Source organism: Streptomyces sp. TRM68367, assembly GCF_014495685.1.
Taxonomy (GTDB): Bacteria; Actinomycetota; Actinomycetes; order Streptomycetales; family Streptomycetaceae; genus Streptomyces.
Window position 1 is genome coordinate 1 of sequence record NZ_JACTVI010000023.1, and the last position, 102,674, is coordinate 102,674.

General features: G+C 70.8%; 90 protein-coding genes and 12 pseudogenes. 59 read left to right on the forward strand and 43 right to left on the reverse strand.

Annotation, left to right across the window (positions count from 1 at the left end; translation table 11 throughout):
• Together H8R17_RS17250 and H8R17_RS17255 are read right to left on the reverse strand one after the other, a co-directional pair.
• Positions 1-375: TetR/AcrR family transcriptional regulator (locus H8R17_RS17250; RefSeq protein ID WP_187824091.1), on the reverse strand; the 375-nt coding region annotated here is incomplete at its 3' end.
• A 344-nt stretch (positions 376-719) separates the two neighbouring features.
• Positions 720-1,427: a GntR family transcriptional regulator gene (locus H8R17_RS17255; RefSeq protein ID WP_187824092.1), complete on the reverse strand. Its 708-nt coding sequence runs from the start codon at positions 1,425-1,427 to the stop codon at positions 720-722.
• Between the two features lie 142 nt (positions 1,428-1,569).
• Between H8R17_RS17255 and H8R17_RS17260 the strand changes: the two genes are divergently transcribed.
• From H8R17_RS17260 to H8R17_RS46815, 7 genes are all read left to right on the forward strand, one after another.
• Positions 1,570-1,791, forward strand: coding sequence for an SDR family NAD(P)-dependent oxidoreductase (locus H8R17_RS17260; RefSeq protein WP_187824180.1), 222 nt, complete (start codon positions 1,570-1,572; stop codon positions 1,789-1,791).
• Positions 1,773-3,488 (forward strand): dihydroxy-acid dehydratase, encoded by a 1,716-nt coding sequence (locus H8R17_RS17265; protein ID WP_187824093.1) that lies wholly within the window; start codon positions 1,773-1,775, stop codon positions 3,486-3,488. The genes H8R17_RS17260 and H8R17_RS17265 overlap by 19 nt, the downstream gene beginning before the upstream one ends.
• Positions 3,489-3,567: 79 nt before the next feature.
• Positions 3,568-5,082 (forward strand): CocE/NonD family hydrolase, encoded by a 1,515-nt coding sequence (locus tag H8R17_RS17270; RefSeq protein ID WP_187824094.1) that lies wholly within the window; start codon positions 3,568-3,570, stop codon positions 5,080-5,082.
• Between the two features lie 301 nt (positions 5,083-5,383).
• A complete protein-coding gene (locus H8R17_RS17275; RefSeq protein WP_187824095.1) occupies positions 5,384-5,857 on the forward strand; it encodes an ABC transporter permease subunit in 474 nt (157 codons plus the stop codon).
• Positions 5,858-5,882: 25 nt separating this feature from the next.
• The gene (locus H8R17_RS17280) at positions 5,883-7,031 is read left to right on the forward strand and encodes an alpha-hydroxy acid oxidase (protein ID WP_316959429.1); all 1,149 of its coding nucleotides are present in this window, start codon (positions 5,883-5,885) and stop codon (positions 7,029-7,031) included.
• Between the two features lie 27 nt (positions 7,032-7,058).
• Positions 7,059-8,027, forward strand: coding sequence for a fumarylacetoacetate hydrolase family protein (locus H8R17_RS17285; protein WP_187824096.1), 969 nt, complete (start codon positions 7,059-7,061; stop codon positions 8,025-8,027).
• A gap of 32 nt (positions 8,028-8,059) precedes the next feature.
• Positions 8,060-8,629, forward strand: a complete 570-nt coding sequence (locus tag H8R17_RS46815; RefSeq protein ID WP_187824097.1) for a cupin domain-containing protein — start codon at positions 8,060-8,062, stop codon at positions 8,627-8,629.
• Between the two features lie 177 nt (positions 8,630-8,806).
• Here the strand turns inward: H8R17_RS46815 and H8R17_RS17295 are convergent, their stop codons facing one another.
• The 3 genes from H8R17_RS17295 to H8R17_RS46830 all read right to left on the reverse strand — a co-directional run bounded on the left by H8R17_RS17295 (position 8,807) and on the right by H8R17_RS46830 (position 10,045).
• A complete protein-coding gene (locus H8R17_RS17295) occupies positions 8,807-9,181 on the reverse strand; it encodes a helix-turn-helix transcriptional regulator (RefSeq protein WP_187824098.1) in 375 nt (124 codons plus the stop codon).
• 145 nt (positions 9,182-9,326) lie between these two features.
• Complete coding sequence (locus tag H8R17_RS46825) at positions 9,327-9,785, reverse strand: hypothetical protein (RefSeq protein WP_262505310.1); 459 nt, start codon at positions 9,783-9,785, stop codon at positions 9,327-9,329.
• Positions 9,710-10,045 carry a hypothetical protein gene (locus H8R17_RS46830; protein WP_262505311.1) on the reverse strand — a complete coding sequence of 112 codons (336 nt, stop codon included), beginning with the start codon at positions 10,043-10,045 and terminating at the stop codon, positions 9,710-9,712. The genes H8R17_RS46825 and H8R17_RS46830 overlap by 76 nt, the downstream gene beginning before the upstream one ends.
• A 149-nt stretch (positions 10,046-10,194) precedes the next feature.
• On the opposite strand from H8R17_RS46830, the pseudogene H8R17_RS49235 reads away from it, so the two are divergent.
• Positions 10,195-10,293, forward strand: a pseudogene (locus tag H8R17_RS49235) (3-oxoadipate enol-lactone hydrolase); the annotation flags it as partial.
• 380 nt (positions 10,294-10,673) lie between these two features.
• Here the strand turns inward: H8R17_RS49235 and H8R17_RS46835 are convergent.
• The 4 genes and pseudogenes from H8R17_RS46835 to H8R17_RS17315 form a co-directional block, all read right to left on the reverse strand.
• Positions 10,674-10,901 carry a hypothetical protein gene (locus H8R17_RS46835; protein WP_262505312.1) on the reverse strand — a complete coding sequence of 76 codons (228 nt, stop codon included), beginning with the start codon at positions 10,899-10,901 and terminating at the stop codon, positions 10,674-10,676.
• Positions 10,902-10,995: 94 nt separating this feature from the next.
• Positions 10,996-11,373: pseudogene (locus H8R17_RS49240) on the reverse strand (ISAs1 family transposase); the annotation flags it as partial.
• Positions 11,262-11,864, reverse strand: coding sequence for a transposase family protein (locus tag H8R17_RS17310; RefSeq protein WP_187824100.1), 603 nt, complete (start codon positions 11,862-11,864; stop codon positions 11,262-11,264). The pseudogene H8R17_RS49240 and the gene H8R17_RS17310, both read right to left, overlap by 112 nt.
• A gap of 99 nt (positions 11,865-11,963) precedes the next feature.
• Positions 11,964-12,794: a helix-turn-helix transcriptional regulator gene (locus tag H8R17_RS17315; RefSeq protein WP_187824101.1), complete on the reverse strand. Its 831-nt coding sequence runs from the start codon at positions 12,792-12,794 to the stop codon at positions 11,964-11,966.
• Positions 12,795-12,965: 171 nt separating this feature from the next.
• On the opposite strand from H8R17_RS17315, the gene H8R17_RS17320 reads away from it, so the two are divergent.
• The 4 genes from H8R17_RS17320 (at position 12,966) to H8R17_RS17335 (ending at position 15,133) form a co-directional block, all read left to right on the forward strand.
• Positions 12,966-13,415: an NAD(P)-dependent oxidoreductase gene (locus H8R17_RS17320; RefSeq protein WP_187824102.1), complete on the forward strand. Its 450-nt coding sequence runs from the start codon at positions 12,966-12,968 to the stop codon at positions 13,413-13,415.
• Between the two features lie 109 nt (positions 13,416-13,524).
• On the forward strand, positions 13,525-13,692 hold the full coding sequence (locus H8R17_RS17325; protein ID WP_187824103.1) for a hypothetical protein: 168 nt from the start codon (positions 13,525-13,527) through the stop codon (positions 13,690-13,692).
• Positions 13,693-13,725: 33 nt separating this feature from the next.
• Positions 13,726-14,199, forward strand: coding sequence for a nuclear transport factor 2 family protein (locus tag H8R17_RS17330; RefSeq protein ID WP_262505313.1), 474 nt, complete (start codon positions 13,726-13,728; stop codon positions 14,197-14,199).
• Between the two features lie 154 nt (positions 14,200-14,353).
• A complete protein-coding gene (locus H8R17_RS17335) occupies positions 14,354-15,133 on the forward strand; it encodes an SDR family oxidoreductase (protein WP_187824104.1) in 780 nt (259 codons plus the stop codon).
• A 530-nt stretch (positions 15,134-15,663) separates the two neighbouring features.
• Here H8R17_RS17335 and H8R17_RS17340 read toward each other — a convergent pair.
• The 3 genes from H8R17_RS17340 to H8R17_RS17350 form a co-directional block, all read right to left on the reverse strand.
• A complete protein-coding gene (locus H8R17_RS17340; RefSeq protein ID WP_187824105.1) occupies positions 15,664-16,581 on the reverse strand; it encodes a hypothetical protein in 918 nt (305 codons plus the stop codon).
• A gap of 376 nt (positions 16,582-16,957) precedes the next feature.
• Positions 16,958-18,076: a hypothetical protein gene (locus tag H8R17_RS17345; RefSeq protein WP_187824106.1), complete on the reverse strand. Its 1,119-nt coding sequence runs from the start codon at positions 18,074-18,076 to the stop codon at positions 16,958-16,960.
• A 189-nt stretch (positions 18,077-18,265) separates the two neighbouring features.
• A complete protein-coding gene (locus H8R17_RS17350) occupies positions 18,266-19,495 on the reverse strand; it encodes an NAD(P)/FAD-dependent oxidoreductase (RefSeq protein ID WP_187824107.1) in 1,230 nt (409 codons plus the stop codon).
• A 95-nt stretch (positions 19,496-19,590) separates the two neighbouring features.
• On the opposite strand from H8R17_RS17350, the gene H8R17_RS17355 reads away from it, so the two are divergent.
• The 11 genes and pseudogenes from H8R17_RS17355 (at position 19,591) to H8R17_RS17395 (ending at position 26,705) form a co-directional block, all read left to right on the forward strand.
• Complete coding sequence (locus H8R17_RS17355) at positions 19,591-20,091, forward strand: ATP-binding cassette domain-containing protein (RefSeq protein WP_316959431.1); 501 nt, start codon at positions 19,591-19,593, stop codon at positions 20,089-20,091.
• 11 nt (positions 20,092-20,102) lie between these two features.
• Entirely contained in the window at positions 20,103-20,879 is a 777-nt protein-coding gene (locus H8R17_RS17360; protein WP_262505314.1) for a hypothetical protein, read from the forward strand.
• 114 nt (positions 20,880-20,993) lie between these two features.
• Positions 20,994-21,431 (forward strand): annotated as a pseudogene (locus H8R17_RS49245) (ISAzo13 family transposase); the annotation flags it as partial.
• 13 nt (positions 21,432-21,444) lie between these two features.
• The gene (locus H8R17_RS49250) at positions 21,445-21,894 is read left to right on the forward strand and encodes an ISAzo13-like element transposase-related protein (RefSeq protein WP_399476863.1); all 450 of its coding nucleotides are present in this window, start codon (positions 21,445-21,447) and stop codon (positions 21,892-21,894) included.
• Entirely contained in the window at positions 21,891-22,079 is a 189-nt protein-coding gene (locus H8R17_RS17370; protein ID WP_187824110.1) for a hypothetical protein, read from the forward strand. The genes H8R17_RS49250 and H8R17_RS17370 overlap by 4 nt, the downstream gene beginning before the upstream one ends.
• 744 nt (positions 22,080-22,823) lie before the next feature.
• Positions 22,824-23,099: pseudogene (locus tag H8R17_RS46840) on the forward strand (integrase core domain-containing protein); the annotation flags it as partial.
• On the forward strand, positions 23,093-23,422 hold the full coding sequence (locus H8R17_RS17375; protein WP_187824166.1) for a tyrosine-type recombinase/integrase: 330 nt from the start codon (positions 23,093-23,095) through the stop codon (positions 23,420-23,422). The pseudogene H8R17_RS46840 and the gene H8R17_RS17375, both read left to right, overlap by 7 nt.
• Before the next feature lie 36 nt (positions 23,423-23,458).
• Positions 23,459-23,893: an HNH endonuclease signature motif containing protein gene (locus H8R17_RS49255; protein ID WP_187824111.1), complete on the forward strand. Its 435-nt coding sequence runs from the start codon at positions 23,459-23,461 to the stop codon at positions 23,891-23,893.
• Between the two features lie 13 nt (positions 23,894-23,906).
• On the forward strand, positions 23,907-25,202 hold the full coding sequence (gene pcaC, locus H8R17_RS17385) for a 4-carboxymuconolactone decarboxylase (protein ID WP_187824112.1): 1,296 nt from the start codon (positions 23,907-23,909) through the stop codon (positions 25,200-25,202).
• A gap of 34 nt (positions 25,203-25,236) precedes the next feature.
• Complete coding sequence (locus H8R17_RS17390) at positions 25,237-25,872, forward strand: MBL fold metallo-hydrolase (RefSeq protein ID WP_187824113.1); 636 nt, start codon at positions 25,237-25,239, stop codon at positions 25,870-25,872.
• Positions 25,873-25,925: 53 nt separating this feature from the next.
• Positions 25,926-26,705: an exodeoxyribonuclease III gene (locus tag H8R17_RS17395; RefSeq protein ID WP_187824114.1), complete on the forward strand. Its 780-nt coding sequence runs from the start codon at positions 25,926-25,928 to the stop codon at positions 26,703-26,705.
• Positions 26,706-26,732: 27 nt separating this feature from the next.
• Here H8R17_RS17395 and H8R17_RS17400 read toward each other — a convergent pair whose 3' ends face one another.
• Entirely contained in the window at positions 26,733-28,529 is a 1,797-nt protein-coding gene (locus H8R17_RS17400; protein WP_316959432.1) for an SGNH/GDSL hydrolase family protein, read from the reverse strand.
• A gap of 182 nt (positions 28,530-28,711) precedes the next feature.
• Between H8R17_RS17400 and H8R17_RS17405 the strand changes: the two genes are divergently transcribed.
• Positions 28,712-29,119, forward strand: coding sequence for a DUF6278 family protein (locus H8R17_RS17405; RefSeq protein ID WP_187824115.1), 408 nt, complete (start codon positions 28,712-28,714; stop codon positions 29,117-29,119).
• A 122-nt stretch (positions 29,120-29,241) separates the two neighbouring features.
• Complete coding sequence (locus tag H8R17_RS17410) at positions 29,242-29,985, forward strand: amino acid ABC transporter ATP-binding protein (RefSeq protein ID WP_187824116.1); 744 nt, start codon at positions 29,242-29,244, stop codon at positions 29,983-29,985.
• Between the two features lie 49 nt (positions 29,986-30,034).
• Here H8R17_RS17410 and H8R17_RS17415 read toward each other — a convergent pair whose 3' ends face one another.
• Positions 30,035-31,600, reverse strand: a complete 1,566-nt coding sequence (locus H8R17_RS17415; protein ID WP_187824117.1) for a CocE/NonD family hydrolase — start codon at positions 31,598-31,600, stop codon at positions 30,035-30,037.
• A 117-nt stretch (positions 31,601-31,717) separates the two neighbouring features.
• Positions 31,718-32,146, reverse strand: a pseudogene (locus H8R17_RS17420) (hypothetical protein); the annotation flags it as partial.
• A gap of 109 nt (positions 32,147-32,255) precedes the next feature.
• Here H8R17_RS17420 and H8R17_RS17425 point away from each other — a divergent pair.
• Positions 32,256-32,633 (forward strand): hypothetical protein, encoded by a 378-nt coding sequence (locus tag H8R17_RS17425; RefSeq protein WP_187824118.1) that lies wholly within the window; start codon positions 32,256-32,258, stop codon positions 32,631-32,633.
• A gap of 201 nt (positions 32,634-32,834) precedes the next feature.
• Complete coding sequence (locus H8R17_RS17430) at positions 32,835-32,981, forward strand: hypothetical protein (protein WP_187824119.1); 147 nt, start codon at positions 32,835-32,837, stop codon at positions 32,979-32,981.
• A gap of 139 nt (positions 32,982-33,120) precedes the next feature.
• Here H8R17_RS17430 and H8R17_RS17435 read toward each other — a convergent pair whose 3' ends face one another.
• Positions 33,121-33,306 carry a hypothetical protein gene (locus H8R17_RS17435; RefSeq protein WP_187824120.1) on the reverse strand — a complete coding sequence of 62 codons (186 nt, stop codon included), beginning with the start codon at positions 33,304-33,306 and terminating at the stop codon, positions 33,121-33,123.
• A 254-nt stretch (positions 33,307-33,560) separates the two neighbouring features.
• Here H8R17_RS17435 and H8R17_RS17440 point away from each other — a divergent pair, with 254 nt between their 5' ends.
• From H8R17_RS17440 to H8R17_RS46850, 3 genes are all read left to right on the forward strand, one after another.
• Positions 33,561-33,740, forward strand: a complete 180-nt coding sequence (locus H8R17_RS17440; RefSeq protein ID WP_187824121.1) for a hypothetical protein — start codon at positions 33,561-33,563, stop codon at positions 33,738-33,740.
• Positions 33,741-33,813: 73 nt separating this feature from the next.
• The gene (locus H8R17_RS46845; protein WP_316959433.1) at positions 33,814-34,647 is read left to right on the forward strand and encodes a recombinase family protein; all 834 of its coding nucleotides are present in this window, start codon (positions 33,814-33,816) and stop codon (positions 34,645-34,647) included.
• On the forward strand, positions 34,647-35,861 hold the full coding sequence (locus H8R17_RS46850) for a transposase (RefSeq protein ID WP_262505315.1): 1,215 nt from the start codon (positions 34,647-34,649) through the stop codon (positions 35,859-35,861). Before H8R17_RS46845 ends, H8R17_RS46850 begins: the two co-directional genes overlap by 1 nt.
• Here the strand turns inward: H8R17_RS46850 and H8R17_RS46855 are convergent.
• Positions 35,743-36,096: pseudogene (locus H8R17_RS46855) on the reverse strand (hypothetical protein); the annotation flags it as partial. The gene H8R17_RS46850 and the pseudogene H8R17_RS46855 overlap by 119 nt on opposite strands.
• A 104-nt stretch (positions 36,097-36,200) precedes the next feature.
• On the opposite strand from H8R17_RS46855, the gene ggt reads away from it, so the two are divergent.
• Positions 36,201-38,000, forward strand: a complete 1,800-nt coding sequence (gene ggt, locus H8R17_RS17450) for a gamma-glutamyltransferase (RefSeq protein ID WP_187824122.1) — start codon at positions 36,201-36,203, stop codon at positions 37,998-38,000.
• A gap of 39 nt (positions 38,001-38,039) precedes the next feature.
• Here the strand turns inward: ggt and H8R17_RS17455 are convergent, their stop codons facing one another.
• The gene (locus H8R17_RS17455; protein ID WP_187824123.1) at positions 38,040-40,586 is read right to left on the reverse strand and encodes an ATP-dependent Clp protease ATP-binding subunit; all 2,547 of its coding nucleotides are present in this window, start codon (positions 40,584-40,586) and stop codon (positions 38,040-38,042) included.
• Between the two features lie 182 nt (positions 40,587-40,768).
• Positions 40,769-41,545, reverse strand: a complete 777-nt coding sequence (gene map, locus H8R17_RS17460) for a type I methionyl aminopeptidase (protein ID WP_187824124.1) — start codon at positions 41,543-41,545, stop codon at positions 40,769-40,771.
• A 32-nt stretch (positions 41,546-41,577) separates the two neighbouring features.
• On the opposite strand from map, the gene H8R17_RS17465 reads away from it, so the two are divergent.
• The 9 genes from H8R17_RS17465 (at position 41,578) to H8R17_RS17505 (ending at position 52,921) form a co-directional block, all read left to right on the forward strand.
• Positions 41,578-41,856 (forward strand): helix-turn-helix domain-containing protein, encoded by a 279-nt coding sequence (locus H8R17_RS17465; protein WP_187824125.1) that lies wholly within the window; start codon positions 41,578-41,580, stop codon positions 41,854-41,856.
• A gap of 104 nt (positions 41,857-41,960) precedes the next feature.
• On the forward strand, positions 41,961-43,694 hold the full coding sequence (locus H8R17_RS17470; RefSeq protein ID WP_187824126.1) for a hypothetical protein: 1,734 nt from the start codon (positions 41,961-41,963) through the stop codon (positions 43,692-43,694).
• Positions 43,695-43,863: 169 nt separating this feature from the next.
• Complete coding sequence (locus tag H8R17_RS17475; RefSeq protein WP_187824127.1) at positions 43,864-44,706, forward strand: nitrilase-related carbon-nitrogen hydrolase; 843 nt, start codon at positions 43,864-43,866, stop codon at positions 44,704-44,706.
• Positions 44,703-45,989 carry an aspartate aminotransferase family protein gene (locus tag H8R17_RS17480; protein WP_187824128.1) on the forward strand — a complete coding sequence of 429 codons (1,287 nt, stop codon included), beginning with the start codon at positions 44,703-44,705 and terminating at the stop codon, positions 45,987-45,989. Before H8R17_RS17475 ends, H8R17_RS17480 begins: the two co-directional genes overlap by 4 nt.
• 37 nt (positions 45,990-46,026) lie before the next feature.
• A complete protein-coding gene (locus H8R17_RS17485; protein WP_187824129.1) occupies positions 46,027-47,601 on the forward strand; it encodes a PucR family transcriptional regulator in 1,575 nt (524 codons plus the stop codon).
• A gap of 192 nt (positions 47,602-47,793) precedes the next feature.
• A complete protein-coding gene (locus H8R17_RS17490) occupies positions 47,794-48,636 on the forward strand; it encodes a nitrilase-related carbon-nitrogen hydrolase (protein WP_187824130.1) in 843 nt (280 codons plus the stop codon).
• Between the two features lie 144 nt (positions 48,637-48,780).
• The gene (gene hydA, locus H8R17_RS17495) at positions 48,781-50,196 is read left to right on the forward strand and encodes a dihydropyrimidinase (protein ID WP_187824131.1); all 1,416 of its coding nucleotides are present in this window, start codon (positions 48,781-48,783) and stop codon (positions 50,194-50,196) included.
• Between the two features lie 19 nt (positions 50,197-50,215).
• Positions 50,216-51,238 carry a TIGR03842 family LLM class F420-dependent oxidoreductase gene (locus H8R17_RS17500; RefSeq protein ID WP_187824168.1) on the forward strand — a complete coding sequence of 341 codons (1,023 nt, stop codon included), beginning with the start codon at positions 50,216-50,218 and terminating at the stop codon, positions 51,236-51,238.
• Positions 51,239-51,373: 135 nt separating this feature from the next.
• Positions 51,374-52,921 (forward strand): NCS1 family nucleobase:cation symporter-1, encoded by a 1,548-nt coding sequence (locus H8R17_RS17505; protein WP_187824132.1) that lies wholly within the window; start codon positions 51,374-51,376, stop codon positions 52,919-52,921.
• 28 nt (positions 52,922-52,949) lie between these two features.
• Here H8R17_RS17505 and H8R17_RS17510 read toward each other — a convergent pair whose 3' ends face one another.
• The gene (locus H8R17_RS17510; protein ID WP_187824133.1) at positions 52,950-53,612 is read right to left on the reverse strand and encodes a hypothetical protein; all 663 of its coding nucleotides are present in this window, start codon (positions 53,610-53,612) and stop codon (positions 52,950-52,952) included.
• A 339-nt stretch (positions 53,613-53,951) separates the two neighbouring features.
• Between H8R17_RS17510 and H8R17_RS48685 the strand changes: the two are divergent.
• The 7 genes and pseudogenes from H8R17_RS48685 to H8R17_RS17545 form a co-directional block, all read left to right on the forward strand.
• Positions 53,952-54,298 (forward strand): annotated as a pseudogene (locus H8R17_RS48685) (response regulator transcription factor); the annotation flags it as partial.
• Positions 54,299-54,346: 48 nt separating this feature from the next.
• Positions 54,347-54,700, forward strand: a pseudogene (locus H8R17_RS17520) (Uma2 family endonuclease); the annotation flags it as partial.
• Between the two features lie 69 nt (positions 54,701-54,769).
• The gene (locus H8R17_RS17525; protein WP_187824134.1) at positions 54,770-56,596 is read left to right on the forward strand and encodes a gamma-glutamyltransferase; all 1,827 of its coding nucleotides are present in this window, start codon (positions 54,770-54,772) and stop codon (positions 56,594-56,596) included.
• Positions 56,597-56,697: 101 nt separating this feature from the next.
• The gene (locus tag H8R17_RS17530) at positions 56,698-57,540 is read left to right on the forward strand and encodes an inositol monophosphatase family protein (protein WP_187824135.1); all 843 of its coding nucleotides are present in this window, start codon (positions 56,698-56,700) and stop codon (positions 57,538-57,540) included.
• Between the two features lie 135 nt (positions 57,541-57,675).
• Positions 57,676-59,088 (forward strand): NAD(P)/FAD-dependent oxidoreductase, encoded by a 1,413-nt coding sequence (locus H8R17_RS17535; protein ID WP_187824136.1) that lies wholly within the window; start codon positions 57,676-57,678, stop codon positions 59,086-59,088.
• 384 nt (positions 59,089-59,472) lie between these two features.
• Complete coding sequence (locus H8R17_RS17540) at positions 59,473-59,742, forward strand: cytochrome P450 (RefSeq protein WP_187824137.1); 270 nt, start codon at positions 59,473-59,475, stop codon at positions 59,740-59,742.
• A 40-nt stretch (positions 59,743-59,782) separates the two neighbouring features.
• Positions 59,783-60,292: an O-acetyl-ADP-ribose deacetylase gene (locus H8R17_RS17545; RefSeq protein ID WP_187824170.1), complete on the forward strand. Its 510-nt coding sequence runs from the start codon at positions 59,783-59,785 to the stop codon at positions 60,290-60,292.
• A gap of 58 nt (positions 60,293-60,350) precedes the next feature.
• On the opposite strand, the gene H8R17_RS17550 is transcribed toward H8R17_RS17545, so the two are convergent.
• The 4 genes from H8R17_RS17550 to H8R17_RS17565 all read right to left on the reverse strand — a co-directional run bounded on the left by H8R17_RS17550 (position 60,351) and on the right by H8R17_RS17565 (position 64,904).
• Positions 60,351-60,542: a hypothetical protein gene (locus tag H8R17_RS17550; RefSeq protein WP_187824138.1), complete on the reverse strand. Its 192-nt coding sequence runs from the start codon at positions 60,540-60,542 to the stop codon at positions 60,351-60,353.
• Between the two features lie 132 nt (positions 60,543-60,674).
• Positions 60,675-61,907 (reverse strand): PP2C family protein-serine/threonine phosphatase, encoded by a 1,233-nt coding sequence (locus H8R17_RS17555; RefSeq protein WP_187824139.1) that lies wholly within the window; start codon positions 61,905-61,907, stop codon positions 60,675-60,677.
• Between the two features lie 102 nt (positions 61,908-62,009).
• Positions 62,010-62,765 carry an IclR family transcriptional regulator gene (locus H8R17_RS17560; protein ID WP_187824140.1) on the reverse strand — a complete coding sequence of 252 codons (756 nt, stop codon included), beginning with the start codon at positions 62,763-62,765 and terminating at the stop codon, positions 62,010-62,012.
• A gap of 72 nt (positions 62,766-62,837) precedes the next feature.
• Positions 62,838-64,904 carry a SpoIIE family protein phosphatase gene (locus H8R17_RS17565; RefSeq protein WP_187824141.1) on the reverse strand — a complete coding sequence of 689 codons (2,067 nt, stop codon included), beginning with the start codon at positions 64,902-64,904 and terminating at the stop codon, positions 62,838-62,840.
• Positions 64,905-65,174: 270 nt separating this feature from the next.
• Here H8R17_RS17565 and H8R17_RS17570 point away from each other — a divergent pair, with 270 nt between their 5' ends.
• The 7 genes and pseudogenes from H8R17_RS17570 (at position 65,175) to H8R17_RS17605 (ending at position 77,671) form a co-directional block, all read left to right on the forward strand.
• Positions 65,175-66,122 carry a 1-phosphofructokinase family hexose kinase gene (locus H8R17_RS17570; RefSeq protein ID WP_187824142.1) on the forward strand — a complete coding sequence of 316 codons (948 nt, stop codon included), beginning with the start codon at positions 65,175-65,177 and terminating at the stop codon, positions 66,120-66,122.
• A 4-nt stretch (positions 66,123-66,126) separates the two neighbouring features.
• Positions 66,127-68,159 (forward strand): annotated as a pseudogene (locus H8R17_RS17580) (fructose-specific PTS transporter subunit EIIC).
• A 314-nt stretch (positions 68,160-68,473) separates the two neighbouring features.
• A complete protein-coding gene (locus H8R17_RS17585; RefSeq protein ID WP_316959434.1) occupies positions 68,474-71,335 on the forward strand; it encodes a SpoIIE family protein phosphatase in 2,862 nt (953 codons plus the stop codon).
• Between the two features lie 50 nt (positions 71,336-71,385).
• Complete coding sequence (locus H8R17_RS17590) at positions 71,386-72,147, forward strand: DeoR/GlpR family DNA-binding transcription regulator (protein WP_187824172.1); 762 nt, start codon at positions 71,386-71,388, stop codon at positions 72,145-72,147.
• Positions 72,148-72,200: 53 nt separating this feature from the next.
• Positions 72,201-72,575, forward strand: a complete 375-nt coding sequence (locus tag H8R17_RS17595; RefSeq protein ID WP_187824145.1) for a helix-turn-helix transcriptional regulator — start codon at positions 72,201-72,203, stop codon at positions 72,573-72,575.
• Complete coding sequence (locus H8R17_RS17600) at positions 72,572-73,057, forward strand: SRPBCC domain-containing protein (RefSeq protein ID WP_187824146.1); 486 nt, start codon at positions 72,572-72,574, stop codon at positions 73,055-73,057. Before H8R17_RS17595 ends, H8R17_RS17600 begins: the two co-directional genes overlap by 4 nt.
• 699 nt (positions 73,058-73,756) lie before the next feature.
• Positions 73,757-77,671: a glycoside hydrolase family 2 TIM barrel-domain containing protein gene (locus H8R17_RS17605; RefSeq protein ID WP_187824147.1), complete on the forward strand. Its 3,915-nt coding sequence runs from the start codon at positions 73,757-73,759 to the stop codon at positions 77,669-77,671.
• A 76-nt stretch (positions 77,672-77,747) separates the two neighbouring features.
• Here the strand turns inward: H8R17_RS17605 and H8R17_RS17610 are convergent, their stop codons facing one another.
• Positions 77,748-78,110 (reverse strand): metalloregulator ArsR/SmtB family transcription factor, encoded by a 363-nt coding sequence (locus tag H8R17_RS17610; protein ID WP_187824148.1) that lies wholly within the window; start codon positions 78,108-78,110, stop codon positions 77,748-77,750.
• A 38-nt stretch (positions 78,111-78,148) separates the two neighbouring features.
• Between H8R17_RS17610 and H8R17_RS17615 the strand changes: the two genes are divergently transcribed.
• Genes H8R17_RS17615 through H8R17_RS17625 form a run of 3 tightly spaced genes read left to right on the forward strand, consistent with a single transcriptional unit; the run spans position 78,149 to position 82,160 of the window.
• Positions 78,149-80,134 (forward strand): heavy metal translocating P-type ATPase, encoded by a 1,986-nt coding sequence (locus H8R17_RS17615; RefSeq protein WP_187824149.1) that lies wholly within the window; start codon positions 78,149-78,151, stop codon positions 80,132-80,134.
• A 49-nt stretch (positions 80,135-80,183) separates the two neighbouring features.
• Positions 80,184-81,659, forward strand: coding sequence for an AlkA N-terminal domain-containing protein (locus tag H8R17_RS17620; RefSeq protein ID WP_316959435.1), 1,476 nt, complete (start codon positions 80,184-80,186; stop codon positions 81,657-81,659).
• A gap of 9 nt (positions 81,660-81,668) precedes the next feature.
• Entirely contained in the window at positions 81,669-82,160 is a 492-nt protein-coding gene (locus H8R17_RS17625; RefSeq protein ID WP_187824150.1) for a methylated-DNA--[protein]-cysteine S-methyltransferase, read from the forward strand.
• Between the two features lie 15 nt (positions 82,161-82,175).
• On the opposite strand, the gene H8R17_RS17630 is transcribed toward H8R17_RS17625, so the two are convergent.
• The 3 genes from H8R17_RS17630 to H8R17_RS17640 all read right to left on the reverse strand — a co-directional run bounded on the left by H8R17_RS17630 (position 82,176) and on the right by H8R17_RS17640 (position 84,721).
• A complete protein-coding gene (locus H8R17_RS17630) occupies positions 82,176-82,901 on the reverse strand; it encodes a Sir2 family NAD-dependent protein deacetylase (RefSeq protein ID WP_187824151.1) in 726 nt (241 codons plus the stop codon).
• A 56-nt stretch (positions 82,902-82,957) separates the two neighbouring features.
• Entirely contained in the window at positions 82,958-83,470 is a 513-nt protein-coding gene (locus tag H8R17_RS17635) for an NUDIX hydrolase (RefSeq protein ID WP_187824152.1), read from the reverse strand.
• A gap of 174 nt (positions 83,471-83,644) precedes the next feature.
• Positions 83,645-84,721 carry an ADP-ribosylglycohydrolase family protein gene (locus tag H8R17_RS17640; RefSeq protein WP_187824153.1) on the reverse strand — a complete coding sequence of 359 codons (1,077 nt, stop codon included), beginning with the start codon at positions 84,719-84,721 and terminating at the stop codon, positions 83,645-83,647.
• A 223-nt stretch (positions 84,722-84,944) separates the two neighbouring features.
• Between H8R17_RS17640 and H8R17_RS17645 the strand changes: the two genes are divergently transcribed.
• Positions 84,945-86,063 (forward strand): glycerate kinase, encoded by a 1,119-nt coding sequence (locus tag H8R17_RS17645; RefSeq protein ID WP_187824174.1) that lies wholly within the window; start codon positions 84,945-84,947, stop codon positions 86,061-86,063.
• 161 nt (positions 86,064-86,224) lie between these two features.
• Here the strand turns inward: H8R17_RS17645 and pssA are convergent, their stop codons facing one another.
• The 9 genes from pssA to H8R17_RS17690 form a co-directional block, all read right to left on the reverse strand.
• The gene (pssA, locus tag H8R17_RS17650; protein WP_187824175.1) at positions 86,225-87,043 is read right to left on the reverse strand and encodes a CDP-diacylglycerol--serine O-phosphatidyltransferase; all 819 of its coding nucleotides are present in this window, start codon (positions 87,041-87,043) and stop codon (positions 86,225-86,227) included.
• A 22-nt stretch (positions 87,044-87,065) separates the two neighbouring features.
• Positions 87,066-87,722, reverse strand: a complete 657-nt coding sequence (locus H8R17_RS17655) for a phosphatidylserine decarboxylase (protein WP_187824154.1) — start codon at positions 87,720-87,722, stop codon at positions 87,066-87,068.
• Between the two features lie 170 nt (positions 87,723-87,892).
• Positions 87,893-89,098: an acyl-CoA dehydrogenase family protein gene (locus H8R17_RS17660; protein WP_187824155.1), complete on the reverse strand. Its 1,206-nt coding sequence runs from the start codon at positions 89,096-89,098 to the stop codon at positions 87,893-87,895.
• Positions 89,098-89,610, reverse strand: a complete 513-nt coding sequence (locus H8R17_RS17665; protein ID WP_187824156.1) for a MaoC family dehydratase — start codon at positions 89,608-89,610, stop codon at positions 89,098-89,100. The genes H8R17_RS17660 and H8R17_RS17665 overlap by 1 nt, the downstream gene beginning before the upstream one ends.
• A gap of 16 nt (positions 89,611-89,626) precedes the next feature.
• A complete protein-coding gene (locus tag H8R17_RS17670) occupies positions 89,627-90,640 on the reverse strand; it encodes a CoA ester lyase (protein ID WP_262505316.1) in 1,014 nt (337 codons plus the stop codon).
• Positions 90,637-92,685, reverse strand: a complete 2,049-nt coding sequence (locus H8R17_RS17675; RefSeq protein WP_187824157.1) for a protein meaA — start codon at positions 92,683-92,685, stop codon at positions 90,637-90,639. Before H8R17_RS17675 ends, H8R17_RS17670 begins: the two co-directional genes overlap by 4 nt.
• 10 nt (positions 92,686-92,695) lie before the next feature.
• Positions 92,696-94,033: a crotonyl-CoA carboxylase/reductase gene (gene ccrA / locus H8R17_RS17680; RefSeq protein ID WP_187824177.1), complete on the reverse strand. Its 1,338-nt coding sequence runs from the start codon at positions 94,031-94,033 to the stop codon at positions 92,696-92,698.
• 388 nt (positions 94,034-94,421) lie between these two features.
• Positions 94,422-95,231 (reverse strand): TetR family transcriptional regulator, encoded by an 810-nt coding sequence (locus H8R17_RS17685; protein ID WP_187824178.1) that lies wholly within the window; start codon positions 95,229-95,231, stop codon positions 94,422-94,424.
• A gap of 136 nt (positions 95,232-95,367) precedes the next feature.
• A complete protein-coding gene (locus tag H8R17_RS17690; protein ID WP_187824158.1) occupies positions 95,368-97,182 on the reverse strand; it encodes a 3-hydroxyacyl-CoA dehydrogenase family protein in 1,815 nt (604 codons plus the stop codon).
• Positions 97,183-97,597: 415 nt separating this feature from the next.
• Here H8R17_RS17690 and H8R17_RS17695 point away from each other — a divergent pair, with 415 nt between their 5' ends.
• On the forward strand, positions 97,598-98,173 hold the full coding sequence (locus tag H8R17_RS17695) for an adenylosuccinate lyase (RefSeq protein ID WP_187824159.1): 576 nt from the start codon (positions 97,598-97,600) through the stop codon (positions 98,171-98,173).
• Between the two features lie 83 nt (positions 98,174-98,256).
• Here the strand turns inward: H8R17_RS17695 and H8R17_RS17700 are convergent.
• From H8R17_RS17700 to H8R17_RS49260, 6 genes and pseudogenes are all read right to left on the reverse strand, one after another.
• Positions 98,257-98,535, reverse strand: a pseudogene (locus tag H8R17_RS17700) (GNAT family N-acetyltransferase); the annotation flags it as partial.
• A gap of 36 nt (positions 98,536-98,571) precedes the next feature.
• On the reverse strand, positions 98,572-98,970 hold the full coding sequence (locus H8R17_RS17705; RefSeq protein ID WP_187824160.1) for a RidA family protein: 399 nt from the start codon (positions 98,968-98,970) through the stop codon (positions 98,572-98,574).
• Between the two features lie 151 nt (positions 98,971-99,121).
• The gene (locus H8R17_RS17710) at positions 99,122-100,699 is read right to left on the reverse strand and encodes an alpha/beta hydrolase (RefSeq protein ID WP_187824161.1); all 1,578 of its coding nucleotides are present in this window, start codon (positions 100,697-100,699) and stop codon (positions 99,122-99,124) included.
• A gap of 133 nt (positions 100,700-100,832) precedes the next feature.
• Positions 100,833-101,653 (reverse strand): annotated as a pseudogene (locus H8R17_RS17715) (radical SAM protein); the annotation flags it as partial.
• Between the two features lie 32 nt (positions 101,654-101,685).
• On the reverse strand, positions 101,686-102,042 hold the full coding sequence (locus H8R17_RS17720; RefSeq protein WP_262505317.1) for a hypothetical protein: 357 nt from the start codon (positions 102,040-102,042) through the stop codon (positions 101,686-101,688).
• Positions 102,043-102,075: 33 nt separating this feature from the next.
• A pseudogene (locus H8R17_RS49260) lies at positions 102,076-102,674 on the reverse strand (hypothetical protein); the annotation flags it as partial.

Consider the following 102,674-nt stretch of genomic DNA (forward strand, 5'->3'; position numbering starts at 1 on the left):
GACCCGGGCCATCCTGGGGTTCTCCTCGTTCACCTTGGCCAGGACCTCCATCTGGAGTTCGAGCTGGCGGCGGGCGGGGGCTCGGTGGGCGCCGTCATCGCCCAGCCGGGCGGCCACGACCTCCCGGCGCTCGACCGCCCAGGCATCCAGCATGTCGCGCTTGCGGGGGAAGTGGTTGAAGACGGTCCGACGGGCAAGGTCGGCACGTTCCGCGATCTGGTCGATGGTCGTCGCGACATAGCCCTGTTCGGCGAACAGCTCCAGGGCGGCACCCAGGATCGCGGAGCGGATCCTCTGCCGCTGGCGCTCCCTGCGGCCAATCGGCTGCTCGGTCGGGCCTGCCGGGCTCTTGGCTGCCGCGGGTGAACGGGTCACGTGGGTTCCCTCGCCTGGACGTCACGGTCGTGTACTCGATTCGCACTGGCTCACATTCTATAGATGCATTGATGGTGCATCGGTGCATTAAGGTGCATACTTAGACCTGTGGGGACCCGCTGTCCCGCCGTCTCACCCTCTGGAGGGCCGCACCATGCCGTTCACCTTCGCCGTAGACCCCGCCGAACTCATCGAGGAGCGCGCGCCCCAGTGGCGGTTCGGGGGTAACAGTGCTGGAGATCGAGGCCGGCACCGGCGCCGACCTTCCGCTGACCTCACCGACGTCGATGAGCTGCGTGGGCTCGCTGTGTGGGCCGACGGACATGCGATCAGCGGTCACTGTCTCACCTTGAGCCCAACGGTGTGCCGGTGAAGTACTCGCGGACCATCGTGGCGTTCGACTCCAGCAGATGGTCACGGATCGCGGTCTCCGCGCGGCTCGCGTCTCCCGCGGCGACGGCGTCGGAGACCGCTTCGTGAGCCGCCCGTTCGACGTCGGAACGGATGTGGTCCTCGATCCCGGGCACGAGATGGTGAAGGCGGCAGACCTCGTTGGTGAGCCGCTCGACGATGCTGACGGCCCGTCCGTTGCGGGAGGCCCGCACGCAGGCCAGGTGGAAGCCGGTGGCCGCCTCGACGCGGACGCTGAGGTCGGCGTCCTCGGCGAACTGCCGGGCCATGTGGTCGCGCAGCTCGACCACCAAGTCGGCGTTGACGTTGCGTGCGGCAGCGGCGAACAGCGGTGGCTCGAGCAGCAGACGCAGGTCCATGACCTCGCGGATGTCCTGGTAGCTCAGGCTGGTGACCATGTAGCCCTTGCGGGGCAGGACCGTGACCAGCCCTTCGACCGTCAGCAGTTGGAGCGCTTCGCGTACAGGTGTCTTCGAGACGCCGTACTGCTGCGCGAGCCCGGTCTCGATGACGACCCCACCGGGAGGAAGCTCCGCTCGCAGGATCTGACGTCGCAGTTCGTCCCGGATCCGCTCGGTTTGGGACCGGCGATCCTGAGATATGTCAGTGGAGCGATTTCTGCTGTCTGGGCCTTCACCCATGTGACCTCCCCCTTATCGCGCGTAGCGAGCAGATATCCATGCTAGAGGACGTGGACCGTGCCCCCGCTGGAAGCTCTGCGCTCCATCTGGTGGACACGAGTGAGATCTTAGAAATATATTAGCGGCATCGAAGGGAGGCATCATGGTTGCCGGCTTCACCAACCGGCCCGTGGCCATCGTGACTGGGGCTGCCGGCGGCATCGGTGCGGCGGTTGCCGCGGCCCTCGACGAGCGCGGCTACCGGCTGGTGCTCCAAGGATTCGGCGATCAGGCCAAAGGAGCTGCGCTGGCCGCTGGTCTGACCTCTGAGATATCTGCGTCATATCATTGGAGTGAAGGCGGGCCATGTCGCAACGCGGAGTGAGCCGCGGTGGGGGAGCGGCCTTCAGGGACCCGGGGCAGGACGGAATGCTCCATCGGGCGTTCCTGCGCGGGACGGGCCTCAGCGCTGAGGATGTCCGGCGCTCACCGGTGATCGGGATCGCCACGTCCGCGAGTGACCTGAACCCTTGCAACCTGGGCACCACAGCGCTCGTCGAGCGGATCAAGGAGGGTGTCCGGTCCGCGGGTGGTCTGCCGCTGGCCTTCCCGACCATCTCCGTTTCCGAGCCCTTCACCCGCCCCACCAGCCTCTACCTGCGCAATCTGCTCTCGATGGATGTAGAGGAGATGATCACGGGCTCTCCCGTCGACGGAGTGGTGCTCGTAGGGGGATGCGACAAGACGGTTCCGGCGCAGATCATGGGAGCGCTGAGCGCGGGAAAGCCGGCCGCCGTGCTGACCGCGGGACCTCGGATGCCGACGTCCTTCGGCCGGCACGAGAACTTCACCATCGACGACATCTGGCCGGTGTGCGAGGCCCGCCGTGTCGGTGAGGTCAGCGACGAGGAGTGGGTGCAGCTCGAACGCTGTGCGATCGGCGGCGTGGGCACCTGCAACGTCATGGGGACCGCGATCACCATGGCGGCGGTCGCGGAAGTGCTCGGGTTCTCACTCCCGGGCTCGTCGCTGCCGCCGGCGACCAGCGACGTGCGGGAGGAACTGGCCTTCCGTACGGGGGAGGCGATCGTGGCCGCGACGCGAGCCGGCCAGGTCCCGGGTGAGCTGGTGTCGATGAAGTCGCTGGAGAACGCGTTCCGCGTCGTCAGCGCCCTGGGCGGGTCGACGAACGCCGTCATCCACCTGGAGGCGATAGCGGGCCGAGCGGGCCACGTACTCGGCATGCGCAGATTCTCGGAGTGGTCGGCGACGACGCCCCACGTCGCCGACGTGCGGCCGAGTGGCCAGTACTCGCTGGCCGCACTGGAGACCGCCGGCGGAGTACCCGCGGTGCTGAACCGCATTCGGGACCTGGTGCACCTCGACACGGTCACGGTCACCGGCCGGACCTGGAAGGAGCACCTCGACAGCCGCGACTTCCCGTCCCACCCCGCGATCGCGGGCAGTGTTCCCCTGGCGCCCCGTGGCGGCCTCGTCGTCCTGCACGGCAACCTCGCCCCGTGTGGCGCTGTCCTGAAGGTCGCCGGTGTTCACGACGAGCGGCTGCAGCGGCATCGCGGGCGCGCGGTCGTCTTCGAGGGACTCGCCGACCTCAACGCGCGCATCGACGATCCCGATCTCCCGGCCGACGCCGACAGCGTGCTGGTGCTGCGCGGGATGGGGGTGATCGGGGCGCCCGGGATGCCCGAGGTCGGCCATATTCCGGTACCGGCCAAGCTGCGCAGGGCCGGTGTGCGCGACATGCTGCGCATCTCCGACGCGCGGATGAGCGGCACCGCGACCGGCACGGTCGTCCTCCACGTCACGCCGGAGGCCGCAGTCGGCGGCCCGCTCGGACTGGTGCGCGAGGGAGACGAGATCGAGCTGGACGTGGCGGCGGGCACCATCCGGGTGGTGCTCAGCCCGGAGGAACTCGCCCGCCGGTGCAGTGCCACGCCCCCGCCCCAGCCTCCGCGTGGCTACGCGTGGTTGCACCACCAGCACGCTCTCCAGGCCGACCAGGGGTGCGATTTCGACTTCCTGCGCCCCGACTTCCGGGCGCGGGCGGATGCCGCCGGATGAGGAGACGCTGATGCGTCCCGTCGCCGGTTCCGTGCGAACCGACCAAGACTTTGCGCTGGCTTAGAAGGAGTGAAGCGACATGCAGATACAACGGGATGTCATGGTGGAGACCCGCGAGGGGTCGCTGATCGCCGTGAACGTCTTCCGGCCCGACGGCGACGCGCCGGTGCCGGTGATCGCCTCGATGAGCCCGTACGGGAAGGACGTGCACTGGCCGGAGCGCTACCCGCTCTACGAGGTCGCCGACCAAGGTGACCACGCCGTGTGGGAGACGCCCAGTCCCGAGTGGTGGACAGCGCGCGGATACGCGGTGGTCCGCGCTGATACCAGGGGTACCGGGAAGTCGCCCGGGCGGCTCGACCTCAACAGCCCCAAGGAGATCGAGGACTTCTACGATGTGATCGAGTGGTGCGGGACCCAGCCGTGGTCGACGGGGAAGGTCGCGTCGAGCGGCATCTCGTGGTATGCGGTGATGAGCTGGCGTGTCGCAGCGCTGCAGCCGCCGCACCTCGCCGCGGTGGTGGCGTGGGAGGGGCTCACCGACTGGTACCGCGAATCCGGCAGGCAGGGCGGTATCTACGCCAACGGAGGCATGGAGGGCTGGTGGCAGGGCCAGATCGAGCCCCAGCGGAACTCCGAGGACTTCTCCAGCCTGCCCGACGAGCTGGGGTCGCGTGAGCTCCTCGACGACTGGTACCGCGAACGGACCGTCGATCTTTCACGGGTGACGGTGCCGGTGCTGTCGGCCGGCAACTGGGGTTCCATCCACCTCCACCTGCGCGGCAACATCGAAGGGTGGCTCGGCGCGGCGTCGGACCACAAGTGGCTGGTCGTCCACGTCGGGTCCCACATCGACCCCTACTACTCGGACTGGGGCAAAGAGCTGCAGTTGCGCTTCCTGGACCGCTTCCTGAAGGGCGACGAGGCGGCGATGGACGGTGTCCCGCCCGTGCGGCTGGCGATCCGCCGCGGACACGAGGCCGAGTGGCGTGACGAGCAGGAGTGGCCTCTGGCCCGGACCCAGTGGCGCCAGCTCTACCTCCACAAGGAGACGCTGGACTGGGAGGCACCGACGGAGGGGACACTGCCGTATCCGGCCACCTTCGACTTCGTGGCGACCGAGCGCCTGGAGCTGACCGGTCCGGTCGCGCTCCGGCTCTGGGTCTCGCACGTGGCGGACGACCTCGACGCCTTCGTCCGGCTGGAACAGTACGACGTGAACGGTGAACGCATCCCCGCGCTCGGGCCGCACGGCAAGTCGACACCGGTGCCGATGGCGATCGGCTGGCTGCGCGCGTCCCACCGCAAGCTCGATCCTGAGCGCAGCCTTCCCTACCGCCCCTGGCACACCCACGACGAACTCCAGCCCCTTGAGCCGGGGGTGCCGGCGCTGCTGGAGGTCGAGTTCTGGCCGACGTCGCTCACCCTCGAGCCGGGGCAGCGGCTGCAGCTGCAGCTCCTCACGAACGACGACGACCTCCACCCGAGGCTCGCCCACAACGACCCGGCCGACCGGAAGAGCGCGGAGGGTGCGACCGTCCACTCCGGCGGCGAGCACGCCTCGCACCTGCTCGTGCCGGTGATCCCGGGCTGACGGGCAAACCGGCCGTAGGGGCGTTCCGGACCTGACTGAGCCAGGCCGTGATCACGGTGCAACGCGGGGACCGTCGTATTCGTCGGTTCGCCCCTCGCCGCACATCCCGCCCCTTGCCGGCGAGCCGAACACAACGGCCGGTAACGTGGGCGGGATTCTAGACATATATCACTGGTGCCCGCACATTATCGGGTCAGCCGCAGCACCCCGCTCGCCGGACCACTACGTATCTGCCGGCCTCGACGGAAGGGTCAACGCAGTGAGGAGTCGCACTCCACTCTTCGGCAGGCAGCGACCGACCATGCAGACGTCGTCGTCCGCCGGGGCTGTGCTGTCCGCGGTCGGCGGCACGTCCGAGCGGCTCGTCCTGTCCAGGGTGAGTAAGCGGTTTGGCGGGGTCACCGTCGCCGCGTCGGCCATGGCCCGGGCGCTCTACGTGAAGCAGAGCGGATTCGGGCTGCGTCTGGCGGCCATCCGCGCCGCCGAGCACGCCGCGGCCGGACTGGGCGCCGCGGTCCACCACTCCCGGCTGGCCGCACGCGTCGTCAGCGGCGTGCTCACCGGCCTCGCCGGGGCTCTGATCGCCTTCCGGTTCGAGTATCTCGCCGTCCAGCTTGGCCAGCGTCAGCTGGAGTCTCGACGCGGTCCTCATGTCCATCGTGGGCGGCGCGGGAACCCTTCTGATGGACATGCCGGACATACGTCAACAGCAGGAGGTTCGAGTGGTCGTCCGCATGTCGGCCGGTGTCTCCAGACACTTGCCCAGGCTCCGTGAGATCCGGCCATTGCTGAGGCTGCGGATGCCCCGCGTCAGCCGCCGGAGCCGACTGGAGCGAGCCGCGACCATCGAGGATCTCCGGGCACTGGCCAGGACGAGGACCCCGCGTGCGGTGTTCGACTACGTGGACGGCGCCGCCGAGTCCGAGGTGAGCGCCGCCCGTGCGCTCGAGTCCTTCGCCAGGGTGGAGTTCCTCCCCCGGGTGCTGCGTGGCCTGGAGACGCCCGATCTGTCGACCAGCCTGCTCGGCTCGGGCTCCTCCCTGCCGGTGATCCTGGCCCCCGCCGGTTTCACCCGCATGATGCACCACGACGGCGAGCTCGCAGCGGCTGCCGCCGCTGCCGAAGCGGGCATCCCCTACGTGCTCTCGACCCTGGGCACCATGCCCCCGGAGCGCATCGCCGTGCCGGCGTCCGACCGGTGGTTCCAGGTCTACCTCTGGAAGGACCGTGCGGTGACGCGCGCGTTGGTCGACCGCGCGGCCAAGAACGGATTCCGGGCGCTCGTCCTCACCGTCGACACCCCGGTCGCCGGAGCCCGGCTCCGCGATGCCCGCAACGGCTTCAGCATTCCGCCCGCGCTCACGGCCCGGACCCTGCTCGACCTGGCGCGCCACCCGGCATGGTGGTGGAACGTCCTGACGACCGAGCCCCTCACGTTCGCCTCGCTGACCAGCACGGAAGGTGAACCGGCGGCCATGGTGAACCGGATCTTCAACCCCGGTGCAAGGCTCGAGGACCTGGAGTGGCTGCGCCGGATCTGGGACGGCCCGCTGGTCGTCAAGGGAGTGCTGAGCGCTCAGGAGGCGAGCCGCGTGGTGTCGGCCGGAGCCGACGCGGTGATCGTGTCGAACCACGGCGGCAGGCAGTTGGACCGTGCCGCCACGCCGCTGGAGGCCCTCGGCGAAGTCGTTCAGGCCGTCGGGTCCCAGGCGGAGGTGTACATGGACGGCGGTGTCCGATCCGGCGCCGATGTCGCCGCGGCGGTCGGCCTCGGGGCCCGCGCCTGCCTGATCGGCAGGTCCTACCTCTTTGGGCTGATGGCAGGCGGCAGGCCCGGAGTGCAGCGCGCGCTCGACATTCTCAGGACCGAACTCTCCAGAACCATGTCACTCGCCGGTGCCGGACGCCTGGACGAGCTCGCTGAGGGCGTCGGCAGGCTGCGCCGGTGACCGTACCCAGAGCGGAGCCCTTCGACCATGCAATTCGTTACGTACAGAAGCCGTGAGGGCGAACGAGTCGGCGTACTCAAGGACGGTGTCGTCCACGGCCTCGACGAGGGAGTGCGGCTGATCGACCTGCTGGGTGATGACGGCACGCGCCTTCACTCGGCCGGTGAATCCGCCCTGCGGGACCCGCGCGAGGTCCTGCAACTGGACGCCGTGTCACTCGCACCACCGATTCCGCAACCGCCCGCTGTGCGGGACTTCATCACCTTCGAACAGCATGTGTCGGGGACGGCCGCCATCGCCGTCGAGAACGCGACCGTTCCCGCGCTGTGGTACGAGATCCCCACCTTCTACTTCTCGAACCCGCACTCAATCATCGGGGCGAGGGACGACGTTCCGCTGCCCCCCGGATGCGAACGCTTCGACTTCGAACTCGAAGTGGCCGCTGTCATCGGCCGTGAAGGCCGGAATCTGTCACCGGACGCTGCCGCCGATCACATCGTGGGCTACCTGGTGATGAACGACTGGTCCGCTCGTGACCTGCAGTGGCGCGAGATGCGGCTCCACCTGGGACCGGCGAAGGGGAAGGACACGGCGACGACCCTGGGACCCGCACTCGTGACGGCAGACGAACTGGAGAGCCGGCGCAGCGGCACCTCCTTCGACCTGACGATGTCCGCCGCGGTGAACGGAAACGTCGTCGGTACCGACGTCCTGTCTCACATGTACCGGTCATTCGAGGAACTGGTGGCGTACGCCAGCCGCGGAACCAGGGTTCTTCCCGGGGACATCATCGGCTCGGGCACCTGCGGTAGTGGCTGCCTGGCAGAACTGTGGGGGCGCAACGGGATCGACAGCATCCCGCCCCTTCAGGCCGGAGACGAGGTCACACTCTCCGTCGAGCTCCTGGGCGAGCTGAACAACCGCGTGACAACCGGCGATCCACTCCAACCCCTGCGGGCCCGGCGGCACGTTTCGGACGCGTGCCCGGAGACCTGACGAGGTACCACCCACCCAGAGGAGCGAGAGTCATGCCCAAACCCCCCACCCGGGTCATCACCGGCCACAACGGAGGGACGGCCATCGTGACGTCGATGGGCCCGCCGGCCAACGTGTTCGAGATACAGACGGTTCCTGGTGTCGTGTTCTACGAGCTCTGGAACACCACGTCGACTCCGGTGGCCATCGACAACGGCCCGGATCCGACCGACAAGCCGCTGCAGATCAAACCGCCCCCGAACGGCACGGTCATCCGCATGATCGACTACCCGCCCGACTCGGAGACGTTCCTCGCGAGGTCGGCCGAAGAGATGCGTGAGACGTTTGGGGAGATGGGGGAAACGGACGTCACCCTGAGGGCTTCTGAAGCACGCCACCCAGGGATGCACCGGACGGAAACGGTCGACTACGCCGTGGTGATCTCAGGGGAGATCACGTTGATCCTCGACGACAGCGAGACGGACCTCAAGGCGGGGGACGTGGTCATCCAGCGCGGAACGAACCACGCGTGGGCGAACCGCAGCGGTGCACCCGCCCGCATGCTCTTCGTCCTGATGGACGGTCAGTACGATCCGGCCCTGGTCGCCCACTTCTCCTCCTGACATGAAGTCGCAGGTGAAGTGCGAACACGACCTCGGCGATCACCTCGTCGATGCCGACGGCCCGGGCGACCGACTCGGCGACGAGCTGGTTGTCGCCGGTCAGGAGGACGGGCGTAAGGCCGAGCCCTCTCAACTCCGCCACCGCATCAGCGCTGGTCTCTCGCCGTCTGGGGAGGGTCAGGCCACTGCGGAAGTGGTCAGCAGCTTGCCCATCGCGGCGAGCACCGACGGCTCGACGCGGTAGTACACCCAGGTGCCGCGCCGCTCGGAGGTCAGCAGCCCGGCCTCCTTCAGCTTCTTCAGGTGATGACTCACGGTTGGCTGGGAGACGCCGACGTCGGAGATGTCGCACACGCATGCCTCCCCGCCCTCGTGCGAGGCCACGGCAGAGAACAGCCGCAGCCGCACCGGATCACCGAGCGCCTTGAACATCCGCGCAGCCGCCTCGGCCTCCTCCGGGGTGAACGGGCGCTCGGTCAGCGGCGGGCAGCACGGAACCACATCCTGACCGGCGTCGGGTTCCAGCAGCGGCAGCACCTTCGCATTTGGCATACATCTATGTTGACACACGTCGAATCAGTAGGGCGAGGGGCGGCACCGCTCAACTGACCCGCACGTCGCCCCCGCCCGCTGAAGCGCAGACGTCAGAGCCCGGCCGCGGCCGGGGCCTTGCGGACGTGCGCGGCCAGTGCGTCGATCACGTACTGCGCGTCCCGTCCGATGCCGCGCAGCGTGTTCGAGGCGAAGGAACGCTGGAACTCCAGGCCGAGGTGGACCAGGCCCGGGTGGGTGGCGGATATGCCGCCGTGTGCAGAGGCGCACCCTGCTCGTCGAGAGCACCGAGCTTGGCCAGGTAACCCAGGTTCGGCCGGTATCCGGTGGCGAGCAGCACCACATCGACCTGCTCCCGGGCTCCGTCGGCCCACACGACCGCTTCACCGTCAAGGGCGGTGAACATCGGCCGCCGCTGAAGACGCCCGGTCTCCAGCGCGTCCTTGTAGGGGCCGGTGTCGAGCACGAGGGTGCCGCCGACAAAATGGATCACCCATTCCGGCGGCAGATGGTCGAGGCCGCTGGTCGTCAGCCAGTGGTGCAGGTCCTTGCCGTCGCGCAGCTGTGGAAGGAGGGCGCCGTCTGCCCGCCGACCGCGCAGCACGCGACGCGGCAGGGCGGGCACGTCGCAGGCAGCAGCGGGTTGCCGAAGGCCCCGCTCGCCGCGACGATCCCGGCCGCACCCAGGCGGCGGCCGTCGGCGGTGCGCAGCGTGAAGCCGGTGCTGTCATGCTCCATGCTCTCGATGCGGGTGTGGGTGCGGATCTCGGAATCCAGGCGGTCCGCGTAGCGGGTGAGGCAGTCGACGACCTCGTCGCGGTGCGGATAACGGTCGCCATCGCCGTCGAACGGCAGGCCCGGCAAAGAGGCGTGCGGCGCAGGGACTGGGAGCGCCCGCGAGCCAGGAGGACGCACTGTCCCCACGGCCACGCGTACACGCCGGAGAACTCGTACCTGGATCCCCGAGGGTTCCGGCAATGTGAGATTTCGTGATACATGAGAGGGTCTGGGGCGTGAGTGAGACACCACCGAACACCCTGCAATACCGCTTTGACGGGCCAGAAGAGGCCCCGGTCCTGATCCTGGGTCCCTCACTGGACACCACCTGGCACAGGCTGTAGAGACCGTCCATGGACGTCCAGTTATTCCAGCGCGGGCACGAAATTGCAGGTCAGGGCCTTCTGGTCCGAGAGGGTCCGCCCAGTTCTTGACAGGTGTGTGATAGCGGGTGATACAGCGAAGCCCCGCCGGGAACCATCCTGATGGGACCTCTGCGCGGAGCGGTGAGACGACGAGCCGCACCGGAGCGCTCCGGTGCGGCTCCGTCCTGAGATCGGCTGAGCTGGCGCGCACGATGCGGTCGGCGCCCAATGCGGTCCGTGTTCCTGTGACGCTTTCGGGGGTGCGCCTGATTTACGATCGCACCCGCCCACTCGTCCGTAGGGATTCGCGCCCCTCACGGCGCGCCCCGGCCACCAGGGCGCGTGCGTTCTCACGTCGTGGGCTTGATCAGGTCGAGTGCGTGGTCGGGGTGGGACCGGTAGTGATCGACGGCTGCTGCGTGGTTGCGCCAGCCGACGAGTTCGGCCAGGGCGAGGGCGGTGTTGCGCAGGGCGGCCATGACGCGGGGTGCGCTGCCCGTGCGGATCTTGGAGGCGTCTTCGCGGAGGGTGACGTCGCGCAGGTGGTGCAGGGCTTCGATGCCCCAATGCTCGCGCACGTGCTCGGCAAGCTGGGCCGGGGTGGCCTGGCGTCATGGTCAGGTCCGTCAGAGCGTAGACGCGTTCGATGCTCAGTTTTCCGGTGCTGAGCACCCTGCTGCGGCGGACGATCTGCAGGACCTGGTCGGTGTGGGGGAAGTGGAGACCGGGGACGGTGGCGACCTTGATGCGGCGGATCTCGTCGCGGCCGTGCGCGGTGGCGCGGGTCTTGTCCATGAGCGGGATCTCGTGCCAGGGCAGCTTCCGCAGCCGGGCGTGCAGGGTGGGGTGGTTGTCCTTGATCAGGGCGATGTAGTGGGCGTTCTTCTCCTCGACGAGGAAGCGGGCGTGCTCGGTCTGGCTGTGCATCGCATCGAAGGTCACGACCTTGCCCCGCAGGTCGAGCGGTTCCAGCAGCGGCCAGAACGCGGTGATCTCGTTGCTCCTGGTGTCCACCTGGCGCTGGGCGATGACGGTCCGGCTGCCGTGCACCGCCAGATGGACGGCCCGGCTGCCGCGGGCGCGTCAGCCCGCACGGTCTTACCGTCCACCGCGACCGCCTCCCGCTTGGCCAGGCCTCGCTCCGGCTCGGGGGCGGTGAGCGAGTCGGCGCGCTGGAGTTGGAACCAGGCGCCCAGGGCGTCGTCGAGGACGTCGCCGTCGAGGCGTCGGAGCAGTCGGGCGACGGTGGTGGCACGGGGATGCCGCGGACCAGGCCGATCCGGACCCGTGTGGCGGGGTCGAGGCCGGCGGCGAAGTGTGTGATCCCGGCCCAGCCGGCGGCCCCGGCCAGGACGTTGGACGGCCACCAGGCGCAGGACAAGGAGCGGGCCGAGGCCGTAGCGGCAGCCCCGGCACCTTCGCGGGTCCGGGATGGCGTCGAGGACCTCGGCGAGGGAGACGAGCGCGGTGGCGTCGTCCAGGAGACCGCCCGGCATGCGGGCGCGTTGGCGGGCGAGCGTGGAGATCAGGAAAGATGGCATGCGGACACGGTCGGTTCAATCGGGCCTTCAGATTCCGCATCGCCAGGCGCTCGGCCTGCCTTCAAGCCCCGGCCGATGCACGGAGGGCTCCCGGGGCGGTTACCCGACGAGGGCCTGCGTCCCAATGACATTCAGGAGCGCCAAGCGGTTGGCGTCCTCGGTGCCGGGCTGGGCGGTGTAGACCACGATGCGAAGATCGCTGCCGGCGACGCTGAGCACGTCGCAGTCCAGGGTCAGTGCGCCGACCTGGGGGTGGTCGATGGTCTTGCGGGCGGCTTGGTGCTCGCCGACGGCGCCTGACTCCCAAAGCGTGTCGAACTCGGCGCTGCTGCAGCGTAGTTCGGCGATGAGGGACTTGAGGTTCGGGTCGTCGGGGTAGCGGCCGGCGGTGCGGCGCAGGTCGGCAACGTGCGCCACCTGCAGGGCGCCTCTGGATTCGGGGGTGTGGCGCACGCGGCTTCGGGGGTTGACGAAGTTGCGCCAAACCGCGTTGAGGTCATCGCCGTGCCATGCGCCCATGAGTACCGTGTAAAGGGGGTTGGCGAGCAGCTGGGTCCAGGCGGCGTCGAAGACGGCGACGGGTGTACCGCTCAGGCGGTCCAGCACGCGGTGGACGCCAGGGGTGATGTGCTGCGGGACCGTGCCGGGGCCGGGCGGGACGAGGCCAGCCAGACGAAAGAGGTGGGCTCGCTCGTCCTGGGTGAGTCGCAGAGCGCGGGCCAGGGCCCCGACAACCTGGGGTGAAGGGCTGGCGGCTCGTCCCTGTTCCAGCCGGATGATGTAGTCGGCGGAGATACCGGCCAGCTGGGACAGTTCCTCACGGCGCAGACCGGCGGCGCGCCTGCGTCCGCCCGCGGGCAAGCCGACGGCCTGGGGCGAGACCCGGTCCCGCCAGTGGCGCAAGGTTGCGCCGAGTTCTGTGGTCGCCATGCCCTTGATTGTGGCAAGAGAGGCGTTACCTGTCCTGGTACCGCCATTCCCAGGAAAACGGGTCTACTACCTAACCAGGCATCTCCCGCTGACCGTGGAGGCATGACACCAACGCGAACTCCTGCACGACCCGTCGTGGGGTTCATTGGACTGGGTGACCAGGGCCTGCCCATGGCCACCGCGATCGCCGAAGCAGGATTCCCCCTGCGCGCCTGGGCCTGGCGCCTCGCATCCCTGGACGGCCTGGGCAAGATCCCCCACCAGCGACACGACACGGCCGGGGAGCTGGCTGCCGCCTGCGACATCGTCTGCCTGTGCGTGCGCACCGACGCCGACGTCCTACAGCTAGTCGACCAGATCCTGCAGGATCTGCGTCCCGGCACAGTCGTCGTCAACCACGGCACGGGGCTGCCCGGCAACGCCGTCCGACTGGCCCAGCTGTGCGCGAAGCGCGATGTCGAGGTGATGGACGCACCGGTCAGCGGCGGCCGGCCGGCCGCCGAGGAGCGCCGGCTGACCACCATGGTCGGCGGTCCGCTGTCGGCGGCCGAGCGCTGCACGCTCGTGTTCCGGTCCTTCTCCCGCCACGTGGTGCATCTGGGCGAGGCCGGCGCGGGGTAGACGGCGAAGCTGTTCAACAACGCGCTGCTGATGATGAACCAGGCCGCGATCGGGGAGATCGTCGAACTGGCCGCCGAGTTGAAGCTGGACGCCGGACGTCCTGAACACCATGGTGCGGCCCCACAACGTGGACCATCTCTCCGCCGTGGAAGCACTGGACATGGAGCTGTTCGACCAGGCCATGCGCGAGGCCGGAATCGAACCCACCGCCGTCACCGGCCGTGGCCTGGCCGGTGCCCGCGGGCTCGCCCAGTTGCTGCAGCGCCTCAACGCATGAACGACGACTCGTTCCTCTCTCCCGAGGAGCCCCATGTCCGCTGAAGGCGTGACACAGCTGGTGCTGCGCGAACGCCAGAGCCGGGAACGCGGCTGGTACGAGGAGATGGCCACTTGCTTCGCCGACGACTCGATCGTCCAGATGAGCTGGTTCACCGGCAGCGGCGCCGACTTCGTCCGCCAGACCCGCGCCATGGCCGGGCGCGGCGACCACGCGGTGCACCGGCTCAGCCCGCCCACCGTCCGCATCGACGGTGACCGGGCCCTGGTCGAGCTGCCGCTGGTCATCGAGTGGCGCATCAACACCGACGGGGTGCAGGCGGACCTGCCCTCCCCCTGCCGCTCTCAGCACCGCGCTCAGCGCGGCACCGACGGACTGTGGCGCAGCGCGCGGATTACCTCGATCTACGAGCAGGACACCCTCGTCCCGGTCCTGCCGGGCACCCGGCTCGCCGTCGACCCGGCCGAACTGGCCGGCTACCGGCCGTCCTACCGGTTCCTGGCCTGATACCTGAACCGCAAGGGCTACACCGTCGGCGATCACCACCTCGGTGACGACCAGCCCGACGCCGTCGCCGCGCGGTACCGCGCCCAACACACCTGGCTCCACCAGAGCCCCACCACCCCGGCCACGTTGGCCGACCCCGAAAGGAACTGCACTCATGAGCCAGCTCGCCCTCGTCACCGGCGCCACCTCCGGCATCGGCAAGGCATTCGCCGAGCGCCTCGCCGCGGACGGCTACGACCTGATCGTCGTCGGCCGCAACAAGGACCGCCTCGAGGAGTTCGCCGCCGCCCACCCCGACGTCACGGTCCGCACCGTCGCCGCCGACCTGTCCACCGACGTCGGCATCGACACCGTCGCCGAGATCTGCGCCAGTGAGCCGCTGACGATGCTCGTCAACAACGCCGGCGTCGCCCACTACATGCCGATGGCCCAACTGCCCGCCGACAAGGCCCGCGAACTCGTCCACGTCAAGGTGGTCGCCCCCACCATGCTCACCCGCGCCGCCGCCGCCGAGATGCAGGAACGCGGCGACGGAAAGATCATCAACGTGGCTGGGATGATCGCTTTCAGCGGCCCCGCCGACAAGTCCGTCATGCCCCGCCGCGCCGTCTACGCCGGCTCGCTGGCCCACCTCGTGGCCATGTCACAGACCCTCAGCGCCGAACTGGAGGACACCGGCGTCCAGATCCAGGTGCTGTGCCCCGGCGTCGTCGCCACCGAGTTCCACACGCGTCAGGGCCTCGACCTGAGTGCCGTGCCGCGCATGAGCGCCGAGGACGTCGTCACCGCCGGGCTGCGCGGCCTCCAACTCGGCGAGGTCGTCTGCGCCCCCGGCGTCGAGGACGCCGGGCTCCTCGACGCGGTCTTCAAGGCCGACCTCGCCGCCTTCGGCGGACAGAGCCCCGAACTCGCCTCCCGCTACCGGGCCAGCTGACCGCGACTCCAGTCGTCCGGCACCGGCCAGACGGCCGGTGCCAGGGAAGTCCGGGGCTCCGTCAGAGATCTTGTTGTGCCAACTTGCCCGGACCGGCCGCGGCCGGGTCGGCGCGTGCCCAGTTTCAGACACCTTGATGGTCCCGAGAGCGCGTCCCGCTTCACTCATCCAGCGACACCACAAGCCAGACATCCAGTCATGAACGTGACGTCCCACCACCCGAGAACGCACGCGCAATGCCCCGGCCACGCGTGGGTGGGAGCGTGTTGTGTGGCCTGGCCTGGCCTGGCCTGGCCGGGGCCGGGCTGGAGGGGCAGCCTTTCCTTCTCGGCATGGACGCTGGTCGGCCGTCTCGACGCTCAGTTGACGCTCTCCAGATAGGTCGTCACTGGAATGCGGCGGTGGCCGTGCCGACTGCCGTGGACGATGTCGTCGTGTAAGTAGCTGGTGTCATTTCGACCGCCACCGCTCAAGATCGAAGAGGCATCGGCTACTCAGCACTCTGTCCGGCTGCGGTATCCGGCCTGGGCTCAGGTCATCGGGGTATTGGCCAGGACCCGGCGGAGAATGCCCCAGGAGAGGTCGGACTCGGTGGCGAAGGAGCGGCGCTTCTTGGACTTCTCGTCGATGTAGTCGAAGGAGTCACGGTTGTAGCTGTCGCCGTCGTCGTCCTGGACGGCGGTCTGCTCCGGGTTGAGGTAAACGTGGAAGCTGGCGCCGAATTCGGCGCTGGAGTTCATGTAGCCAGGGCCGGTGGCGCCGCCGCCGCCGTCCATCGGGCAGTACACCCGGTGCACGGCGTAGTTGTCCTTGGAGAGCCAGGCGCACTGGCCGGGGGTGAGGGTGAGCAGGCCGAGCTTGCGGGCGTCCCACTTGAGGTGTTCGTAGACCATGACGTCGAGCTGGCCGGCGAGGCAGAAGACGATGCCGGTGGTGTGGCCGTGGGAGTGGATGGGCGAGTAGTGCTGCGCCGGCCAGATCTCCAGGACCACGGGCGAGCCGATGTCACCCTTCGGGTGGTCGTCGGGGTGGAGGTGGCCGTGTTCGCTGGCCAGGTCGTCGTAATCGCCCCGGCCGGAGCAGGCGACGCGAATGTAGGGCGGATGGGTGTGGTCCTTCTTGTACTTCTCCACCAGGATCTGGCGCAGGAGCCCCACCTTGTCACCGGGTTCGGCAGCGGGGGCGAGGTGTTTGCGCATCGCTTCGACCTCCCATGCGGACAGGCGCAGGTCCTCGGCCTTGCGCGCAAGGTCCATGACGGCCGGCGGGATCATCAGCTGGCGGGCGTACTCGTCGAAGGAGGTGGCCTGTCCGATCACCAGCGACGGTACGGCCTCGGCGCCCTTGAGGCGCAACTGCCGTTCCTCTTCCTTGGTGATGTGGAAGGGATGCTTTGCCCGGCCGTACTCGGGGCGGTCTGCGTTGGTATGGGCGGCTGTCAGGCTCATGAGATGACTCCTTCGTGTTTCTGGGGGACGCGGCGCTGGACGCGCCACGTCAACTGGGGTGAATGAGCGACTTTCCGGGGCCGGCGCATCGGCATGGCTGCACGTTGCGACGGAGTTCGATCAACCGGCCCGCGCGTTCGGGGAGTCTGTCTCACCTGCGAACGAGGCAGTGCCGGCCCGGAACTCCCGAGCGGTGGGCGGTCCACAGCCGGTGAACGTCTCCAACGACCGTCCGAAGGTGCGCAGCCGTTGCGGCGCTGCCGCGGGTGACGGCGGTCGGCCGCCATGGCGCTATGGCGGGGTGATCGTTGCAGGTCCGGGGGAGTGACGCCCTGGCATCGGTCCGTGACTGAGCGGTTGCCCAGTGCGGAAGTGATCAGCGGCTGGGCAGGCGCGTGGCCTTGAGGCCGTTGAGGGAGTACTCCTGGGGGAGGTGAGCCGGGTCGCCCGGGACGGTGATCTGAACGGTGATCGGCCGGGACGTGCCCGCGGCAAGGAACTGGTCGTTCTCGGATTCCAGGTACGCCTTGCCGTCCTGGGCGATGACGTCCACGCCGGATGCTTCCGCTTTCGCGCCCTTCACCGTAGGCAGGTCGAAGGAGATCCGGAACCTCCTGACGTCCTCGGCCTTGCCGCTGTCTTTGCTGACGGCGGTGAGTGTGAGTTCGAAGCTGTACACCCTGCCCCGGGGCTCGCTGTTCTCCCATGTCCGGTTGAACTTCTTGGACACGGCGATCTCGTCGTAGCTGGGCGGGACCGGCAGGGGGGTGATGAGTCCGGCGCCGTTCATGATTTCAAGGGCGCCGACAGGCACAATTCCCTGTCCGATGCGCTGGGAGTGGTCGGGGATCGTGGCCTTGGCCAAGTCGAGGTGGTTGACGTGGCCCGCGGAGTCGACCGCGTAGAAGTTGCCGTCCTGGTCGAAGAAGGTGGCCGAGTACGACTTGCGCGAGCCTGCCGCGGCGCTGGCTTCCGCGGGCGGGAAGACCGCCTTCTTGAGAACGGTCTTCATGGGCTGCCGGCGCGGGTCGACGAGCAGCAGGTCGCCGTTGTCGCCCTCCACCGAGATCAGCCGCCCGTCCTTGGGGTGGTAGGCAAAGTCGTCCCACCGGCCGCCTCCCGGTGCGTTCCGAGGCAGGGCCTTCCTGGCCGCCACATCGATGGCATAGCTGTGTACGTCGGGGTTGCTGACGACGAAGAGGATCTTCCCGTCGGGATCCATGTCACCGTCGAACCAGGGTCCGCTCGGCAGCCCGTCAACGACCTGGTCCTTCAGGGTGCCGGCCGCCACGTCGATGGTGATGAGCTTGTTGTGGCTCACTGCCAGCAACAAGGGCTCCTTGTCGTCGCCGCGGTACTGCGCACCCATGGCGGTGTAGCCGGGCTCGTAGGGCGGGACGTTGTCGACGAGGCGGGTATCCCCGTCGATGGGGTCGAAGCGGTAGATCCGGGTGTTGGTCCTGCCGACGGCGAGATACACCTTGCGGTGAGCCATGAGCCGGGCGTCCTTCCACGAGATTGAGGGACGACTCATGATCTGCGCACGCTCACCTACGCTGCAAGCACTCTCTGTGTCCGTTCGAACACTATGAGCCATCGGTTCCGGAGTGTGTTACGAGGAGATCGCCGCAGCATCCACCCGCCTGCGGGTAAGCCGATGAAGGGCCGAGCTTCCGAGGCCGCGTCAGCTCGGAGCATGCCCTCCGTGCAGGGTGTCGGCGGTGCGGTCGCCGACGCGGGGGGAGGGAAGGGGGACCCGCGCCGTCTCGCGTCGTAACGCGTGGGCGATGGCGCGCGCTTCGATGCCCGCCTGACGAAGGACACCCGTGAGGGGATTGGTGTATCCGGCGAAGTAGAGGCGTGCGGCTTCGGGATGGGTCTGTGCCCCTGAGGCCAGGGGTTGCCCGGCTTGGTCGAGGACGCCCAAAGACCCGACCAGGTCATGCAGGTTGGGCCGGTACTCGGTGGCGGCGATGACCGTGTCGGGTCGCAGCCGGGTGCCGTCGGCCAGTAACACGTCGGGGCCGTCGAACGCCTGGACGGCCGCGACCGGCTCTACCCGCCCGGACCGGACGGCGTCCACGAAGCCGTGGTCGAGCACCGGGTTGACCCCTTCGCGGGCATTGCGCGTGTACAGGCCGGTGCGGGGCCGCGGCAGTCCCCGCGAGGTCAGGTCCGGCACCGAGAGACATTGCGTGAGCAGGGAGGTGCGGTCGCGCCACGCGAGCGGGAGAGCCTCCGTCAGCCTGCCGACAGCATGCCGTCGGGCGCTGGAGCGGGGCAGGATGTTGGGTGGGGTGCGGACTGCGATCCGTACCCGTTCGGCTCCGGCCCCGGCCAGGGCACCGGCGATCTCGGTACCGCTGTTACCGGCGCCGACCACCAGGACGTCCCGCCCGCGGTAGCGGGCCGGAGTGCGGTAGTGGGCCGAGTGCAGCAGGGTGCCGGTGAAGGTCGAACGCCCGGGCCAGTCGGGGAGGTTCGGGGTGTGACAGCGGCCGGTGGCCACCACGACCGCACCAGTGGGCACCGGACCGTCGCGGGTGTGGACCAGCCACTGGGCTCCCGAGCCTGGCGCGGCCCGCTCGATGCGCTGCACCGGGGTGGCCACCCGGACGTCGAGTTGCTGATGGGTGACGTAACGCTCCAGGTATCGCACGTAGTCGTCCCGGCTCACCCACGGGCCTGCCTGGCGCGGCACCGAAAGGCCGGGGAGTTTCGAGGTGCCGGGGGTGGTGTGCAGGCGCAGATGGTCATAGCGCTGCGCCCAGCTCGCTCCGACTCGGTCCGACCGTTCCAGGATCACGGCCGGTACTCGGGAGCGGCGCAGTAGCGCGGCGACCGCCAGGCCGTGGGGGCCGGCTCCGATCACGATCGTGGGAGCGCTGAAGGCTGGCTGTGGTGTCGGGGGCATCGGCTTCTACAACGGCAGACCGCGGCTCACGTCACGCGCGACGGGAAGGCACGAGCCTCTGGAGCGGCGATGCCGACTGTTCGCCGGCACAGCGGGTGGCTACGGGCAAGAGCACTCTGCTGCAGATCGCCGTGGGACACCTCGCACCCGACCGCGGAACGGTGACACGGACCGGGGCGGTGGGGTACTGCCCACAACAGGCGGTACTGAACGCTGCGTTCACCGTCGGACAGCATCTGCGGTTGTTCCAGATGGCCTACCGGCTGCCGACGCTGGAGCGCGCCGGCGAGCTGATGGAGCTGCTGGCGCTGACCGGTTGCCGGCGACAGCGGGTCGGCGAGCTCAGTGGCGGAACGCGACAGAAGCTGAACCTGCTGATCGCTCTCATGCACGATCCGCAGTTGCTGGTCCTGGACGAGCCCTACCAGGGCTTCGACTGGGACACCCATCAACGGTTCTGGACCCTGGCCGCCGACCTGCGTGATCAGGGACGGTCGATCATCGTGGTTTCGCACCTGCTGCACGACCTGCACCACTTCGACGCGATCGCTCACCTGCGCCAGGGCCGTCTGCACTTGGAGGAGACCAACCGTTGAGGCTCTACTGGATGGCATTAACCGAACTGCTGCGCTGCACTCTGCTGGGCCACCTGCGTAACCGACTGGCCCTGGTTCTGGCGGTCGCGTTCATCCCCATCTGGATCGCCGTGGCACGCCTGTGCACCTCCGACGAAATGGTGCGCATCTGGCTGGACGCCATCAGCGCCCCCGTCTCCGCCCCGGCCAGCCAGGTGGGCCAGGTGGCCAGCGCTCTGGGCGCCATCACCATGGTCGCTGGCTTCATCACCTTCACCGAGACCTTCCAGTCGCGGCAGATGGACCGCCGTCTGCTGCTGGCCGGCTACCCCCGACTGTCGATGCTGCTGGCGAAGCTTGCCGCCGTCGCCCTCACCGCCGCCCTGCTGGCCCTCTACACCACGAGCCTGCTGTGGATCTCCCTGCCCGTACGCCACGTGGTCCCCCTGGCGCTGGCCCTTGCGGGCGCCGGCCTCGCCTACGGCGGCATCGGCCTTCTGCTCGGCTCTCTGGTCCGCGGCGAGCTGGAGGGCTTCTTCCTCATCATCATGCTCAGCCTGGTCGACACCGGACTGCAGAACCCCGTCTTCAACACACTCATGGATGTGGCAGGCGTTTCCGCCCTTCCTCTGTACGGCGTGACCCAGCTGGCGCTGAGCTCAGCCCTCACCGCGCACATTCCCTGGTCCCACGGCCTGCTCTCCCTCACCTGGTCCGCAGCGACCGGCGCCCTGGCCCTGCTCGTTCTGCATAGCCACCGCCCTTCCCGCTCCCCGTTGTCCGGCAGGAAGCGAGTCCAGGCAGGGTGATCGATCAAGGATTCCGGCGCACAGTGGAGTCGGCCGTCGTGACGCCTGCGGACTGTCGCCCTTGTCTGTCCGAGCAGGAGTGCGGTGGCCGCATACCGTGCGTTCGGCTCCGTCGTGAAGTCTGACCTGCGGTTTTATGTCCCGAGTGGTGCGCTCGACCTGTTTCCCTCCGGGCAGCCGGTCAAGGTCCTCGACCACGACTTCCCCACCCACGCCTCCGGCACTGCGATCCCGTACGGCATCCACGACGTGGGACGCAACACCGGCTACGTCGGCCTGGGCACTGACCACGACACCGCCGCTTTCGCGGTGGCCTGCCTGCGCCGCTGGTGGACCGAGGAAGGACGGGCCGCCTCCCCGGACGCGAAGCAGCTGCTGATCACCGCGGACGGCGACGGCTCCAACAGCTCCCGCGCCAAAGCCTGGAAGGCCAACCTCGCCGTCCTGGCCACCGAAACAGGACTCGCCATCAGCATGTGTCACCTACCGCCTGGAACATCGAAGTGGAACAGGGTCGAGCACAGGCTGTTCTCCTTCATCTCCCTCAACTGGCGGCGCCCACCCGCTGACCAGCTACGAGACCGCGCTGAACCTGACCTCTTCGACCACTACCCGCACCGGACTGGCCGTCACCGCCCGCCCGGACACCGGCAGCTACCCCACCGGAATCGAGATCAGCGAACAGCACGCAGCCGCCCTCACGCTCCACCCCGAGGACTTCCACGGCGAGTGGAACCACACCATCCCGCCCCAACCCGGCGTCCCCGACGTTCCCCTCCACCCGCCCGGCCGCAGATCCCACCCCCGCCACGCACACACCTTCGGCGCGACCCTGGCCACCCACCCCCCTCCTAACCGGCCTGGAACGCCACGACTGGACCCGATCACAGTCGCCGTCCGCGACCTCCTCGATGGCCTGCCGCTCCGGCAGCGCCCCCCCGGCACCGCAAGCTCACCACCGAGAACATCATCTGGGCCGCCGTCCTCGACCAGCGTGGCCTGTCCACCTCGTTGATCGCCTACCTCTTCCGCGTCCGCGAGAACCAGGCAAGAGCCCTGATCAAGCAGGTCCGTCCCCTCCTGGAAGACCTGGACCACCACCCGGAACCCATCCCCGCCCGCCCGATCGACCCCAGCGACCTCGCCGGCTACGCCATGCACGCGACATCCACCACGAACGACCGCGACACACCCCACTAATTCATCGACGGCCCCCGAGTCTGCTGGGCGCGCGAAACGGCGAGGCTAGTCGCGCCGAGGAAACCGCGATCGCCCGGCCAGGACGAGGCAGACTGCCGCACGCCACCGAACGGCAGCTGCTTGCGCCGGGTCACCGTCTGCGCCGCGCCCCAGGAGACCGCAAACAGAGAAGTCCCCTGATGATCGGGGAACGAGTAGGTGATCCCCGAACTGGTCCGCACCGCCACGGTCTGGCCGCCATGGCTGTAGTAGCGCGTGCCCTTGACAGTGCTGCCGTTCGCCGTCAGCTCATTACCGTCCGGGCGGCGTCACGTGCGTCCTCAACCACCCCCGACGACCAGCGCCACCACCGCCGCACCCACCGCACACAGCAGCGCCAAGTCAGCGGACCAACAAAGGCGCACCGAGCGGCGCACCTGACCGCCCTCCGGGCCGGCAGCTGCCCGCCCCGCCTGTGCCCAGGCCACGATCTCAGCAGCCGCGCGGGGACTCGTCTTGAGCCAAACGTCCACGAACCGACCCACCGAAGGCGAAAGCATGGAGCTCCCTGCCCTCCGACACCTCGATCACCAGACCGCCCGTTCCGCCGGCGCTCGCCCCACGCACCACACCTCGCCGTGCCCGGTGCGAGAACAGGAAGTTGTGTACCGCCAGTTCGTCCGGCAACAGCACCACCCGGCAACTGCCGATCCGGCCGAACAGGGAGGTAACGGCCAAAAAGACCGCCGTTACCTCCCAGGCATATACACGTCGTTCCGCCTCACCGAGCACCTCGACGCGGCCGGCATCGCGGCGAGTATTGGATCAGTCGGGGACGCGTACGACAACGCCCTGATGGAATCGACGATCGGCCTGTACAAGACCGAGTTGATCAAACCGCAGCGGCCCTGGAAGTCGCTCTCCCAGGTCGAGTTGGCCACCGCAGAGTGGATCGACTGGTACAACCACCGGCGCCTCCACGGTGAGATAGGCCACGTTCCGCCCGTCGAGTACGAGGCCAATCACTACATGGAATCCAAGAAACCCCAGGTCACAACCACAATTACGTCTTGGTGCACGAGACCGGAGAAGCCTTCACTATCAAGCAGCTCCGTCGACGCGCGTACCGGCTCATGGCAATCCTTGGTCTCCGCCGCGTCCGTCTCTACGACGCTCGTTCGTCGTCGTGCCTCACGTACCTGGCCAACAGCGGCGTGCCGGATCACATCCTTGCGCGGTGGGCCGGACACACGAATGTGAAGACCACCAAGAAGTGGTACGTGAAGCCGGACGTCGAGGATCTTCGCGAAGCCGCCACGATGTGGGATGGCTTGCACGGGAGTGCAACGGAGGGGCAAGCGTGAGCCAGGCGGTCTACCCCGGGCGACTTGCCCAGGCGTATGGCTAGCAAGATCGAGGTGGACCCGGAGACCGGCTGCTGGCTGTGGACCGGTAGCTGCAATGGGGAGGGGCTGCCAGGCTACGGCCAAGTCTCCTACGAGGGAAAGACACAACTTGTCCACCGTGTGGTGTTCAGGTTGCTGGTCGGTGAGATTCCGGAGGGCTTCAAGGTGCGTCATGCCGATCCCTGGGGACGGCACTTTACGCTTTGCTGCAATCCGGACCACCTGGAAGCTGAGCCAAAGAAGGAAGCTCTGCGGCGCAGGGACTGGGAGAGCGCTCGAGCCAGGAGGACGCTCTGTCCCGACAGCCAGGCGTACACGCCGGAGAACGCACCTGGATCCCCGAGGGTTCCGGCAGTGCCGGATGTGTCGCGCCGAGAGGGCCAAGAGCCGCCCCGTTCCCCCGGCCGTGTGAGATTTCGTGATACGTGAGAGGGTCTGAGGCGTGAGTGAGACACCGTCGAACACCCTGCAATACCGCTTTGACGGGCCAGAAGAGGCTCCCGTCCTGATCCTGGGTCCCTCACTGGGCACCACCTGGCACATGTGGGACCGCCAGGTCCCCGAGCTGACCCAGCACTGGCGGGTCTTCCGCTTCGACCTGCCCGGCCACGGTGGCGCCCCCGCCTACCCGGCGGGCTCGGTGTTCGACCTCACCACACGCCTGCTCGCCACCCTCGACGGCCTCGGCGTCACCCGCTTCGGCTACGCCGGCTGCGCGCTCGGCGGCGCCATCGGCATCGAGCTGGCCCTGCGCCACCCGGAGCGCCTCGCCTCCCTCGCGCTGATCGCCGCCTCGCCCCGCTTCGGCAGCGCCGACGAGTTCCGCCAGAGAGGCGTGATCGTGCGCACGAACGGCCTCGACCCCATCGCCCGCACCTCGCCCGACAGATGGTTCACCGGCGGATTCGCCGCCGCCCAGCCCGCCATAACCGAGTGGGCCGTACAGATGGTCCGCACCACCGACCCCGGCTGCTACATCGCCAACTGTGAGGCGCTCGCCTCCTTCGACGTCCGGCCCGAACTCGGCCGCGTCGGGGTCCCCACCCTCGTGCTCGTCGGCTCCGAGGACCAGGTCACCGGACCTGCCGAGGCCCGCACCCTGGTCGCCGGGATACCCGACGCCCGCCTCGCCGTCGTACCCGGCGCCTCCCACCTGGTCCCCGTCGAGCAGCCCGCCGCCGTCACCGACCTCCTGGTCCGGCACTTCACCACCGCCTGGCAGCCCGCCTTCGACTCGACCACCGGGCAGACCGCGATTCCCGCCGCCCCCGTGAAGCCGATCCTGGCCGCGGCCCTGCAGCCCGCGCCGGTCGCCGAGATAGGCCCGGCCGCCGCACCGCCCGAGTCCCAGGGCCGGCCCGACACCTACGACGCCGGGATCAAGATCCGCCGCGAGGTGCTCGGCGACGCGCACGTGGACCGGGCGCTGGCGCAGGCGGACGAGTTCTCCGGAGACTTCCAGGAGTTCATCACCCGCTACGCCTGGGGCGAGATCTGGGACCGGCCCGGCCTCGACCGGCGCACCCGCAGCTGCGTCACCCTCACCGCCCTGGTCGCCGGCGGCCACCTGGAGGAACTCGCCTTCCATACCCGCGCCGCCCTGCGCAACGGCCTCACGCCCGCCGAGATCAAGGAGGTGCTGCTGCAGGCCGCCGTCTACTGCGGTGTACCCGCGGCGAACAGCGCGTTCAAGGTGGCCCAGCAGGTCATCCGCGAGGAGACCACCCTCCAGGAGTGAGCATCCGCCGCGGGCGCGCGACAGGATGGGAACCATGAAGCTCACGAAGAAGTCGCACGCCTGCATCCGCCTCGAAAAGGACGGGCAGACGCTCGTCCTCGACCCCGGGGGATTCAGCGAGGAGGACGCCGCGCTCGGCGCGGACGCGATCCTCGTCACCCACGAGCACCCCGACCACTTCGACGGACTGCGCCTGCGCGCCGCGATGGAGAACAACCCGGCCGCACAGATCTGGACGCTCAGGTCGGTCGCGGAGAAGATCTCGGCGGCGTTCCCGGGCCGCGTGCACACCGTCGGCCACGGCGACACGTTCACCGCCGCGGGCTTCGACGTCCAGGTCCACGGCGAACTGCACGCGGTCATCCACCCTGACATCCCGCGCATCACCAACGTCGGCTACCTCGTCGACGGCGGCACGGTCTTCCACCCCGGCGACGCCCTCACCGTCCCCGACCACCCCGTGCAGACGCTGATGCTGCCGGTCATGGCCCCCTGGAACAAGATCTCCGAGGTCATCGACTACGTCCGCGAGGTCAAGCCGCAGCGCGCCTACGACATCCACGACGCCCTCCTCACCGACCTCGCCCGCCCCATCTACGATCGCCAGATCGGCGCCCTCGGCGGCTCCGAACACCTGCGGCTGACCCCCGGGGACTCGGCGGAGCTCTGAGCGGGCGGACGGGCCGGGTCCCGTTGTCAGACCCTCCCTGTACGTTGTTGGGCATGCGCATCGCGACCTGGAACGTGAACTCGATCACCGCCCGCCTGCCGAGGCTGCTCGCCTGGCTGGAGAGCAGTGGCACGGACGTGCTGTGCCTCCAGGAGGCCAAGGTCGCCGAGGACCAGTTCCCGGCCGGGCAACTGCGCGAACTGGGCTACGAGACGGCGGTACACGCGACGGGCCGGTGGAACGGCGTCGCGGTGCTCTCCCGCGTCGGCATAGAAGACGTGGTCAAGGGCCTGCCCGGCGACCCCGGTTACGACGGCGCCGTGGAGCCCCGCGCCATCTCCGCGACCTGCGGCCCGGTCCGCGTCTGGTCGGTCTACGTGCCCAACGGCCGTGAGGTGGACCACCCCCACTACGCGTACAAGCTCCAGTGGTTCGAGGCCCTGCGCGCGGCCGTCCAGGGCGACGCGGGCGGCAGCCGCCCCTTCGCGGTGCTCGGCGACTACAACGTGGCACCGACGGATGACGACGTCTACGACCGGTCGGTCTTCGACGGCTCCACCCACGTCACCCCCGCCGAGCGCGCCGCGCTGGCCTCCCTGGGCGAGGCGGGCCTGTCCGACGTGGTCCCGCGGCCCCTGAAGTACGACCACCCGTACACGTACTGGGACTACCGCCAGCTCTGCTTCCCCAAGAACCGCGGCATGCGCATCGACCTGGTGTACGCCAACGAGCCGTTCGCCAAGTCGGTCAAGGACGCGTACGTCGACCGGGAGGAGCGCAAGGGCAAGGGCGCGTCGGATCACGCGCCGGTGGTCGTCGATCTGGACGTCTAGAGCACGTCCAGAGCAGCACCCTGGCGGTCAGGACACCAACCCCCGCAGATCCACCGACTCGGCCAGCGCAGCCAACCCCGCATCCCCCGGATGCAGATGGTCCCCACTGTCGTACACGGGAAGCATCCGCGACGGCCGTTCCGGATCCCGCACCACCGCATCGAAGTCGAGCACCCCGTCGAACTCACCGCCGGTGCGGATCCACTCATTGACCGCGGACCGCTCCGCGTCCACCGCGGCCGTGCACCGCGCCTCACCCCCGCACGGCAGGATCGTCGCCGCCAGCACCCTCAGGCCCCGGGCGCGCCCGCGCTCCGCGAGCTCCCGCAGACCCGCGATGACCTGCTGTCCCAAGGCGCCCCACCGCACATCGTTCACGCCCTCGAAGACCACCACGGTCCGCGCCGACGTCTGGGCGAGCACGTCCCGGTCGAAGCGGTGCAGCGCGCTCACCCCGGCCGTGTCCGTGGACACCCCGTCGCCGGGATAGCGGTCGGTCACCACCCGGTTGCCCGAGATGCCCTGATTGAGCACGCCGTAGCGGGGCACCGCGGCCTGGCCCCGCAGCCGCGCGGCCAGCACATCGGGCCACCGCCGGTTCCCGTCCAGGGTGGATTTGTCGCCGTCGGTGATCGAGTCCCCGAACAGCACCACCGAACCGGGACCGCCGCCCACGTCCACCCCGGCCAGCAGCGGCCAGCTCGTGATCACCGAGGTGTACGCCGCCGCGGAGCCGTCAGCCGCATGGTCGCCCGGCTCGCTGACGTACGACCGCTGCACCGCGAGCCGGTGCAGCGGCGCCGCCCGCACCGTCCCGGGCAGGTGGAAGCTCACCAGCAGGTTGCCGCCCGCGGGCACCTCGAACGCGAGCGGATCGCTGTACGCCTGCGCCCCTGCCGGGATCTCCACACCCGCCGCTCCGCGGAAGGCCAGCGGCACAGGAGCGCCCCGCGCCGCCGCGCCCGTGGCCCGCACCGCCACCGTCGCGCTCCCGATCCGCACCGGCGCCGCCGCGAACGTGTTGTCGAACCGCACCCGCACCCGCGGCCCGCCGGCCGAGGTGTGCACCACCAGCCGCAGTGTCCGGTCCGCCCAGGGCCCCACCGCCGGATGACCGCCCGTCGACGCCGCCCAGGTCCCGGTCCAGCCCCGCGAGACGTCCCGCACCGACAGGGCGAACACATGCAGGCCGTCCGCGCGCGGCAGCCGTACCGAGGCGACCGTGCGCCCCCGCGCGAGCGGCACCGTCACGACGTACAGCCGGGCCTGCTCGGCGAGTTGGCCCTCCGGCGTGTTGACGTGCGGCAGCGCCACCGCCTTCGTGGCGAGCGGGCCGGTGCGCCAGTCGGGTGCGGTCAGCCGGTACGCGGAGCTGGTGCCGTCGGCGTACGCGACCGTGCCCGCAGCGCCCGCCTCGCCCCCGGTGCCCGCCACCAGGAAGGCGAGCGCGTCGCCGCGCCCGGTCACCCGGACCGCCTGCCCGTCGGCCCGGACGTTGTCCGGCTCGCCCGCCTGCCGCCGCGGCCAGGTCAGCCGGGCCCCCCGCACGGTGAGGGTGCGGCCGGGCGTCCAGCCCGCCGCCGCGAGGTCCTGCGCGGACAGCGAAGCGCCCGCGCCGTCGAAGTCCGCCTCGTCCGGCCGGGCGTCGTCGCTGACTGCCGTGTTGTCGAAGAGCCGCTCCAGCGGAAGCGGCCCCCGCTTTCTCCAGTCCTCCGCCTCGGCGGTGGCCTCCGCCGACCCGGCCGAGCACCCCGCCGCGACCAGCGACCCGCACAGGGCCAGCACGGCTGTGATCCCTGCGAACCCCCCGACACATCGGCGCACGGCCGACTCCTCCCGCTCACCGGCGAAGCGCCTCGTGCTACGTCACGAAAGACGCATCGCGAAGCTAAGGAGACATCGAGGACACGTCAACGCGCCATGCGCGAACTCTGCGTGAACTCGACCGGAATCAGCGGTCCGCGCGCCTGTGGTGCAAACGGCGGTACGAATGACACGCTGGACGTATGAACATCCCCTTCCTGGGCAACCGGCGCCAGAAGCCCGGCGCCCCCGACGCCGAGGGCATCGCCGATCTCCTCGCCGAGTGCGAACTGCTGCGCTCCCTGGCGTCCCGGGAGGGCGTCCGCCTCGACGACTCCGCGGCCTCGCTGGAGGAACTCGACCAGGTGCTGCCGCGCTGGCGGGACGACGAGGAGGTGCTGGCCTGGCTCGGCAACGACGCCGGGCTCTACCTCGGGACCGTCATCGTGCGCACCGTGCCCGGCGCCGGCTGGGAGATCTGGCCGAACGGCCAGCCCGTCGTCCGGCTGGCGTCCGGCCGCGAGTTCGACGTCGTGGCCTCGGGTCAGGAGTGGGCCGCCAGCGGGGTGCCCGAGCTGTCGCAACTGTACGCGGAGGTCGCCGAGGCGTAAGGTCGCCGTGACTCCCCGAAAATACGGCTAATGCCCGAAAAGTGCGTGTCGCACCTCCAGTCCGATTTTGCCTGGATACGTTGCGGCGACCACCACACAGCTGAGAGTGAGTAGGGGTGGGTATGGCCATCGATCCGCTGATCGAGCTGCGTGACGTCAACAAGTACTTCGGCGACCTGCATGTCCTGCGGGACATCGACCTCACCGTCGGCAGGGGTGAGGTCGTCGTGGTCATCGGCCCGTCGGGCTCGGGCAAGTCGACGCTGTGCCGGGCGATCAACCGGCTGGAGACCATCCAGTCCGGCACGATCGTCCTGGACGGGCAGCCGCTGCCGGAGGAGGGCAAGCCGCTCGCCCGGCTGCGCGCCGACGTCGGCATGGTCTTCCAGTCGTTCAACCTGTTCGCCCACAAGACCGTCCTGCAGAACGTCTCGCTCGGCCAGATCAAGGCCCGCGGGCGCCGGAGGGAGGATGCCGACAAGCGCTCCCGCGAACTCCTCGACCGGGTCGGCGTGGCCGACCAGATGGACAAGTACCCGGCCCAGCTCTCCGGCGGTCAGCAGCAGCGCGTGGCCATCGCCCGCGCCCTCGCCATGGAACCCAAGGCGATGCTGTTCGACGAGCCGACCTCGGCCCTCGACCCCGAGATGATCAACGAGGTCCTGGAGGTCATGCGCCAGCTGGCCCGGGAGGGCATGACCATGATCGTCGTCACCCACGAGATGGGCTTCGCGCGCTCGGCCGCCAACCGGGTGGTCTTCATGTCCGACGGTCGGATCGTCGAGGACCGCATCCCCGAGGAGTTCTTCACCAACCCCACCAGCGCGCGTGCCAGGGACTTCCTCTCCAAGATCCTCAAGCACTGAGCGGAGGCGCGGACCACATCGACAGGACCCGTCCGGCGGCAGCCGGAGATCACTGCTCGCGCAGCGGAACCGACACGTACGAAGGGTCGTGTGCCGGCGAGGAGAAGGTCAGCTGCGCGCCGGACGGGTTGTGCTCGATGTAGAGCGGGTCGACCGTGTCGACGACCAGGGCCAGCCGGTGCCCGGCCGGGACGTCGTAGGCCGTGGAGAACAGCTCCAGGTCGACGCCGAACGGCTTGCCGGGCGTACGGCCGTGGAAGGTGTACGGCGCGTTGCTGACCAGCTTGCCGAGGCCGAGCGGCCCCACGTCGTACAGGTAGGCGACGAGGGTGCCGCTCTCCTTGGTCGGGGTGAGGGTCGTGTGCAACCTGGCGGTGCCGCGCACCTGCTGGGCCGTGGCGTACCGCTCCGACTGCCAGACGGCGGCCCAGCGGCGAGGGAGCAGGGGGATCGAAGCGATCGGGGGCAGCTGGGCCACCTGGTCGAGGATGCTGGAGAGGAAGACGACCCCGCCGTCCGCCCCGGAGTCCACGTTGGCGCGGATCGTGGTCGCGCCCACGAGGTCGATCTTCCGGCTCGTCGCGCCGACCGACTTCCAGTCCGGGTAGCCCTCGTACCCGTCGCTGGAGCGGGACTTGAGCTGGACCGGCTGCTCGCGGTCGATGCCGTTGTCCTCGCCCTTGAGGTAGTGGTCGAACCAGCGCTCGGTGTCGTTCCACACGTCGTTGGGCAGCCCGAACAGGCCGGTCGCCTCGGCGGTGGCGTGGTCGCCCGGGCGCAGCTCCAGGCGCTTGGGGCCGGTCAGCTTCTCGTAGAAGTCCGCGTACTGGTTGGGCGGGAAGATCGTGTCGCCCCAGGCGTTGGCCAGCAGGACCGCCGGGGCGTTCTTGTTGAGCTGGTCCAGGTAGGTCCCGGCAGAACGTTTCTTCCCCCAGGCGATGATCTCCTGCTCCTTCGCCAGGTTCGAGGAGTAGAAGTCGTCGAAGATCCGCCGGAGTTCGGCGCTCTGCCGGCCGGTGACCAGGCTCGCGCCGTCCAGCAGGGCGGCCGCCTGGACGTGCTGGGTGCGCCCGGAGTAGATCGAGTCGATCAGGTCCGCCCAGCCGCTCAGCGAGGCGACCGCACGGATCCGCTTGTCGTGCGCGGCGGCGAGCAGGCCGATGCCTGCGCCGTACGACACGCCCGCCATGCCGATGTGCCGCGCGTCGGCGGGGGTGTGGGCGAGCGCCCAGTCGATGACCTTGGACGCGTCGGCTATGTCCGGCGGGCCCGCGACTTCTATCTCCCCGCCGGACTGCCAGAAACCGCGCACGTTGTAACTGACGACGACGTAGCCGGAGTCGGCGAGCTTCTGGGCCTGTGCGAGGTACTCGACCTGGGGCATGCCCCAGCTCGTGGGCAGCACGAGCAGCGGGTAGCGACGGGTGGCGTCGGCACCCGCCGGGCTGATGACGTTCGCCTTGAGGACGGTGCCGCCGTCGCCGGCGATGTCGACGAAACGGATCCCGTTCGGGGCCGCCTGGGCGGTGGGGGCGATGCCGAGGGCGCCGGCGACGAGGGTCGCCGAGACGGCGCCTACGGCGGTGGTGCGCAGGGCCTTGCGAGTCGTACCCACGGTCACTCCTCACTCGTGTCAATGAACAAAGTGACCAGACGGTAACCTCAGCCCCTTACTGCAAGTAACCCATCGGTAAGTTGCGTGCTGGTAACGATGATTGAGTTGTGTTGAAATCTAGGAGGTGTGGTGGCTATTGCGGGGAGCCACCGCCGGCGACGGCAGCGGGCTCTGCGCCGCCTGCGTCACGTCCGCGACCAGTTCGACCACGTCCGGGTCGTACGCCTGCGAGTTGATCACCTTCAGCAGCAGCACGAAGGACTTGCCGCCGTGCTTGCGGGCCAGGCGCTCGTGGTTGCGGGCGAGGTAGCGGGTGGCGGCCTGGTTGGTGATCGCGGTCTGACCGCAGAAGAGGAAGACCGGGCGGGCGTTCGGGCTCTGCCCCGCGGTGAGCCGGGCGAGGAGCACGTACTCCTCCCTGCCGACCTCCGCGCGGTAGTGCTCGGAGCCGACCAGGAACGCGCCGCGGTCCGGGCTCGGTTCGGCGTCGACGTTCACCTTGACGCCGGGGAGCAGGGAGACCAGGTGCGCGGTCATGCGGCGGTTCGGTACAAGGCTCCGTCGCCCTCCTTGACCTCACATTCATGACGGCCGCTTGACCGGCACAAACATCAAGGTCCCTGCTTCGGCGGGGGCCTTCTGCATGGGAGGAACCATGTCCGAACCGGACTGGGAAGCACGCCTCGTAACCCGCATCAAGAACCTGCAGCGCGTCTTCCCGGAGGCGGAGGGGCTGCACGCCCTCGTGCGAGCCCTCGTCAACGTCGAGATCGAAGCCGCGTACCAGCGCGGCCTGATGGCCGGACGGAGCCAGGCGGGCTACACCACCAGACGCAAGAAGAAGGAGGACCATGCACTGCTGGTGCGGCAAGCCCTACCCCTGCCTCGACCACTGAAGCCGCGGGGGAGGGATGAACCTCCCCCGCTCCCACAAGCTGATCATCCTGGCGGCCCTGGTGGCCGCCTTCGTCGTGAATGGGGTGCCACATTGGAAGTGATCAAGCGCTGTCTGACGACGCTGAAGGAGCACTGAGGGCGCTTGGGTGGTCCATCGCCTCCAGCCTTCTCGGGGCGGGGGTGGGTCTGTTGGTGGCCACTCTCTGGGGTCGCACGGTGGGTTGGTGACCATGCTTTACGACCCTCACCGCCGGTGGGGCCCCCGCGGCATCGACAATCCCGCGGACTTCACGAAGTGGATCTCGGACGACGTCTCCCGACGGAGATCAAGTCTCGCGTGGACCTGGCCGTGGCCGCCACCGGAGTGAAGGGCGAGAGCGCCTTCGAGAAGGGCAAGCGGCTGAAGTCCCAGGAGCGGGCCCTGTTCGCCGGTGGCCGCGGGGCCACCATCCAGGGCCTGAACGCTGGGTATTCTGCTACTTGACGCGTTCGGGCCCGGCTATACGCCCGGACCCCAGGGCCGGAGCGAATCCGGATACAACAGCGGCGGCCCGCATGCCAAAGCCCCCGTCAGGGTCGGTCGAAAGACCGGTTCTGTCATACGGGGGCTTTGTGCTGCCCTGTCAGGCCCCGGGCTTCGCGCTGTCGTAGAGCTTGCCCGTCTTCCACAGGACGCCCACGGAGCCCGCCAGGAAGGCGGCTCCGGTCCCCAGCTCGATGACGTCCCAGTCGTGCCGCGAGGCGCTGCGGAAGGCCACAAGGGCCATGGCGGCCAGGAAGAGCCCGAGCAGGAACAGCAGAGTCTTCATGCCGGAGATATAGCACCCCGCCCAGCGGTGAAGCAGAGGTTCCGCACATCTGGGCCGTGCTAGCACAAAAACGCTAGTTCGGTTTACAGTCGTCCACCGACGGACCGACCGGCCCCGTCCGATGACAAGGCCGGTAGCGGAGCACGACCCCTTCCCCCGGAGGGCGAGTAGGCCGCGACGGATGTACGGGAGTGCGCATCTGCGGCCTCCGCGAGGAGGTGGCCTGTCATGCACATCCGGAAGGCAGGTAAGCAATGCAGGACGGGGAAGCCATACCGGCCGAGGCGGCCGGCGAGTGGCTGCGGAAGAACCTGAAGGACGACCCCGAGCCGAGCCCTCGCATCCGCATCCGGGATGAGGCTCCGGACCCTGTCGCCTACCGGCGCATTCTGGAAATCCTGTTCAGCCCCCGCGCTGACAGTGCCACCCCATAAGATCTGCGCCACATGGGTGACCCCGGCGGTACGCCACATACCCCGGGGCCTGGCCAGTCACGAAGGGACTGACGTGAGCAAGACTCTCATGCGCGCCATCGACACGGCACAGCGAGCCGTGACAACCACACTGCGCGCGGTCGATTACCTCCGAGTGTCAACCGAGGACCAGGCCAAGGGCTACGGCATCTCGTACACCGGCAAGAGGACAGTCCGGTACATCGAGAAGAAGGGCTGGGCCCACGTCGACACGTACGCCGATGAAGGCTTCAGCGGCAGCCTGGAGGCCGATGACAGGCCCGACCTCAAGCGCCTCATGCAGGATGCCCGCAGGACGCCTCGCCCCTTTGACATGGTGGTCGTCAACGAGGGTCGCGGTATCGGTCGCACCGGCCGGGCCTTCTGGAAGTGGGTGTGGGAGCTGGAAGACCTCGGCGTTTACGTCGCCGTGGTCAAGAAGGACTACGACAACTCCACCCCCGCCGGACGCTCCCAGATGCGCAAGGATGCCGACTACGCCGAAGAAGAGCGCGAACTGATCCGGGAGCGCACTCAGGGCGGCATTCAGGAGAAGGCCGAGGACGGCCTATACCCCGGCGGAGGTGTCCCCTTCGGCTGGGCCATCGCCGACCAGGGCAAGACGGGCCTTTCGCGCTACGTGGTGGACGAGAAGGAAGCCGCGGTCCTGCGTAGAGCGCGTGAGCTGTACCTGAAGGAGAAGAGCTGGCACAAGGTGGCTCTGACCCTGAACAGCGAGGGCAAGCTGACCCGCTCCGGCAGGCCGTGGCGGGGCAAGAACATCCGCTACCGCATGCTCGGGGACGCCGTCCCAGGAACGAGATCGTCTGGCGCGGCAGTGATGCAGCCCGCGACCAGGACGGCAATCCGGTCTTCGGTGACTCGGTAGTGATCGCGCTGCCGCGGATCTTCTCCGGGAAGGAGATCGAAGAACTCAAGACCGCCACCTCACAGCAGCCCCGCCCCGTCCAGGGGGATGCCCGCGTATATCTACTGGGCGGTGGACTCCTGACCAGCCTTTGCGGAAGTCACTACATCGGCCATCACTGTAGGCCGACCGAGATTGTCTACAAGTGCAAGCAGAATCAGGAGTCCTACCCCGGAGCCGGGGACCAATGCTCATGTCCGCGCCTGGAGGCGACGGCACTTGAGCGCCAGGTGTGGGGCGACGTGGTCAAGGTGCTGACCGACGCCGACCGCATGAAGGCCATGGCCCAGGACTGGTTGGATGCCACCGCCAGCGAGCGTGTGGACCGCACCAAGCAGATTGCCGAGCTGGATCAGCAGATCGCCGAACTGGAAGACCTCATCGAGGTCACGTCCGCCGCGGCAGCCAAGCGAGCACTGCGGCGCGGCCTGTCCAGGGAGGAGGCCGAGGCGGCGGCAGAGAGGGCCGCCAAGCCCCATGAAGAGGACCTGGAGGGCCTGGAGAAGCTAAGGCTGGAGGCGGAGGCCTGGCAGCGTGAGGCCGCCGAGGCCAGCCGCCGACTGAACGGGCTGGAGCGCCTGGCCAAGGTCGCCCGCGACAACCTTCGGGCCATCGACGACCACGAGAAGGCGGAGATGATGGACCTCATGGGCCTTCAGGCCGAAGTGGTCAAGGCCGCACCGCGGCGCCCCGGTGTCGCCTGCGGCATCCGCGAGTGGTTCGTCCGGGCCGGCCGGGACGTGCCGGTTCTGACCGATGAAGGGTGGGAGCGGATCAAGCCCCTGATGGGCGGATCCCGCTCCACGCACGACCGTCGGGCAGTGACTGAGGCGATGCTGGAGAAGGCCGTCACAGGCGCCCGCCTCGACGAGGTGGCGCTGAAGTACGGGGTGGTGAAGAAAGCCCTCCAGACCCAATCCCACCGCTGGCTGAGCAACGGCACCTGGGCCAAGGCGATGGAGCTGCTGGCAGGCTCCGAGACGCGGCCTGTATGGCAGCCGGACCCGGTGGAGATCAAGGTGACGGTGCGCCCCCTGGCCATTGAGTCCAGGCTGGGTGACGGGGAACAGGACCCTTCGACGCCGGGCCGCCCACGCAGAACTCGGTGCGCTCGCCGAAACCCTGGCGCGCGGTGTCGTGCGGGAGGATCTGGGCGTGTGCGTTGCAGTCCTTGATCAGTGCGGCCAGTTCGAGGAGCGCGAACACGTCGTGGCGCATCACCGCCAACTCGGGTCCTCCGGCACCCCGGTTCACCACCAACAGCGACTCGGAGCTGTCCGGCAGCCCGAAGAACGCCTGCTTGCGCCGGAGTTTCCGCTTCCACAGATAGGTGCGGGCCACCCAGCCGAGCGCGGCAGTGATGCCCGCCGCTATCACGCCCAGGACGATGTTGCGCACGTCGTCATTCATGGGCGCGCATGCTAGCGGGCTCAGGCGCACGCGTGTTCGCGTGCCGCTGACGCGGCCATGGCGATGAATTAAGCTGCGCCAACGGCCCTTGAGCGGAGGTGCGGATGCGTCGTCCTGTCGCACGCAAACTGGCGGTCCTGGCGGTTTCGGCCGCCCTGGTGTCGGTGGGGGCGGCGGCGCCGCCCGCCGCGCAGAGCGACCCAGTCGAGAAGGTCCCCGAGGCCGTCGGCTACGGCGGCGCCGTCGCGAGCGTCGACCCGGACGCCTCCGCCGCCGGGATCGAGGTGCTGCGCAACGGCGGCAACGCCGTCGACGCGGCCGTCGCCACGGCCGCCGCGCTCGGCGTCACCGAGCCCTACTCCGCCGGGATCGGCGGGGGCGGTTACTTCGTCTACTACGACGCCAAGTCCCGTACGGTGCATACCATCGACGGCCGCGAGACCGCCCCGCTCACCGCCGGCAAGGACCTCTTCCTGGAGGACGGCAAGCCGATCCCGTTCGCCGACGCCGTCAGCAGCGGCCTGAGCGTCGGCACGCCGGGCACGCCCGCCACCTGGCAGACGGCACTGGACAAGTGGGGCAACAAGAGACTCGGCAGTCTGCTGAGGCCCGCCGAGCGGCTCGCCCGCGACGGCTTCACCGTCGACGGCACCTTCCGCTCCCAGACCGCCGCCAACGAAACCCGCTTCCGCTACTTCCCGGACACCGCGAAGCTGTTCCTGCCGGGCGGACAACTCCCGGTCGTCGGCTCCACCTTCAAGAACCCCGACCTCGCCCGCACCTACGCGGAGCTGGGCCGCGAGGGCGTCGGCGCGCTCTACCGCGGCGGCCTCGCCAGGGACATCGTCGACACCGTCAACAAGCCGCCGGTGGACCCGGACTCGGGCTGGAACGCCCGCCCCGGCGAGCTGTCCGAAAAGGACCTCGCGGCCTACCGCGCCAAGCTCCAGGCGCCCACGAGGACGTCGTATCGCGGACTCGGCGTCTACTCCATCGCGCCCTCCTCCTCCGGCGGCACCACGGTCGGCGAGGCCCTCAACATCCTGGAGAACACGGACCTGTCGAAGGCGAGCGAAGTCCGGTACCTGCACCGCTTCATCGAGGCGAGCCGGATCGCCTTCGCGGATCGCGGGCGCTGGGTCGGCGACCCCGCCGCCGAGGACGTACCGACGAAGGAGTTGCTGTCGCAGCGGTTCGCCGACTCGCGCGCCTGCCTCGTCCAGGACGACGCCGTGCTGACCAGCCCGCTCGCGCCCGGCGACCCGCGTAACCCGGCGCCCTGCGCGAGCGGCGGCACGGCGGCGCCGACGACGTACGAGGGCGAGAACACCACGCATCTGACGGCGGCCGACAAGTGGGGGAACGTCGTCGCCTACACGCTCACCATCGAGCAGACCGGCGGCAGCGGCATGACCGTCCCCGGCCGAGGCTTCCTCCTCAACAACGAGCTGACCGACTTCTCCTTCGCCCCGGCCAACCCGGCCGTGCACGACCCGAACCTGCCCGGCCCGGGCAAGCGGCCGCGGTCGTCGATCGCGCCGACGATCGTGCTCGACCGGCACGACAAGCCCGTGGTGGCCCTCGGTTCGCCCGGCGGCGCGACCATCATCACCACCGTCCTGCAGACCCTGACCGGGTTCCTGGACCGCCACCTGCCGCTCGTCGACGCGATCGCCGCGCCGCGCGCCAGCCAGCGCAACGCCGCCCAGACCGAACTCGAACCGGCGCTCTACAACAGTGAGCTGAGGAAGCAGCTGGCGGACATCGGGCACTCCTTCAAGGAGAACCCGGAGATCGGTGCGGCCACGGGCGTGCAGCGGCTGCCGGGCGGCAAGTGGCTCGCCGCCGCCGAGACGGTACGGCGGGGCGGCGGTTCGGCGATGGTGGTGCACCCGGCGCGGTAGCGGACCGGGCGGTACCGCCGTACGGCGACACCGCCCGCGTCACGGCCCGGGAGCGGGCGGCTCCGGCTCCTGCGTGCCGTCGGCACGGAACGCCAGCCGCCCGTCCGCCACGTCCACCGTCACCCGGCCGCCCTTGGCGACCCGGCCGTCCAGCAGCAGCCGGGACAGCTGGTTGTCGACCTCCCGCTGGATGGTGCGGCGCAGCGGGCGGGCGCCGTACTCGGGCTCGTAGCCGCGCTCGGCGAGCCAGTCGACCGCCGCACCGGTGAAGTCGACGGTGATGTCCTGGGCGTGCAGCTGGCGGTGGGTCTGTTCCAGCAGCAGGTTGGTGATCCGCCTGAGCTGCTCGGCGGTGAGCTGGCGGAACACCACGATCTCGTCGATGCGGTTGAGGAACTCCGGCCGGAAGTGCTCGCGCAGCGGCCGCAGCACCTGCTCGCGCCGCGCCTCCTCGTCCGCCTCCGCGCTGCCCACCGCGAACCCCAGCGAGGCGCCGCGCCGGACGATCGCCTCCGAGCCGAGGTTGCTGGTCATCACGATGACCGTGTTGGTGAAGTCCACCGTCCGGCCCTGCGAGTCGGTCAGCCGGCCGTCGTCGAGGACCTGGAGGAGGATGTTGAAGACGTCCGGGTGCGCCTTCTCCACCTCGTCCAGCAGGAGCAGCGAGTACGGGTGCCGGCGCACCACCTCGGTGAGCTGCCCGGCCTCCTCGTGGCCGACGTAGCCGGGCGGGGCGCCCACCAGCCGGCTGACGGTGTGCCGCTCCTGGTACTCGCTCATGTCCAGGCGGACCATGCGGTCCTCGCTGCCGAACAGGGCCTCTGCCAGTGCCCGGGCCAGCTCCGTCTTGCCGACGCCCGTCGGCCCCAGGAACAGGAAGCTGCCGATCGGCCGGTTGGGGCTCGCCAGCCCGGCGCGCGAACGCAGCACGGCGTCGGAGACGACCCGTACCGCCTCGTCCTGGCCGATGACCCGCTCGTGCAGATGCTCCTCCAGGCCGAGCAGCCGGTCCTTCTCCTCCTCGGTGAGGCTGCTGACCGGGATGCCGGTCTGCCGGGACACCACCTCCGCGATCGCCTCCGCGTCGACCACCAGGTTCTGCCCCTCGTCGGCCTCCTCGCCCTCGGCCGCCTCGGCGATCCGCTGCCTCAGCTCGGTGATGCGGTCGCGCAGCTGCGTGGCCTGCTCGTAGCTCTCGGCCGCGACCGCCTGGTCCTTGTCCCGGGTCAGCTGCTCGACCTCGCGCTCCAGCGCCCGCACGTCCGTGCCCTTCGTCCGGGCGCCCAGCCGCACCCGCGCCCCGGCCTGGTCGATCAGGTCGATCGCCTTGTCCGGCAGGCGGCGGGCGGTGAGATAGCGGTCGGACAGCTCCACGGCCGCCATCAGCGCCTCGTCGGTGTAGCGGACCTGGTGGTGGGCCTCGTAGCGGTCGCGCAGCCCGCGCAGGATCTCGACCGTGTCCGCGGTGGTCGGCTCGGGCACCAGGACCGGCTGGAAGCGGCGGGCCAGCGCCGCGTCCTTCTCGATCCGCCGGAACTCCTCCAGCGTGGTGGCGCCCACGATGTGCAGCTCGCCGCGGGCCAGGGCCGGCTTGAGGATGTTGCCCGCGTCCATGGAGCTGCCCTCGCCGCCGCCCGCTCCGGCGCCGACGACGGTGTGCAGCTCGTCGATGAACACGATCAGCTGGTCGGAGTGGGCGCGGACCTCGTCCACGATCTGGTTCATCCGCTCCTCGAAGTCGCCCCGGTAGCGGGTGCCCGCGACCACACCGGTCATGTCCAGCGCGACCACCCGGCGGTCGTTCAGTATGTCGGGGACATCGCCCTCGGCGATCCGCTGCGCCAGCCCCTCCACGATCGCGGTCTTGCCGACGCCCGCGTCACCGATCAGCACCGGGTTGTTCTTGCCGCGCCGGGAGAGCACCTCGACGGTCTGCTCGATCTCCAGCTCCCGCCCGATCACCGGGTCGATACGGCCCTGCCGGGCCTGGTCGGTGAGGTCGCGGCCGTACTTGTCCAGCGTCGGCGTGTTCGTGGGGCGCGGCCGCTCGGGGCGGGCCGGTGCGGCTTCCGGGGTCTCCGGCGGCAGGTTGGAGGGGGTGAACCGGGTCGCGTTCAGGATGTGCCCGGCGGCCGAGTCCGGGTTGGCGGCGAGGGCGCTGAGCACGTGCTCGGGGCCGATGTAGCCGTAGCCGCGGGCCCGCGCCAATTCGTGCGCGTCCAGCAGGGCGCGCTTGGCGGCCGGCGTCAGGGACAGCGAGGTCGGCGGCGGTGCGTCGCCCGGCTGGGCCGGGCCGGATCGCTCGTCGATCTCCGAGGCCATGGAGTCGGGGTCCGCGCCCGCCCGGCTGAGCAGGCTGCGGGTCGGCTCGGTGGCGAGCGCGGCGCGCAGCAGGTGCTCGGTGTCGAGGTCCCGGCTGCCGTGTTCCGCGGCGTACTGGGCTGCGCCGCGGACGAGTTCCCTGGCCGGTTGGCTGAGCAGTCGGCCTATGTCGATCTGCCGGGGGCGGGGACCGCCGAAGAAACGTGCGAGGAATTCGCCGAAGGGGTCGCCGGGGCCCTCCGGGCCGATGAAGCCGCTGGTCATCGTTGTCCGTACCTTCGCTGTCGACGTGCCGGGGCCGGGTAACCGGGTTTGGGCTCGTTCATGCCACGATGGCACGAACTCCTGCGGAGGGCATGTGCAGCGGTCGCCTACGGTTCGGGGGCTTTCTCTCGGTTTGCGGGTGCGGGTTGTTTGTGGTTGCTCGCGCAGTTCCCCGCGCCCCTTCAGGGCGTTTCTCGTGCCGTGAGAATGCGGGGACCGTTGTCTGTGATGGCCACTGTGTGTTCTGAGTGGGCGGCTCGGGAGCCGTCGCTGGTACGGAGGGTCCAGCCGTCGGGGGCCGCGTAGTAGGCGTCGGTGCCGCCGGCGATGAGCATGGGCTCGATGGCGAGGACCATGCCGTGGCGCAGGGGGAGGCCGCGGCCGGGGCGGCCCTCGTTCGGGACCGAGGGGTCCTCGTGCATGCGTCGGCCGACGCCGTGGCCGCCGAAGCCGTCGGGGATGCCGTAGCCCGCCGCGCGGCACACCGAGCCGATCGCGTGGGCGATGTCGCCGATGCGGTTGCCGACGACGGCCGCCTCGATGCCGGCCGCCAGGGCCCGCCCGGCGGTCTCGATCAGCCGCAGGTCGGCCGGTCGCGGGGTGCCGACGACGAGGCTGAGCGCGGAGTCGCCGACCCAGCCGCCCAGTTCGGCGCCGAAGTCGAGGGAGAGCAGGTCGCCGTCCCGCAGCCGGTAGCGGGTCGGGACGCCGTGCACGATCGCGTCGTTGACGGAGGTGATGAGAGTGGCCGGGAACGGGACCGGGGCGAAGGAGGGGCGGTAGCCCAGGAAGGGTGAGGACGCGCCCGCCTCGCGCAGCACGTCGTGCGCCAGCTCGTCCAGTTCCAGCAGGGAGACGCCCACGGCGGCGGCCTTCCGTACGGCCGTCAGGGCGCGGGCGACGACCTGGCCGGCGTCGTACATGGCGTCGATCGATGTGTCTGTCTTCAGCTCCACCATGCCAATTACTATACCGGTATTAGAATGGTCGCATGGTGCGCACCCCACTGACCCCGGAAGAGCGCGAACGCGGCGAGCGGCTCGGGCTGCTGCTGCGTGCGGCGCGCGGCGATCGCAGCATGACGGAGGTCGCGGCCGTCGCCGGCATCTCCGCCGAGACGCTGCGCAAGATCGAGACTGGTCGTGCCCCGACGCCGGCGTTCTTCACGGTGGCCGCGCTGGCTCGCGCGCTGGGGCTGTCCATGGACGAGCTGGCTGGGCGGTGCGTGCTCGCGGCCGTTGAACCGTGGTCACGGCCGGGGGCCGCGTAAGCTGAGGCGCTTGCGTCCGCTTTGAAAACTCCTTGTAGCCGTTCTGTAACACGGCTGGTGTTCCCTACGGAGCCGGAGAGCTCCAGTCTGGCGGGAGTTGGCGAATGGCAGTGGGACAACTCCCGGTCGCTGTACAGGAGTTCGTGAACTACCTGGACGGCCTCCTGGTGCGCCTCGACCCGGGCGGCGGCTGGTGCGCGGTGTTCTGGCAGCGTGACCCGGAGGGGATGCAGGCCTGTCTCGACGGGCGTGAGGTGCCGCCGTGGGATGTGGTGGAGGCGCTGCTGCAGGACCTCGCCGCGGAGTACGGTCCCGGCGCCGCCCGCCCCGAGGCCGAACGGGCCCGCGCCCTGCACACGGCCGCGCTCGCCGCGTACGACGCCCGGCCCGGTTCCCGGGACGCCCTCGGTGACCGGCTCGTCGTGATGCTCCGGGAGCAGAAGCACGCCGCCGAACGCCAGGCCGAACTGGGCCGCCGGCTCGCCTCCGCCACCACCCGCGAGGAGGCCGACGCCCTGCGCATCGACCTCGCCTGGGCCCGCGACGACCACGCCCGCGCGACCGCACGCTGCGCCGAACTGCGCGCCCGCATGACCGAGCTGGACCACCGCGCGCTCGGCGGCCAGGCACGGGGGCCACACCCCGCCGACGGGGACGGGGAGGTGGTCCACATCGACACGGAGGCCTCGCCGGGGGATGGCGGACCGCGCGGCCGTGATGCGTACGGCACGGGGACGCGGTCTGTGTACGACGCCGGCGCCGGGACCTCGCCGGAGGCCGCGCGCCCAGGCGGGCAGGGTCAGTACCGCACCGGGTCGCGGTCTGTGCACGACTCGGGTCCGGGCGGGCGTGACCGGTACGACGCCGGTGGTCCGACGATGCCGCGGCAGCGTGGTGGCCGGTACGGGCCGAGTGCGCCGGCGGAGCGCGGGGACCGGTGGGGTACCGGGACCGGCGGCCAGGGACCCGCCGACAGCCGCGCCCGATACAGCCCCTCCGAGGACGCCCGCGAGCCCTACGCCCCCTCCCCGTCGGCAAGCACCGGCCCCCAGTCCTCCGCCTCGCCGGCGCCGCCCGCCGACGCCGCCCCCAAGCAGCGCAAACGCCGGCGCGGCAGTGCTCGCTTCGCCGGGATGGCCGAGGAGGACGTCGCCCCTGTCGCCGTGCCGCCGGCCGTCGTGCCGAGTCTGCCCGAGCCGCCTGCCGCCGCCACCGGGCGTACCCTGCGCGGGGCGCGGTTCGCCGGGGCCGCGGAGTTGGCCGAGGTGGTGGAGCCGGTGGAGGCGCCGCAGGCCGAGACGGTGCACGCGGGGGACCGGCGCGAGGTCGGGGCGGCCGTCGAGACGCTGGCGCGGCTGCGGAAGGAGGGGCGCAGCGGGGAGGCGCACGCGCTGCTCGTCGACGCCGCGTACTGGCCCGCCGGCCGCTTCCCGCTGCTCGCCGCCGAACTGCAGCGCGCCGGGCTGGGCGCCGACTGGGCGACCCTGCTCTGGGAGGCCGCCTCCCTGCCCGCCGACCGGCTGGTGGCCGCCGCCGACGCACTGGTCGCGGCCGGGCGGGACGACGACGGGCAGCAGATCCTGCGGCAGGGCGTGGCGCGGCCCGCCGGCGAGATCGGGCGGGCCGTACTGGAGCTGGCCGGTCAGGGGCGGCAGCGCGAGGTGGGCGCACTCCTCGACGCCTACGTCCGCGTCCGCACCCCCGAGGAGGCCGCCCGCAGCGCGGCCCCCGACCCGCGGACCCTCGTACCGCTCCTGCTGGACGCCGCCCGGGGCGTCTCCGACGAGCGGCACTGGGACCTCGTGCACGCCCTCAGGGTCGCCGGATTCACCGCCTGACCGGCACCTTCGTACTCCGCACGGCTCACCCGCAGGAGTGTGAAACGTGATCGACTCCGCGGGTTGACGACGATGGTCTTGGCAAGCCCGTCCCGGAGGCTTACGTTCGTCCCTCTACCACCCTTCTACGGGCGTAGAGGCGCTGGCGTCACCGTCGAAGGAGCAGCTCATGGCCAACGTCGTACGTGCCGCTCTGGTCCAGGCCACCTGGACCGGCGACACGGAGTCCATGCTGGCGAAACACGAGGAGCACGCCCGCGAGGCGGCCCGGCGGGGTGCCCGGATCATCGGCTTCCAGGAAGTCTTCAACGCGCCCTACTTCTGCCAGGTCCAGGATCCCGAGCACTACCGCTGGGCGGAACCGGTCCCCGACGGTCCGACCGTCCGTCGTATGCAGTCGCTCGCCCGAGAGACCGGCATGGTGATCGTCGCGCCGGTGTTCGAGGTCGAGCAGTCGGGCTTCTACTACAACACCGCGGTCGTGATCGACGCCGACGGCATCATCCTCGGCAAGTACCGCAAGCACCACATCCCGCAGGTCAAGGGCTTCTGGGAGAAGTTCTACTTCCGCCCCGGCAACGCCGGCTGGCCGGTCTTCGACACCGCCGTCGGCAAGGTCGGCGTCTACATCTGCTACGACCGGCACTTCCCGGAGGGCTGGCGGCAACTCGGCCTCAACGGCGCCCAGTTGGTCTACAACCCGTCCGCCACCCACCGCGGCCTGTCGTCGTACCTGTGGCGGCTCGAGCAGCCTGCGGCGGCCGTCGCCAACGAGTACTTCGTCGCCGCGATCAACCGCGTGGGCCAGGAGGAGTACGGCGACAACGATTTCTACGGGACGAGCTACTTCGTCGACCCGCGCGGGCAGTTCGTGGGTGACGTCGCCAGTGACAGCAAGGAGGAACTCGTGGTCCGTGACCTCGATTTCGACCTCATCGAGGAGGTCAGGCAGCAATGGGCCTTCTACCGGGACCGCCGGCCGGACGCGTACGAGGGGCTGGTGCAGCCGTGACGAAGGACCTGATGGGCCGCCACCGGGGCGTGCTGCCCGACTGGCTCGCCCTCTACTACGAGGACCCCCTCGAGATCACGCACGGTGAGGGACGGCACGTCTGGGACGCCGAGCGAAAGCGTTACCTCGACTTCTTCGGCGGCATCCTCACCACGATGACCGCGCACGCGCTGCCCGAGGTGACCAAGGCGGTGAGTGAGCAGGCGGGCCGGATCATCCACTCCTCGACCCTGTACCTCAACCGGCCGATGGTCGAACTCGCCGAGCGCGTCGCCCAGTTGAGCGGCATCCCGGATGCCCGGGTGTTCTTCACCACCTCCGGCACCGAGGCCAACGACACCGCCCTGCTGCTCGCCACGACGTACCGGCGCAGCAACCAGATCCTGGCCATGCGCAACAGCTACCATGGGCGCTCGTTCAGCACGGTCGGTATCACCGGTAACAAGGGCTGGTCACCGACCTCGCTGTCCCCGCTCCAGACGCTGTACGTGCACGGCGGCGTGCGCACACGCGGCCCGTACGCGGCACTGAGCGACGACGAGTTCATCGCGGCCTGCGTCGACGACCTGAAGGACCTGCTCGGCCACACCCGCCCGCCCGCGGCACTGATCGCCGAGCCGATCCAGGGCGTCGGCGGCTTCACCTCCCCGCCGGACGGCCTGTACGCGGCCTTCCGCGAGGTGCTCCAGGAGCGGGGCGTCCTGTGGATCGCCGACGAGGTGCAGACCGGCTGGGGCCGCACCGGCGACCACTTCTGGGGCTGGCAGGCGCACGGGCAGAACGGTCCGCCGGACATGCTCACCTTCGCCAAGGGCATCGGCAACGGCATGTCCATCGGCGGCGTCGTGGCCCGCGCCGAGATCATGAACTGCCTGGACTCCAACAGCATCTCCACGTTCGGCGGCACCCAGATCACCATGGCGGCGGGCCTCGCCAACCTGTCGTACCTGCTGGAACACGACCTCCAGGGCAACGCACGGCGCGTGGGCGGACTGCTCCTCGAGCGGCTGCGGGGCGTGGCCGCGCAGGTGCGCGAGGTGCGCGAGGTGCGCGGGCGCGGGCTGATGATCGGCATCGAGCTGACCAAACCGGGGACCGACGAGGCCGATCCCGAGGCCGCGTCCGCGGTGCTGGAGGCGGCCCGCGCGGGCGGCCTGCTCATCGGCAAGGGTGGCGGGCACAACACCAGCGCCCTGCGCGTCGCCCCGCCGCTGTCCCTGACCGTCGCGGAGGCCGAGGAGGGCGCCGCGATCCTCGAACGCGCTCTGCGGAGCCTCACGTAGCAGCCATGTGAACCCGTGTGAGCAAGGGACCGCTGCCATGACCACCACCTCGGACATCTGGGAGCCCCTGGAACCGGCCCTGTCGGTCCGCCAGGTCCTCACGCTGGAACGCGTGCTGGCCGGGGAGCCCGAGGTGGTGGCCGGCGCGGGCCAGCTCGACCGGCCGGTGCGCTGGGTGCACGTCGCCGAGGCCACCGACGTCGGCGTGATGCTCAGCGGTGGCGAGATGGTCCTCACCACCGGGGTACTGCTCGCCGGTGACGAGGAGAAACAGGCCGAGTACATCCGCTCCCTGCACCGCGCGGAGGCGTCGGCCGTCGTCCTCGGCCTCGGCCGCGCGTTCACGGACCCGCCGGACGTGATGCGCCGGGCCGCCGAGCGGTGCGGGCTGCCCCTGGTCGTCCTGCACCGGCCCTTCCCCTTCGCCCAGCTCACGGAGGAGGTCCAGGCGCGGCTCGTGCGGCGCAAGTTCGCCGCCGTGAGCCTGTCGGAGGCCGTACGCACCGAACTCACCGCGCTCATCACCGCGGGAGCCCCGCTGCAACGCCTCCTCGACGAGGTCGCCCGGCACAGCGCCTGCCCCGTCGTCGTGGCCAACCTCGCCCACCGCGTGCTGGCCACGGCGGGGGAGCGGCCCGCGGTGGACGATGTGCTGCGCGACTGGGAGCGCATCGCCCGGCAGGCCGGCGCCGCCGTGGGCGACGGCTGGGTCCGCGCCGAGCTGGGCGGGCGCGGGGAGCGGTGGGGCCGGATCGTGCTGTGCGGCTACCGCGGCGACCGAGCCGCCGGGCGGCTGCTCGCCGACCGCGCCGCCGAGGCCCTCGTCCTGCACCGCATGCTCGGCGGCAACGCCGCGTGCACCTGGGAGGAGCAGTCCGCGCAGAGCCTGCTGACCGACCTGGCCAGCGGGATCGTACCGGCCCGGCAGCTGCTGCCCCGGGCGCGCGCGGCCGGACTGCCGGTCAACCGGCGCACCTTCGTGCCGCTCGTCGTACGCGACCGGCAACCCGCCCAACTGGACCGCGTCCTACGGCTGTTGGGGCTGTCCGGGCTGGTCGCCGAACTCGCCGACGGGGCCACCGCGGTGCTGCTCAGCCTCGCCCGCGACCAGGACGCCGAGGCGCTCACCGCCCACTTCGCGACCCGCCTGCGGTCGGGACCCGGGACCGTCGTCGCCGCCGCGGACGCCCGCACCGCCTGGGACGACGTACCCGCGGGCCTGCGCGAGGCACAGCACGTCGCGGACGCCGTCGCCGACTCCGCGCACGCCCTCGAGCTGCCGGCCGTCGTCCGCCTCAGGGACGTCCACCTGCGCGGCCTGGTCCGGCTGCTGCGCGACGACCCGTACGTGCAGTCCTTCGCGGAGCGGGAGCTGGACGGGCTGTTGGACGGGCGGGACGAAGAGACGGGGGCGCTGCTCGCCGTGCTGCGCACCTACCTGGCCACCGGCCGCAACAAGTCCCGCACCGCCCAGCTCCACCACGTCTCCCGGCCCGCGCTCTACCGCCGCCTGGAGGCCATACAGCTACGCCTCGGCGTGGACCTCGACGACTTCGAACAGGCCGCCTCGGTGCACATCGCACTCCTCGCGCACGATGCGCAACAGGGGTGACACGGCATGCTGAAACAGCACGGCGAAACAGCGCGGAAACACCGCACTACCTGGGAAAACGGCGGTGAAACATGGACCCACGGCAGGGTGACACGGTGGCACGCCGCGCCCGCGCAGACGTGACACCGTGCAACTCAAACAGGACATCCGGACTTCCTAGGCTCGCCGCACACCGAGCGACCGGAGGTCCCGATGAGCCCAGTGATCCGTGCCGCCCTCTTCCAGACCGCCTGGACCGGCGACAAGGAATCCATGATCCGGGTGCACGAGCAGGCGGCCCGCGACGCCGCCGCGCAGGGCGCCCAAGTCCTCTGCTTCCAGGAGCTGTTCTACGGACCGTACTTCTGCCAGGTCCAGGACCCCGCGTTCTACGAGTACGCCGAGCAGATCCCCGAGGGCCCGATCGTGAAGCGCTTCCAGGCGCTCGCCAAAGAACTGGGCATCGTCCTCGTCCTGCCGATGTACGAGGAGGAGCAGCCCGGTGTCCTCTACAACACCGCGGCCGTGATCGACGCGGACGGCTCCTACCTCGGCAAGTACCGCAAGACCCACATCCCGCAGGTCAAGGGCTTCTGGGAGAAGTTCTACTTCCGCCCCGGCAACAGCGGCTGGCCGGTCTTCGAGACGGCCGTCGGCAAGATCGGGGTATACATCTGCTACGACCGCCACTTCCCGGAGGGCTGGCGGGCGCTCGGCCTCGCGGGCGCCGAGATCGTGTTCAATCCGTCGGCCACCTCGCGCGGGCTGTCGGCCTACCTGTGGCAACTGGAACAGCCGGCGGCGGCCGTCGCCAACGAGTACTTCGTCGGCGCCATCAACCGGGTCGGCGTGGAGGAGTACGGGGAAAACGACTTCTACGGGACCTCGTACTTCGTGGACCCCCAGGCCCAGTTCGTCGGCGAGCCGGCGAGCGACAAGGAGACCGAACTGGTCGTCCGCGACCTGGACTTGGCCAAGCTCCGCGAGGTCCGCGACCGCTGGCAGTTCTACCGGGACCGCGCCCCGGGCGCGTACGGGCCGCTGACGGCTCCCTGACAACGGGGTGCAGTGACCGCGCCCCGAAAGGGGCGCGGGGCTGTGTTCGATATGCGGCTCCGCCGCGCGGGCGCGACCAGCCACGGACGGCCCGCAGAGCCCGGAATCCGCAACCCACCGGATCATCAACGTAGGAGAGGGAGCATGAGCAGCCGCAGCCGCAGCCGTACCGTCATCCGCGGTGGCCTCGTCATCACCGCGTCCGACGAGATCCACGCCGACGTCCTGATCGAGGACGGCCGCATCGCCGCCCTCGCCGCCTCCGGCACCCCGGCCGCCGAGACCTTCGCGGCCGACCGGGTCATCGACGCGACCGGAAAGTACGTCATCCCGGGCGGCGTCGACGCCCATACCCACATGGAGCTGCCGTTCGGCGGCACGCACGCCTCCGACACCTTCGAGACCGGCACCCGCGCCGCCGCCTGGGGCGGTACGACGACCATCGTCGACTTCGCGGTGCAGAGCGTCGGACACACCCTGCGGGAAGGCCTGGACGCCTGGCACGCCAAGGCCGAGGGCAACTGCGCCATCGACTACGGCTTCCACATGATCGTCTCCGATGTGAACGCGGAGACGCTCAAGGAGATGGACCTGCTGGTGGAGGAGGGCGTCACCTCCTTCAAGCAGTTCATGGCCTACCCCGGCGTCTTCTACAGCGACGACGGCCAGATCCTGCGCGCCATGCAGCGCTCCGCCGAGAACGGCGGCCTGATCATGATGCACGCCGAGAACGGCATCGCGATCGACGTACTGGTGGAGCAGGCACTGGCCCGCGGCGAGACCGACCCGCGCTACCACGGGGAAGTGCGCAAGGTGCTCCTCGAAGCCGAGGCCACCCACCGAGCCATCAAGCTCGCCCAGGTGGCCGGCGCCCCCCTGTACGTCGTGCACGTCTCGGCGACGGAGGCAGTCGCCGAGCTGGCCAGGGCACGCGACGAGGGGCTCAACGTCTTCGGCGAGACGTGCCCGCAGTACCTGTTCCTGTCCACCGACAACCTCGCGGAGCCCGACTTCGAGGGCGCCAAGTACGTGTGCAGCACTCCTTTGAGGCCGCGCGAACACCAGGCCCAGCTGTGGAAGGGACTGCGCACCAACGACCTCCAGGTGGTCTCCACCGACCACTGCCCCTTCTGCTTCGTCGGCCAGAAGGAGCTGGGCCGCGGCGACTTCTCCAAGATCCCCAACGGCTTGCCGGGCGTCGAGAACCGCATGGACCTGCTCCACCAGGCCGTCCTCGACGGGCACATCAGCCGCCGCCGCTGGATCGAGATCGCCTGCGCCACCCCGGCGCGGATGTTCGGCCTGTACCCGAAGAAGGGCACCATCGCCCCGGGCGCCGACGCCGACGTCGTCATCTACGACCCGCAGGCCGAGCAGGTCATGTCCGCTTCAGAGCACCACATGAACGTCGACTACTCGGCGTACGAGGGCAAGCGCGTCACCGGCCGCGTCGAGACCGTGCTCTCGCGCGGCGAACTCGTCATCACCGAGCGGAAGTACACCGGACATGCGGGTCACGGCGTCTACACCCCGCGCTCCACCTGTCAGTACCTCAACTAGGAAGGGCGCGATGGGACACATGGATTTCGGACTCGTCCTGCAGACCGACCCGCCGGCGTCGCGGGTCGTCAGCCTGATGAAACGCGCGGAGCGCAACGGTTTCACATACGGCTGGACCTTCGACTCGGCCGTGCTCTGGCAGGAACCGTTTGTGATCTACAGCCAGATCCTGGCCGGCACCACGAAGCTGACGGTCGGCCCGATGGTCACCAACCCGGGCACGCGCACCTGGGAGGTCACCGCCTCCACCTTCGCCACCCTCAACGACATGTTCGGCAACCGCACGGTGTGCGGCATCGGCCGCGGCGACTCCGCCATGCGCGTCGCCGGCCGCAAACCCAACACCCTGGCCCGCATCAGCGAGGCCATGAAGGTCATCCGGGCCCTCGGCAGCGGCGATGAGGCGGACCTCGGCGGCGGCACGGTCGTCCGGATCCCGTGGATCAAGGAGGGCGCCCGCCTCCCGGTGTGGATGGCCGCTTACGGGCCGAAGGCGCTGAAGATGACCGGTGAGGAGGCCGACGGGTTCATCCTCCAGCTCGCCGACCCGTACCTGACCGAGTCCATGGTCAGGGCGGTCAGGGACGCGGCGGTCGCGGCCGGCCGTGATCCCGCGCGGGTGACCGTCTGCGTGGCCGCCCCCGCGTACGTCACCGAGGACGACTCGCCCGCCGCCCTCGCCCACGCGCGCGAGCAGTGCCGCTGGTTCGGCGGGATGGTCGGCAACCACGTCGCCGACCTGGTCTCCAAGTACGGCGCCGACGGCAGCGTCGTACCGCAGGAGCTCACCGACTACATCAAGGCACGGCAGGGCTACGACTACTCCCACCACGGGCGCAGCGGAAACCCCGACACCCAGTTCGTGCCGGACGAGATCGTGGACCGGTTCTGCCTGATCGGGCCGGTCGAGAAACACGTCGGGAAACTGAACGCGCTGCGTGCGCTGGGAGTCGACCAGTTCGCCGTGTACGACATGCACGACGCGCAGGAAGCCGTGATCGACGCGTACGGCTCGCACGTCATCCCCGCCGTCAACTCCTGACCGAACCCCGCACCACGGCACGACCGCTCTTCCGCTCCACCGACCCCCCACCTTGTCTCCCTTCCCCGCCGCCCGGGGAGGGGCCAAGGCCCCCGCACGGCCTTTCCCGTCCCACCTGCTCCGATTGGCCTGCTCATGACCGACACAGCCCCCACGGGGTCGCCCACCACCCGCGGCGCCGCCGACGTCCGGATAGAACTGTCCCCCGACGCCTTCCCCGCCGACAGCCCCTACGCCAACGAGGACCTGCGTCCCGTGCCGCTCGCCGAGCGGCGCTGGACGACGTACAACTTCGCCGCGCTGTGGATCGGCATGGCGGTCAACGTGCCCTCCTGGACGCTCGCCGCCGGTCTGGTCGCGCTAGGTATGGACTGGAAGCAGTCCGTGCTCACCATCGCGCTCGGCAACGTCATCGTGCTGCTGCCGATGCTGCTCACCGGCCACGCGGGACCGAAGTACGGCATACCGTTCCCCGTGCTCGCCCGTGCCTCCTTCGGACTGCGCGGTGCCAATCTGCCGGCGCTGCTGCGCGGCCTGGTGGCCTGTGCCTGGTTCGGCATCCAGACCTGGATCGGCGGCCAGTCCATCTACTTCCTCACCGGGAAGCTCTCCGGCGCGGGCAGCTGGTGGACCGACGCCGGCAAGGTGGACGGCTACCCGTGGACCCAGTGGCTGTGCTTCCTGCTCTTCTTCGCCGTCGAGATCGTCATCATCCTGCGCGGCATGGAGGCCGTGCGGCGGCTGGAGAACTGGGCGGCGCCGCTGATGCTGGCCGGTGCGGTGGCGCTGCTGGTGTGGATCGCGAACAAGGCGGGCGGCTTCGGCCCGCTGCTCGACCAGCCCTCGCAGCTCGGCTGGGGCGCCGACTTCTGGAAGGTCTTCTTCCCGGCGCTGATGGGCATGATCGGCTTCTGGTCGACGCTCTCGCTCAACATCCCGGACTTCACCCGGTTCGGCGCCGGGCAGCGGGCTCAGGTGTGGGGCCAGTCGCTCGGACTGCCCACCACCATGGCCGTGTTCGCGCTGCTGTCGGTGCTGGTCACCTCGGGCGCGCAGGCCGTGTACGGCGAGCCGATCTGGGACCCGAGCCAGCTCGCCGCCCGGATGGACAGCACGATCGGCGTGCTCTTCGCGCTGTTCGTCCTGCTGCTCGCGACGCTGTCCACGAACATCGCCGCCAACCTGGTCAGCCCGGCGTACGACCTGTCCAACCTGGCGCCGAAGTTCATCAACTTCCGTACCGGCGCGCTGATCGCCTGCTGCGTCGGCGTGATCATTTTCCCCTGGAAGCTGATCGAGAACCCCGACATCTACATCTTCACCTGGCTCGGCACGGTCGGCGGCCTCCTCGGCACCGTGGCCGGCATCCTCATCGCCGACTACTGGCTGATCCGCCGCACGCACCTGGACCTGGCCGGCCTCTACCGCGCGCACAGCCGCTACTGGTACGACTCCGGCTGGAACTGGCGGGCCCTGGCGGCCTTCGCCGTGGGCGCCGTGCTCGCGGTCGGCGGCTCGTACTCCAAGGTCGACGGCGACGGCATCAAGGCCGGGCCGTTCCCGGCGGACGGCCTCATTCCGTTCCTCAAGCCGCTAGCCGACTACGGCTGGGCGGTGGGCATGGGAGCGTCGCTGCTGCTGTACGCGCTGCTCATGCGGGGCAGGGAGCGGCAGAACACCTGACGGCGGACGCCCGCGCCGGGGGAGCGTCCTACTGGGCGCTCCCCAGCGCGCTCACCGCGTCCTTGGCGGCCTTGATGGCCCCCTTGTTGATCTCGTCCGTGCTCGGCGCCTTCTTCGACTCGAAGTCACTGCCGTTGTACGTGACGACCACCACCGCGTTGGAGACCCGGACGTACACCTCGCCCTCGCGCGTCTGCTGCTTGTCCTCGGTGGTGAGGTTCACGACGGAGTAGGCGCTGTTCCCGAGACCGGGCACCGCGCCGCCGCCGCTCTTCTTCCGGACACGTTCCTGGTACGACTTCTGCGCCGCGTCGTCCGTCTGCAGGATCTCGAAGGAGACGTCGAGCCAGCGGTAGTCGTACCCGTCGAGCGCGTTCCAGGAGCATGTACGGCGCAGTTTGCTGTCCGTCGAGGGGAGCTCCTTGCCGCCCGTCTTGGCGTCCGGGACGAGCGAGGTGATCGTCTTCTTGGCCAGGCTCGTGCACGGCGCGGGGGCGCTCGAGTACGTCTTCGACGCCGCGGACGTCGAGGGGGCGGTCGGCGACGACTGGGAGTCGTTCTGGGGCGCCGCCTTGTTCTCGGTGTCCGACGTCGCGGCCGGACCGGACGACAGGGCCCAGCCCGCCGCGGCGAGCACGACCACCGGGGACAGGCGCGCGGTCAGGGCGAGCGGCAGAGGAAGGGAACGCACGGCGCACTTCTCGTGGGGGACGGTGGACAGTGCGGAGGGGTCCGCACTGCGGACGGGACGACAGTGTCACACGAGTCCCTGTGGGGCGAAAGTGCCAACTCGCTCCGTACCGGCGCGGTGACAGGCGTGGCCCAACGGGTGGGATTGTTTCGGGTGGTTCGCCCGTGTGCAGGCGTTTTTTGTGGGGCGTGCGCGGGCGTGGGCCAGGCGTGCGAAGGTGCGAGGGCCTGGCGTACGCGCGCGTGGGGGAGGGGCCGCGGAGCCCGGCCGCACGCGCGCGGGCCGGTCACTTCGAGTCACTTCGGGTCACGTCGGGCGGGTCGCGGTCACCAGCCAGACGCCGACCTGCTCCAGGGCATCGAGGTGGTCGCGCGCGGCGAGGCCCTGCTGTCCCGTCCGTCACCCGCACCCTGATCGGCGAGTTCGTCTCCCGCCCCCCGGACCGCGCCACCGCCCCCGGCCTGGAACGCCTCACCCGCCGCGAACGCGAGGTCTGCGCCCTGGCCGCCCGCGGCCTCACCAACGAGGAGATCGCCGCCCACATGGTCATCAGCCCCTTCACGGCGAAGACCCACATCAGCAGGGCGATGACGAAGCTGGGGGCGCGGGACCGGGCGCAACTCGTGGTGTTCGCGTATGAGTCGGGGCTGGTGGCCGCGCGGGGCGGGGATCACCGGTTGGAGTGATCTGCGTGCTGGAGCTCCCTGCGGACGTGACGGATCGCGGTAGACAGGGGACGGTGGTACCTGGACCTGCCCGGATCGAGCAACTGGTACGTGCCGGATCTGGCCGTTGTGCCGAAAGAACTCGCCAAGGGCGGAGGCGCCCTGGCCCCTGACCAGACGCTGCTGATCGTCGAGGTCACCTCGGATTCCAACGGCGACACGGACCGCATCGTCAAGCGGAGGCGCTACGCGGAGTACGGCGCCCCGCTCTACCTGCTCATCGACCGCCAGGAGCGGTCCTGCACCCTCTACGCAGCCCCTGGCGAGCTCGGCTACACCAAGATCGAGAGCCCGCTTCCCTTCGGAACGCCCGTACCCCTGCCCGAACCGTTCGACCTGGAGCTCGACACCTCGGAGTTCTGACCACTCCCGGGCAGCTTCCGCCGTGCGTACGATCGCAAGATCGTTCGCCGCGCAGTGAGGAGTCCGCCCGTGTTCACCACCCGCCCTACCCTCCAGGGCACCTTCGGCATGGTGTCCTCCACGCACTGGCTGGCCTCGCAGTCGGCGATGGCGGTGCTGGAGGACGGCGGCAACGCCTACGACGCGGCCGTGGCGGGCGCGTTCGTGCTGCATGTCGTCGAGCCGCACCTGAACGGGCCGGCCGGTGAGGTGCCGATCCTGCTCGCCCCGGCGGGCGGCGAGGCGCGGGTGCTGTGCGGACAGGGCGTGGCCCCGGCCGGGGCCACCGTCGCCCACTACAGAGGGCTGGGGCTGGAGCTCGTCCCCGGCACCGGGCCGCTCGCCGCCGCCGTGCCCGGCGCGTTCGACGCCTGGATGCTCCTGCTGCGCGACCACGGCACGAAGTCCCTCGCCGACATCCTGCAGTACGCCATCGGATACGCCGAGCACGGGCACGCGCCCGTGGAGCGGGTCGGCGAGACCGTCGAGACCGTGCGCGAGCTGTTCGAGACGGAGTGGACCTCGTCGGCGGAGGTGTACCTGCCGGGCGGGAAGGCCCCCCGGCCCGGCGAGCTGCTGCGCAATCCCGCGCTCGCTGTCACCTGGAAGCGCCTGCTCGCCGAGGTCGCCGGGGCGGGGGACCGGGAGGCGCAGATCGAGGCCGCGCGGGAGGTGTGGCGCACCGGCTTCATCGCCGAGGCGCTCGTACGGCAGGCCGAGCGGCCCACCATGGACACCAGCGGCGAGCGCCACACCGGCACCCTGACCGCCGCCGACCTCGCCGGCTGGTCCGCGGCCTACGAGACGCCGGCGACGTACGACTGGAACGGCTGGACAGTGTGCAAGGCGGGTCCCTGGAGCCAGGGCCCGGTCCTGCTCCAGCAGCTCGCGCTGCTCCCGCCCGAGCTGCCCCGGTACGGCTCCGCCGACTACGTCCACCTGCTGATCGAGGGCTGCAAGCTCGCCCTGGCCGACCGGGAGGCCTGGTACGGGGACGCCGCCGAGGTGCCGCTCGGCGACCTGCTGTCGGACGGGTACAACGCCGCGCGGCGCGAGCTCGTGGGGGAGAATGCCTCCCACGAGCTGCGGCCGGGCAGCCCCGGCGGGCGCGCCCCGCGACTGTGCGCCCACGCGCGAATGGCGGCCACCGCCGGACCCGGCTGCGACGCGCTGGGCATCGGCGAGCCGACCGTCGCCAAGGGCCCCACGTCCCCCGTGCCGGGCGTACCGGACGTCACCGCCGACGGCGCCACCCGCGGCGACACCTGCCACCTCGACGTCGTCGACCGCTGGGGCAACATGATCGCGGCCACGCCCAGCGGCGGCTGGCTCCAGTCCAACCCCGTCGTGCCCGAACTGGGCTTCCCGCTCGGCACCCGGCTCCAGATGACCTGGCTTGAGGAGGGCCTGCCGAACTCGCTGACGCCCGGCCGCCGCCCCCGCACCACCCTCACGCCCTCCATCGCGCTGCGTGACGGCGTGCCGGTCATGGCGTTCGGCACGCCCGGCGGGGACCAGCAGGACCAGTGGCAGCTGCACTTCTTCCTGGCGGTCGCGCTGCGCGGCGAGGTGCGCGGCGGCCCTGACCTCCAGGGCGCGATCGACGCCCCGAACTGGCACAACGACAGCTTCCCCGGCTCCTTCTACCCGCGCGGCATGCGCCCCGGGAGCGTCACCGTGGAGGCCCGCATGGACGTGGAGGTCATCGAGCAGCTGCGCCGCCGCGGCCACGACGTGACGGTCGGCGACGCCTGGTCGGAGGGCCGGCTGTGCGCGGTCGCGCGGGACCCGCAGACGGGCATCCTGTCGGCGGCGGCGAACCCGCGCGGGATGCAGGGGTACGCGGTGGGGCGCTGAGTCCGCGGGGAGCCGGCTCGGGCCCGGCGTGTTCATGCCGATTCCACCCGGAGTGCACCGGCCGGGTGGGGATTGTCAGTGTCGCGTGCTCTCATGGACACATGATCGAAGACAACGAAACCATCGACGAGTTTCTCGCCCGGCATGCCTCCGACGTGGAGGAAGCGGTCCGTAAGGCGGCCGCCCAGGAGATCATGCCGCGCTGGCGGCAGCTCGCCGCGCACGAGGTCGACCAGAAGGCCGGGCCGCACGACCTGGTGACGGACGCCGACCGCAAGGCCGAGCTGTACCTCACCGAGGCGCTCGGCGCCCTCCTGCCCGGCTCCGTCGTCGTCGGCGAGGAGGCGGTGCACGCCAACCCGGCGTCGTACGAGGCGATACGGGGCGAGGCCCCGGTGTGGATCGTCGACCCCGTCGACGGGACCCGGCAGTTCGTGCGCGGCGAGGACGGGTTCTGCACCCTGGTCGCGCTCGCGCAGGGCGGCGTCCTGCACGCCTCCTGGACGTACGTACCGGCCCGCGACCAACTCGCCACGGCCGTGCGGGGCAAGGGCGCCTTCCACGACGGCGAGCGGCTGCACGCCGGCGCGCCCGGCCCCGGCCGGGACCTCCGGGTGGCCACGTCTCATCCGGACTACACCACGGACGAACAGAAGCGCGCCCTGCTCGGCCTGTGGACGGACGGCGTGGCACCGCGTGCCTGCGGCTCGGCGGGCCTGGAGTATCTCGCCGTCGCGCGTGGCGAGCTGGACGCGACGGGGTTCTCCTGGGAAGCGGCGTGGGACCACGCGGCGGGCCTGCTGCTGGTCGAGGAGGCGGGCGGCGCCCACCTGACCCGCACGGGCGAGCCGTTCCGCATCACGGGCGGCAACGCCCTGCCGTTCACCGCGGCCCGCGACGCGACCACGGCCCGTCGGGTGGCCGCGCTCCTGGCCCAGGCCTGACACACCACCCACGGCGACGCCCCGCACGCGGTCCCTCGCTCCCCGAGACCACCCGCCACCCGGACTCGTCGGTGCTCCGGCATATCCTGATCCCCAGTGGCCGTCGGCTGACGAAGGAGTCCGAAGGTGCCGTCGATGCTCGATGTGGTCGTGGTGGGTGCGGGGCCGAACGGGCTGACGGCCGCCGTGGAGCTGGCCCGCCGCGGCTTCTCCGTCGCCGTCTTCGAGGCGCGCGACGGCATCGGCGGCGGCGCCCGTACCGAAGAGCTCACCCTGCCCGGCTTCCGGCACGACCCGTGCTCCTCCGCGCACCCACTCGGCATCAACTCACCCGCCTTCCGCGCCCTGCCCCTGGAGCGCTACGGCCTCCAGTGGCTGCACGCCGAGCTGCCCATGGCCCACCCCTTCCCGGACGGCACCGCGGCCGTGCTGTCCCGGTCGGTCGCCGAGACCGCCGCCTCCTTCGGCCCGCGCGACGCGGGCGCGTACTGCAGACTCGTCGCGCCCTTCCTGCCCCGGTGGGACACCCTGGCCCGGGACTTCATGTCCCTGCCGATGACCGCACTGCCCCGCGACCCGGTCACCCTCGCCCGCTTCGGCCTCGTCGGCCTGCCCCCGTCGACCTGGCTGATGCGCCGCTTCCGCGACGAGAAGGCCAAAACGCTGTTCGCCGGGCTCGTCGCGCACGTCATGGCGCCGCTCGGCGGGTTCGCCACCGGCGCCATCGGCCTGGTCTTCGCGCTCGCCGCACACGCCCGCGGCTGGCCCGTCGCCCGCGGCGGCTCCCAGGCCGTCTCCGACGCCCTGGCCGCCTACCTCAAGGACCTCGGCGGCGCCGTCCACACCGACTACGAGGTCAAGCGGCTCGACGACCTGCCGCCCGCGCGCGCGTACGTCTTCGACACCTCACCGACCGCCCTGGCCCGGATCGCCGGCTTCGGCCGCACTTACGACGGCTACCGGTACGGCCCCGGAGCCTTCAAGATCGACTACGCGCTGGACGGCCCCGTCCCGTGGACCGCGACGGAGGCCCGCAGAGCGGGCACCGTCCAGATCGGCGCCGACAGCACGGAGATCGGCACCGCCCTGCGCGCGGCCTCCCGGGAGGGCCGCGCCCCCGACGCGCCGTTTCTCATCACCGTGCAGCCCAGCGTCGCCGACCTCAGCCGCGCCCCAGCCGGCAAGCACACCTTCTGGGCGTACGGCCACGTCCCCAACGGCTGGACCGGCGACCTCACCGACGCCATCGAGCGCCAGCTGGAGCGCTTCGCCCCCGGCTTCCGCGACCGCGTCCTCGCCCGCGCGACCGCCGGCCCGCCCGAACTCGCCGCCCGCAACGCCAACTACGTCGGCGGCGACATCGCCTCCGGCGCGGCCTCCGGGCTCCAACTCCTGCTGCGCCCCCGGCTGTCCCTGTTCCCGTACGGCACCCCGCACCCGGCCGTCTACATCTGCTCGTCGGCCACCCCGCCGGGACCCGGTGTGCACGGCATGTCGGGGCACAACGCCGCGAAGGCGGTGTGGAGGCGGCTGCGGCAGAAGCCGTGAGCCTGGCCAAATGGTCCATGCGCACCGGGAGTTCGGGCCTCGCGGTAAGGAAAACCAGTGTCTTCTTTGTCGCACCCTCGGCTCCTGGCCGGAGCGACTGCCTCCGGACCGGGCGGCGGATCGGTCGGCGTCGCGGTGCGCCGGGCCGCCGTGCCTGCCGCGCTGGTCGGCGTCCATACCGGCACGCTGATGGCGCTCAGCCGGCACGAGATTGCCGGTGCGCCGGTGTGGGTTCCGGCCACGACTGCGCGCCGACGCGTCCCTGTGGCCGGGGGCGGTGGAGGAACTCCTGCGGCACCTGACCGTCATCCACTCCGGGATACGCCGCGCCGCGACGCAGGACGTCGACCTGTCCGGGTCCGCATCCGCGCGGGCGACGGTGTCGTGGTCGCGCTCCAGGCCGCCGACCGTGACCCGGCGCTGTACACCGACCTCGACGCCCTCGACGTACGCCGGGACGCGAGCGGCCACCTCGACTTCGGCCACGGCCTGCACCGGTGCATCGGCCAGTCCCTCGCCCGCGCCGAATTCCGCCTGGGCCTGCTCGCCCTCTTCGACCGGCTCCCGGCCCTGCGCCTCATCGCCTCGGCCGAGAGCCTCGCCCTGTCCACGAGTACGGTGCACGGGGTGCGGACCCTGCCCGTCGCGTGGTGACGGCCTGCCCGCCCCTGCCGGGCTGGTATAGAGGGGAGGCATCACCACCATCACCCTCGTCCAGGGCGACATCACGTGCGAGAGCGTCGACGCCGTCGTCAACGCGGCGAACTCCTCCCTGCTCGGCGGGGGAGGCGTGGACGGTGCGATCCACCGGCGCGGCGGCCCCGCGATCCTCGAGGAGTGCCGCGCCCTGCGCGCATCCCGGTACGCCAGGGGACTGCCCACAGGCCAGGCGGTCGCCACCACCGCGGGCGACCTGGACGCCCGATGGGTGATCCACACCGTGGGCCCGCGCTTCACCCGCGAGGAGGACCGCTCGGAGCTGCTGGCGTCCTGCTATCGGGAGTCGCTGCAGGTCGCCGACGAACTGGGCGCCCGTACGGTGGCGTTTCCCGCCGTCTCCGCCGGGATCTACGGGTGGCCGATGGAGGATGCCGCCCGTATTGCGGTGGAGACCGTACGGGCGGCGGACACCGCCGTCGAGGAGGTCAGGTTCGTTCTCTTCGACAAGCGGGCGTACGAGGCGTTCGCCGCGCAGCTCCGTTGATCGTCACACGGGCAGCCTTCCCGGAGGTCGCCGTACGGGCCGTGGTCCGCCGTGGCTGTCACGCCTCGGCCAGCTTCGCGGCCCAGGCCTCCCAGCTGGGCTGCTCGCGGTCCCGGACCGCCGCGCCGGCGGGCCCGTAGAGGTAGCCGCGGGCGACGACCGCTCCGGTGCCGCCCCACTCCATGGTGGCGAGCTCGAAGATTCCGGTGGTGGGCTCCGTCGTACGGATGGCGACGGACTTGTCGTACACGGCCTCGACGGTGCCGCGCAGGTGCGGTGCCGACGAGGTGGTCTCGACGTCCTGGCCGGGCTGGACGCCGGTGAGCCCTGCTGTGAACGTCAGTCATGCTTCGCCGGCCGGGAACCGGTGGACCGGGCCGGCTCACGCGATCGATTCCCCTCGGGGAAGCCGGGGAGAATCGACGGCCTCGCCCCGGCCGCGCGGCGGCACCGGCCGCTGCCTGGTGACTGTCGTGTCATGGGCGGCCGGTATGCGGAGCAGGAGCAGGGCCGCGTCGTCGTGCAGCCGGCCGCCCACATGCGTGAGCAGTTCGTCGTGGAGCGCGGCGAGCGTGCGCCCCGGCTCGTCGGACGTGTGCCGCGCCAGCTCCTCGACGAGCGGGTAGAACTCACGATGGTGGTCGCGGGCCTCGGTGACCCCGTCGGTGTAGAGCAGCAACTGGTCTCCGTCGGTGAAGGGCAGTACCTGGAGACTGGGGGTCTCGTCCGTGAGCGTGCGCAGCCCGAGGGGCGGGGTGGGGCGGGTGGGTTCGACCGGCATGACGACGTGGTCGCGTACCAGCAGCGGGGGTGCGTGACCGCAGTTGACCACCTCCAGGCGCCCCGGCCGGGGGTAGCCGGCGACCACGGCGGTGACGAAGTCGTCGGTGCCCAGGTTGCGCGTCAGGCTCCGCTCGATCCTGCCGACGACGGAGAGGAGGTCCGGCTCGTCGTAGGCGGCCTCGCGGAAGACACCGAGCACGAGCGCGGCGGTCCCCACGGCCGGCAGTCCCTTGCCGCGCACGTCGCCGACGATCAGCCGGACACCGTAGGGCGTGGGCACGAGCGCGTAGAGGTCGCCGCCGATGCGGGCCTCCGCGGCCGCGGCGCTGTAGCGGACGGCCACCTGGAACGGGCCGACGGTCGCCGGCACGGGCTGGAGCAGCGCATGCTGGGCGGCCTCGGCGACCGAGCGGACGGCGGCGAGCACCCGCTCGCGCCGCTCGCGCAACGCGCTGGCCAGGCCGCTCGCCAGAGTGACGGCCGTCAGGGCGGCCAGGACGATCGCCAGGTCGTGGTCCGAAGCGCCGTCGTGGACGCCGAGTGCCGCGCCCAGCGCGGTGGCGAGCAGCCCCACACAGAGGACTCCGCGCGGCCCGTTGGTCGCGGCGGCGAGCGCGGGCCCGGCGGCGAGCAGCGGCACGCAGGCCATCCCCGCTCCGCCGATGAGGTCGACGAGCACGATGGCGGAGACGATCAGCAGGGGTAGTACGGGCGTACCGATTGCCAGCTGTGCGGCGGTGCTCTTCAGGGCCGACACCGCTCGACCGTGTGCTCGCTTCCGGGAGGGCCGCGTCGGCCGGTGATCGTCACCATGGTCTCGGGCCAGACTCATGTCTTGTTCGCTGTCCTCACCTGTACGTGGCGTGCGCGCTCCTGAAATATCCGTTTCGTTGAGGAAACAGGTTCGGTACAGACTAGAACAAGTAGATGTTTTTCAGATAGTGAGCGACAGGCCTCTGGTCACGCGGCTCGCGGTCGGGATCAGGCGTTCTCTGATCTCCTTCAGGCGGGAGATACGGTCGGCCCGCAGGGACACACCGAGCGAGCCGAGCGTGTTCCCGCTGTAGACCGGCACCGCGACGCAGACCGTGCCGAGGGAGTACTCCTCCAGGTCCGTGACGGCCGGGGCCATGGGCGAGGAGTCGAGCCGGCGGAGCAGTTCCGGGGGATGGGTGATCGTCCTGGGGGTGAGGCCGGCGAGCGGGTGCCGGGACAGGTAGTCCTTGCGGGAGTCGTCGTCCAGCTCGCGCAGCACGGACTTGCCCAGCGCGGTGGCGTGCCCGGCGTCCTCGAACCCCACCCAGAGATCGACCCGGGGAGCACGGGGGCCGTCGACGATCTCCGCGACCCGGATCTCCCCCTCCTCGTAGAAGGTGAGGTAGGCGGCGGCCGAGAACTCGTCCCGCAGCGCGGCGAGCGTCGGACGGACACGGCTGAGCAGCGCCTGCCCACGACTCGTGGTGTGCAGCGTCTCCAGTCTGTCGCCGAGGATGAACCCGCCGTCGTCCAGCTTGCGTACGTATCCGTCGTGGACCAGCGTCCGCAGCAGGTGGTAGGCCGTGGCCAGGGGCAGGCCCGTCTCGCGTGCCAGCCGCTTCGCCGGCGCACCGTTCGGATGCGCGCTCACCGCCTCCAGCAGGCGGAACGCCCGCTGGACAGAGCTGATGAGCGTGGGGCCGCCGTCACTCATACGACCAGCGTGCGCCGGGCGCACGGCACAGGCAAGACGGATGCGCCCCGTGCGGCAGACGCCCTGTGCGCCCTACAGGGCCCGGGCGACGAGGAGGGCGACATCGTCGTGGTCGTCGGGGTGGCGCAGGCCGTACAGCAGGAGGTCGCAGGTCTCTTCCAGGGGCCGGTCGGGGGCGTCGAGGAAGCTGAGGAGGACGTTCAGGCGGTCGTCGATGGGGTGGTGCCGGGTCTCGACGAGGCCGTCGGTGTAGAGGACGAGCAGGTCGCCGGGGTCGAGGCGGGCCGTGGTGGTCTCGAAGGGAATGCCGCCGACGCCGAGCGGGGCTCCGGGCGGCAGGTCGAGCAGTGCGGGGGTGCGGCCCGGTCGGGCCAGGGCGGGCGGCATGTGTCCGGCGTTGGCGATGTGGCACCGCCGCGTGCGGGGGTCGTACACGGCGTAGAGGCAGGTGACGATGTAGTGCTCCAGATCGCAGGTGATCTTGTCCAGGTGCTTGAGCACGGCGCCGGGATCGAGGTCGAGGTCCGCGTAGGCACAGGTGGCGGTGCGCAGCCGGCCCATGGTGGCCGCGGCGTCGATGCCGTTGCCCATCACGTCGCCGACGACCAGAGCGGTCCTGTCGCGGGCCAGGGGGATGACGTCGTACCAGTCGCCGCCGACCTCGCTGGTGGCCTGGGCGGGCTGGTAGCGGGAGGCCAGGTCGAGACCGGGGTGACGGGGCGGGTGGTCGGGCAGCAGGCTGCGCTGGAGGGTGAGGGCGGTGTTGCGCACGCTCTGGAACCAGCGGGCGTTGTCGATGGCCACGGCGGCACGGCCGGCCAGCTCACTGGCCAGGACGACATCGTCGTCGTCGAAGGGGAGCGGGTTGCGGGTGCGCTTGAGGTCGAGGGCGCCGAGTACCTCGCCGTGGGCGATCAGCGGCACGGCGAGATACGAATGGACGCCGGCGCGGGCCAGGAGTGTGGTGGCCTCGGCGTCGCGGGCGATCCTCGGCAGGTCCTGGTCGCCGACGTGGCGTACCAGGATCGGCCGGCCGGTGTGCACGCACAGGGTGACGAAGCGGTCACCGTCGTAGGCGGTGAGGTCACCGGGCGGGTCGGCGGCGCGCAGCGCCACGGTGGGGTGGGCCGCCTTGAGGGCGAGGGCGCGGAAGAGCTCCGGGCCGTTGTCCGGTCTGCGGGCGCGACGGCAGGCCAGGGCGGAGTCGAGGATGTCCACGGCGACCACGTCGGCGAGTTCGGGGGCGGCGATCTCGGCCAGTTCGTGGGCGGTCTGCTCCACCTCCAGCGTGGTGCCGACGCGGGTCGAGGCGTCGGCGATGAGGGCCAGGCGCCGCCGGGCACGGTCGGCCTCGGCGGCCACCCGGTGCCGCTCGGTGACGTCGACGACCGAGGTGGCCGCGCCAAGGACCCGCCCGCCGGGGTCCTCGAGCCGGTAGAAGGAGAGGGACCAGGCGTGCTCGTGGCCGGGGTCGGCCGGGGGCCGGCCCACGTGGTACTGGTCGAGCAGCGGGGTACCGGTGGTGAGGACCTGACGCAGCGCGGACTCGACGGTGTCGACGTCGGGAAATGGCAGGGTCTCGCGCAGCCCCCGGCCGATGTGGTCCTCGGCTGCAATGCCGTCGATACGCTCCAGCGCCGGATTGACCAGGAGATACCGCAGATCGGGGTCGAGGAGGGCCAGACCGATCGGCGACTGGTTGATCAGCCGCTCGCACAGCGCAAGATCGGTCTCGACGCGCTGGAGCAGATTGTGGTCGGCCGCGATGCCGAGCGCGTAGACATCCCCGAGATCGTCCAGCAGCCGCATGTTCCGGAACTCCATCAGGCGGCTGCTGCCGTCCTTGTGCCGGATGGGGAAGGCACCGGCCCAGCTCCGGCCGGTCTCCATCACTTCCGCGAACAGACGTGTGACGGCCTGCAACTGCTCGGGATCGAAGAACAGCCGCGCCGCATACCTGCCGAGCGCCTCCTGAGAGGTGTAGCCGAAGAGCTCCTCCGCCTGAGGCGTCCAGAACACGATCCGCCCGCCCGAGTCGACGACCACCGCCGCCACGCTCAGCACATCCAGCAGACCGATCGGCCGGGACGGCTCGGGATCGTACTCGTCACCGCTGGACGGGAAGGAATCCGCTGCCATCCCAGACCTCCTCCACCGGTGGAACGTGCCCTCTGCCGGCACCACCGCGCCCACAGCCGACGACCACCGGCCCTTCCATGCTCCCTCCGGCCGTCCGTCTTGCCCAGTCCCAGCACGTCCATGTCCGGGACGCCCTGCTCCCACGGCATAACCGGCTCACACGCTCCAGCTGCGGTCTCGCGGGCCAGAGGTAGTGTTGTTGTGCCGGTCACATGAAGTGCGGAGAGCAGACCGGCGCCCCGCTGCCGTCGGTTCCCGTCTGGTGCGCGCGTGATCGTCACCCTCACACCCAATCCGAGCCTGGACTGCACCCTGGAGGTTCCGGACCTGCGGCCCGGCTCGGTCATCCGTGCCACCCGCAGCCGGCTCGACCCGGGCGGCAAGGGCGTCAACGTCTCCCGGGCGCTGGCCGCGGGCGGTCACCGGACGGTGGCCGTCCTGCCCTGCGGTGGCCCCGAGGGCGAACAGCTCGCCGAGTTGCTCGCCGCCGAGGGCGTCGAGGTGGTCACCGTCCCGATCGCCGACAGCGTCCGGGTCAACTTCAGCGTCGTGGAGCCCGACGGCACCGTCACCAAGCTCAACGCGGCCGGCCCGCGGCTCTCCGCGACCGAGATCGACGCGCTCGCCGCAGCCGTCTGTGCCACCGCCCAGGGCGTCCGGTGGGTGGCCCTCGCCGGCAACCTGCCACCCGGCGCCCCCGTCGACCTGTACGCCTACCTGGTGGCGCGCCTGCGCGGCAGCGGGGCGTCGCGTATCGCCGTCGACTCCAGCGGCGCCCCGTTCGCCGCTGCCCTGTCCGCCGGTCCGGATCTGGTCAAGCCCAACCGGGCCGAACTCGCCGAGGCCGCCGGGATGCCGGTGACCACGCTCGGCGAGGCCCTGACCGCGGCGAACGTACTGCGTGCGCGCGGCGCCCGGACGGTGCTGGCCAGTCTCGGTCCCGACGGCGCCCTGCTGGTCGGCGAGTCCGCCGCGCTGCACGGGGAACAGCCCGTCGCCGCACCACGCAGCTCCGTCGGCGCCGGGGACGCTCTCCTCGCGGGATACATGACGGCCCTCACCGAGGGGCCCGCCGCCCTTGCCGAGGCCCTGGCCTGGGGTGCCGCCGCGGTGTCGCAGCCCGGCAGCCGCATGCCCGGACAGTGGGACCTCGACCGGTCGGCCGTCGTCGTACGACACCGGATCGATCCCGAACGCCTGGTCTCCGAACGGAACTGACACGATGCCCGACCTCATCACCGCGGATCTCGTGGATCTGGACCTGCGGGCCGCGGACCGTCACGAGGCGGTCCGCTCCCTCGCCGCCCGGCTCGCCGCCGGCGGCCGCGTCACGGACCTCGACGGGTTTCTCGCCGACGCGCGGGACCGTGAGGAGCAGCTGTCCACCGGCATCGAAGGGGGCATCGGCATCCCGCACGCCCGCTCCGTCCACGTCACGCGGCCCACGCTCGCCTTCGGCCGCAGTGCGGACGGCATCGACTTCGGCGCCGCGGACGGCCCGGCGGACCTGGTCTTCCTGATCGCCGCGCCGGCCGGCGGCGACGCCGCGCACCTGGACATCCTGGCGTCGCTCGCCCGCCGCCTGGTGCACCTCTCCTTCCGGCAGGCCCTGCGCCATGCCCCGGACGCGCAGACGGTCGTCGATCTCGTCAACGAGGAGGTGGGCGGAGGATGAGGATCGTCGCCGTCACCGCGTGCCCGACTGGCATCGCCCACACCTACATGGCCGCCGAGGCCCTGGAGCAGGCCGCCGCCGACGCCGGGCACCACATCGTGGTGGAGACGCAGGGCGCCGCCGGCGCGGTCAGGCTGACGGCCGCGCAGGTGGCGGAGGCCGACGCGGTGATCTTCGCGGCCGACACGGAGATCCAGGACCGGGAGCGGTTCGCGGGCAAACCCGTGGTGGTGGCCCCCGTGCAGCGGGCCATCAACCATCCGGGCGAGCTGATCTCGCGGGCCGAGGAGGCAGCGGAGGCGGCCGCGACCGCCACGGCGCAGGGCGCTGGTCCGGGCGATGCCGCCGAGCACGTCAGCGCGGGCGCCGGAGCCGCCGGGGCGGCACAGGCGCGGGGATCCGCGGGCGACGGGACGGCACAGGCGCGGGGAGCCGAGACCGGCCGGCCCGCGGACGAGGGCGCCAGGGTTCACCCGGCCACCCGGGTGCGCCAGTGGCTGATGACCGGAGTCAGCTACATGATCCCGTTCGTCGCCGCCGGCGGCATCCTGATCGCGCTCGCCTTCCTGACCGGCGGCGCCGAGGTCGCCGTGAAGGTCGACGGCGGTACCTGGCAGGGGCGGACCTACCCCGAAGTCACGGACCTGTCCCGGCTGGTCGAACAGGCCGGTTACGCGGGCGTGCTGTTCAAGATCGGCACCACGGCGTTCGACATGCTGGTGCCGATCCTCGCGGGCTTCATCGCGTACGCCATCGCCGACCGGCCGGGCCTGGTACCCGGCGTGGTCTCCGGCCTGCTGGCCGTCGCGACCGGCGCGGGCTTCCTCGGCGGACTGGTCGGCGGTCTGCTCGCCGGTGCGGTGGTGGCGGCTCTGCGCAGGATCCGGCTGCCGCGTGCGGTCGCGGGGGTCATGACCGTGGTCGCTATTCCGCTCGTGTCCACGCTGGTGATGGGCCTTCTGATGATCATCGTCATCGGGGAGCCGATCGCCGCCGCGCAGCGTGGCCTCACCGACTGGCTGGACGGCCTGTCCGGGGCCAACGCGGTTCTGCTGGGCGCTCTGCTCGGCCTGATGATGGCCTTCGACATGGGCGGCCCGGTCAACAAGGTGGCGTACACCTTCGGCGTCGCCGGCCTGGCCAGCGGTGACCTGCAGGTTATGGCCGCCGTCATGGCCGCGGGCATGGTGCCTCCGCTCGCCCTCGCCCTGGCCACGGTGGTGCGGCGGACGCTCTTCACCGACAGCGAGCGCAAGGCCGGGGAGGCCGCCTGGCTGCTGGGTGCCTCGTTCATCACGGAGGGTGCCATCCCGTTCGCGGCGGCCGACCCGCTGCGGGTCATCCCGTCGATCATGGCCGGGAGCGCGGTCACCGGCGCGCTGTCCATGGCCGTGGAGGCCACCTCGCGCGCCCCGCACGGCGGCCTGTGGGTCATCGGCCTGATCGGCAGCCCCGCCCTGTATCTGGCGGCCATCGCGGCGGGCGTACTGGTGGGCGCCGCCTGCGTACTCGTCACCAAGCACCGCGGACGCCCCGTGCCCGAAGGGGCACCGGCGCTGCCCGGGCCGACGGGCCGGTGAGCCTGTTGGGCCTGTTCGTGGGCACGGGCCGGTGAGCCTGCCGGCCGTGGGCCTGTTCGTGAACGCGGGCCGGTGAATCTGCCGGGCCGTGGGTCTGCTTGCGGACCTCGTGGTTCCGGCTGCTCGTGGGCCTCGTGGTGCCCGGCTGCTCGGATCCCTCGAGAACGCACGGAGTATCGTGAGAAAGCGGATGTGCCCCGCATACCGGAGCCCCCGGCCCCGATGCCGGGCAGACCGGAGCCCCGGAGGCGGGCACGCTCCGGCCCCGACCGAGCCGAGCCGTTCGGGGTTCTTCCTCCGGGAGAGGAGGTCTCGTGACGGACTTCTGGGGCACCGGCGATGCCCTGGCCCGCGACCGGGAGCGGTTCCTGCGGGGCGAGCCGGCCGTGACCAGTCTGCGGACGCCAATCCTGAACTCCTGGCGGCGCTGCGCCTCGATGGGCGTGTCACCGGAGCGGATCGAACCTCCCTATCACGCGGACCTGGACATGGAGGCCCGGCTGGTCCGGGTGGCGGCGCCGGTGCTGGAGCGGCTGGAGTCCGAGCTGGCGGGCGCCCGCGTGGGTGTGGTCCTCGCCGACCGGCACGGTGTGATCCTGCGCTGCCGGTCCGGTGAGAAGGCGCTGTACAAGCACTTCGAGGCGGTCCGGCTCGCACCGGGCTTCACCTACACCGAGGAGTACGTCGGCACCCACGGCATCGCCACGGCCCTGGAGGAGCGGCGGGACTTCCACGTCTTCGGCGCCGAACACTTCGTCGCCGCCCTGCAGCCCTTCGTGTCGGTCGGTGCCGCCGTCCGCGACCCGCTCGGCGGAAGCCTGGAGGGCGTCGTAGGTCTCACTTCCTGGTGCGCCGACGCGGATCCGGGCATGACGGACCGGGTCCGCAGCGTGGCCGAGGCCATCGCGCTGCGGCTGCTGGAGGAACGTACGGAGCGGGAGCACGCCCTGCTCCAGGAGGCTCTGCAGGTCGAGCGCCGCGTGCAGGCGGCGATGGCGGACATGGCCCGCAGCCTGCCCGGCCCGCCCGACGCCTCCCTGTCCTCCCTCACCGACAGCGACCGCACTGCCCTGCGGGAGAAGGCCACCGAGCTGATCTCCGCACCGGGCCGCACCGCGGTGCAGGTCCCGCTGTCCGGGGGCCGCGTGGCCGCGCTCGTGTGCCGTCCCGTGGCGGGTACCTCGGGCGAGGAGGGCGTGGCGGTCAAGCTGAGCTTCGTCGGCGACGCACCAGGACATCCCAGGGTGACGACGGTGCCGGACGACAGCGGCGGCACACCGGCAGCGGTGCTCGGGGATCCCTCTGCGGAGCGGTCAGGGGCGGCGGCCCCGCCGTACGAGCCACCAGGCACAGCCGTACCGGACACACCGATGGACAAGGCACCGGGCCAGGCGGGTCCCGCCGAGGGCGCGGTGACGGGTACCCCCGTCGAGTGGCTGCTCGCCGTCGGCCACCCGGAGCTGGGGCGGCTCGCGATGGCCGCACGGGAGCGCCTGGAGCTGCTGTACGACGCGAGCATCCGCATCGGCACCACGCTCGACGTGACGCGCACCGCGGAGGAGCTGGCCGAGGTGGTCGTCCCGCGGTTCGCCGACATCGTCACGGTCGATCTGCTGGAGCCCGTGCTGCGCGGCGACGAAGCGCTCGTACGGAACGCGCCCCTGCAGCGGGCGGCGCTCGGCGCCCGCCACGCCGAACCGCCGTTCGTCCCGGTCGGCAAGCGGGTCAGCTTCGCCTCGTCCGCGCCGCAGGCCCGCTGCTTCGCCGAGGGACACGCGGTCCTCGAACCGGATGTGAGCGCCGTACCCGAGTGGCAGGCCCAGGATCCCGGCCGCATCCGGGAGATCGTGGAGTACGGCATCCACTCCCTCATCGCCGTCCCGCTGCGCACCCGCGGGGCGTCGCTGGGGCTCGCCACCTTCTACCGCTGCGGGGAGTCCCGGCCCTTCGAGGAGGACGACCTGCACCTGGCGGAGGAACTCATCGTCCGCGTCGCCGTCTGCGTCGACAACGCCCGCCGCTTCACCCGCGAGCAGACCGTCGCCCTCACCCTGCAGCGCAGCCTGCTGCCGGGCGTGCTCCCGGAACAGACCGCGGTGGACGCCGCCCACCGCTACCTGCCCACCCAGATCGCCACGGGCGGGGTGGGCGGAGACTGGTTCGACATCATTCCGCTGTCCGGGGCGCGCGTCGCCCTGGTCGTCGGCGACGTCGTCGGACACGGCCTGCACGCCGCCGTCACGATGGGACGGCTGCGTACCGCGGTGCACAACTTCGCCGCCCTGGACCTGGCCCCCGACGAGCTCCTCGGACGTCTCGACGACCTGGTCATCGCCCTGGGCCTGGAGGAGACGCACCGCTCGGGCGGCGACGACGTCATCGGCGCGACCTGCCTGTACGCCGTGTACGACCCGGTCTCCCAGCGCTGCACGATGGCCCGCGCCGGCCACCCCCCGCCCGGGGTGGTCGACCCCGACGGCGCCGTCCACTTCCCGGACCTGCCGGCCGGCCCTCCCCTCGGCCTCGGCGGCCTTCCCTTCGAGAGCGTCGAGCTGCAGCTGCCGGAGGGCAGCCAGCTGGTCCTCTACACTGACGGACTCATCGAGGACCGCGACTGGGACATCGACGTGGCCCTCGAACGGCTGCGGACCGCCCTGGCACAGGCCGGCCGGGCTCCCGAACAGACCTGTGAGGCGGTGCTGCGCGTCCTGCCCGGCCCCCAGTCCTGTGACGACGTGACCCTGCTCGTCGCCCGCACCCGCGCCCTCGGCACCGAACACACCGCGTCCTGGGACGTGCCCACCGACCCGGCGGCGATTTCCGGCGTCCGTGAGGCCGCCGTCCGGCAGCTGACCGAATGGGGTCTGGAGGACTGCGCGTTCACCACGGAACTTCTGCTCAGCGAACTGGCCACGAACGCCATCCGGCACGCCGCCGGGCCCGTTCAGGTACGGCTGCTCCGCGACCGGGTGCTCATCTGCGAGGTCTCCGACGGCAGCAGCACCTCCCCCCACCTTCGCCAGGCCACGGCGACCGACGAGGGCGGGCGCGGCCTGTTCCTCGTCGCCCAGCTCGCCCAGCGCTGGGGAACCCGCTACACCCCGCGGGGCAAGGTCATCTGGGCCGAGCAGTCCCTTTCTCCGACACCGGTACCTCTGGAACCCGCGTCCTGGTGATCCACCGGGCCGCGTCCGGGGAGCTGCCACATCAAGAGGTGAAGCACATCATGCAGGCCAAGGAACGCCAGCGGCGGATCGTGGCTCTCGCGCGTGAGGAAGGACAGGCCAGCGTGGAACGGCTGGCCGATGCCCTCTCGGAGAGCCCGGAGACGATCTGGCAGGACCTGGCCCTGCTGGAACGCCAGGGTCTGCTGCGGCGGGTGCACGGCGGAGTGATCCCGCTGCGGCGGCTCGGCTTCGAGCCGGACCTGCCCACGCGTGGCGAGGTGATGGAGGACGAGAAGAAGCGGATCGCCGCGGCGGCGCTGGACGAGGTGCCCGACGAGGGAGTGATCCTGCTGGACGCCGGGTCGACCACATTCCGCCTGGCCGAGCTGCTGCCCGCCGGCCGGGAACTGACGGTGATCACCAACAGCCTGCCCATCGCCCAGCTGCTCGCGCAGCACTCCGAGCTCACGGTCGTCACCCTGGGCGGCCGCGTGCGGGCTCGTACGCTCGCGGAGGTCGACGTGGTCGCCATCCGCACTCTGGGCACGTTCCTCATCGACGTGTCCTTCCTGGCGACGAACGGCGTCTCGGTCGCACACGGCCTGACCACACCGGACCTGGCCGAGGCGGAGGTCAAACGGGCGATGTGCCAGCGCGCGCGGCGGCGGGTCCTGCTCGCCGACAGCAGCAAGATCGGGAACGACACCTTCTGCAGGTTCGCCGAACTCCGCGACTTCGACGTCATGGTCACCGACACCGGCATGGAGGCGGAGGCCGCCGTGGATTTCGCCGAGGCCGGCCTGCGCGTCATCCGGGTGTGACGTTTTTCGAGGTGCTTTACAGCGGGCGCCCCACCACGCTAACGTACAACCAAATGGTTGTAGATGAGGGAAGCGACGAGGACGTGGACCGCGTCTTCCACGCCCTGGCCGACTCCACCCGCCGCGACATACTCCGGCGCTGCCTGCGGGACGAGCTGTCGGTGTCGCGCCTGGCCGCGGCCTATCCGATGAGCTTCGCCGCGGTGCAGAAGCACGTCGTGGTGCTGGAGCGGGCCGGCCTCGTCAGCAAACAGCGTCGCGGACGGGAGCAGCTCGTGCGCTCCGAACCCGAGGCCGTGGGCCCGGCGCGGCGCGCCCTCGACGAACTCGAAACCCTCTGGCGAGGGCGGGTGGACCGGATGTCCAGCCTGCTCGCCCAGGACCGCGCCCCCGAGGACACCGACCCCACGGAAGGACCGGACAGATGAGCATCACCAGCGTCGACCAGGACCTCGACAACCTCACCCTCACCCTGATCGCCGACTTCGCCGCCCCCGTCGAGCAGGTCTGGCAGCTGTGGGCCGACCCGCGGAAGCTGGAGCGCTGGTGGGGTCCGCCGACCTACCCGGCGACCGTGGAGGAACACGACCTCACCCCCGGCGGCGACGTCACCTACTACATGACCGGTCCGGAGGGACAGAAGCACCGCGGCTGGTGGCGGGTCACCTCCGTCACGCCGCCGGCGTCCCTGGAGTTCACCGACGGCTTCGCCGACCAGGACGGCAAGCCGGCCGCCGACATGCCGACCACCACCGTGCGCATGAGTCTGACCGAGCACGAGGGTGGCACCCGCATGGAGATGCGGTCGGTCTTCGACTCCCGCGAACAGATGGAGCAGCTGGCGAAGATGGGCATGGTCGAGGGCCTCCAGCAGGCGGTCGGCCAGATGGACACCCTGCTCGCCGGCTGATCCGTCCGGGCGGACTCGTGCGGGGAAGCCGTCCGGGCGCATGCGTACGGCACACCCGCCGGAGCGCGCCCGTACGGCACAGCCACGTTGAGGGCCGCCGCCGCGGCGGCACGGTCGTGATCGCGCTGCCCTCCGAGCCCGCGCCACCACCGGCGCCGCAGACCGGGCACCGGCCGTCTCCGGGACCGAGTGCGCTGTTCCCCCACGCACCCGGCGCCGACGTCTTCGACGCGCTGCGCTCCGCCCCCGCCCGCGCCGACCTCACGCCGGGCCTGCCCGGCCTCGCCGCCTTCCCTCGCGCCGCACCGAGGGCCGCACCGTCGTCATGGTGCTGCACGAGCTCGACCGTGCGCGCCACCGTCATCGACTGCCCCGTCGCCGGCACCCGCTCGTCATCCCCGAGGGCGGCAGCCGACTCTCCGGCAATCTGTGAGCCAATCAGGAACGAACAAAGTCCGACAGGATCATTGCCTCTGCTTTGCCAGGGATCTAGGGTGTGCCTGGCTCAGCAGTTGGCTCCGCCACCAGCAGTTGTGATTCGCACTGACACGAACTTCCGTACAACCTCGGTGGGTTGAGCCGCCACCGACACCAACGGCCCTGCCGGAGTCCGAGTTCGGTTTGTCAACACTATCGGACAAGATCTGACGCGCCCTCGGTCCGTGCAGCGCCCTGTCGCATCGAGGAAGGCCAACGGTCATGCCGCATCCGCACGTATCCCCCGACGACCGGCCCGCCCACCACCCGCCGGTCGTCAGCCGCCGCCGTCTGCTGGAGGGTTCGGCCGCCGCCCTCGGCGCGCTCGCCCTGTCCGCGCACTCCACCGCGGCGCACGCGGCCGGCGGCGCCGCGCCGGCCGCCGCGCCGGACGCCGCCCCGGAGTGGAACGACGGCATGACCGTGTTTCGCCTGGGCACCGAGCCGCCGCACACCACACTCATGCCGTACGGCGACGTCAGACAGGCCCTGGCCGCCGACCGCACCCGCTCGCCGTTCCGGCTGAGCCTCGACGGGACATGGAAGTTCGCCTACGCCGACCGCCCCGACGACCGCGACGCCGACTTCCACCGCACCGACGTCGACGACAGCCGCTGGGACACCGTCCCGGTTCCGTCCGCCTGGCAGTTGCACGGCTACGACTTCCCGATCTACGTCAACATCACCTACCCGTGGTGGGGCCCCAACGGCCTGGGCGAGGAGCCACAACCCCCGGCCGCCCCGACCCGCTACAACCCCGTCGGCCAGTACCGGCGTACCTTCACCGTCCCCCGCTCCTGGTCGGGACGGCGCACGTTCCTGCACTTCGAGGGCGTCAAGTCGGCCCACTACGTGTGGATCAACGGCGAACTCGTGGGCTACCACGAGGACTCCTTCACGCCCGCCGAGTACGACATCACCGAGCACCTCAGGCCCGGCACCAACCAGATCGCGGTCGAGGTGTACCGCTACTCGGACGGCGACTGGCTGGAGGACCAGGACATGATCCGGCTGAGCGGCATCTTCCGCTCGGTCTACCTGTACTCCACGCCCTCCGTGCACCTGCGCGACTTCAAGCTGGACACCCCGCTGAGCGACGACTACAAGGGAGCCGCTCTGAAGGTCACGGCGAGCGTCCGCGATTACGACGGTGGCAGCGGTGGCCGCTACACCGTCGACACCATGCTGTACGACGCCGGCGGGCACCCCGTCTGGTCGCGTCCGTTGCAGCAGCCCGTGGACGTCCCGGCCGGTGAGGAGGCCACCGCCGAGGCCGCCAGGGCCGTACCCGCGCCGAAGCTGTGGTCGGCCGAGCACCCGAACCTCTACACCGCCGTCCTGCGGCTGCGCGACCCCGCGGGCCGGGTGATCGAGACCCTTTCGCACCGCGTCGGCCTGCGCGAGTTCGCGCTCAGGGACGGCCTGATGCGCATCAACGGCAAGCCCGTCTCCTTCCGCGGCACCAACCGGCACGAGATGCACCCCGAGCGCGGCATCGCCCTCACCCGCGCGGACATGGTCGAGGACATCACCATCTGCAAGCGGATGAACATGAACAGCGTCCGCACCTCCCACTACCCCAACAACCCGCTCTGGCTGGAACTCGCCGACGAGTACGGCATCTACCTCGTCGACGAGACCAACCTGGAGACCCACGGCATCCGCGGCGAGTACCCGGGCAGCAACCACCCCGAGTGGACCAAGGCGTGCGTCGCCCGCGCGCAGAACATGGTGCACCGCGACAAGAACCACGCCTCGGTTGTCATCTGGTCCCTCGGCAACGAGGCGGGCGGCGGAACCACGTTCAACGCCATGCACGACTGGATCAAGTCCTACGACACCACCCGCGTCATCCAGTACGAGGGCGACGACCGCCCGGGCATCAGCGACATCCGCTCCGAGATGTACGACAGCCCCCAGCGCGTCGAGGCCCGCGCGAAGGACACGAACGACAAGCGGCCGTACGTCATGATCGAGTACTCCCACGCGATGGGGAACTCCAACGGCAACTTCAAGAAGTACTGGGACCTTGTCCGCCGCTACGACGTCCTGCAGGGCGGCTGGATCTGGGACTTCGTCGACCAGGCCCTGTACTGGCCGACCCCGACGCGCAAGCAGTTCACCGAGCAGGGCCCGGGGAAGCTGCGCGGCGAGATACTCGCCCCCAGCGGCACCTTCGACCGCGCCAAGGGCGTGTCCGGCGGTACGGTCTTCGCCCGCGACGCCCGCCTGGACCTGACCGGCTCGCTGACCCTGGAGGCCTGGGTCACCCCGCACGTGACGGGCTTCCACCAGCCGATCCTCGCCAAGGGCGACACCCAGTACGCCCTGAAGCAGACCGACAAGAACCTGGAGTTCTTCATCCACGGCGGCGGCCAGTGGGTCACCGCGAGCTGGGCGCTGCCGGACGGCTGGACCGGCCGCGAGCACCACATCGCCGGCGTCTTCGACGCGGACGCGGGCACGCTGACCCTCTACGTCGACGGCACGGTCCGCGGCACCCGGACCACCACCCGGCGGCCGAGCAGCAACACCGCGCCCCTCGCGCTCGCCACCGACGTGGACAACTCGTCCCGGGAGTTCAGCGGCACCATCCGCCGGGCGCGTGTCTACGCCCGTGCCCTGGGCGCCGCCGAACTCGCCTCCGACGGGCGCGGGCCCGGCGACGACGGCGTGCGCTTCTGGTTCGACGCCGCCACCGTCGCCCACACCGAGAAGCGGCCGCGCGAGAAGCGGTTCCTCGCCTACGGCGGCGACTGGGGCGACAACCCCAACGACGGCAACTTCGTGGCGGACGGCATCGTCACCGCCGACCGCGGCCACACCGGCAAGGCCGCCGAGATCAAGCGGATCTACCAGGCCATCAACGCGACCAAGGCCTCCGGCGGCCCCGGCGCCGTCACCCTCACCAACGAGAACCTCTTCACCAACCTCCGTGAGTTCGACGGCCGTTGGACGCTCGTCGCGGACGGAAAGGCCGTACAGCGAGGGAAACTGACCCGCGATCAGCTGGACGTGGCACCGCTGTCCAGCAAGGAGATCACGGTGCCGCTCCGCCTGCCGGCCGACCCCGCGCCCGGCACCGAGTACTTCCTCGAACTCTCCTTCACCACCAAGGAGTCCACGAAGTGGGCCCGGGCCGGCTTCGAGGTGGCCAGGCAGCAGCTCCCCGTCGACGCGGGCAGCCCCGCCGTGACGCCGGTGCCGCTGTCGCGCGTCCCGGCCCTCAGGTACGACGACGGCGCGGAGTCCGTCACCGTCACCGGCCGCGGCTTCTCCGTCACGGTCGACAAGCGCGGCGGCGTCATCACCTCGTACGAGGCCGCGGGCACCCGGCTGCTCACCTCCGGCCCGGTGCCGAACTTCTGGCGTGCGCCCACCGACAACGACAAGGGCAACGGCCAGCACACCCGCAACCAGACCTGGCGCGACGCGGGAACGAACCGCAAGGTCACCGACGTCAAGTTGCGCGCCCTGGGCGACCGGGCCCTCGAGATCAAGGTCAGCGGCACCCTGCCGACCACCGCCGAGTCGTCGTACACCACCACGTACACGGTCTTCGGCAACGGCGAGATCAAGGTAGACAACACCCTGCACCCGGGCGCGTCGAACCTGCCGTACATCCCCGAGGTCGGCACCCTGCTGTTCCTGCCGCGCCGCCTGGACCGCCTGCACTACTACGGCCGTGGCCCCGAGGAGAACCACTGGGACCGCAACAACGGCACTGACGTCGGCGTGTACTCCGGGACCGTCGCCGACCAGTGGACCCCCTACATCCGCCCCCAGGAGAACGGCAACAAGACCGACGTCCGCTGGGCCGCCCTCACCGACCGCGGCGGCAACGGCCTGCTCGTCTCCGGCGACGGGCTGCTGGAGGTCAACGCCTCGTACGTCACCCCCGAGGACCTGTCCAGCGGGGTGCGCCACGACTACCAGACCGACCCGCGCGATCAGGTCGTCCTGCGCGTGAGCCACCGGCAGATGGGCGTCGGCGGCGACAACAGCTGGGGCGCGCACACGCACGACGAGTACAAGCTGTTCGCGAACAAGGACTACGCGTACACCTACCGGCTGCGCCCGCTGCGGGACGTCGACGACGCGATGCGGGCTTCGCGGCGGCCCACGGCGACGGAGTAAACAGACCCTTCCGTACGGGCCGCAGGGCAGCCCCGTGCCGTTCCCCGCTCGGGGGAGGACACGGGGCTGCCGTGTCTCACCCGGCGGCGTCGCTGATCCCCAGGCGCAGGTGCTCCACGTGGTACACGGCCTGGTCGAGCAGCTCGGCGACATGGTGGTCGTGCAGCGCGTACACCACCGACCGGCCGCGGCGCTCGCCCACCACGAGACCGAGATTGCGCAGCAGCCGCAGCTGGTGCGAGCACGCCGACTGCTCCATGCCCACCTCCGCGGCCAGCTCCGTGGCCGGCAGCGGCCCCTCGCGCAGCCGCGCCAGGATCAGCAGCCGGGAGGGCGTGGACAGGGCCTGGAGCGTGGTGGCGACGTTCGCGACGTTGTCCGCGTCCAGGCGCACGCGCTCGGCGGCCTCCTGCGCGGGAATGACGGCTCCATGACCCATGGCGCCATCTTACTGACCCATCACGCATGAACGGATGAATGAGTCTTCATGTGTTCCTGTATGGTGGTCGGGTGTCTGCCACACTCGCTCCCACACCTGTCCCCTCACCCGCCCGCTCGGCACCCCGCCGCCGCACCCGCGTGCTCGCCCTGCCGGAGGCCCGCTGGGCGCTCGCGTCGCTCGTGGCGTTCCTGCTGGGGCTCGCCCTGGATCTCACCGGTGCACCGTCGTGGGTGTACGGCCCCCTGTACGCGGTCGCCTACGTCACCGGCGGCTGGGAGCCGGCCCTCGAAGGCCTGCGGGCGCTGCGCGAGAAGACCCTCGACGTCGACCTGCTGATGATCGTCGCGGCGCTCGGCGCGGCCGCGATCGGCCAGGTCCTCGACGGCGCCCTGCTGATCGTCATCTTCGCCACCTCCGGTGCCCTGGAGGCCCTGGCCACCGCCCGCACCGCCGACTCCGTGCGCGGCCTGCTCGACCTCGCCCCCACCACCGCGACCCGGCTCACCGACGACGGGGAGGAGACGGTCCCGACCGCCGAACTCGCCGTCGGTGACGTGCTGCTGATCCGGCCCGGCGAACGCATCGGCGCCGACGGCACGGTCCTCGACGGCACCAGTGAGGCCGACCAGGCGACCATCACCGGCGAGTCCCTCCCGGCCGACAAGCGCCCCGGCGACGAGGTCTTCGCCGGCACCCTCAACGGAACCGGCGCCCTGCGCGTCCGCGTCGACCGCGACCCGGCCGACTCCGTGATCGCCCGCATCGTCTCCCTGGTCGAGGAGGCCTCCCGCACCAAGGCACCGACCCAGCTGTTCATCGAGAAGGTCGAGCAGCGCTACTCGGTCGGCGTGGTCGTCGCCACGCTCGCGGTGTTCGGCATCCCGCTCGCCTTCGGCGAGAACCTCACCGACGCCCTGCTGCGCGCGATGACCTTCATGATCGTCGCCTCGCCGTGCGCGGTCGTCCTCGCGACAATGCCGCCCCTGCTGTCCGCGATCGCCAACGCCGGCCGGCACGGCGTCCTGGTCAAGTCGGCCGTCGCCATGGAACGCCTCGGCGAGATCGACACCACCGCCCTCGACAAGACCGGCACCCTCACCGAGGGCGAACCGGAGGTGACCGCCGTACGGCCGCTGCCGGACGCCGGGCTCGACGAGGACGCGCTGCTCGCACTGGCCGCCGCGGCCGAGCACCCCAGCGAACACCCGCTGGCCCGTGCCGTGGTGGCCGGTGCGCGGGCGCGCGGTCTGCGGATCGCGCCCGCGCAGGACTTCACGGCGATGCCGGGGCGCGGGGTCACGGCGCTGGTCGACGGCCGTACGGTGACGGTCGGCCGGGTGACGGACTCCGGCGGCCGCCCGGACATCGTCTCCGCCGGCACCGAGGGCGGCGGCACCACCGTCCTGGTCACCATCGAGGGCACCCCCGTCGGCACCCTCACCCTCACCGACCGCCTCCGCGTCGACGCCGCCGCGGCCGCCGCCTCGCTCACCCGCCTCACCGGCACCGCCCCCGTCCTGCTCACCGGCGACACCGCCCCGGCCGCCGCACGCGTGGCCGCCGCCACCGGGATCACCGACATCCGCGCGGAACTGCTGCCGGAGGACAAGGTGAACGCCGTACGGGACATCCAGAACGCGGGGCGCAACGTGCTGTTCGTCGGCGACGGTGTCAACGACGCGCCCGCCCTCGCCGCCGCCCACTCCGGCATCGCCATGGGCCGCGCGGGCTCCGACCTCGCGCTGGAGACGGCGGACGCCGTGATCGTCCGCGACGAGCTGGTCACCGTACCCGCCGTCGTCCGGCTCTCCCGCAGGGCCCGCCGGCTGGTGGTGCAGAACCTGGTCGTCGCGGGCACGTTCATCACCGGGCTCGTCCTGTGGGACCTGATCGGCCATCTGCCGCTGCCGCTCGGCGTCGCGGGTCACGAGGGCTCCACCGTGCTGGTCGGCCTCAACGGGCTGCGGCTGCTGCGCGAGTCGGCCTGGCGATCCGGGCAAGCGCAGGACACGGCAGGTTGATGTCGGATTCTCGCCAGACCCGGCGGGGCCGGTGGCCGATGCTGGACGCATGCAGATGGGGATGCACTCCGACACCGAGCACTGCGTGCGCGCCGTCCAGTCCAAGGACGCGCGGTTCGACGGCTGGTTCTTCACCGCCGTCCTGACGACCCGCATCTACTGCCGGCCCAGCTGCCCGGTGGTGCCGCCCAAGCCGGAGAACATGGTGTTCCATCCGAGCGCGGCGGCCTGCCAGCAGGCGGGCTTCCGGGCCTGCAAGCGCTGCCGGCCCGACACCAGCCCCGGCTCCCCGGAGTGGAACCAGCGCGCCGACCTGGTGGCCCGCGCCATGCGGCTGATCGCCGACGGCGTCGTGGACCGCGAGGGCGTGCCCGGCCTCGCCGCCCGGCTCGGCTACAGCACCCGGCAGATCGAACGCCAGCTGCTCGCCGAGCTGGGGGCCGGCCCCCTGGCGCTGGCCCGCGCCCAGCGCGCCCAGACGGCCCGCCTGCTCATCGAGACCACCGCCCTGCCGATGGCGCGGATCGCCTTCGCGGCCGGCTTCTCCTCCATCCGGACCTTCAACGACACCGTCCGCGAGGTCTTCGCCCTCTCCCCGAGCGACCTGCGCACCCGTGCCCCCAAGCAGACCGTGGCACCGGGCGCCATCTCGTTGCGCCTGCCGTTCCGCGCCCCCCTCAACCCCGACAACCTCTTCGGCCACCTCGCCGCGACCGCCGTCCCCGGCGTGGAGGAGTGGCGGGCCGGCGCCTACCGGCGCACCCTGCGGCTCCCGTACGGGCCCGGCATCGTGGCGCTCACCCCGCAGCCCGACCACATCGCCTGCCGCCTCACCCTCGGCGACCTGCGCGACCTGCCCGTCGCCATCAGCCGCTGCCGCCGCATGCTCGACCTGGACGCCGACCCGGTCGCGATCGACGCCCAACTGCGCGAGGACGCCCTCCTTGCAACCCTGGTCGACAAGGCCCCCGGCCGGCGGGTCCCGCGGACGGTCGACGAGGCGGAGTTCGCCGTACGGGCCGTGCTCGGCCAGCAGGTCTCGACGGCCGCGGCCCGCACCCACGCGGCCCGCCTGGTCACCGCGCACGGCGACCCCGTCGACGACCCCGAGGGCGGCCTCACCCACCTCTTCCCGTCCGCGCAGGCGCTCGCGGCGGTGGACCCCGAGTCCCTGGCCATGCCCCGCACCCGCCGCACGACTCTCACCACCCTGGTCGGCCAACTGGCCGACGGCACCCTCCACCTGGGGGTGGAGAGCGACTGGTCCGAGGCACGCACCCGGCTGCTGGAGGTGCCGGGCTTCGGCCCCTGGTCCGTCGACGTCATCGCCATGCGCGCCCTCGGCGACCCCGACGCCTTCCTCCCCACCGACCTCGGCGTCCGCCGCGCCGCGCAGGATCTGGGCCTGCCCGCGACCCCGGCCGCCCTCACCGCCCGCGCGGCGGCCTGGCGGCCCTGGCGGGCGTACGCGGTCCAGTACCTGTGGGCGACGGACGGCCACCCGATCAACTTCCTCCCCGTCTAAGGACATTCAGTGAAGCAGCACACCGTCATCGACAGCCCCTACGGCCCGCTCACCCTCGTCGCCGAGGACGGCGCCCTGTGCGGCCTCTACATGACCGACCAGCGCCACCGACCACCGGAGGAGACCTTCGGCGCCCGCGACGACACTCCCTTCGACGAGGCAGCCGGCCAACTCCAGGCCTATTTCGCGGGCGAGTTGAAGGACTTCACCCTCGACCTGCGACTGACCGGCACGCCCTTCCAGCGCAGCGTCTGGGAACAACTGCGCCGCATCCCCTACGGCGAGACCCGCACGTACGGCGAACTCGCCGAGGAACTCGGCAACCCCACCGCCTCCCGCGCCGTGGGCCTCGCGGGCGGCCGCAACCCGGTCGGCATCATCGTGCCCTGCCACCGCGTCATCGGCGCGAACGGCAGCCTCACCGGCTACGGCGGCGGCCTGGACCGCAAGCAGCGCCTGCTGGACTTCGAACGCGGCGCCGCGCTGTTGTGGACCCTTTGATCCAGTGCCGGGGCCCTAGCCGCCGAAACCGCGCAGTAGCTCGGGCAGAGCGGTGCCGATGGGTTCCCGGATCACCTCGTCGGCGCGGTCGTCGTACGGCGTCGGCTCGGCGTTGACGATGACGAGCCGGGCGCCGTGGTCGGCGGCGACACCCGTGAGGGCGGCGGCGGGCTGGACCTGGAGGCTGGTGCCGACGGCGATGAAGATCTGGCAGGCCTTGCTGATGGCGAGCGCCTCGCCGAGGACTTCCGGGTCCAGCCGTTCGCCGAACATGACCGTCGCCGACTTCAGGATGCCGCCGCACTCCAGACACGGCGGATCCTCCTCACCGGCCTCCACCCGCGCGAGCGCGTCCTCCATCGGCCCGCTCGCGTGGCACCCCGTGCACACCACGCGCCGCGCCGTGCCGTGCAGTTCGAGCACCTTGCGGTCGGGCATCCCCGCGAGCTGGTGCAGCCCGTCCACGTTCTGCGTGATCACCCGCACCGGCACCCCGGACTTCTCCAGCTCGGCCACCGCCTGGTGCGCGGCGTTGGGCTGCGCCTGAAGTGTGCGGTTGCGGCGCCGCATCTGCCAGGATCGCCGCCGGATCTCCGGATCGCCCATGTAGTACTCGTACGTCACGAGCTTCTGCGCCTCCGGATCCCGCTGCCACAGCCCGTTCGGGCCGCGGTAGTCCGGGATGCCGGAGTCGGTGGAGATACCGGCGCCGCTGAGAAGGGCGACGAGGGGCTTGCTCATGGAGCCGAGGGTAGGGCGGGGGTTCCGGCGCGGCGAGTGGATATCCGTGGGGACGGTCAGTGCACGCGGTGGCCGTCCTCCAGTTCCGCCGTGGCCGAGTCGCCGGCGAGGACGTCCAGGGCGGCCAGGACGCGGCGGCCGAGGGCGCCCCGGAGGTACTCGGCGAGTTCCTCGCGCGGGACGAGGCGCCAGGACAGCAGTTCCTCCTCCTGGAGGCGGATCGCCTTGATGTCGTCCTCGTCGAGGATCCCGCCGTCGTAGAGGTAGGCCACCAGCGGCGGACGGCCCACGCCGCGCACCCAGTCCACCGCGAGCAGCCGGCCGGGCTCGCGGTCCAGGCCGATCTCCTCCGCCGTCTCGCGGCGCGCGCCCTGCCGCGGCGTCTCCCCGTCGTCGGACTCGATCGTGCCGCCCGGCAGCGCCCAGCCGTCCCGGTAGTTCGGCTCGACGAGCAGCACCCGGCCCCGCGCGTCCCGGAACAGCGCGGCGGCCCCGGCGAGGACGCGGGGGAGGGAGGCGAGATAGGCGACGAAATCCTGGGAGCCCTGAGTGTCCTGAGTGGCGGTCATGCAGGAAGGGTAACGGCGGGCCGGGGGCGTCTCGTGGGAGCGGCGGGGCGTTCGACGGGCGTACGGCAGCGGACCACGGCCCACGTGGCCCACGCCGAGCGGGCGCACGCGCCGGAGCACGGCACGGGCGCCCCGGCCGGGGCCAAAGTTCCCCGCGCTGCCCGGCCCTCCCGGTCAGTCCTGCGACGACCGTGCCAGCCGTAGAGTCTGTTCGGCGAGTTCGCTGATGCGTACGCCGTCGAAGCCGAACACCGCGCTGCGGACCGTGTCCTCGAGGGGGTCCTTCCACTGGCCGGGGATCGCCGCGGCGCCGGTGAGCACGCCCGCGACCGAGCCCGCCGTGGCGCCGTTGGAGTCGGTGTCCAGGCCGCCGCGGACGGTCAGTGCGAGCGTCCGCGTGAAGTCGCCGTCGCCGTACAGGAGCCCGGCGGTGAGGACGGCGGCGTTGGGGATGGTGTGGATCCAGCCGAGCCCGGCGGTCTCCTCGGCCACCGTGGTGAGCGTGTCCTCCCAGGGCATGCGGGTGTCGTGGAGCGAGACGACCCGGCGGACGGTGCGGGCGAGGCGGCTGCTCGCCGGGATGACGGTCAACGCCGTGTCGAGGGCGTGCCTGATCGTGGGCGCCGTGAACGCCGCCGAGATCAGCGCCGCCGCCCACATGGCGCCGTACACGCCGTTGCCGGTGTGCGACAGGACCGCGTCCCGGCGGGCCAGCAAGGCCGCGCGGCGCGGCACGCCCGGGCAGGTCCAGCCGTACACGTCGGCGCGGATCAGGGCGCCGATCCACTCCTGGTACGGGTTGTCGTACGTGGCGGTCAGCGGCGGCTTCAGCCCGTTCGCCAGGTTGCGGTACGCCGCCCGCTCCGCCGTGAACGTCTGCAGGTACGGCAGCCGCAGCAGCCACAGGTCGCCGACCTGCTCGGTGCTGAAGCCGAAGCCGTGGGTCTGAAGCAGGTCGAGGCCGAGGATCGCGTAGTCGATGTCGTCGTCGCGGCAGCTGCCGTGGATACGGCCGCGCACGCACTGGCGCCACTCGGGCCGCAGCTCGGCTCCGTCGTCCTCGCCGGGCGGCTCGGGCAGGTAGTCGGTGAGGGGGAGGGCGGCGGCCTTCCGCAGGTAGCGGTCGATGTGCTCGCGCGTCCACACCTCGCCCTGCTCGACCGGCTTGCCGAGCATGTTGCCCGCGATCCGGCCCAGCCAGCCCCCGAGGATGCGGTCGGCGAGTTCTGGATCGGTGCCCACAGCGGTCATGGCTCCGGTCTACCCGATTCCGCGCGCGGGCGCGCGGGGCGTGCGGGTTTCCGGCCGTGTGCGCGGAGGGTCACGGGGCCTTTCCCAAGGGTTGGCCGGGGTGTGACGGGGGCGGGGGTCTCCGGTTAGGGTCACAGCGGCGCGACTGGCCCTGACGTGCGTGGGGCCCGGAGAGCAAGGGGATGGCAACGTGGCGGACGCTGCAGTGCCCGGCACCCGTACGGTGCTCGTGGCCGCGGACAAGTTCAAGGGCTCGCTGACGGCCGTGCAGGTCGCCGAGCGGGTGACGGCGGGGCTGCGCCGGGTCGTGCCGGGCGTTGCCGTCGAGGCGCTGCCCGTGGCCGACGGCGGTGACGGCACCGTGGCCGCGGCGGTCGCGGCCGGGTTCGAGCGGTGTGAGGTACTGGTCGCCGGGCCGGTCGGGAACGAGGTGACGGCGGCGTTCGCGCTGCGCGGCGACACGGCGGTCGTGGAGATGGCCGAGGCGAGCGGGCTGCAGCGGCTGCCGACCGGGGTCTTCGCACCGCTCACGGCATCGACGTACGGCTCCGGGGAGCTGCTGCGGGCCGCGCTGGACGCCGGGGCGCGCACGATCGTGTTCGGGGTCGGCGGCAGTGCCACCACGGACGGCGGTGCCGGGATGCTGTCCGCGCTGGGTGCGCGGTTCCTGGACGCCGGCGGGGAGCCGGTGCCGCCGGGCGGCGGGGGGCTCGTCGAGCTGGCCTCGGCCGATCTCGGCGGGCTCGATCCGCGCCTGTCCTCGGTCGAGCTGGTGCTCGCGAGCGACGTCGACAACCCGCTGACCGGGCCGAAGGGGGCGCCGGCGGTGTACGGCCCGCAGAAGGGGGCCTCGCCCGGTGACGTGGAGGCGCTGGACGCGGCGCTCGTGCACTACGCGAAGGTGCTGGAGAGGGCCGTCGGGGCGAGGGCCGCGGAGTACGCGGCGTCGCCGGGGGCCGGTGCGGCGGGGGGTATCGGGTACGGGGCGCTGCTCCTCGGGGCGCGGTTCCGGCCCGGTATCGAGGTCATGCTCGATGTGCTCGGGTTCGCGCCGGCGCTGGAGCGGGCGGAGCTGGTGATCACCGGGGAGGGGTCGCTGGACGAGCAGACGCTGCACGGGAAGGCGCCGGCCGGGGTCGCGGCTGCGGCGCGGGCGGCGGGTAAGGAAGTCGTCGCGGTGTGCGGGCGGCTGGCGTTGCCGCCGGAGGTGCTGGGGCGGGCCGGGATCCGGCGGGCGTACCCGCTGACGGACGTCGAGCCGGACGTCGCGACGTGCATCGCCGATGCCGGGCCGATTCTGGAACGGGTGGCGGAACGAATCGCACGGGACTTGTTGACCTGACGCCGGGGAAGAGGGGTGGGTGGCGCCCGGCTCGGTCTCTTGAGGGTCCGGGGGTCTGGGGGCGGAGGCCCCAGCGAGGCCCCACCGACGCCGGGTGCCGACAAACGAAGGGCCCCGGACCCAACCCGCCAACCCGGTCCGGGGCCCCACCCAGCGGAGCGCTACGGCAGCTGCGCCGCCCGTGCCTCACGTCGGTTGTCGCGGAAGTTGTTCACCCGGCGAGCCGTGGCGAACAGCGGAATCACCGCACCCATGACCAGCTGGAGCGCGCAGCCGGTCTGCAGGAGGAGCTGGCCGCTGGGCGCGTCGAAGGCCCAGGCCGCGAGCAGGCCCATGGACAGGACGATCCAGACGAGCATCGCCACCGCGAGGCGCCCGCGGGGCTTGGGGTACTCCACCCGGCTCACCATCAGCCACGCCGTCCCCAGAATCGCCAGCAGCGTCGCCACGAAGGGCAGCTCCAGCAGCACGATCGACACGACCGTCAGCGCACCGAAGGGACTCGGCATGCCCTGGAACATGCCGTTCGTCGGTGTCACGCACGAGAAGCGCGCAAGCCGCAGCACCACCGCCAGCAGGACCACGATCGCACCGACCGCGGCCACCCTCTGGTGCGCGTCGTCCGCGACCATGCCGTACACGAGCACGAAGTACGCGGGCGCCAGCCCGAAGCTGATCAGGTCGGAGAGGTTGTCCAGCTCCGCGCCCATCGGCGAGCTGCGCAGCTTGCGCGCCACCAGGCCGTCGAACAGGTCGAAGACCGCTGCGCACAGCATCAGAATGACCGCCGTGGCCGCGCTGTGGCGGGCCATGCCGGTCTCCTGGCTGCCGGTGAGGTGGGGGATCAAAATGCCGGTGGTGGTGAAGTACACCGCCATGAAGCCGCACGTGGCGTTACCGAGCGTGAGGGTGTCCGCTATCGACAGGCGGAGAGAGAGCGGCATCTCCTCCTCTTCGTCCGCCTCGTCGGCCTCCGGCACCCAGCCGGCCTGCGTATCCGGGTCAATCACGGTCAATGCGAGTCACCCCAGCCACGGTCTTCTGGCCGACCTCGACCGCGACCTCCACGCCCTCGGGCAGATAGAGGTCGACACGCGAACCGAAGCGGATCAAACCGATCCGCTCGCCCTGCTCCACCTTGGTGCCCTGCGGCACGTACGGCACGATGCGACGGGCCACCGCGCCGGCGATCTGGATCATCTCGATGTCACCGAGCTCGGTGTCGAAGTGCCAGACGACCCGCTCGTTGTTCTCGCTCTCCTTGTTGAAAGCAGGAACGAAGCCGCCCGGGATGTGCTCCGCCGACGTCACCGTGCCAGGCAGGGGCGCCCGGTTGACGTGGACGTTGAGCGGGCTCATGAAGATCGCGACGCGGGTGCGGCCGTCCTTCCACGGCATGATGCTCTGCACCACGCCGTCGGCGGGGGAGATGACCCTGCCCTGACCGATCTCGCGCTCGGGGTCGCGGAAGAACCACAGCATCCCCGCCGCGAGCGCGGCGGCGGGAAGGGCGACGGCCTTGGCGGCACCCGAGCGGCGGGCCCGGGCCAGGCCGACGGCCGCGGTGGCGACGGTCGGGAGGAGCCACGGCGATGCTCCGCGCGCGAGGCGTACGCCAACGAGGCTGTCGCGTGGTGCAGAGGTTTGGCTGTGGGGCATGGATGACCTTCGTAGCGGATGATGCCGCACACTGACGGGGGACGGCGGCTTTCCGGCGATCGTAGCGGCTCGGCGCCACAACTGGGTAAGTCGGGAAGCCGAGTCGGAAGCCGAAGAGTGCTGACGGGGTGTGACGTTGTTTTCCAAGAAAACACCACGTATCCGGACATCTAGCCCTGGAATCGATACTCTTCGAGCAGTCTCCGGCCGATGATCATTTTCTGGATCTCGGCGGTACCTTCACCGATCAGCAGCATCGGGGCCTCGCGGTAGAGGCGCTCGATCTCGTACTCCTTGGAGAAGCCGTAGCCGCCGTGGATCCGGAAGGCGTCCTCCACGACTTCCTTGCAGTATTCGGAGGCGAGGTACTTCGCCATTCCGGCTTCAAGGTCGTTTCGTTCCCCGGAGTCCTTTTTGCGTGCTGCGTTGACCATCATCGCATGAGCGGCCTCCACCTTGGTAGCCATCTCGGCCAGCTTGAACTGGATCGCCTGGTGCTGCGCGATCGCCTTGCCGAAGGTGTGGCGCTGCTGCGCGTACTGGATGCCCAGTTCGAACGCACGCTGAGCGACGCCGCAGCCACGCGCCGCCACGTTGACGCGGCCGACCTCCACCCCGTCCATCATCTGGTAGAAACCCCGGCCGGTGACCCCGCCGAGCACACGATTGGCCGGAATTCGCAGGTCATCCATGATCAGCTCGGTGGTGTCCACCCCCTTGTAGCCCATCTTGTCGATCTTGCCGGGGATGGTGAGGCCGGGGCGGACCTCGCCGAAGCCGGGCTCCTTCTCGACCAGGAAGGTCGTCATCGACTTGTGGGGCGCGGCGCCCTCCGGGTGACCTTCGTCACTTCGCACCAGGACGGCGACCAGCGAGGACGTACCGCCGTTCGTCAGCCACATCTTCTGGCCGTTCAGGACGTACTCGTCGCCGGCCCTGACCGCCTTCGACGTGATCGCCGAGACGTCGGAGCCGAGGCCCGGCTCCGACATCGAGAAGGCGCCCCGGACATCGCCCGCCGCCATCCTCGGCAGGAAGTGGTCCTTCTGCTCCTGCGTGCCGTGCTGCTTGAGCATGTACGCCACGATGAAGTGGGTGTTGATGATGCCGGACACCGACATCCAGCCCCGGGCGATCTCCTCGACGCACAGCGCGTACGTCAGGAGCGACTCGCCCAGACCCCCGTACTCCTCGGGGATCATCAGGCCGAACAGGCCCAGCTCCTTGAGGCCGTCGACGATCGCTTGCGGGTACTCGTCGCGGTGCTCCAGCTCGGTCGCGACCGGGATGATCTCCTTGTCCACGAAGTCGCGCACGGTGGACAGGATCTCCTGCTGGATGTCCGTCAGACCGGCGGTCTGGGCGAGGCGGCTCATTACTTCTCCTGCGACTTCGGCTCCGGGCGGCCCGGCTGCTCGCCGCCGCGCTCCTTGATGTACGTCTCGGTGGGCACCATCACCTTGCGGCGGAACACGCAGACCAGCGTGCCGTCCTGCTTGTAGCCCCTGGTCTCGACGTGCACGATGCCGCGGTCGTTCTTCGACTTCGACGGCCACTTGTCGAGCACGGTCGTCTCCCCGTAGACCGTGTCGCCGTGGAAGGTCGGAGCCACGTGCCTGAGCGACTCGATCTCCAGGTTGGCGATCGCCTTGCCGGAGACGTCCGGGACGGACATGCCGAGCAGCAGGGAGTAGATGTAGTTCCCGACCACCACGTTCCTGCCGAAGTCCGTCGTCTTCTCGGCATAGTTGGTGTCCATGTGGAGCGGGTGGTGGTTCATGGTGAGGAGGCAGAACAGGTGGTCGTCGTACTCCGTGACCGTCTTGCCCGGCCAGTGCTTGTACGTCGCCCCGACCTCGAACTCCTCGTAACTGCGTCCGAACTGCATCGCCGTCACGGCCCCTCTAGTTGGCGGGAATCTCGAACGTGCTGGTGCGCCGCATTCCGGCGGCGCGGCCCTTGCCCGCGACGACCAGCGCCATCTTGCGGCTGGCCTCGTCGATCATCTCGTCGCCGAGCATCGCCGAGCCCTTCTTGCCGCCCGCCTCGGACGTGTAGTACTCGTACGCGTCCAGGATCAGCTCGGCGTGGTCGTAGTCTTCCTGGGAGGGCGAGAAGATCTCGTTGGACGCCTCGACCTGACCCGGATGGAGCACCCACTTGCCGTCGAAGCCGAGCGCGGCGGCACGCTGGGCGACCTCGCGGTAGCCCTCGACGTTGCGGATCTGCAAGTAGGGACCGTCGATCGCCTGGAGGTTGTTGGCGCGTGCGGCCATAAGGATCTTCATCAGGATGTAGTGGTAGGCGTCCGCCGGGTAGCCGGGCGGCTGCTCGCCCACGACCAGCGACTTCATGTTGATCGACGCCATGAAGTCGGCCGGGCCGAAGATGATCGTCTCGATGCGCGGAGAGGCCTGCGCGATCTCGTTGACGTTGTTGAGGCCCTGCGCGTTCTCGATCTGCGCCTCGATGCCGATGCGGCCGACCTCGAAACCCATGGTCTTCTCGATCTGGGTGAGGAGGAGGTCGAGGGCGACGACCTGCTGGGCGTCCTGGACCTTCGGCAGCATGATGCAGTCGAGGTTCGGGCCGGCGCCCTCGACGACCGTGGCGACATCGCGGTACGTCCACTCCGTCGTCCAGTCGTTGACGCGCACCACCCGCGTCTTGCCCGTCCAGTCGCCCTCGTTGAGGAACTTGACAATGGTGTGCCGCGCCTCCGGCTTGGCGAGCGGCGCGCACGCGTCCTCCAGGTCGAGGAAGACCTGGTCGGCCGGGAGGCCCTGCGCCTTCTCCAGGAAGCGGGGGTTCGAGCCCGGTACGGCCAGGCAGGAACGCCGCGGGCGGAGACGGTCAAAAGGGTGTGCGGCGGAGCCGCTCGCTGGAAGGGCGGTGCCGGGAGACGGATGGGCAGTCATGCGGGGACCTCCAGGGGGTCGAGCTTGTTCGCGCTGCGGATCTCGTCGACGATGCGGCCGATGATTCCGGTGATGTCGAAGTCCTTCGGGGTGAAGACCGCGGCCACTCCCGCGGCCCTGAGCTGCTCGGCGTCGCCGTTCGGGATGATGCCACCTGCGATCACCGGTATATCTGTGGCACCGGCCACACGCAGCCGCTCCAACACGTCCGGCACGAGCTGGGCGTGCGAGCCGGACAGGATCGACAGGCCGACCGCGTGCACGTCCTCGGCGAGGGCCGCGTCCACGATCTGCTCGGGCGTGAGCCGGATGCCCTGGTAGACCACCTCGAAGCCGGCGTCACGCGCGCGTACGGCGATCTGCTCGGCGCCGTTGGAGTGCCCGTCCAGGCCCGGCTTGCCGACCAGGAAGCGCAGCTTGCCGACGCCGAGGTCGCGGGCGGTCGCGTCCACCTTGCGGCGGACGAGTGCCAGCCCGGTGCCCTCCTCCGCGGCCACCGCGACCGGCGCCGACGACACGCCCGTCGGCGCCCGGAACTCGCCGAACACCTCACGCAGGGCCCCGGCCCACTCGCCGGTCGTGACCCCGGCGCGGGCGCACTCCAGGGTGGCCTCCATGAGGTTGTCGGTGCCCCGCGCGGCCTCCTTCAGCTTCTCCAGCGCCTTGCAGGGGCGCGGGTGGTTGAAGGGCGGCTGGTAGCGGGTGTCCCGCCAGTGCTGGAGCGAGGCGATGACGCGGGCCTCGACCGCCGGGTCGACCGTCTGGATCGCCGTGTCCAGGTCGGCCGTCAGGGGGTTCGGCTCGGTCGTCTCGAAGGCGTTGACGCCCACGATCTTCTCCTGCCCGGACTCGATGCGAGCCCGGCGCGTCGCGTGCGAGGCGACCAGCTGCGACTTGAGGTAGCCCGACTCGACGGCGGCCATCGCGCCGCCCATCTCCTGGATGTGGCCGATGTCGGCGAGCGCGGCCTCGACCAGCTCGTCCACCTTCGCCTCGATCACCTTCGAGCCCTCGAAGATGTCCTCGTACTCCAGCAGGTCGCTCTCGTGCGCCAGCACCTGCTGGATGCGCAGCGACCACTGCTGGTCCCAGGGCCGGGGCAGGCCCAGGGCCTCGTTCCAGGCCGGAAGCTGCACTGCACGCGCGCGTGCGTCCTTGGAGAGGGTGACGGCCAGCATCTCCAGCACGATCCGCTGGACGTTGTTCTCCGGCTGCGCCTCGGTCAGGCCGAGGGAGTTGACCTGGACGCCGTAGCGGAAGCGGCGGTGCCTGGGGTTCTCGATGCCGTACCGCTCGCGCGTGACCTTGTCCCAGATGCGGCCGAACGCCCGCATCTTGCACATCTCCTCGATGAAGCGGACGCCCGCGTTCACAAAGAAGGAGATGCGGCCGACGACATCGCCCATGCGCTCCTGCGGCACCTGGCCGGAGTCCCGGACGGCGTCCAGGACGGCGATCGCCGTGGACATCGCGTACGCGATCTCCTGCACCGGCGTGGCGCCCGCCTCCTGCAGGTGGTAGCTGCAGATGTTGATCGGGTTCCACTTCGGGAGGTGGGAGACCGTGTACGCGATCATGTCCGTCGTCAGACGGAGGGAGGGCCCCGGCGGGAAGACGTGCGTCCCGCGCGAGAGGTACTCCTTCACGATGTCGTTCTGGGTCGTCCCCTGGAGCTTGGTGATGTCCGCGCCCTGCTCCTCCGCGACGACCTGGTAGAGCGCCAGCAGCCACATGGCGGTGGCGTTGATGGTCATCGAGGTGTTCATCTGCTCCAGGGGGATGTCCTGGAACAGCCGGCGCATGTCACCGAGGTGCGCGACCGGCACGCCGACCCGTCCGACCTCGCCGCGGGCGAGGATGTGGTCGGAGTCGTAGCCGGTCTGCGTCGGCAGGTCGAACGCCACCGACAGACCCGTCTGTCCCTTGGCGAGGCCCAGCCGGTACAGCTCGTTGGACGCCTCGGCCGTGGAGTGACCGGCGTAGGTCCGCATGAGCCACGGCCGGTCCCTTTCTTTTTGCGCCTGCGGCGTCTGACGCTCAGTCATGCAGCGGCCCTCAGATGTTCCGGAAGCGGTTGATGGCGTCGACGTGCTGGGCGCGCATCTCCTCGTCGCGCACGCCCAGGCCCTCCTCGGGGGCGAGACAGAGGACGCCGACCTTGCCCTGGTGGGCGTTGCGGTGGACGTCGTGGGCGGCCTGGCCGGTCTCCTCCAGTGGGTAGACCTTCGACAGTGTCGGGTGGATCTTCCCCTTGGCGATGAGCCGGTTGGCCTCCCAGGCCTCGCGGTAGTTGGCGAAGTGGGAGCCGACGATGCGCTTCAGCGACATCCACAGGTAGCGGTTGTCGTACTGGTGGTTGTAGCCCGAGGTGGACGCACAGGTGACGATCGTGCCGCCCTTGCGGGTGACGTAAACGCTTGCGCCGAACGTTTCCCGGCCCGGGTGCTCGAAGACGATGTCGACGTCCTCGCCGCCGGTCAGCTCGCGGATGCGCTTGCCGAACCGCTTCCACTCGCGGGGGTCCTGGGTGTGCTCGTCCTGCCAGAACTTGTAGTCCTCGGCGGTGCGGTCGATGATCAGCTCGGCGCCCATCTTCCGGCAGATCTCGGCCTTCTGCGGCGAGGAGACGACACAGATGGGGGTCGCCCCGCCGGCGAGCGCGAACTGCGTGGCGTACGAGCCGAGTCCGCCGCTCGCGCCCCAGACCAGGACGTTGTCGCCCTGCTTCAGCTGCGCGCCGTTGCCGGAGACCAGCTGCCGGTACGCGGTGGAGTTGACCAGGCCGGGAGCGGCGGCCTCCTCCCAGCTCAGGTGCTGGGGCTTGGGCATCAGCTGGTTCGACTTGACCAGTGCGAGTTCTGCCAGCCCGCCGAAGTTGGTCTCGAAGCCCCAGATGCGCTGCTCGGGGTCGAGCATGGTGTCGTTGTGGCCGTCGCTGGACTCCAGCTCGACGGACAGGCAGTGGGCGACGACCTCGTCACCGGGCCGCCAGGCGTTGACGCCGGGGCCGGTGCGCAGGACGACGCCGGCGAGGTCGGAGCCGATGATGTGGTACGGCAGGTCGTGCCGCTTGGCCAGGTCGCTGACTTTGCCGTAGCGCTCCAGGAAGCCGAACGTCGGCAGCGGCTCGAAGATCGAGGTCCACACGGAGTTGTAGTTGACCGAGGAGGCCATCACGGCCACCAGGGCCTCGCCCGGGCCGAGTTCGGGCACGGGCACCTCGTCCAGGTGGAGCGACTTGCGCGGGTCCTTCTCGCGGGTGGTCATACCCGCGAACATCTCCGTCTCGTCCTTGTGCACGGTGATCGCGCGGTACGACTCGGGGAGCGGCAGCGCGGCGAAGTCGGCCGGCGTGGATTCGGGCGACTGGATCGCGTCCAGGATGTCCTTCACGGTCACGGTGTTGCCTCCGGCGATACGCGTCCTGAGGGAGGGACGCTGAGGGTTACGTCGGTGCTGCTGAGGTTGGGGAATGCCGTCGGTTCGGCGGTGGTGCTGTTCGGCAGCGCTTTGTGGCGCGGGAGGTTGCCTGTGACGCAGGCGTCCGGGTGGAGCAGGCCTTGTGCGGCTTACTGGGACAGCCGCCCGGACACCTTCAACGTATGACACCGCGTGTCGCCTCGCAAGGCACTGAGTGCCAGAAAATGGGCTCAGGTGAAATCTTTACGTAACAAATGAGCGATGATCGATCGAACGGCCCCACGGAAAAGGTCGAAAAGGGGGCCCTGATATGCCAAAACGGCCACCCGGTGGGGTGGCCGTCGTTACACGGCGAGAAGGCTCAGCGCTCCTTGAGGGCCTGCTCGATGGTCCGCATGACCTCGTCCAGCGGGGCGTCGGTCCGCGCCACCGTCACCAGCACCTCGCCGTGCGCGGACGCCGACGCCGTGGCCGGCTTCGGGGACGCCGTACGGCCCGCCATGATCCCCGTCCCGAAGGTCTTCCGTACGATCGCGAAGGCGTGGTCGAGCTGGGCCTCCACGTCGCCCTGGCCGCCCGCCCGCAGCCAGCGCCGCAGCACGTGGTTGTGGGCCGTGACCACGGCCGACGCGGCGACCTCCGCCAGCAGCGGGTCGTCGCCCACGGCGTCGTCGTGCGCGTGCTCGTCGAAGTGGCCCAGCAGATAGCGGGTGAACAGGCGCTCGTAGCGGGCCACCGACGCGATCTCGGCCTCGCGCAGGGTGGGCACCTCGCGGGTCAGCTTGTAGCGGGCGACCGAGATCTCCGGCCGGGCCGCGTACATCTTCATGACTTCCTTGATGCCGCGGCACACCGTGTCGAGCGGGTGCTCGTGCGCGGGCGCGGCGTTCAGTACCGCCTCGGCGCGGATCAGGGTGTCGTCGTGGTCGGGGAAGATCGCCTCTTCCTTGGAGCGGAAGTGCCGGAAGAAGGTGCGGCGGGCGACCCCGGCCGCCGCCGCGATCTCGTCGACGGTGGTCGCCTCGTACCCCTTCGTCGCGAACAGCTCCATCGCCGCGGCGGCCAGTTCCCGGCGCATCTTGAGCCGCTGGGCGGCCGCGCGACTGCCGGGGGCACTTTCCGACGCGTCGGGCGTAGCCGGTGTACGTGAGGACTTGGCGGGCTGGGACATGACCCGAACGTACTGCATGTGCGCAGCTCGGTGCGCAGGCACCGGCCCGCCGGCGACCCGGGCGGGCCCGACGTGCCCGCTCGGGTCGAGCAGCCCGCCCCAGTCCTCACCGGCGAGCGGCCGGCCGCCGGGACGCTCAGCGGCGGGCATGTTCGCGGAAGCCGCGGCCGGTCTTGCGGCCGAGGCAGCCCGCGGCCACCAGATGCTCCAGGAGCGGCGCCGGGGCGAGGCCCGGGTCGCGGAACTCGCGGTGCAGGACCTTCTCGATGGCCAGCGAGACGTCGAGCCCGACGACGTCCAGCAGTTCGAAGGGGCCCATCGGATAGCCGCCGCCCAGCTTCATCGCCGCGTCGATGTCGTCAAGAGACGCATAGTGTTCCTGCACCATCTTGATCGCGTTGTTCAGATACGGGAAAAGCAGTGCATTGACGATGAATCCGGCCCGGTCACCGCAGTCGACGGCATGCTTCTTGATCTTGACGCAGACCTCGCGCACCGTCGCGTGGACGTCGTCGGCCGTGAGCACCGTGCGGACGACCTCGACCAGCTTCATCGCCGGGGCCGGGTTGAAGAAGTGCATGCCGATCACGTCCTGCGGGCGCGAGGTGGCGCGGGCGCAGGCGACGACCGGGAGGGACGAGGTGGTGGTGGCCAGCACCGCGCCCGGCCTGCACACCTTGTCCAGCGCGGCGAACAGCTGCTGCTTGACCACCAGGTCCTCGGCGACCGCCTCCACCGCCAGGTCCACCTCCGCGAAGTCGTCGTAGGAGCCCGTCGCGGTGATCCGGTCCAGGGTCTGCGCGGCGGCCTCCGCGGACAGCCGGCCCTTGTCGGCGGAGCGGGCCAGCGACTTGCCGATACGGGCCTTCGCGGCCTGTGCCTTCTCCTCGCTGCGGGCGGCGAGGACCACCTCGTAGCCGGCCTTGGCGAAGACCTCGGCGATGCCGGAGGCCATGGTGCCCGAGCCGGCGACACCGACGGAGCGGACCGGACGGCCCGGGACCAGCGTGCCGCCCTCCAGCGGGGTCAGCGCGTCCCGCACGACGGTGCCGCTGCCGGGGGCCTCGTACGTGTAGAAGCCGCGGCCCGCCTTGCGGCCGGTCAGGCCCGCCTCGCTGAGCTGCTTGAGGATCGGCGCGGGGGCGTGCAGCCGGTCGCGGGACGCGGCGTGCATGGCCTCCAGGACCGTGCGCGCGGTGTCGACGCCGATCAGGTCGAGCAGGGCCAGCGGGCCCATCGGCAGCCCGCAGCCCAGCCGCATCGCGGCGTCGATGTCCTCGCGGGAGGCGTACTTCGCCTCGTACATCGTCGCCGCTTGGTTCAGGTAGCCGAACAACAGCCCGTCCGCGACGAAGCCGGGCCGGTCGCCGACCGCGACGGGCTCCTTGCCGAGGTCGAGGGCGAGGCTCGTGACCGACTCGACGGCGGCGGGCGCGGTCAGCACCGAGGAGACGACCTCGACCAGCCGCATCGCCGGGGCCGGGTTGAAGAAGTGCATGCCGAGCACGCGCTCGGGGCGGGCCGAGTCGGCGGCCAGGCGCGTGACGGACAGCGCGTTGGTGCCGGTCGCCAGGATCGTCCCGGGCCGCACGATCCCGTCCAACTCCCGGAAGATCTGCTGCTTGACCTCGTACGACTCCGGCGCCACCTCGATCACCAGGTCGGCGTCGGCCGCCGCGCGCAGATCGGTGGAGGTGCGCAGCCGGGCGAGCAGCGCCGCGCGCTCCCGCTCGGTCAGCCGCCCGCGCTCCACGGCACGGGCGGTCGAGGACTCCAGGGCGGCGACGCAGCGCGCCGCCTGGGCCTCGCTGATGTCGATGCCGACGACCGTGCGGCCGGCCTTGGCGAGGACCTCGGCGATGCCGGTGCCCATGGTGCCCAGGCCGACGACGGCGATGGTCCGGAGCGGGGACAGGGGAGTGGCTGAGGGCGGGGACAGGGGAGTGGCCATCACGGGACTCCTGGAATGAGGGTGGGTGACGACGGGGAACGCGCCCGGGTGCGCCGAGAGCCGGTCCGGTCTTCGACTGGACCGCGGGCGCGCCGGGTGCGTGAGGAATGCGGGTGTTGGCCGGGCTGCGAGCGCACACGCCCGGTGCCGTCGCTGTCCGGACGTGCACACGCCCGGAGGGACGGCGGGTCCGACCGGCCCTGTCCCGAGGCCGCGTCGTACTGCGTACTGCGTTGCGGTACCTGAGGTACCGAACGGACTGCTCTCACGACGGCCGCGTCACCAGACCGCCGCGAGGAGGATGCGAGTGGGTAACTCGCTCGTCTGAGCTTAACTCGTGGGTAACGAGCGCGCCAGACCTCGTGTTTGTGATGTACGTCCCGCGCAGGTCACGGCGCCTCTAATCTTCGGTGTCATGGACGAAGAGTTGCGATCACTCACGGCGCGCTTACGGGCGGAGTCGGGTGGATCTGCGGCGTACGACCGCCTCGCCGCGACCGAGGACCCGGACGCGCTGGCGGCTGTGCTGACCGAGCCGGGACAGCCGTTGTGGGCCAGGGAGCTGGCCGCCTTCCGGCTGGGCCTCGCGGGCGACCGGCGGGCCTTCGAGTCCCTCGTGCTGTTGCTCAACCACCGTGATCCACCGCGCTGTGCCTCCGCCGCGCACGCCCTCGCCCGCCTCGGCGACCCGCGCACCGCCCGCGCGGCCGCCGCCCTCGCCACCAACGAACTCCGCGTCGCCTACGCCCTGCACCCCGTCCGCCTCCTGGTCGCCCTGCGCGCCCCCGAGGCCGTACCCGCCCTGATCACCACGCTGCGACGCCGACTGCGCCCCCACGACCCGTACCGCCGCGTGGCCCTCGCCTGCGTGGAGGGCCTTGGCACCCTGGCCGACCCCCGCGCCCGCCCCGTCCTCAATGAAGCCCTCGCCCACCCGGCCCTCGCCGAGGCGGCGGTCCAGGCCCTGGCCCGGATGCCGCGACAGCGGTGACCGGCGACGCCGTCAGCAGGGGAGCCGCGGCAGCGGTCGGCCGACTCCGTGAGCAGGGCGAGCCCCACGCCGCGTCCTGTGTGCTCGGGGTGCACGTAGATCGCGTACAACTCGGCGTCCCCGGTGCACGCTTCGCCGTCCCGGTACGGCCCGTGCGCCGCCCAGCCGACGAGTTCCCCGTCCTGCTCGGCCACCAGGTTCCCCACGCCGCCGTCGGCCCGGGAGAGGAGCGTGCGGTGCCGGTCGGCGTCCTCCGTGATGCTGGGCCCATCGAGATACGACTGCGGCATCAGGCCCCGATAGGCGGCCTGCCGGTCCCGGACGCGGATCTCGGCCACGCGGTCGCAGTCGGCGTACACCATGTCCTGGACCGTGACGCCGTGGACCGCGGCTGCCGGTCACGCGTCGAGTACCGCGAACGCCTCGACCTCCATCAGGAACTCCGGGCGGACCAGTGCGGCGACCTGGACTGCCGAGGAGGCGGGGAGGTGGTCGTCGGACATGTGCTCGGCGCGGGCCGCGCGGAGGGCGGGCATGTGGGCCATGTCCGTGACGAAATACGTGAGTTTGACGACGTCGGCGAAACCGGCGCCGGCTGCGGCCAGGCAGCGACGCAGGTTCTCGAAGACCTGGCGGGCCTGGGCCGCCGCGTCGCCCTCGCCGACGAGCCGGCCGTCCTCGTCCAGGGCCACCTGGCCGGAGACCGCGACGAAGCGGCCGGTGCCGAGGACGACATGGCTGTACTGGGTGGCGGGGGCGATCCCGTCGGGGGCGGCGATCCGGGTCAGCTCACTCATGCGTCCCATAGTGGACCATGGGACTGACAACGCCCCGACGCGCCGTTGCGACGGCCTCCCGACGTAGCGTTCCGACGCCCCCGACATAGCGTTCCGACGCCCTACGCGGCGTTCCGACGGCCCGCCGGATTTCCGACGGGCCGTCAGGCACTCAGCCCCGGAAGCCGAGCAGACCGTGCAGGGTCGTGCCCTGCGCGGACGCCGACGCCGCCTTGGAGTCCAGCGGCTCGGGGTCGGGCAGTGCCTGGCACACCGCGTCCGCCTCGCCGTGCCCGCGCGGCACCGTGCCGTCGGCCAGATACGCCGCCAGATGCTCGTCCAGGCAGGCGTTCCCGCTCAGCGTGATGCCGTGGTTCCCGCCGCCTTCCTCCACCACCAGGCTGGACCGCGCCAGCAGGCGGTGCACCGTGACGCCGCCCTGGTACGGCGTGGCCGCGTCATCCGTCGCCTGGAACAGCAGCACGGGCGGCAGCTCGGCGTTGGCGACGTTCACCGGCCCCAGCGTGTCCGTCGGCCAGAACGCGCACGGCGCGTTGTACCAGGCGTTGTTCCAGGTCATGAACGGCGCCTTCTCGTACACCTCCCAGTTGTCCTCGCGCCACTGCTCCCAGTCGCGCGGCCAGGAGGTGTCCCGGCACTCCACCGACGTGTAGATGCTGTAGCCGTTGTCCCCGGCGGCGTCGACCGCCCCGAAGTTCTCGAACGCCTCGACCAGCGGGTCGGCGTCCTTGGTGTTCACGTACGCCGCGAACGCCTCCGCCAGGTAGGGCCAGTAGCCGTTGTAGTAGCCGCCGGGCAGGAAGGTGTCCTCCAGCTCGGAGGCGCCCACCTTCCCGCCGGCCGGCTTCTTCGCGAGCGCCGTGCGCATCGCGTACCACTTGGCCTCGATCCTCTCCGGGTCGGTGCCGAGCTCGTAGGTCGCGTGGTGCTTGGCGACCCAGGCCATGAAGGCGCGGTGCCGGTCGTTGAAGGTGTAGTCCTGCGCGAGGTTGTCGTCGTACCAGACACCGGTCGGGTCGACGACGGAGTCCAGTACCAGACGCCGCACCCGCTCCGGGAACAGCCTGGCGTAGACCGCGCCCAGGTAGGTGCCGTACGAGTAACCGAAGTAGTTGACCTTCTTCGCGCCCAGGGCCCGCCGGATCAGGTCCATGTCCCGCACGGCGCTGACGGTGTCGATGTACGGCAGCAGGTGCCCGTACTTCTTGCCGCAGGTGTCGGCGAAGGACTTGGCGCGGGTGAGGTTGGCGCGCTCGATCGCGTGCGTGGTCGGCAGCGAGTTCGGCCGCACCGGGTCGAAGTGGCCCGGCTCGCAGGTGAGGGCGGGCTTGCTGGCGCCCACCCCGCGCGGGTCGAAGCCCACGACGTCGTACTGGGCCGCGACCTTCTTGGGCAGCGAGGACGCGACGAACCCGGCGAGTGTCAGACCGCTGCCGCCGGGGCCGCCGGGGTTGACCAGCAGCGGGCCCTGGTACGTCTTCGCGGTGTGCGGGATGCGGGACAGCGCGAGCGTGATCTGCTTGCCGTGCGGGTCCGCGTGGTCGAGCGGCACCTTGAGGGACGCGCACTGGAGCGTCGGGTAGGTCGTGGTGCCGCAGTCCTTCCAGGTGAGCTTCGCCGTGAGCGCCGGCTGGGCGGTGTGCGGGGCGCTCGCCTCGGCGGGGACGGCTGTGACGGATCCGGCCATGACCACGGCGGCGCCGCACAGCACGGCTGCGCGTTTTCTCATGGGTCCTCCCAGGACGGAGGTGGCGGACCGCGAGGGTCACGGTCCACGCGGCATCGTCCCGGAAAGCGCCCCCGGAAGAACGCGTTCTGTCAAGAGTGCACCCAATTGGGCCGTGTGATGCGCTCGAATGCTCTCAAATGAGCGAGAGTTGAACTGGTTCGGACACCGGCGGTTCGGTCGGCTCGGGCTCCGGTATCCGCCGCGGCATGCCCCCGCGCGCGGGACCGATGCCGTACTCCCGTGCCCGGTCGTGCACCTGACGGGTGATCCGGCGCTGGTACCACTTCGGGGCGTACGCGCCCTCCGCGTACAGCCGCTCGTACCGGCGCACCAGTGCGGGTGGTGCTGCCCGAGCCAGCTCATGAACCACTCGCGCGCGCCGGGCCGCAGGTGCAGCACCAGCGGCGTGACCGACGTGGCCCCAGATGCCGCGATCGCTCGTACGGTGTCCCGGAGTTGGGCCGGCTGGTCGCTCAGGAACGGGATCACCGGGGCCATCAGCACCCCGCACCCGATGCCGTGCTCGGTCAGGGTCCGTACGACCTCCAGCCGGCGCTCGGGGGCCGGCGTGCCCGGCTCGACCGTGCGCCACAGGCCGGGGTCGTTGAAGCCGACCGAGACCGAGATGCCGACGTCCGTCACCTCCGATGCCTGCTTCAGCAGGTCCAGGTCGCGCAGGATCAGCGTGCCCTTGGTCAGGATCGAGAACGGGTTCGCGTGGTCGCGCAGGGCGGCGATGATGCCCGGCATCAGCCGGTAGCGGCCCTCCGCCCGCTGGTAGGTGTCGACGTTCGTGCCCATCGCGATGTGATCGCCCTGCCAGCGCCGCGAGCCGAGCTGGCGGCGCAGCAGCTCGGGCGCGTTCACCTTGACCACGATCTGGCTGTCGAAGCCGAGGCCGGTGTCGAGGTCCAGATAGCTGCGCGTCTTGCGCGCGAAGCAGTACACACAGGACCAGCAGCTCGCCTTGGATTGCGCCGGTAGCCTCAGCCGGGATTCTCCCGCGCCGGACGCGGCACGAGAAGGCGGATCGGGCGCACGGTACGCGGCCGAGCCGCACGCCCCGGCCGGGAACGGGCCGTGTGGCGGCGCGAGACCAGGGCACGGTGCCAGTGCAGCACCGTGTCCGGGCGCACCAGCAGCCGTGCCCGGCGCAGCACACCGCGCGGGAGCCGGTGCAGTGGCGCGGCCAGGAACACCCGGTCACTCGGGGCGAACCGTACCCGGTCCCGGCCGGGCCGGCGTTCCAGCACGGTGATCTGATGACGCAGCGCGAGGATCTCCGCGTCCTTGTCCTGGGTGCTCACCGGCAGCAGCCGCAGCAGGGCGAACACGTTCGCCACATAGGGGCAGGCAAGTCGAAGCAGCCCGACAGATCATCCTGCCGGGGCACTCACCAGGTGCCCAGAGCACCCGCCCAAGCGCCCGCGCTCGACACCATCCGTACACCAGCCCCCACCAGGACGGATGAGTTTTTCGGCAGGCGCAGGGCTCGTGGCCATCGGTCGGCCGGGCTTCCACGGCATCGCTACGGCGCCGTCTTCGGCGCTCCCTCGGCGCCTCGTTTGCTTCGGGCGATTGCCGTATCTCGCGGCCACGGTGTCGCGGCCCGCCTTCCGCCCCTGGGCGGCGAGTTCGTCCGCCAGTCGGCGCAGCGACTTCGTCGTCCACGTCAGCGGCCCTATCGGGTCGCCCTGCGTGGTGTCCTCGACCAGCGCCAGCAGGTCCGGAAGCAGGCCGGGGTCCTTCTTTGCCAGTGCCGGGCGGCCTGCTCCCGGCCACCGCACCCGCCTGTCCGGAGGCCGGCCCGCATCGAGTTCGGCCAGGCCACGGCTGACGCAGCCCTTCGAGACACCCGCGGCCCGCGCCACCGCAGCGAGCCCACCATGCCCGAGCTGCCGAGCCTCCGCCGCGTACAGCATCCGGCGCTGCCGCTCGTCCAGGTACGGCGTCACCGCCCCGAACTTCTCCTCCA

What these genes read in the sequence shown, in the direction of transcription:
- H8R17_RS17345 (WP_187824106.1), bottom strand. Translation starts at nt 18,076, where the DNA reads ATGGCTCACCGCAAGGTGTATCTCGCCGTCGGCAGGACCAACACCCGG.
- H8R17_RS17410 (WP_187824116.1), top strand. Translation starts at nt 29,242, where the DNA reads ATGGCCATCGATCCGCTGATCGAGCTGCGTGACGTCAACAAGTACTTC.
- H8R17_RS17360 (WP_262505314.1), top strand. Translation starts at nt 20,103, where the DNA reads ATGGCATTAACCGAACTGCTGCGCTGCACTCTGCTGGGCCACCTGCGT.
- H8R17_RS17340 (WP_187824105.1), bottom strand. Translation starts at nt 16,581, where the DNA reads ATGAGCCTGACAGCCGCCCATACCAACGCAGACCGCCCCGAGTACGGC.
- H8R17_RS17295 (WP_187824098.1), bottom strand. Translation starts at nt 9,181, where the DNA reads ATGCCAAATGCGAAGGTGCTGCCGCTGCTGGAACCCGACGCCGGTCAG.
- H8R17_RS17470 (WP_187824126.1), top strand. Translation starts at nt 41,961, where the DNA reads ATGGCAGTGGGACAACTCCCGGTCGCTGTACAGGAGTTCGTGAACTAC.
- H8R17_RS17465 (WP_187824125.1), top strand. Translation starts at nt 41,578, where the DNA reads ATGGTGCGCACCCCACTGACCCCGGAAGAGCGCGAACGCGGCGAGCGG.
- H8R17_RS17595 (WP_187824145.1), top strand. Translation starts at nt 72,201, where the DNA reads ATGGTTGTAGATGAGGGAAGCGACGAGGACGTGGACCGCGTCTTCCAC.
- H8R17_RS17655 (WP_187824154.1), bottom strand. Translation starts at nt 87,722, where the DNA reads ATGCCCCACAGCCAAACCTCTGCACCACGCGACAGCCTCGTTGGCGTA.
- map (WP_187824124.1), bottom strand. Translation starts at nt 41,545, where the DNA reads ATGGTGGAGCTGAAGACAGACACATCGATCGACGCCATGTACGACGCC.
- H8R17_RS17485 (WP_187824129.1), top strand. Translation starts at nt 46,027, where the DNA reads ATGACCACCACCTCGGACATCTGGGAGCCCCTGGAACCGGCCCTGTCG.
- H8R17_RS17705 (WP_187824160.1), bottom strand. Translation starts at nt 98,970, where the DNA reads ATGAGTGAGCTGACCCGGATCGCCGCCCCCGACGGGATCGCCCCCGCC.
- H8R17_RS17435 (WP_187824120.1), bottom strand. Translation starts at nt 33,306, where the DNA reads ATGAAGACTCTGCTGTTCCTGCTCGGGCTCTTCCTGGCCGCCATGGCC.
- H8R17_RS17500 (WP_187824168.1), top strand. Translation starts at nt 50,216, where the DNA reads ATGGATTTCGGACTCGTCCTGCAGACCGACCCGCCGGCGTCGCGGGTC.
- H8R17_RS17285 (WP_187824096.1), top strand. Translation starts at nt 7,059, where the DNA reads ATGCAATTCGTTACGTACAGAAGCCGTGAGGGCGAACGAGTCGGCGTA.
- H8R17_RS17535 (WP_187824136.1), top strand. Translation starts at nt 57,676, where the DNA reads ATGCTCGATGTGGTCGTGGTGGGTGCGGGGCCGAACGGGCTGACGGCC.
- H8R17_RS17310 (WP_187824100.1), bottom strand. Translation starts at nt 11,864, where the DNA reads ATGCCATCTTTCCTGATCTCCACGCTCGCCCGCCAACGCGCCCGCATG.
- H8R17_RS17590 (WP_187824172.1), top strand. Translation starts at nt 71,386, where the DNA reads ATGCAGGCCAAGGAACGCCAGCGGCGGATCGTGGCTCTCGCGCGTGAG.
- H8R17_RS17440 (WP_187824121.1), top strand. Translation starts at nt 33,561, where the DNA reads ATGCAGGACGGGGAAGCCATACCGGCCGAGGCGGCCGGCGAGTGGCTG.
- H8R17_RS17315 (WP_187824101.1), bottom strand. Translation starts at nt 12,794, where the DNA reads ATGGCGACCACAGAACTCGGCGCAACCTTGCGCCACTGGCGGGACCGG.
- H8R17_RS17630 (WP_187824151.1), bottom strand. Translation starts at nt 82,901, where the DNA reads ATGAGCAAGCCCCTCGTCGCCCTTCTCAGCGGCGCCGGTATCTCCACC.
- H8R17_RS17275 (WP_187824095.1), top strand. Translation starts at nt 5,384, where the DNA reads ATGCAGACGTCGTCGTCCGCCGGGGCTGTGCTGTCCGCGGTCGGCGGC.
- H8R17_RS17530 (WP_187824135.1), top strand. Translation starts at nt 56,698, where the DNA reads ATGATCGAAGACAACGAAACCATCGACGAGTTTCTCGCCCGGCATGCC.
- H8R17_RS17320 (WP_187824102.1), top strand. Translation starts at nt 12,966, where the DNA reads ATGGCCACCGCGATCGCCGAAGCAGGATTCCCCCTGCGCGCCTGGGCC.
- H8R17_RS17325 (WP_187824103.1), top strand. Translation starts at nt 13,525, where the DNA reads ATGGTGCGGCCCCACAACGTGGACCATCTCTCCGCCGTGGAAGCACTG.
- H8R17_RS17390 (WP_187824113.1), top strand. Translation starts at nt 25,237, where the DNA reads ATGAAGCTCACGAAGAAGTCGCACGCCTGCATCCGCCTCGAAAAGGAC.
- H8R17_RS17690 (WP_187824158.1), bottom strand. Translation starts at nt 97,182, where the DNA reads ATGGCCACTCCCCTGTCCCCGCCCTCAGCCACTCCCCTGTCCCCGCTC.
- H8R17_RS17605 (WP_187824147.1), top strand. Translation starts at nt 73,757, where the DNA reads ATGCCGCATCCGCACGTATCCCCCGACGACCGGCCCGCCCACCACCCG.
- H8R17_RS17455 (WP_187824123.1), bottom strand. Translation starts at nt 40,586, where the DNA reads ATGACCAGCGGCTTCATCGGCCCGGAGGGCCCCGGCGACCCCTTCGGC.
- H8R17_RS17695 (WP_187824159.1), top strand. Translation starts at nt 97,598, where the DNA reads ATGGACGAAGAGTTGCGATCACTCACGGCGCGCTTACGGGCGGAGTCG.
- H8R17_RS17335 (WP_187824104.1), top strand. Translation starts at nt 14,354, where the DNA reads ATGAGCCAGCTCGCCCTCGTCACCGGCGCCACCTCCGGCATCGGCAAG.
- H8R17_RS17555 (WP_187824139.1), bottom strand. Translation starts at nt 61,907, where the DNA reads ATGAGTCTGGCCCGAGACCATGGTGACGATCACCGGCCGACGCGGCCC.
- H8R17_RS17670 (WP_262505316.1), bottom strand. Translation starts at nt 90,640, where the DNA reads ATGACTGCCCATCCGTCTCCCGGCACCGCCCTTCCAGCGAGCGGCTCC.
- H8R17_RS17620 (WP_316959435.1), top strand. Translation starts at nt 80,184, where the DNA reads ATGCAGATGGGGATGCACTCCGACACCGAGCACTGCGTGCGCGCCGTC.
- H8R17_RS17405 (WP_187824115.1), top strand. Translation starts at nt 28,712, where the DNA reads ATGAACATCCCCTTCCTGGGCAACCGGCGCCAGAAGCCCGGCGCCCCC.
- H8R17_RS17565 (WP_187824141.1), bottom strand. Translation starts at nt 64,904, where the DNA reads ATGGCAGCGGATTCCTTCCCGTCCAGCGGTGACGAGTACGATCCCGAG.
- H8R17_RS49255 (WP_187824111.1), top strand. Translation starts at nt 23,459, where the DNA reads ATGGCTAGCAAGATCGAGGTGGACCCGGAGACCGGCTGCTGGCTGTGG.
- H8R17_RS17610 (WP_187824148.1), bottom strand. Translation starts at nt 78,110, where the DNA reads ATGGGTCATGGAGCCGTCATTCCCGCGCAGGAGGCCGCCGAGCGCGTG.
- H8R17_RS17330 (WP_262505313.1), top strand. Translation starts at nt 13,726, where the DNA reads ATGTCCGCTGAAGGCGTGACACAGCTGGTGCTGCGCGAACGCCAGAGC.
- H8R17_RS17675 (WP_187824157.1), bottom strand. Translation starts at nt 92,685, where the DNA reads ATGACTGAGCGTCAGACGCCGCAGGCGCAAAAAGAAAGGGACCGGCCG.
- H8R17_RS17475 (WP_187824127.1), top strand. Translation starts at nt 43,864, where the DNA reads ATGGCCAACGTCGTACGTGCCGCTCTGGTCCAGGCCACCTGGACCGGC.
- H8R17_RS46815 (WP_187824097.1), top strand. Translation starts at nt 8,060, where the DNA reads ATGCCCAAACCCCCCACCCGGGTCATCACCGGCCACAACGGAGGGACG.
- H8R17_RS17615 (WP_187824149.1), top strand. Translation starts at nt 78,149, where the DNA reads ATGAGTCTTCATGTGTTCCTGTATGGTGGTCGGGTGTCTGCCACACTC.
- H8R17_RS17640 (WP_187824153.1), bottom strand. Translation starts at nt 84,721, where the DNA reads ATGACCGCTGTGGGCACCGATCCAGAACTCGCCGACCGCATCCTCGGG.
- H8R17_RS17350 (WP_187824107.1), bottom strand. Translation starts at nt 19,495, where the DNA reads ATGCCCCCGACACCACAGCCAGCCTTCAGCGCTCCCACGATCGTGATC.
- H8R17_RS17255 (WP_187824092.1), bottom strand. Translation starts at nt 1,427, where the DNA reads ATGGGTGAAGGCCCAGACAGCAGAAATCGCTCCACTGACATATCTCAG.
- H8R17_RS17490 (WP_187824130.1), top strand. Translation starts at nt 47,794, where the DNA reads ATGAGCCCAGTGATCCGTGCCGCCCTCTTCCAGACCGCCTGGACCGGC.
- H8R17_RS17260 (WP_187824180.1), top strand. Translation starts at nt 1,570, where the DNA reads ATGGTTGCCGGCTTCACCAACCGGCCCGTGGCCATCGTGACTGGGGCT.
- H8R17_RS17265 (WP_187824093.1), top strand. Translation starts at nt 1,773, where the DNA reads ATGTCGCAACGCGGAGTGAGCCGCGGTGGGGGAGCGGCCTTCAGGGAC.
- H8R17_RS17395 (WP_187824114.1), top strand. Translation starts at nt 25,926, where the DNA reads ATGCGCATCGCGACCTGGAACGTGAACTCGATCACCGCCCGCCTGCCG.
- H8R17_RS17560 (WP_187824140.1), bottom strand. Translation starts at nt 62,765, where the DNA reads ATGAGTGACGGCGGCCCCACGCTCATCAGCTCTGTCCAGCGGGCGTTC.
- H8R17_RS17270 (WP_187824094.1), top strand. Translation starts at nt 3,568, where the DNA reads ATGCAGATACAACGGGATGTCATGGTGGAGACCCGCGAGGGGTCGCTG.
- H8R17_RS17505 (WP_187824132.1), top strand. Translation starts at nt 51,374, where the DNA reads ATGACCGACACAGCCCCCACGGGGTCGCCCACCACCCGCGGCGCCGCC.
- H8R17_RS17660 (WP_187824155.1), bottom strand. Translation starts at nt 89,098, where the DNA reads ATGAGCCGCCTCGCCCAGACCGCCGGTCTGACGGACATCCAGCAGGAG.
- ggt (WP_187824122.1), top strand. Translation starts at nt 36,201, where the DNA reads ATGCGTCGTCCTGTCGCACGCAAACTGGCGGTCCTGGCGGTTTCGGCC.
- H8R17_RS17635 (WP_187824152.1), bottom strand. Translation starts at nt 83,470, where the DNA reads ATGACCGCCACTCAGGACACTCAGGGCTCCCAGGATTTCGTCGCCTAT.
- H8R17_RS17685 (WP_187824178.1), bottom strand. Translation starts at nt 95,231, where the DNA reads ATGTCCCAGCCCGCCAAGTCCTCACGTACACCGGCTACGCCCGACGCG.
- H8R17_RS17665 (WP_187824156.1), bottom strand. Translation starts at nt 89,610, where the DNA reads ATGCAGTTCGGACGCAGTTACGAGGAGTTCGAGGTCGGGGCGACGTAC.
- hydA (WP_187824131.1), top strand. Translation starts at nt 48,781, where the DNA reads ATGAGCAGCCGCAGCCGCAGCCGTACCGTCATCCGCGGTGGCCTCGTC.
- H8R17_RS17710 (WP_187824161.1), bottom strand. Translation starts at nt 100,699, where the DNA reads ATGAGAAAACGCGCAGCCGTGCTGTGCGGCGCCGCCGTGGTCATGGCC.
- H8R17_RS17425 (WP_187824118.1), top strand. Translation starts at nt 32,256, where the DNA reads ATGTCCGAACCGGACTGGGAAGCACGCCTCGTAACCCGCATCAAGAAC.
- H8R17_RS17600 (WP_187824146.1), top strand. Translation starts at nt 72,572, where the DNA reads ATGAGCATCACCAGCGTCGACCAGGACCTCGACAACCTCACCCTCACC.
- H8R17_RS17280 (WP_316959429.1), top strand. Translation starts at nt 5,883, where the DNA reads ATGCCCCGCGTCAGCCGCCGGAGCCGACTGGAGCGAGCCGCGACCATC.